This window comes from Sphingomonas sp. CFBP 8760, assembly GCF_014841615.1.
Taxonomy (GTDB): Bacteria; Pseudomonadota; Alphaproteobacteria; order Sphingomonadales; family Sphingomonadaceae; genus Sphingomonas.
The window spans coordinates 56692-172034 of record NZ_JACYUG010000001.1; the positions used below are offsets into that span (position 1 = coordinate 56692).

The 115343-nt window shown below is 67.4% G+C and carries 102 protein-coding genes and 1 pseudogene (1 of these 103 running past the window's edge); 35 read left to right on the forward strand and 68 right to left on the reverse strand.

All coding sequences use genetic code 11. The features are described from left to right. The first annotated feature begins 73 nt into the window (after positions 1 to 73). From IFT82_RS00275 to IFT82_RS00295, 5 genes and pseudogenes are all read left to right on the forward strand, one after another. The gene (locus tag IFT82_RS00275; protein WP_207105714.1) at positions 74 to 1168 is read left to right on the forward strand and encodes a hypothetical protein; all 1095 of its coding nucleotides are present in this window, start codon (positions 74 to 76) and stop codon (positions 1166 to 1168) included. 143 nt (positions 1169 to 1311) lie between these two features. Beyond that, positions 1312 to 2013, forward strand: coding sequence for a TonB-dependent receptor domain-containing protein (locus tag IFT82_RS00280; RefSeq protein WP_244646387.1), 702 nt, complete (start codon positions 1312 to 1314; stop codon positions 2011 to 2013). A gap of 295 nt (positions 2014 to 2308) precedes the next feature. After that, a pseudogene (locus tag IFT82_RS20675) lies at positions 2309 to 2944 on the forward strand (glycoside hydrolase family 3 N-terminal domain-containing protein); the annotation flags it as partial. 121 nt (positions 2945 to 3065) lie between these two features. Then, on the forward strand, positions 3066 to 3887 hold the full coding sequence (locus IFT82_RS20680) for a glycoside hydrolase family 3 C-terminal domain-containing protein (RefSeq protein ID WP_244646311.1): 822 nt from the start codon (positions 3066 to 3068) through the stop codon (positions 3885 to 3887). 312 nt (positions 3888 to 4199) lie between these two features. Next, complete coding sequence (locus IFT82_RS00295) at positions 4200 to 7286, forward strand: glycoside hydrolase family 2 TIM barrel-domain containing protein (protein WP_192123234.1); 3087 nt, start codon at positions 4200 to 4202, stop codon at positions 7284 to 7286. Positions 7287 to 7331: 45 nt separating this feature from the next. On the opposite strand, the gene IFT82_RS00300 is transcribed toward IFT82_RS00295, so the two are convergent. Next, a complete protein-coding gene (locus IFT82_RS00300) occupies positions 7332 to 10091 on the reverse strand; it encodes a DUF5695 domain-containing protein (protein WP_342355008.1) in 2760 nt (919 codons plus the stop codon). A 105-nt stretch (positions 10092 to 10196) separates the two neighbouring features. Between IFT82_RS00300 and IFT82_RS00305 the strand changes: the two genes are divergently transcribed. Genes IFT82_RS00305 through IFT82_RS00315 form a run of 3 tightly spaced genes read left to right on the forward strand, consistent with a single transcriptional unit; the run spans position 10197 to position 15364 of the window. After that, a complete protein-coding gene (locus tag IFT82_RS00305; protein ID WP_192123236.1) occupies positions 10197 to 12578 on the forward strand; it encodes a beta-L-arabinofuranosidase domain-containing protein in 2382 nt (793 codons plus the stop codon). Beyond that, positions 12575 to 13588: an Ldh family oxidoreductase gene (locus IFT82_RS00310; RefSeq protein WP_192123238.1), complete on the forward strand. Its 1014-nt coding sequence runs from the start codon at positions 12575 to 12577 to the stop codon at positions 13586 to 13588. Before IFT82_RS00305 ends, IFT82_RS00310 begins: the two co-directional genes overlap by 4 nt. Positions 13589 to 13597: 9 nt before the next feature. Further along, positions 13598 to 15364 carry a DUF885 domain-containing protein gene (locus tag IFT82_RS00315; protein WP_192123240.1) on the forward strand — a complete coding sequence of 589 codons (1767 nt, stop codon included), beginning with the start codon at positions 13598 to 13600 and terminating at the stop codon, positions 15362 to 15364. A 182-nt stretch (positions 15365 to 15546) separates the two neighbouring features. Here IFT82_RS00315 and IFT82_RS00320 read toward each other — a convergent pair whose 3' ends face one another. Next, the gene (locus IFT82_RS00320) at positions 15547 to 16728 is read right to left on the reverse strand and encodes a M24 family metallopeptidase (protein WP_192123242.1); all 1182 of its coding nucleotides are present in this window, start codon (positions 16726 to 16728) and stop codon (positions 15547 to 15549) included. Next, on the reverse strand, positions 16725 to 17951 hold the full coding sequence (locus IFT82_RS00325; protein ID WP_192123244.1) for an FAD-dependent oxidoreductase: 1227 nt from the start codon (positions 17949 to 17951) through the stop codon (positions 16725 to 16727). Before IFT82_RS00325 ends, IFT82_RS00320 begins: the two co-directional genes overlap by 4 nt. An 89-nt stretch (positions 17952 to 18040) precedes the next feature. Here IFT82_RS00325 and IFT82_RS00330 point away from each other — a divergent pair, with 89 nt between their 5' ends. The 5 genes from IFT82_RS00330 (at position 18041) to IFT82_RS00350 (ending at position 25902) form a co-directional block, all read left to right on the forward strand. Beyond that, positions 18041 to 18955 (forward strand): dihydrodipicolinate synthase family protein, encoded by a 915-nt coding sequence (locus IFT82_RS00330; protein WP_192123246.1) that lies wholly within the window; start codon positions 18041 to 18043, stop codon positions 18953 to 18955. Between the two features lie 12 nt (positions 18956 to 18967). Next, positions 18968 to 19966: a 4-hydroxyproline epimerase gene (locus IFT82_RS00335; protein WP_192123248.1), complete on the forward strand. Its 999-nt coding sequence runs from the start codon at positions 18968 to 18970 to the stop codon at positions 19964 to 19966. 363 nt (positions 19967 to 20329) lie between these two features. Beyond that, a complete protein-coding gene (locus IFT82_RS00340) occupies positions 20330 to 23803 on the forward strand; it encodes a TonB-dependent receptor (RefSeq protein ID WP_192123250.1) in 3474 nt (1157 codons plus the stop codon). Positions 23804 to 23932: 129 nt separating this feature from the next. Next, positions 23933 to 25105 (forward strand): sensor histidine kinase, encoded by a 1173-nt coding sequence (locus tag IFT82_RS00345; protein WP_192123252.1) that lies wholly within the window; start codon positions 23933 to 23935, stop codon positions 25103 to 25105. Further along, on the forward strand, positions 25102 to 25902 hold the full coding sequence (locus IFT82_RS00350) for a LytR/AlgR family response regulator transcription factor (protein WP_192123254.1): 801 nt from the start codon (positions 25102 to 25104) through the stop codon (positions 25900 to 25902). Before IFT82_RS00345 ends, IFT82_RS00350 begins: the two co-directional genes overlap by 4 nt. A gap of 229 nt (positions 25903 to 26131) precedes the next feature. On the opposite strand, the gene IFT82_RS00355 is transcribed toward IFT82_RS00350, so the two are convergent. Both IFT82_RS00355 and IFT82_RS00360 read right to left on the reverse strand, forming a co-directional pair. After that, positions 26132 to 26905, reverse strand: a complete 774-nt coding sequence (locus IFT82_RS00355; RefSeq protein ID WP_192123256.1) for a 3'(2'),5'-bisphosphate nucleotidase CysQ — start codon at positions 26903 to 26905, stop codon at positions 26132 to 26134. A 5-nt stretch (positions 26906 to 26910) separates the two neighbouring features. Next, positions 26911 to 28257: a TldD/PmbA family protein gene (locus IFT82_RS00360; protein ID WP_192123258.1), complete on the reverse strand. Its 1347-nt coding sequence runs from the start codon at positions 28255 to 28257 to the stop codon at positions 26911 to 26913. A gap of 185 nt (positions 28258 to 28442) precedes the next feature. Between IFT82_RS00360 and IFT82_RS00365 the strand changes: the two genes are divergently transcribed. The 3 genes from IFT82_RS00365 (at position 28443) to IFT82_RS00375 (ending at position 31586) form a co-directional block, all read left to right on the forward strand. Then, positions 28443 to 30569: a S9 family peptidase gene (locus IFT82_RS00365; protein ID WP_192124220.1), complete on the forward strand. Its 2127-nt coding sequence runs from the start codon at positions 28443 to 28445 to the stop codon at positions 30567 to 30569. 106 nt (positions 30570 to 30675) lie between these two features. After that, entirely contained in the window at positions 30676 to 31203 is a 528-nt protein-coding gene (locus IFT82_RS00370; RefSeq protein ID WP_192124221.1) for a CHAP domain-containing protein, read from the forward strand. 68 nt (positions 31204 to 31271) lie between these two features. Next, complete coding sequence (locus IFT82_RS00375) at positions 31272 to 31586, forward strand: hypothetical protein (RefSeq protein WP_192123260.1); 315 nt, start codon at positions 31272 to 31274, stop codon at positions 31584 to 31586. Positions 31587 to 31596: 10 nt separating this feature from the next. On the opposite strand, the gene IFT82_RS00380 is transcribed toward IFT82_RS00375, so the two are convergent. Together IFT82_RS00380 and IFT82_RS00385 are read right to left on the reverse strand one after the other, a co-directional pair. After that, entirely contained in the window at positions 31597 to 31740 is a 144-nt protein-coding gene (locus tag IFT82_RS00380; RefSeq protein WP_192123262.1) for a hypothetical protein, read from the reverse strand. Between the two features lie 90 nt (positions 31741 to 31830). After that, entirely contained in the window at positions 31831 to 32916 is a 1086-nt protein-coding gene (locus IFT82_RS00385; RefSeq protein ID WP_192124222.1) for an anhydro-N-acetylmuramic acid kinase, read from the reverse strand. 69 nt (positions 32917 to 32985) lie between these two features. On the opposite strand from IFT82_RS00385, the gene rimO reads away from it, so the two are divergent. Continuing rightward, positions 32986 to 34317: a 30S ribosomal protein S12 methylthiotransferase RimO gene (gene rimO / locus IFT82_RS00390; protein ID WP_192123264.1), complete on the forward strand. Its 1332-nt coding sequence runs from the start codon at positions 32986 to 32988 to the stop codon at positions 34315 to 34317. A gap of 248 nt (positions 34318 to 34565) precedes the next feature. Here the strand turns inward: rimO and secA are convergent, their stop codons facing one another. Together secA and IFT82_RS00400 are read right to left on the reverse strand one after the other, a co-directional pair. Next, positions 34566 to 37310, reverse strand: a complete 2745-nt coding sequence (gene secA, locus IFT82_RS00395; protein WP_192123267.1) for a preprotein translocase subunit SecA — start codon at positions 37308 to 37310, stop codon at positions 34566 to 34568. A gap of 84 nt (positions 37311 to 37394) precedes the next feature. Beyond that, positions 37395 to 37685 (reverse strand): hypothetical protein, encoded by a 291-nt coding sequence (locus tag IFT82_RS00400; RefSeq protein ID WP_207105715.1) that lies wholly within the window; start codon positions 37683 to 37685, stop codon positions 37395 to 37397. A 454-nt stretch (positions 37686 to 38139) separates the two neighbouring features. On the opposite strand from IFT82_RS00400, the gene argJ reads away from it, so the two are divergent. After that, a complete protein-coding gene (gene argJ / locus IFT82_RS00405) occupies positions 38140 to 39366 on the forward strand; it encodes a bifunctional glutamate N-acetyltransferase/amino-acid acetyltransferase ArgJ (protein WP_192123271.1) in 1227 nt (408 codons plus the stop codon). Positions 39367 to 39560: 194 nt separating this feature from the next. Here argJ and trxA read toward each other — a convergent pair whose 3' ends face one another. From trxA to IFT82_RS00450, 9 genes are all read right to left on the reverse strand, one after another. Next, positions 39561 to 39881, reverse strand: coding sequence for a thioredoxin TrxA (trxA, locus tag IFT82_RS00410; protein WP_192123273.1), 321 nt, complete (start codon positions 39879 to 39881; stop codon positions 39561 to 39563). 64 nt (positions 39882 to 39945) lie between these two features. Then, positions 39946 to 43365, reverse strand: a complete 3420-nt coding sequence (gene addA / locus IFT82_RS00415; protein ID WP_192123275.1) for a double-strand break repair helicase AddA — start codon at positions 43363 to 43365, stop codon at positions 39946 to 39948. Then, the gene (locus tag IFT82_RS00420; protein WP_192123277.1) at positions 43349 to 46300 is read right to left on the reverse strand and encodes a PD-(D/E)XK nuclease family protein; all 2952 of its coding nucleotides are present in this window, start codon (positions 46298 to 46300) and stop codon (positions 43349 to 43351) included. The genes addA and IFT82_RS00420 overlap by 17 nt, the downstream gene beginning before the upstream one ends. Continuing rightward, positions 46293 to 47048 carry a nucleotidyltransferase family protein gene (locus IFT82_RS00425; protein ID WP_192123285.1) on the reverse strand — a complete coding sequence of 252 codons (756 nt, stop codon included), beginning with the start codon at positions 47046 to 47048 and terminating at the stop codon, positions 46293 to 46295. The genes IFT82_RS00420 and IFT82_RS00425 overlap by 8 nt, the downstream gene beginning before the upstream one ends. Then, positions 47045 to 48013: an aminoglycoside phosphotransferase family protein gene (locus IFT82_RS00430; RefSeq protein ID WP_192124223.1), complete on the reverse strand. Its 969-nt coding sequence runs from the start codon at positions 48011 to 48013 to the stop codon at positions 47045 to 47047. The genes IFT82_RS00425 and IFT82_RS00430 overlap by 4 nt, the downstream gene beginning before the upstream one ends. 5 nt (positions 48014 to 48018) lie before the next feature. Beyond that, positions 48019 to 48468 (reverse strand): tRNA (adenosine(37)-N6)-threonylcarbamoyltransferase complex ATPase subunit type 1 TsaE, encoded by a 450-nt coding sequence (gene tsaE, locus IFT82_RS00435; protein ID WP_192123287.1) that lies wholly within the window; start codon positions 48466 to 48468, stop codon positions 48019 to 48021. Further along, the gene (locus tag IFT82_RS00440) at positions 48465 to 50813 is read right to left on the reverse strand and encodes a sensor histidine kinase (RefSeq protein WP_192123297.1); all 2349 of its coding nucleotides are present in this window, start codon (positions 50811 to 50813) and stop codon (positions 48465 to 48467) included. Before IFT82_RS00440 ends, tsaE begins: the two co-directional genes overlap by 4 nt. Positions 50814 to 51014: 201 nt before the next feature. Further along, a complete protein-coding gene (gene ahcY, locus IFT82_RS00445) occupies positions 51015 to 52424 on the reverse strand; it encodes an adenosylhomocysteinase (protein WP_192123299.1) in 1410 nt (469 codons plus the stop codon). A gap of 87 nt (positions 52425 to 52511) precedes the next feature. Continuing rightward, positions 52512 to 53072, reverse strand: coding sequence for a YqgE/AlgH family protein (locus tag IFT82_RS00450; RefSeq protein ID WP_446740932.1), 561 nt, complete (start codon positions 53070 to 53072; stop codon positions 52512 to 52514). Positions 53073 to 53177: 105 nt separating this feature from the next. On the opposite strand from IFT82_RS00450, the gene IFT82_RS00455 reads away from it, so the two are divergent. From IFT82_RS00455 to IFT82_RS00465, 3 genes are all read left to right on the forward strand, one after another. After that, positions 53178 to 53657: a peroxiredoxin gene (locus IFT82_RS00455; RefSeq protein WP_192123301.1), complete on the forward strand. Its 480-nt coding sequence runs from the start codon at positions 53178 to 53180 to the stop codon at positions 53655 to 53657. A 68-nt stretch (positions 53658 to 53725) separates the two neighbouring features. Beyond that, complete coding sequence (locus tag IFT82_RS00460; RefSeq protein ID WP_192123303.1) at positions 53726 to 55162, forward strand: AMP nucleosidase; 1437 nt, start codon at positions 53726 to 53728, stop codon at positions 55160 to 55162. A 61-nt stretch (positions 55163 to 55223) separates the two neighbouring features. After that, positions 55224 to 55712 carry a hypothetical protein gene (locus IFT82_RS00465; RefSeq protein WP_199860264.1) on the forward strand — a complete coding sequence of 163 codons (489 nt, stop codon included), beginning with the start codon at positions 55224 to 55226 and terminating at the stop codon, positions 55710 to 55712. Positions 55713 to 55862: 150 nt separating this feature from the next. Here the strand turns inward: IFT82_RS00465 and IFT82_RS00470 are convergent, their stop codons facing one another. The 28 genes from IFT82_RS00470 to IFT82_RS00605 form a co-directional block, all read right to left on the reverse strand. Beyond that, positions 55863 to 56144 (reverse strand): DUF1467 family protein, encoded by a 282-nt coding sequence (locus tag IFT82_RS00470; protein ID WP_192123305.1) that lies wholly within the window; start codon positions 56142 to 56144, stop codon positions 55863 to 55865. A gap of 5 nt (positions 56145 to 56149) precedes the next feature. Beyond that, a complete protein-coding gene (locus IFT82_RS00475) occupies positions 56150 to 57787 on the reverse strand; it encodes a ribonuclease J (RefSeq protein WP_192123307.1) in 1638 nt (545 codons plus the stop codon). Then, positions 57788 to 58618 carry a type III pantothenate kinase gene (locus tag IFT82_RS00480; protein WP_192123310.1) on the reverse strand — a complete coding sequence of 277 codons (831 nt, stop codon included), beginning with the start codon at positions 58616 to 58618 and terminating at the stop codon, positions 57788 to 57790. A gap of 1 nt (position 58619) precedes the next feature. Next, positions 58620 to 59333, reverse strand: a complete 714-nt coding sequence (locus IFT82_RS00485; protein ID WP_192123311.1) for a biotin--[acetyl-CoA-carboxylase] ligase — start codon at positions 59331 to 59333, stop codon at positions 58620 to 58622. Between the two features lie 25 nt (positions 59334 to 59358). Continuing rightward, positions 59359 to 60810: an NADH-quinone oxidoreductase subunit NuoN gene (nuoN, locus tag IFT82_RS00490; RefSeq protein WP_192123313.1), complete on the reverse strand. Its 1452-nt coding sequence runs from the start codon at positions 60808 to 60810 to the stop codon at positions 59359 to 59361. Then, positions 60810 to 62369: an NADH-quinone oxidoreductase subunit M gene (locus IFT82_RS00495; protein WP_192123316.1), complete on the reverse strand. Its 1560-nt coding sequence runs from the start codon at positions 62367 to 62369 to the stop codon at positions 60810 to 60812. Before IFT82_RS00495 ends, nuoN begins: the two co-directional genes overlap by 1 nt. Before the next feature lie 7 nt (positions 62370 to 62376). Then, positions 62377 to 64494 carry an NADH-quinone oxidoreductase subunit L gene (gene nuoL, locus IFT82_RS00500; protein WP_192123318.1) on the reverse strand — a complete coding sequence of 706 codons (2118 nt, stop codon included), beginning with the start codon at positions 64492 to 64494 and terminating at the stop codon, positions 62377 to 62379. A 4-nt stretch (positions 64495 to 64498) separates the two neighbouring features. Next, entirely contained in the window at positions 64499 to 64804 is a 306-nt protein-coding gene (gene nuoK, locus IFT82_RS00505) for an NADH-quinone oxidoreductase subunit NuoK (RefSeq protein WP_192123320.1), read from the reverse strand. After that, positions 64801 to 65412, reverse strand: a complete 612-nt coding sequence (locus tag IFT82_RS00510) for an NADH-quinone oxidoreductase subunit J (RefSeq protein ID WP_192123322.1) — start codon at positions 65410 to 65412, stop codon at positions 64801 to 64803. Before IFT82_RS00510 ends, nuoK begins: the two co-directional genes overlap by 4 nt. 45 nt (positions 65413 to 65457) lie before the next feature. Continuing rightward, positions 65458 to 65943 carry an NADH-quinone oxidoreductase subunit NuoI gene (nuoI, locus tag IFT82_RS00515; RefSeq protein WP_192123324.1) on the reverse strand — a complete coding sequence of 162 codons (486 nt, stop codon included), beginning with the start codon at positions 65941 to 65943 and terminating at the stop codon, positions 65458 to 65460. After that, positions 65940 to 66995 (reverse strand): NADH-quinone oxidoreductase subunit NuoH, encoded by a 1056-nt coding sequence (nuoH, locus tag IFT82_RS00520; protein WP_192123326.1) that lies wholly within the window; start codon positions 66993 to 66995, stop codon positions 65940 to 65942. Before nuoH ends, nuoI begins: the two co-directional genes overlap by 4 nt. After that, positions 66992 to 68986: an NADH-quinone oxidoreductase subunit NuoG gene (gene nuoG, locus IFT82_RS00525; RefSeq protein WP_192123328.1), complete on the reverse strand. Its 1995-nt coding sequence runs from the start codon at positions 68984 to 68986 to the stop codon at positions 66992 to 66994. The genes nuoH and nuoG overlap by 4 nt, the downstream gene beginning before the upstream one ends. Beyond that, positions 68986 to 70287, reverse strand: a complete 1302-nt coding sequence (nuoF, locus tag IFT82_RS00530) for an NADH-quinone oxidoreductase subunit NuoF (protein WP_192123330.1) — start codon at positions 70285 to 70287, stop codon at positions 68986 to 68988. The genes nuoG and nuoF overlap by 1 nt, the downstream gene beginning before the upstream one ends. Next, positions 70287 to 70955 carry a complex I 24 kDa subunit family protein gene (locus tag IFT82_RS00535; RefSeq protein ID WP_192123332.1) on the reverse strand — a complete coding sequence of 223 codons (669 nt, stop codon included), beginning with the start codon at positions 70953 to 70955 and terminating at the stop codon, positions 70287 to 70289. Before IFT82_RS00535 ends, nuoF begins: the two co-directional genes overlap by 1 nt. Next, complete coding sequence (locus IFT82_RS00540; RefSeq protein WP_192123334.1) at positions 70948 to 71124, reverse strand: hypothetical protein; 177 nt, start codon at positions 71122 to 71124, stop codon at positions 70948 to 70950. Before IFT82_RS00540 ends, IFT82_RS00535 begins: the two co-directional genes overlap by 8 nt. Beyond that, positions 71121 to 72335 carry an NADH-quinone oxidoreductase subunit D gene (locus IFT82_RS00545; protein ID WP_192124228.1) on the reverse strand — a complete coding sequence of 405 codons (1215 nt, stop codon included), beginning with the start codon at positions 72333 to 72335 and terminating at the stop codon, positions 71121 to 71123. Before IFT82_RS00545 ends, IFT82_RS00540 begins: the two co-directional genes overlap by 4 nt. Positions 72336 to 72391: 56 nt before the next feature. Beyond that, entirely contained in the window at positions 72392 to 73252 is an 861-nt protein-coding gene (locus IFT82_RS00550) for an NADH-quinone oxidoreductase subunit C (protein WP_192123336.1), read from the reverse strand. Then, complete coding sequence (locus IFT82_RS00555) at positions 73249 to 73803, reverse strand: NuoB/complex I 20 kDa subunit family protein (protein ID WP_192123338.1); 555 nt, start codon at positions 73801 to 73803, stop codon at positions 73249 to 73251. Before IFT82_RS00555 ends, IFT82_RS00550 begins: the two co-directional genes overlap by 4 nt. A gap of 5 nt (positions 73804 to 73808) precedes the next feature. Continuing rightward, positions 73809 to 74183: an NADH-quinone oxidoreductase subunit A gene (ndhC, locus tag IFT82_RS00560; RefSeq protein ID WP_192123340.1), complete on the reverse strand. Its 375-nt coding sequence runs from the start codon at positions 74181 to 74183 to the stop codon at positions 73809 to 73811. A gap of 127 nt (positions 74184 to 74310) precedes the next feature. Next, complete coding sequence (locus IFT82_RS00565; RefSeq protein WP_192123342.1) at positions 74311 to 75123, reverse strand: inositol monophosphatase family protein; 813 nt, start codon at positions 75121 to 75123, stop codon at positions 74311 to 74313. Between the two features lies 1 nt (position 75124). Beyond that, a complete protein-coding gene (locus tag IFT82_RS00570; RefSeq protein ID WP_192123345.1) occupies positions 75125 to 75541 on the reverse strand; it encodes a hypothetical protein in 417 nt (138 codons plus the stop codon). 3 nt (positions 75542 to 75544) lie between these two features. Continuing rightward, positions 75545 to 76108, reverse strand: a complete 564-nt coding sequence (gene efp / locus IFT82_RS00575; RefSeq protein ID WP_192123347.1) for an elongation factor P — start codon at positions 76106 to 76108, stop codon at positions 75545 to 75547. 33 nt (positions 76109 to 76141) lie between these two features. Then, complete coding sequence (locus IFT82_RS00580; protein WP_192123349.1) at positions 76142 to 76726, reverse strand: M23 family metallopeptidase; 585 nt, start codon at positions 76724 to 76726, stop codon at positions 76142 to 76144. 6 nt (positions 76727 to 76732) lie between these two features. After that, positions 76733 to 77734 (reverse strand): L,D-transpeptidase family protein, encoded by a 1002-nt coding sequence (locus IFT82_RS00585; protein WP_192123351.1) that lies wholly within the window; start codon positions 77732 to 77734, stop codon positions 76733 to 76735. 64 nt (positions 77735 to 77798) lie between these two features. After that, on the reverse strand, positions 77799 to 78482 hold the full coding sequence (gene thiE / locus IFT82_RS00590) for a thiamine phosphate synthase (protein ID WP_192123353.1): 684 nt from the start codon (positions 78480 to 78482) through the stop codon (positions 77799 to 77801). Between the two features lie 105 nt (positions 78483 to 78587). After that, positions 78588 to 79508 carry a class I fructose-bisphosphate aldolase gene (locus IFT82_RS00595; protein WP_192123355.1) on the reverse strand — a complete coding sequence of 307 codons (921 nt, stop codon included), beginning with the start codon at positions 79506 to 79508 and terminating at the stop codon, positions 78588 to 78590. Between the two features lie 43 nt (positions 79509 to 79551). Then, positions 79552 to 79914: a type II toxin-antitoxin system PemK/MazF family toxin gene (locus IFT82_RS00600; protein ID WP_192123357.1), complete on the reverse strand. Its 363-nt coding sequence runs from the start codon at positions 79912 to 79914 to the stop codon at positions 79552 to 79554. After that, complete coding sequence (locus IFT82_RS00605) at positions 79905 to 80138, reverse strand: ribbon-helix-helix protein, CopG family (RefSeq protein WP_192123359.1); 234 nt, start codon at positions 80136 to 80138, stop codon at positions 79905 to 79907. The genes IFT82_RS00600 and IFT82_RS00605 overlap by 10 nt, the downstream gene beginning before the upstream one ends. 157 nt (positions 80139 to 80295) lie before the next feature. Between IFT82_RS00605 and IFT82_RS00610 the strand changes: the two genes are divergently transcribed. Then, the gene (locus IFT82_RS00610; RefSeq protein WP_244646400.1) at positions 80296 to 80787 is read left to right on the forward strand and encodes a TlpA family protein disulfide reductase; all 492 of its coding nucleotides are present in this window, start codon (positions 80296 to 80298) and stop codon (positions 80785 to 80787) included. Positions 80788 to 80791: 4 nt separating this feature from the next. Here the strand turns inward: IFT82_RS00610 and IFT82_RS00615 are convergent, their stop codons facing one another. Genes IFT82_RS00615 through gap form a run of 3 tightly spaced genes read right to left on the reverse strand, consistent with a single transcriptional unit; the run spans position 80792 to position 83452 of the window. Further along, positions 80792 to 81982: a phosphoglycerate kinase gene (locus tag IFT82_RS00615; RefSeq protein ID WP_192123361.1), complete on the reverse strand. Its 1191-nt coding sequence runs from the start codon at positions 81980 to 81982 to the stop codon at positions 80792 to 80794. After that, the gene (locus IFT82_RS00620) at positions 81979 to 82440 is read right to left on the reverse strand and encodes an MOSC domain-containing protein (protein ID WP_192123363.1); all 462 of its coding nucleotides are present in this window, start codon (positions 82438 to 82440) and stop codon (positions 81979 to 81981) included. Before IFT82_RS00620 ends, IFT82_RS00615 begins: the two co-directional genes overlap by 4 nt. A gap of 1 nt (position 82441) precedes the next feature. Next, positions 82442 to 83452, reverse strand: coding sequence for a type I glyceraldehyde-3-phosphate dehydrogenase (gap, locus tag IFT82_RS00625; protein ID WP_192123371.1), 1011 nt, complete (start codon positions 83450 to 83452; stop codon positions 82442 to 82444). A 164-nt stretch (positions 83453 to 83616) separates the two neighbouring features. Here gap and IFT82_RS00630 point away from each other — a divergent pair, with 164 nt between their 5' ends. The 7 genes from IFT82_RS00630 to IFT82_RS00660 all read left to right on the forward strand — a co-directional run bounded on the left by IFT82_RS00630 (position 83617) and on the right by IFT82_RS00660 (position 87832). After that, positions 83617 to 83820 carry a hypothetical protein gene (locus IFT82_RS00630; protein WP_192123373.1) on the forward strand — a complete coding sequence of 68 codons (204 nt, stop codon included), beginning with the start codon at positions 83617 to 83619 and terminating at the stop codon, positions 83818 to 83820. Continuing rightward, complete coding sequence (locus IFT82_RS00635) at positions 83820 to 84125, forward strand: cell division protein ZapA (protein ID WP_192123375.1); 306 nt, start codon at positions 83820 to 83822, stop codon at positions 84123 to 84125. Before IFT82_RS00630 ends, IFT82_RS00635 begins: the two co-directional genes overlap by 1 nt. A gap of 192 nt (positions 84126 to 84317) precedes the next feature. Further along, entirely contained in the window at positions 84318 to 84884 is a 567-nt protein-coding gene (locus IFT82_RS00640; protein WP_192123377.1) for a 5-formyltetrahydrofolate cyclo-ligase, read from the forward strand. Then, positions 84881 to 85093, forward strand: coding sequence for a DUF2842 domain-containing protein (locus IFT82_RS00645; RefSeq protein ID WP_192123379.1), 213 nt, complete (start codon positions 84881 to 84883; stop codon positions 85091 to 85093). The genes IFT82_RS00640 and IFT82_RS00645 overlap by 4 nt, the downstream gene beginning before the upstream one ends. Before the next feature lie 183 nt (positions 85094 to 85276). After that, positions 85277 to 85858, forward strand: coding sequence for an SRPBCC family protein (locus tag IFT82_RS00650; protein WP_192123382.1), 582 nt, complete (start codon positions 85277 to 85279; stop codon positions 85856 to 85858). Then, complete coding sequence (locus IFT82_RS00655; protein WP_192123384.1) at positions 85858 to 87036, forward strand: zinc-dependent alcohol dehydrogenase; 1179 nt, start codon at positions 85858 to 85860, stop codon at positions 87034 to 87036. The genes IFT82_RS00650 and IFT82_RS00655 overlap by 1 nt, the downstream gene beginning before the upstream one ends. A 10-nt stretch (positions 87037 to 87046) precedes the next feature. Continuing rightward, positions 87047 to 87832 carry an SDR family NAD(P)-dependent oxidoreductase gene (locus tag IFT82_RS00660; protein ID WP_192123386.1) on the forward strand — a complete coding sequence of 262 codons (786 nt, stop codon included), beginning with the start codon at positions 87047 to 87049 and terminating at the stop codon, positions 87830 to 87832. A gap of 78 nt (positions 87833 to 87910) precedes the next feature. Here IFT82_RS00660 and IFT82_RS00665 read toward each other — a convergent pair whose 3' ends face one another. Further along, complete coding sequence (locus tag IFT82_RS00665; protein ID WP_192123388.1) at positions 87911 to 89023, reverse strand: extracellular catalytic domain type 1 short-chain-length polyhydroxyalkanoate depolymerase; 1113 nt, start codon at positions 89021 to 89023, stop codon at positions 87911 to 87913. A gap of 211 nt (positions 89024 to 89234) precedes the next feature. Between IFT82_RS00665 and IFT82_RS00670 the strand changes: the two genes are divergently transcribed. The 5 genes from IFT82_RS00670 to IFT82_RS00690 all read left to right on the forward strand — a co-directional run bounded on the left by IFT82_RS00670 (position 89235) and on the right by IFT82_RS00690 (position 94420). Further along, positions 89235 to 89588 (forward strand): DUF6481 family protein, encoded by a 354-nt coding sequence (locus IFT82_RS00670; protein ID WP_192124232.1) that lies wholly within the window; start codon positions 89235 to 89237, stop codon positions 89586 to 89588. Further along, a complete protein-coding gene (locus IFT82_RS00675) occupies positions 89585 to 90256 on the forward strand; it encodes a spermine/spermidine synthase domain-containing protein (protein WP_192123390.1) in 672 nt (223 codons plus the stop codon). The genes IFT82_RS00670 and IFT82_RS00675 overlap by 4 nt, the downstream gene beginning before the upstream one ends. Positions 90257 to 90378: 122 nt before the next feature. Then, positions 90379 to 92397 (forward strand): HAD family hydrolase, encoded by a 2019-nt coding sequence (locus tag IFT82_RS00680; RefSeq protein ID WP_199860267.1) that lies wholly within the window; start codon positions 90379 to 90381, stop codon positions 92395 to 92397. Further along, on the forward strand, positions 92394 to 93518 hold the full coding sequence (locus tag IFT82_RS00685; protein WP_192123392.1) for a glycosyltransferase: 1125 nt from the start codon (positions 92394 to 92396) through the stop codon (positions 93516 to 93518). Before IFT82_RS00680 ends, IFT82_RS00685 begins: the two co-directional genes overlap by 4 nt. After that, positions 93515 to 94420 (forward strand): galactosyltransferase-related protein, encoded by a 906-nt coding sequence (locus IFT82_RS00690; RefSeq protein WP_192123394.1) that lies wholly within the window; start codon positions 93515 to 93517, stop codon positions 94418 to 94420. The genes IFT82_RS00685 and IFT82_RS00690 overlap by 4 nt, the downstream gene beginning before the upstream one ends. Before the next feature lie 6 nt (positions 94421 to 94426). Here the strand turns inward: IFT82_RS00690 and IFT82_RS00695 are convergent, their stop codons facing one another. The 8 genes from IFT82_RS00695 to guaD form a co-directional block, all read right to left on the reverse strand. After that, positions 94427 to 96463, reverse strand: coding sequence for a M3 family metallopeptidase (locus IFT82_RS00695; protein ID WP_192123396.1), 2037 nt, complete (start codon positions 96461 to 96463; stop codon positions 94427 to 94429). A gap of 22 nt (positions 96464 to 96485) precedes the next feature. Further along, the gene (locus IFT82_RS00700) at positions 96486 to 97277 is read right to left on the reverse strand and encodes a methyltransferase domain-containing protein (protein ID WP_192123397.1); all 792 of its coding nucleotides are present in this window, start codon (positions 97275 to 97277) and stop codon (positions 96486 to 96488) included. A gap of 86 nt (positions 97278 to 97363) precedes the next feature. Further along, positions 97364 to 98719 (reverse strand): HlyD family type I secretion periplasmic adaptor subunit, encoded by a 1356-nt coding sequence (locus IFT82_RS00705; RefSeq protein ID WP_192123399.1) that lies wholly within the window; start codon positions 98717 to 98719, stop codon positions 97364 to 97366. Further along, positions 98716 to 100446 carry a type I secretion system permease/ATPase gene (locus IFT82_RS00710; protein WP_244646313.1) on the reverse strand — a complete coding sequence of 577 codons (1731 nt, stop codon included), beginning with the start codon at positions 100444 to 100446 and terminating at the stop codon, positions 98716 to 98718. The genes IFT82_RS00705 and IFT82_RS00710 overlap by 4 nt, the downstream gene beginning before the upstream one ends. A gap of 64 nt (positions 100447 to 100510) precedes the next feature. Next, the gene (locus tag IFT82_RS00715; protein ID WP_192123402.1) at positions 100511 to 103369 is read right to left on the reverse strand and encodes a Calx-beta domain-containing protein; all 2859 of its coding nucleotides are present in this window, start codon (positions 103367 to 103369) and stop codon (positions 100511 to 100513) included. A 152-nt stretch (positions 103370 to 103521) separates the two neighbouring features. Beyond that, positions 103522 to 104481 (reverse strand): bile acid:sodium symporter family protein, encoded by a 960-nt coding sequence (locus IFT82_RS00720; protein WP_192123403.1) that lies wholly within the window; start codon positions 104479 to 104481, stop codon positions 103522 to 103524. Next, positions 104478 to 105485, reverse strand: a complete 1008-nt coding sequence (locus tag IFT82_RS00725) for an adenosine deaminase (protein ID WP_192123405.1) — start codon at positions 105483 to 105485, stop codon at positions 104478 to 104480. Before IFT82_RS00725 ends, IFT82_RS00720 begins: the two co-directional genes overlap by 4 nt. After that, the gene (gene guaD / locus IFT82_RS00730; protein WP_192123407.1) at positions 105482 to 106771 is read right to left on the reverse strand and encodes a guanine deaminase; all 1290 of its coding nucleotides are present in this window, start codon (positions 106769 to 106771) and stop codon (positions 105482 to 105484) included. The genes IFT82_RS00725 and guaD overlap by 4 nt, the downstream gene beginning before the upstream one ends. Positions 106772 to 106921: 150 nt before the next feature. Between guaD and dcd the strand changes: the two genes are divergently transcribed. Beyond that, positions 106922 to 107476: a dCTP deaminase gene (gene dcd, locus IFT82_RS00735; protein WP_192123409.1), complete on the forward strand. Its 555-nt coding sequence runs from the start codon at positions 106922 to 106924 to the stop codon at positions 107474 to 107476. Positions 107477 to 107488: 12 nt separating this feature from the next. On the opposite strand, the gene IFT82_RS00740 is transcribed toward dcd, so the two are convergent. The 10 genes in view from IFT82_RS00740 to IFT82_RS00785 are tightly spaced (at most 16 nt apart) and all read right to left on the reverse strand, a layout consistent with a single transcriptional unit that may run on beyond the window. Next, positions 107489 to 108238 carry a DUF4230 domain-containing protein gene (locus tag IFT82_RS00740; RefSeq protein ID WP_192123411.1) on the reverse strand — a complete coding sequence of 250 codons (750 nt, stop codon included), beginning with the start codon at positions 108236 to 108238 and terminating at the stop codon, positions 107489 to 107491. Beyond that, a complete protein-coding gene (locus tag IFT82_RS00745) occupies positions 108220 to 109077 on the reverse strand; it encodes an MBL fold metallo-hydrolase (RefSeq protein WP_192123413.1) in 858 nt (285 codons plus the stop codon). Before IFT82_RS00745 ends, IFT82_RS00740 begins: the two co-directional genes overlap by 19 nt. 16 nt (positions 109078 to 109093) lie before the next feature. Continuing rightward, complete coding sequence (locus IFT82_RS00750; RefSeq protein WP_192123415.1) at positions 109094 to 109447, reverse strand: HesB/IscA family protein; 354 nt, start codon at positions 109445 to 109447, stop codon at positions 109094 to 109096. Next, positions 109447 to 109902, reverse strand: coding sequence for an SUF system Fe-S cluster assembly protein (locus tag IFT82_RS00755; protein ID WP_192123418.1), 456 nt, complete (start codon positions 109900 to 109902; stop codon positions 109447 to 109449). Before IFT82_RS00755 ends, IFT82_RS00750 begins: the two co-directional genes overlap by 1 nt. A gap of 10 nt (positions 109903 to 109912) precedes the next feature. Continuing rightward, complete coding sequence (locus IFT82_RS00760) at positions 109913 to 111118, reverse strand: aminotransferase class V-fold PLP-dependent enzyme (protein WP_192123420.1); 1206 nt, start codon at positions 111116 to 111118, stop codon at positions 109913 to 109915. Further along, entirely contained in the window at positions 111115 to 112191 is a 1077-nt protein-coding gene (locus IFT82_RS00765) for a SufD family Fe-S cluster assembly protein (protein WP_192123422.1), read from the reverse strand. Before IFT82_RS00765 ends, IFT82_RS00760 begins: the two co-directional genes overlap by 4 nt. Then, positions 112188 to 112931, reverse strand: coding sequence for a Fe-S cluster assembly ATPase SufC (gene sufC, locus IFT82_RS00770; protein WP_192123424.1), 744 nt, complete (start codon positions 112929 to 112931; stop codon positions 112188 to 112190). The genes IFT82_RS00765 and sufC overlap by 4 nt, the downstream gene beginning before the upstream one ends. Before the next feature lie 2 nt (positions 112932 to 112933). Continuing rightward, positions 112934 to 113410, reverse strand: coding sequence for an endonuclease domain-containing protein (locus tag IFT82_RS00775; RefSeq protein ID WP_192123426.1), 477 nt, complete (start codon positions 113408 to 113410; stop codon positions 112934 to 112936). After that, positions 113407 to 114891 (reverse strand): Fe-S cluster assembly protein SufB, encoded by a 1485-nt coding sequence (gene sufB / locus IFT82_RS00780; RefSeq protein ID WP_192124239.1) that lies wholly within the window; start codon positions 114889 to 114891, stop codon positions 113407 to 113409. The genes IFT82_RS00775 and sufB overlap by 4 nt, the downstream gene beginning before the upstream one ends. After that, a protein-coding gene (locus tag IFT82_RS00785) for an SUF system Fe-S cluster assembly regulator (protein ID WP_192123428.1) crosses the window boundary here: on the reverse strand, positions 114891 to 115343 show its 3' portion. The gene runs 21 nt beyond the window's last position; only the last 453 of its 474 coding nucleotides appear in the window; its start codon lies off the right edge, out of view; it ends in the stop codon at positions 114891 to 114893. Before IFT82_RS00785 ends, sufB begins: the two co-directional genes overlap by 1 nt.

Here is a 115343-nt window from a genome sequence, read left to right on the forward strand (position 1 = left end):
CCCGCCATCACGGGACGCCTGAGATCAAAGGGGGGGATGGCATATGAGAAGCTTCCTGTTGGCCACGTCGTGCATGATTTTTGCCGCACCAGTCGCTGCGCAGAATGGACGCAACACCACGGCAGGGCTCATCAGCCTCGTGTCGGCACGGCCGCGTCTGGGCGAGTTCAGCGGCAGCGCCGACATCGGCTATGGCAATTACGACGCGGTTCAGGGAACGGGCGTGCTGAACGTGCCGCTGGGCACGTCGGCGGCATTGCGCGCTGCCGTCAACTACGACCGTCGGGACAGCTATCTCACCCCGGCCAACGACACCTATGACGTCGATCCGTTCAAGGACAATCTGTCGGGCCGCCTGTCGTTGCTGGTCAAGCCGACCGACCGGCTGACCGTCGTCCTTCGCGGCGATTACAGCGTCATCAAGGGGCATCCGGGGCCGCAGGTCCAGTTGTCGACGCTCTATCAGGGTCCGTTCGCAAACCCGGCCGACGGCGAGTTGGGGCAGAACCCGGTGCCACGGTCCGGCGGCCGGGAAGCGCTCAGCACCGTCGGCTATTCCGAACGCCGGCAATCCAATCGCGACAACCGCTCATGGGGTATCCAGGGCGACGTCACCTATGAATTGTCGGAAACGCTGACCGCCAGCTATGTCGGTTCGTACCGCAAGTTCAAGCGCGACGAGGAGTTCACCGGCGTGACCGGGCTTGTCCGCGCCACGGGCCTGTACGCCACCACGCCGCAGACGTTCGATGGCGATTATGCGCAGAATTCGCAGGAACTGCGCCTTGCCTATGACAGCAACGCCCTCAAGCTGCAGGCCGGCGGCTTCTTCTTCCGCGAGATGTCCGAGGTCGATTTCTTCCTATACGGTTCGCAGGGGTTCCAGCCGGGGCAGCGCGGCTACATCTTCGGCTTCCCGCAGGATACGGTGTCGAAGTCGCTCGCCTTCTTCGGTCAGGGTACGCTGACGCTCGTCGACGGGCTGCGCGCCACCGGGGGCGTCCGCTGGACCAAGGACGACAAGAGCCGCGTCGGCGCGACGATGTTCCATGCCAACCTGTCAGACCCGCTCGCCTTCACGACCGGAACGCAGCCCGGGACCACCAATCCGCGCAGCTCACGCGATTCGCTCAACGACGCATCGGTCGCCTATCGCAAGGTGACATGACGCGGCGGTCTGGAATATGATCTGGGGCCGCAGACCCTGCTCTATGGATCGATGTCCACCGGCTACAAGGCGGGTGGCTTCAACGACGGCTGCCTCGCGGGCGCGACCAACTGCGCCGGTGCGGCGATCTCCCCCCCGATCTGCTGTTCTACGAGCCCGAGACGCTCACGGCCTATGAGATCGCCTTCAAGACCCGGGTGCCCGGCAACGCGGGGCGCCTGAACGGCAGCTATTTCCATTACGACTACACCAACCTGCCGCTGTCGCAATTGACGCTGATCGCGGGTGCGCCGACGCAGCGGACGCTCAATGCCGGGCAGGCCAAGATCGACGGTGTCGAGCTGGAGAGCGTCATCACCCCCGCGCGCAACCATCAGTTCGACGTCTCGGCGACCTGGCTCAACGCCCGTTACACCGATTATCTGGTGGACGCGGTCGGGCCGTTGTTCGCCCAGTTCGCCGGGCGCAAGCTGGACCGCTCGCCCGGATGGACGGTGTCGGCCGCCTATGACTGGCGCATCCCGCTCGCCAATTTCGGCGCGGGGTTCGACGATGGCGTCGCCCAGCTCACCGATCCGCGGCTGTACGGCGTACGCGTCGGCACACGTTTCCGAACCTCGCGGGCAGGCCCCCGCCTGCCCGTGACCGCCGTTCGCCCCTTGCCGGACGGGGCGATCGGTCGACGACGACGAACAACCGTCCCGCCGGAGAGCAGTCGTGAAAACCCGGATCGCCACATTTCTGCCCCTGACGTTCGCCATGGTGGCCATGGCGCCGCCCGCACCGGTTTCGGGGGTCGTGCAGGCGACCGGAGCGACGGAGCCGCGTCGGATCGCGCTCGATGAGCGGAATGGCCCGGTAATCGTCGTCGACGAGCTGCGTTTTCGCGATCTCGATCGCAATGGTGCGCTGACACCTTATGAAGACTGGCGTCTGCCGATCGCGCGGCGCGTCGACAATCTGGTGCATCGCATGAAGCTGGCGGAAAAGGCCGGCACGATGATGCACGGCTCGCTGCCCGCCAGTGACGGCGTGATCGGTGCGTCCGCGTTAGGCTATGATCGTGGGGGCGTGGAACGGATGATCGCCGACCTGAAGATCACCAACGCCATCACCCGCCTGTCGGTGTCGCCACGGCGCATGGCGGAAGAGAACAACGCGCTACAGGCGATCGCGGCGCGTACCCGTCTCGGCATTCCACTGACGATCAGTTCGGATCCGCGACACCATTTCCAGACCGTCGTCGGGGCCAGTTCCGGGGCCGGCGGCTATTCGCAATGGCCCGAGACGCTGGGCTTCGCCGCGCTGCGCGATCCGGCCCTGATGCGGCGTTTCGCCGATATCGCGCGCCGCGAATATCGCGCCACCGGCGTCCATCAGGCATTGTCGCCCCAGGCCGACCCGTTCACCGAACCGCGCTGGTCGCGTGGCACCGGCACCTTCGGATCGGACCCCGCCGTCGCCCGCACCTTGGTCCAGGCCCATGTCGCCGGCTTTCAGGGCGGCGAGCAGGGACTGACGCGCGACGGCGTGATGGCGGTGGTCAAGCACTGGGTCGGCTATGGCGCCAATCCGGACGGGTTCGACGGACATAACCGTTACGGCCGGATCGCGGTGCTCGACGACGCCTCGCTGCAAAAACATATCGAGCCGTTCAAGGGCGCGTTCGCCGCACGGGTCGCGGGCGTCATGCCGACCTATGACATCATCACCGGTGTCACCATCGACGGCAAGCCGGTGGAACCGGTCGCCGCCGGCGTCAACCGGCAACTGCTCGGCCTGTTGCGCACCCGCTACCGGTTCGACGGCATCATCCTGTCGGACTGGGGCATCACGCGGGACTGCGCGCGCCAATGCGTGGCGCCGACCCGGCCGCAGCGCCCGGCCCGAGATCGCGATGCCGTGGGGCGTCGAGACCCTTTCCCAGCGCGGCCGTTTCGTGAAGGGGGTTGCGGCGGGCCTCGACCAGTTCGGCGGCGTCGAGACGCCCGGCGTCATCATCGATGCGGTCCACGCGGGGACCTTGCCGGAAGGACGGATCGACCAGTCGGTCGCGCGTATCCTGGCGGTCAAGTTCCAGCTCGGCCTGTTCGAGAACGCCCTCGTCGATCCCGAAGCGGCGGCCCGCGTCGTCGGCGCTCCCGATATCCGGCGCGAAGCCGAACGGGTACAGGCTACAGCGCAGGTGCTGTTGAAGAACGACGGTGGCCTGCTGCCGTTGCGCGCCGGCACCCGTGTCTATCTGTCCGACATCGATGGCGCGGCGGCACGCGCGCACGGGCTGACCGTGTTCGACGATCCGGCACAGGCCGATGTCGCGCTGGTGCGTGCGGCCACCCCCTATGAAACGCCGCACCCGTTCCACTTCTTCGGATCGCGCCAGCACGAAGGGCGGCTGGACCTGCGGCCCGGCGACAAGGATCATGACGCCATCGTGCGGCTGGCGCGGATCAAGCCCGTCGTCATGGCGATCTTCCTCGACCGCCCCGCCGTGCTGACCCGCGTGGCCGGATCGGCGCGGGCCATCATCGGCAATTTCGGTATTGGCGACGATGCGCTGCTCGCTGCCGTGACCGGCGCCATCCCCCCCCGCGGCCGGCTACCCTTCGAACTGCCGCGCTCGATGGAGGCCGTGCGACGGCAGAACCCGGCAGACCCCGACGATAGCGGCGAGCCGTTCTACGCCTTCGGTGCCGGATCGTCCCTGCCCGACCAATAGAGCGGTCGCGGCGGATCCCTGCCGTTCTCCGGCCTCCGGGGGTATCACGAAGGTGACCCGAGATCGTGGAGAACGCGCTTCTGGCGCCGAGGAGCCGATTCGGCCCGCTGCGATCATGCAGGCGGTCGCCACATACTCGCGCAAGGTCGCCCAGGCCTTGATGCCTTGTACTTCATTGGCTTGTGACAGGAGCCCCCCCGGGCCGAACCGCGGTTATGCGGCGGCGGGTCCCGCGACGGCTTGACCTAACCCCCCGTCATGTGGGTCAAGGCGCACGGGCCGATGCGCCGCCCGCCGCGACCGGAAACCCATATGATGCGCCGCTACCCGACCATCGCCCTCCTCCTCGCGGCGGTCGCCATGCCGCTGGCGGCGCAGGTCCCGGCCCCCGCCGAATGGGAACGGCCCGAGGTAATCCGCCAAGGCGCGGAGCCGATGCACGCGACCTTCGACGGGTTCGAGACGCGGGCGGGCGCCCTGTCGCGCGACGTGCGCCGGTCGCGGTATCACCTGTCGCTCGATGGCGACTGGCGCTTCCATCTGTCGCCCACGCCGGAGGCGCGGCCGGCGGATTTCCACCGGCCCGACTACGACGTATCCAGCTGGGGCACGGTGACGGTGCCCGGCATCCTGCAGGCGCAGGGGCATGGCGGGCCGGTGTTCGTGGGCTCGGGTTATCCCTTTCCGCGCAACCAGCCCTGGATCGATCACACGCTGAACGAGGTCGGATCGTACCGGCGCGATTTTACCGTGCCCGCGCATTTCGCGGGGCGGCGCCTGCTGCTGACGGTCGGGGCGGCGGGTGCCGCCTATTACATCTGGGTCAACGGCGTCCGCGTCGGCTATTCGGAGGATTCGAAACTGCCCGCCGAGTTCGACGTGACCGCCGCCGCCCGGCCGGGCCGCAACACGGTGGCGATCGAACTCTATCGTTACGCCGATGGCAGCTATCTGGAGGATCAGGACTTCTGGCGCGTCAACGGCATCGAACGCGGCATCACCCTGTATGCCGCGCCCGCCACGCGCATCCGCGACCTGTCGGTCGGCGCCGGGCTGGACCGTGCCTATCGCGACGGTCGCCTGACGCTGGCGGTCGACGTCGCCGGCACGACCGACCCGACGGCCCGGTTGCGCGCCACCTTGCTCGACGGCAAGCGCCCGCTGCTGACGCGGGAGATGCCCGTGGCGGGCGGCAAGGCGGCCCTCGACGCCACCCTGCCCGCGATCCGGCCGTGGAGCGCGGAGACGCCCGACCTCTACACGTTGCTGGTCGAACTGGTCGATGCGAAGGGCCGGTTGATCGAGGCGACCAGCCGCCGCATCGGCTTCCGCACCGTCGAGATCGCGGGCGGGGAGGTGCGGGTGAACGGCCGTCGCATCATGATCCGCGGCGTCAATCGCCACGAACATGATCCGCACAGCTTCCGCATCGTCTCGGAGGGGACGATGCGCCGCGATATCGAACTGATGAAGCAGGCAAACGTCAACGCGGTCCGCACCTCGCATTATCCCAACGATCCGCGCTGGTACGATCTCGCCGACGAATATGGCCTGTACGTGATGGACGAGGCGGATATCGAGAGCCACGGCTATCTCAGCCTGTCGCAGCAGAACGACAACGATCCCGCCGTCCTCCTCGGCAACAAGCCCGAATGGCGTGCCGCGCATCTCGACCGGGTGGAACGGATGGTGGAGCGGGACAAGAGCCATCCGTCGATCATCTTCTGGTCGCTGGGCAACGAAACCGGCATCGGCACCAGTTTCGAGGCGGCGGCGAAATGGGTGAAGGCGCGCGACCCGTCGCGGCTCGTCAGCTTCCTCGGCTGGAGCATGAGCGGCTGGCGCCATCCGGTGAACACCTATGTCGATATCTTCGCGCCGATGTACGACGATGTGTGGAAACTGGCCGATTACGCGCAGCAACCCGGCCTCACCCAGCCGCTGATCCTGTGCGAATACGCCCACGCGATGGGCAACAGCCTGGGCAATTTCGCGGATTACTGGGACGTGATGCGGCGCTACCCGAAGCTGCAGGGCGGCTTCGTATGGGACTGGGTCGACCAGACGATCATCCTGAAGGACAAGGCGGGCCGCGACTATTTCGCGCAAGGGCCCGATTTCGCCAACAAGGGCGGTGACGACAGCCCGGTCGGCGACGGCGTGATCCGATCGGACCGCACGCCCGACCCGGAATATTTCGAGCTGGCGAAGGTCCAGTCGCCAATCGCCTTCGCGCAGATGCGGCCCGGATACGCGGTCGAGAACCGGCACGACCATATCGACCTGTCGCGCTTCACGCTGGACTGGACGATGATGGAGGATGGCCGCGCCGTCGCCAGCGGTATGATCCCCACGCCGGTGGTGGCGCCCGGCGGCCACGCCCCCCTCGCCTTCACCCCGCCACCCGCCCGCGATGCGGGCGCGGAACGTATCCTGGTACTGCGCGCCCGCGCGAAGCCGGGGGCGATCCCGATGGTCGCGGCGGGCCATGTCGTCGGCTGGGAACAGTTTCCGCTGACGGCCCCGCGCGAACCGGCCGCCGCCACCGCCACCGTCGCGCCGGTCGCGGCGGGTGACGTGCTGCGGCTGGCGGCGGGCGATGCGGTGCTGGAGATCGATCGCGCCACCGGCCTCGTCCGCCGCTATGCGCGCGGGGACCGCACGCTGCTGACCGGCGGCGCCCCCGATTTCTGGCGGGCGCCGACCGACAACGACATCGGCAGCGGCGTGCCGAAGAGCCATGCGATGTGGAAGCAGTTCTCCCGGAACCGCCGCGTCGACGGGGTCGCGGGTGAGGGCGATGCGATCGTCGTCCGCCATGACATGGGCGTCGGATCGGTGAAGACGGTCACCCGCTGGACGATGGCGGCGGACGGCACGGTGCGGGCGGAGGTCGATTTCACCCCGCTGCGCACCACGCTCCCCGATCCACTGCGCGTCGGCCTCGCCTTCCGCACGCCCGCCGCGCTCGACCGGGTCCGCTGGTTCGGGCGAGGGCCGCACGAAACCTATGCCGATCGCAAGACCGGCGGGCTGGTCGCGATCTGGCAGGGGGCGCTGGCCGACCAGTATCACGGCTATGCCCGGCCGCAGGAGTCGGGCAGCAAGCAGGATGTGCGCTGGATCGCGCTGACCGGTGCCGGCGTACCGGGGCTGCGCGTCACGGGCGCCCGGCCGCTGTCGGTCAACGCCCTGCCCTTCCCCTATGACGATCTGGAAACCGCCCGGCACAGCAGCGACATCCGCCCGCACGGCGACGGCACGCTGCTGATCGACGCGGCGCAGGCGGGGGTCGGCGGCGACACCGGCTGGAACCTCGATGGCCGGGCGCACATGCCCTATCGCATCGCGGTGAAGCCGTTGTCCTACAGCTTCACGATCGGCGCCGACCGGCCGTAAAGCCGGCGGGCCAGCGCGCCGCCCCCATCGGTGCGCCGCCCCCCATCAACGCGCCGACAGGATCACCGTCTGCGGCCCCCGGCCCAGCGGCACGGTCCACATGCCGCGCGCCGCCGTGCCGCGATCGGGCGCATAGGCCGCGCCCCCCGCCGGCGCCTCGACCAGCAGCCGCGCCGCCGGGGTCGTCGCACTCGCCGCATCAAGCGTCAGCACGATGCGGCGTCGCGCGGGCTGCCATTCGGCGCGGGCGATGGTGCCCGCCGCCAGCGTGATCCACTGCCCCGCCGGCGCCACGAACAGCCGGGTGCGCGCGCCGTCGTGCGGCGTCACCGCCACCGCGTCCCCGCGCTCCGCCACGGTGCCGCCGAAGCCCAGCCAGCCCAGCGCCGGATCGCGCACCAGATAGGTCGCGGCGGCATAGGCATGGCCGAAATAACCCATGCCATAATCCCCCGTCATCGGGTCCCAGTCCATCACGTCCGGTTCCGAATGGAAGCCGGCGGCGGCGAAGCCGTCGCGATCGACATTGGTGATCCCGCCCATGAACCCGCCATAAGCGACGCGCAGCAGGTGAAGGTCGGCGGGATCGCGGCGGAAGGCGTCGAACAGCGGCACCGCGTTCAGCGCCGATCCGTAATGGTGCAGCTGCCGCTCGATCCGCTTGATCTTGCCGCCGTACAGGAAATCCCAATAGCGGCGCGCATTGCCGTTATAGCCCCAATGCGGCACCGTGGGGTCATAGCCCAGGATCACCTCGCGCGTGATCGCGGCTTCCTTCGCATGACCGAAATACCGCATCCAGGCATAGACCTCCGGCTGGCCGGTCGAATCCCACGCCATCTCGCTGCCGAACGGATAGGCCAGCGTCCGCCAGTGATCGGCGCGCTTGCGCATCAGCCCTTCGACCTCGGTCGCCTCGGCGGTCATCCCTTCGCGCTTCAGGTCGAGCAGGATTTCGAGGAATATCTCGCCCTCCATCTGGCCGAACTCGGCATAATGCGGTGCATCGCGCATCATCGCGACCGTCGTTTTGTGGGCCCAGCCCAGATACCAGCGCCAGTCGTGGCGGGTGACCAGCCCGAAATGGTTGCGCGCCAGCCGGTACAGCACCCAGTGACCGGCGGCGACATGCGGATAGTTGTAGGAGCGGCCGAGATCGTCGGCCTGTTCCTTCTTCCACGATGCCCAGGTGCTCCAGTCGACGGATGCGTCGTAATAGCGGCCGAAGCGTGCGGGATCGTACCAGAACAGGCTCTTTTTCACCCCGCCCGCATGGCGACCTTCGGCGATCTGGAGCTTGCCGACGACCGTTTCATTCACCAGCCGTTCCAGCTTGGCGACCTCGCCCGGCTCGGGATGGTCGAGCTGCTTCATCGCCGCCGCCACCCAGGCGCCGGCGCCGCCCTCGTCGCTCATCCCCGCGATCCAGACCCGCTGGTCCTGCGTGACGATGCGGTCCGCCTGCCGGTCATAGGTCAGGATCGCGGGCGCGCGGCCGAACGGATCGGCCTTGTCGTCGAACCACTGCCGCGTCGTGGCGAACCGCCCGAGATCGGCGGACACCTGCGCCAGCGGCTTCGTGACATAGTAATGCACCGCCTGCACGCTGCCATCGGCATAGGTGATCGCCACCCGCGCCCGGCCCCAGCCGCTGCCCTTCACCGTATAGCGCGCCCAGCCGGTCGGCGCCCTGGCCGGGGTCAGCGTCATCGCGCCGGCGGGGGATACCGTCACCGACCGGATCGGCTGGCCGGCCTTCACGAACAGGTCGGCGGGGGCGTCGGTCGGCACGACGTAACCGGGGATGCCGATCGCCAGCGGCCGGCCCGCTGTCGTCAGCGTCGGTTCGATCGCGCGGATCGAGGGTGCCGCGACGAAGCGGATGCCGATCGTCCGCCGCTCGCCGGGTGCCAGCGTGAAGCCGCTCGCCGGGTTCCACGGCGCCCCCGCCTTGCCGGCGACGGGGTTCGGCACCTCGCCCGCCATCGCCCTGCTCGCGACCATCCAGTCGTAGAACCCCTCCGACGTCTGTTCGCGCGGGCTGCGATCGGTGAAGACGTCGCCCGCCGGCTGCCGCCTCGCCTCGCGCAGGATGCGGTATTCCTCCAGCGGGGTGCGGGCGTCCGGCACAACCAGCAGCGCCGGGCCCTTTCCGTTCAGCCGCGTCACCTGCAGATAGCCGGCATCCTGCCCGACATAGGGATCGACGAAGCTGGCCTGCGCATGGGCCTGTTCCAGCGACCGGCCGCTGATGATGTTGTCGAACACCATCGGCAGCCCCAGCGCGCCGATCTCCACCGCCTGCTTGCCGGGATTGGCGATGGTGATGCGCATCGCGGGCGCCCCGTCCTGCTGCACCCAGGCGCGCTCGACCGTCAAAGGAAAGCCGTCGCCCATCGACGCGGTGATGTCGGCTCGCGCGATCACCGCGCCACCGGGGGCCAGCGGCCGCACCGGCCGGCGGGTGCGCGCGGAGGAATAGTCGCGCCACGCGCCATCCCCGGTGCGCAGCCGGACATGGATGTCGCCGACATGGTTGTATCCGTCGCCCCGCCGCTCGCCCGCGCGGTTCGACGGCAGGAAATCGAACCCGCCCTCGCCGCGCGGTGCCAGCCGCGCCAGCGTCTGCGTGTCGCGGCGCAGCGCCATGTCGAACACCCCGACGGCGTAGCGATCCTCGGTCGGCGCGGCCGGCGCAGGCGGAACGGCGGGCACCGCCGGGGCCTGGGGAACGGCGACCGGCGCGGCGGCAAGCAGCGGCGGGATCGCCAGCAGGACAGTCGGCAACAGCTTGTCGATACGCACGCCTGATATTCTCCCCCGGCTCGCCTCGGCGATGGTAACACGGCATGAATGGTTGACCATCGTCCACCGCCTGATTATCGTATACTATATTATTGGGAGATGGAAATGTCGATCGGTCGCCGCACCTTCCTGATGAGCGGCGCCACCCTGCCCCTCGCCGCCCTGCCCCCCGCCGCTCGCGCCATGACCGCCGCCCTGCCGGCCAAGGCCAGGGCGCTGCCGCTCTCCGCCGTCCGGCTGCGCCCCTCCGACTTCGCCCATGCGGTCGAGGTCAACCGCGCCTATCTGCTGCGGCTCGAACCCGACCGGCTGCTCCACAATTTCCATGCCTTCGCCGGCCTGCCCCCCAAGGCAAAGGTCTATGGCGGCTGGGAAAGCGATACCATCGCCGGCCACACGCTGGGTCATTACCTGTCGGGGCTGGCGCTGACCCATGCCCAGATCGGCTGCGACGACTGCGCGCGCCGTGCCGCCTACATCATCGACGAGCTCGCCGCGTGTCAGGCCAAGAACGGCGACGGCTATGTGGCGGGCTTCACCCGCAAGCGCAAGGACGGCCAGGTCGTCGACGGCAAGGAGATCTTTCCGGAGATCATGCGCGGCGACATCCGCTCCGCCGGGTTCGACCTCAACGGTTGCTGGGTGCCGTTCTACAATTGGCACAAGCTCTATACCGGTCTGTTCGACGTCATCGACCATATCGGCCCCAACCCCGGGGCGATGGCGATCGCTACCGGGCTGGGCGCCTATATCGAGCGGGTGTTCGCGGCGCTGGACGACGAACAGGTGCAGACGGTGCTGGCCTGCGAACATGGCGGCCTGAACGAAAGCTTCGCCGAACTCCACGCCCGCACCGGCGATCCGCGCTGGCTGAAGCTGGCGGAGCGGATCTATCACAAGAAGGTGCTGACGCCGCTCAGCGAGAAGCGCGACGAACTGGCGAACATCCACGCCAACACGCAGGTGCCCAAGCTGATCGGGCTGGCCCGCCTGTACGAGATCACCGGCAATCCGGCGCATGGCACCGCCGCCCGCTTCTTCTGGGAACAGGTGACGCGTCATCACAGCTACGTGATCGGCGGCAATGCCGACCGCGAATATTTCACCGCGCCCGACACCATCGCACAGCACATCACCGAACAGACATGCGAGCATTGCAACACGTACAACATGCTGAAACTGACGCGGCAGCTCTATTCGTGGCAGCCCGACGGCGCGCTGTTCGACTATTATGAACGCGCGCACCTGAACCACGTCATGGCGCAGCAGGAACCGGTGAACGGCGGCTTCACCTACATGACCCCGCTGATGACCGGGGCGAAGCGCGAATATTCGGCGATGGACGGCGAGGAATTCTGGTGCTGCGTCGGCACCGGCATGGAAAGCCATGCCAAGCACGGCGAAAGCATCTTCTGGGAAGGCGGCGACACGCTGATCGTCAACCTCTACATCCCCGCCGACGCGCGCTGGGCCGCGCGCGATGCGAAGGTCGGCCTCGCCACCGCCTGGCCGTTCGAGGGCGAGGCGACGTTGCGCTTCGACGCGCTGGGCAAGCCCGGCACCTTTCCCGTCGCGTTGCGCGTGCCCGGCTATGCGGCCTCGGCCGATCTGTTTCTCAACGGCAAGCCGGTGACGGCGGCGCGCGCAGGCGGCTATGCCATCGTCGAGCGGCGCTGGAAGAAGGGCGACACGGTCACCATCCGCCTGCCGCTCGACCTGCGGCTGGAGGCAACACCGGGCGACGACCGGACGGTCGCGGTGCTGCGCGGCCCGCTGGTGCTGGCCGGCGATCTGGGGCGCGCCGACGGGGCATGGGACCGGCCCGATCCCGCGATGGTCGGCACCGATCTGATCGCGCGCTTTCGCCCCGTCGCGATGGACCAGGCGCAGTATGAAACCGATGGTCTGGTCCGTCCCGGCGACCTCAGCTTCGTGCCCTTCTACCGCCAGCACGACCGCCGCAGCGCGGTGTATTTCAAGCGTTTCACCGCGGCCGAATGGCAGGTGGAAGAAGCCGCCTTCCTGACGGAACAGGCCCGCCAGAAGGACCTCGCCGCCCGCTCGGTCGACGTGATGCACCTGGGCGAGATGCAACCCGAACGCGATCACCAGCTGACCTCGGACATCTCCTATCCCGTGTCCTATCGCGGTCGCTCCGGCCGCGACGCGCGCAGCGGCGGGTTCTTCGAGTTCACGATGGCGGTGAAGCCGGGGCCGCTGATGTTGCAGGCGACCTATTGGGGTGACGAGCGCAAGCGCAGCTTCGACATCCTGATCGACAACCAGCGCATCGCCACCCAGTCGCTGGACGCGGACCGGCCCGGCCAGTTCTTCGATGTCGATTATCCGCTGCCCGAGGCGCTGACCCGCGGCAAGAAACAGGTGAAGGTGCGCGTCGTGCCGCATGACCGGAACAGCGCCGGCCCGGTGTTCGGGATGCGGCTGTTCACCGCGAAGCCCGCGACGACCCCGGCACCCACCGTATGAGCGACGATCATGTCCGGATGACGCTGGCCGAGGTACGCGACTATGCGCGCGCCACGCTGACCCGGGTCGGCCTGTCGCCCGCCCATGTCGCCGCGGTGGCGGAGACGATGGTGGCGGGCGAGCGCGACGGGTGCGGCGCGCATGGGCTGTACCGCCTGCTCGTCGCCGCGCACAGCGTCGCGAGCGGGGTGGTGGTGCCGGATGCGGTGCCCGTCGCCTCGCGGCTGAAGCCGGGGCTGGTGCGGGTCGATGGGGGCGGCGGCTTCGCGCAGCTAGCGTTCGAGACCGGGCGCCCCCTGCTGGTGGAGGCGGCGCGGGCGGGCGGCATCGCCGCGCTGGCGCTGAACGACGTGGTCCATTTCGCCGCGCTCTGGCCCGAGATCGAGGCGCTGGTCGATGACGGCCTCGTTGCGCTCGCCTTCACCCCCAGCCATGCTTGGGTCGCCCCCGCCGGCGGCACGAAGTCGCTGTTCGGGACCAATCCGATCGCCTTCGGCTGGCCCCGCCCCGGCGGCACGCCGTTCGTGTTCGACTTCGCCACCTCGATGGTCGCGCGCGGCGAGATCGAACTGCACCGCCGCGCCGGCCAGCGGATACCGACCGACTGGGGCCACGCCCCCGACGGCGGCGACACCGATGATGCGGCCACGGTGCTGGCCGGCGCGATGCGCACCTTCGGCGGGCACAAGGGCTCCGCGCTGGCGACGATGGTGGAACTGGTCGCCGGGCCGCTGATCGGCGACCTGACCAGCGCCGAATCGCTGGCCGCCGACGCGGGCCGCAAGGGCTCGCCGATCGGGGGCGAGCTGATCCTCGCGATCGATCCCGCCGGTTTCCTGGGCGATGCTGCCGCCGGTCATCTGGCGCGGGCCGAGGCGGTGTTCGCCGGCATCGAGGGACAGGGCGCGCGCCTGCCCGGATCGCGCCGCCATGCCGCCCGCGCGGTCAGCCTGCGCGATGGCGTGCTGATCCCCCGGCAACTGATCGCCGATATCGACGCCGTGACCTGAGGATATTGCATGAGGCTCCTTCCCGCGCTGCTCCTGACCGCTCTCGCCCCCCTGCCCGCCGCGGCGCAGACGCCACCGGCGTCAACCGCCGCCACCGGCGCCGACGCGCGGTTCGATGCGCTGGCGGCGGCCGAATACAAGTGGCGCGGCACGTTGTCGGCGGGGGACGAGGACACACCGCAGGACGAGGCACGCGGACTGCCCGATGTCGGCCCCGCCATGCAGGCGGCCAAGACCAAGCGGTGGACCGAAACGCTGGCGGCGCTCGACGCGATACCGCCAGCCAGCCTGTCGCCGGCGGCCCGCGACAACTACGCCGTCTATCGCGGCCAGATCGCCGCACTGCTCGCCGAACAGCGGTTCCGCGATTACGAAAAGCCCCTGACCGCCGATACCAGCTTCTGGATCGACCTGGGCTATGCCAGCCGCGCGACCTACCGCACCGAAAAGGCGTATCGTGGCTATCTGACGCTGCTTGGCGATATCCCACGTTATTTCGACCAGAATATCGCCAACATGCGTGCCGGCCTGAAGCGCGGCTTCACCCCGCCGCAGATCACGCTCAAGGGTCGCGACATCGGGGTGGCCGAGGTGGTGAAGGCAGGCGGCACCGACGCCTCCCCCTTCTACGCGCCGTTCAGGGACATGCCCGCCACCATCCCCGCCGCCACGCAAGCGGCGCTGCGCGCGGAGGCGAAGCGGCTGATCGCGGCATCGGTGGTGCCGGCGCACGCGACGCTGCTCGCCTTCCTGCGCGACGACTACATCCCCGGCGCACGGCGGACGCTGGCGGCCTATGATCTGCCGGACGGTCGCGCCTATTACGCGTCCAAGATCGCCGAATATGTCACCCGCGATCAGTCCGCCGACCAGATCCACACAATCGGCCTGGCCGAGGTCGCCAGAATCCGCACCCGGATGGGCGAGGTGATGAAACAGGTGGCATGGCGGGGCGATCTGCCCGGTTTCCTGAACTTCCTGCGGACCGACCCGCAATTCTACGTGAAGACGCCGCAGGCGTTGCTCGACCGGGCGGCATGGACCGCCAAGGAATTCGACGGCAAGGCGTCCCGCTGGTTCGGCCGCCTGCCCCGCGCCCGCTTCGCGATCGAACCGGTGCCGGCCGATCTCGCGCCCTTCTACACCGGCGGGCGCGGTGGTCCCGGCATCTATCTGGTCAACACCTGGAACCTGTCGGCGCGCCCGCTCTACTCGCTGCCCGCGCTGACGCTGCACGAAAGCGCACCCGGCCATGCATGGCAGATGCCGTTCGCGATGGAGCTGGAGGGGCTGCCCGACTATCGCCGCAACACCTATATCTCTGCCTATGGCGAGGGCTGGGCACTGTATTGCGAGGCACTGGGCGAGGATATGGGGCTGTACCACACCCCCTACGAGACGTTCGGAATGCTCAGCTACCAGATGTGGCGCGCCGCCCGATTGGTGGTCGACACCGGCATCCATACGCGTGGCTGGACGCGCGAACGGGCACAGGCCTTCCTGCGGGACAACACCGCGCTGTCGACCCACGAGATCACGACCGAGGTCGACCGTTACATCGCCTGGCCGGGCCAAGCCCTCAGCTATTACATGGGCGAACTGACCTTCCTCGCCGGGCGCGCGAAGGCGGAAAAGGCGCTGGGCGCGAAATTCGATATCCGCGCCTTCCACGATGCCATGCTGTCGCTGGGATCGGTGCCGTTGCCGCTGGTCGATGCGCGGGTTGACCGCTTCATCGCCGATGGCGGCAAGGGGCCTTATCCGCTCACGCCCTGATATCAGCCCACTCCGTTCCGTCATGGCGAGCGCAGCGAAGCAATCCAGCGCCGGACCAGAACGCCCTGGATTGCTTCGCTCCGCTCGCAACGACGAACATCCGGTTCGACCTGATGTCATCCGGCTCTAGCTGCGCTCGCATCCCATGACGTCACGCTCAGGCCAGGCCCCGCTCCCGCCCTTTACCCGAACGGCCGGTCGATCGACGGCTGCGGCGTGGTGAACCATGCGGCGCCGGTATCGGTGACATGGAAATGATCCTCCAGCCGCACCCCGAACCGGTCGGGCACGACGATCATCGGCTCGTTGGAGAAGCACATGCCCGGCGCCATCGGCGTGGTGTCGCCCCGCACCAGATTGGCGGGTTCGTGGATCGACAGGCCGATGCCGTGGCCCGTGCGGTGCGGCAGACCCGGCAGGTGATAGCCGGGGCCAAGCCCCGCCCCCTCCAGCACCACCCGCGCCGCCGCGTCCACCGCCTCGCACGGCACGCCGGGTCCCGCGGCGGCGAAGGCGGCCGCCTGTGCCGCGTGTTCGACATCCCAGATATCGCGGATGTCCTGCGCCACCGATCCGAACGCATAGGTGCGGGTGATGTCGGAATGATAGCCGTGGACGCGGCAACCGGTGTCGATCAGCACCAGTTCGTCTTCCGCCAAGCGCTGGTCGCCGGGCAACCCGTGCGGAAACGCGGTCGCGCGGCCGAACTGCACCGCGCAGAAGAACGAGCCGCCACCCCCGATCGCGTGGTGCGCGGCATCGATGAAACGGATCACCTCGCTCGCGGCGATGCCGGGCCGCAGGATCGCGGCGGCGCGGGCCTGCACCTCCAGCGTCATCGCCTTCGCCTCTGTCAGGCAGGCGAGTTCGGCCGCCGACTTCACCATCCGGCACCCGTCGATCGCCGGCGCGCCGTCGACCAGCGCGATGCCGAAGCCGCGCAGCCGTTCCGCCCACGCGAACGGCATCAGCGGATCGACCGCGACCGCCCCCATCCCGCGGGCGGCATCCGCGACCAGCGCGACCGGGTTCTCGTCCTCCTCCCACAGCCGCAGATCGGCGGAAATCGTCAGATCGGCCTCCAGCGAGCCGAGCTCGAACCGCGGGCAGATCATCACCGGCTCGCCCGCGACCGGCAGCAGCAGCGCCACCATCCGCTCGGTCGCGCCCCAGGGCACGCCGGTGAAGTAACGCAGGCTGGACCCGGTATGGACCAGCAACACCCCCGCGCCCGCCGCCGCGGTCAGCGCCCGCGCGCGGTCCAGCCGGACGGCATATTCATCCGCCGCGATCGGTGGCACGCGATGCGCCGGCGGGGTGATCGCGGCAAGCTGGGTGGTGGCGTCGGAACGGCCGATGGTCATGGCGTCAGCTTTCGGAAACGGTCGATGGCGAAGGGCGAAAGGTCGATCGCGGGCGTGGCGCCGGTCAGCAGGTCGGCGACCAGCTCTCCGGTCACCGCGGCCAGCGTCAGCCCCAGATGCTGGTGGCCGAAGGCATAATACAGATTGTCGGCGCGGGTCGAGCGGCCGATCGCCGGCAGATAATCCGGCAGCGTCGGCCGCGCACCCATCCAGCGACGGAACGGCCCCGCGATCGGCAGGCCCAGTTCGGCGACGTGCCGCTCCAGCCGCGCCCATTTGCGCGGGTCCGGCGCGGCATCCGCCCGCCCCAGTTCGACGAAGCCCGCCACCTGCACGCTGTCGGCGTAGCGCGTGACGATGATCGACCGATCCTCGAACACCACCGGCGGCAGGTCGGCGGGCCACCGCTCGGCCTGCCCCCGGATATGATAGCCACGCTCGGCGATCAGCGGCACGCGATGCCCGGCGACCGCCATCGGCGCGGCCGATCCGATCCCGGCGGCGATCACGATGCGATCGGCCGCGATGCCCCGGATCGTCATCCGGTCGCCATCGCGGAACAGCGTCGCCGTATCGCGCACCGTCTCGACCCCGGCCGCCGCCAGCGCCGTGTCCAGCGCCTGTGCGAGCCGGTCGAGATCGGCGATCTGGCCACTGCCGGTGAAGCGGATCGCCGCCGCCACCTGCGGCGACAGCGACCGCAGTCGGGCGAGGTCGGCGTCGGTGGCGGCGTCGATCCGGGTGGTGCCGATATCCGCCGCCCGCCACTGGGCGATCCCCGCCGCGGCGCGGACGGCATCGGGCCAGGTGACGAAATGTCCGTCCTCGCGGAGCAGGTCGCCGGCGTCGACCGCCGCGACCAGCCGCCGCCATGCCGGCATCGCCCCCGCCAGCAACCCGCGCAGCGCGGCCGATCCCGCCGCGAACCGCGTGGGGGTGGACGCCGCCAGCAGCCGGATCGCGAACGGCAACCACGTCCCGGCCTGCGCCACCGGCAGGTCGAGCGGCCCGCCCCGCGCGAACAGCCGCCCCGGCACGCTGCAGATCATCGCGGGCGAGGCGAGCGGCGCGACCTGTTCGGTCGCCAGATGCCCGGCATTGCCCCACGATGGCGCCGACCGGTCGGCGGCGGGATCGATCATCGTCACCCGTTCGCCACGACGCGCCAGCGACAGCGCCACCGCGCGCCCGACGATGCCGCCGCCGATCACCGCCACCGTCACGGCCTGTGTTCCCGCATGTGGTTTTCCTTCTTGATCACCACATGGTGGTATCGTATACGATTCACGTAAACAAGTATCGGGACATGATAATGACGATCGATTGGCAAGGTGTTTTCCCGGCGGTGACCACGCAGATTCGGGAGGACCTGTCGATCGACCTGGCCGATACCCAGCGCGTGGTCGACGACCTGATCCGCGACGGCATCACCGGCCTGATCGCGCTCGGCACGGTGGGCGAGAACAACTCGCTGACCTTCGACGAGAAGATATCGGTGCTGACCGCGATCGTCGAGGTGGTGGACGGCCGCATCCCGGTCGTCACCGGCGTGTCCGAATACGACACCCGCCGTGCCGCCGGCTATGCGCAGGCGGCCGAAAAGGCGGGGGCGAACGGCCTCATGCTGCTGCCGCCGATGGTCTATGTGCCCAAGGCGAAGGAACTGGCCGCGCATTTCCGCGGCGTGGCGGAGCAGACCGGGTTGCCGATCATGCTCTACAACAATCCGCCCGCCTATCGCACCCAGATCGACAACCAGGTGCTGGCGATGGTCGCGGACGTGCCGAACATCGTCGCGATCAAGGAATCGGCCCCCGACACGCGGCGTTTCACCGATGTGAGGAACGCGTTCGGCGACCGCTACGTCCTGTTCGCCGGGCTGGACGACGTCGCGCTGGAGGGGCTGTACCTCGGGGCGCAGGGCTGGGTCTCCGGCCTCACCAACGCCTTCCCCCGGGAATCGGTGGAGCTGGTCAACGCGTTCAAGCGCGGCGACCATGCCAAGGCGATGGAAATCTATCGCTGGTTCATGCCGCTTCTCCACCTCGATGCCGAACATGATCTCGTCCAGTCGATCAAACTGGCGGAACAGGTCATGGGCCGTGGCTCGGAACGGGTCCTGCCGCCGCGCTATCCGCTGGAGGGCGAACGCCGTGCGCAGGTGATCGCGATGGTCGAGAAGGCGGCGGCGACCCGGCCGACGCTTTCGGTCGCCAAGGCCGCCTGATACCGTCGAGCGATGCGCCACACCTTCTTCTGCATCGACGGCCATACCGCCGGTAACCCGGTCCGTCTGGTCGTCGGCGGGGCGCCGCTGCTGCGCGGCGCGTCGATGTCGGAACGCCGCCAGGATTTCCTGGCGCGGTTCGACTGGATCCGCACCGGGCTGTGCTTCGAGCCGCGCGGCCACGCGATGATGTCGGGCGGGTTCCTCTATCCGCCGACGCGCGACGATGCCGATATCGGCATCCTGTTCATCGAAACCTCGGGCTGCCTGCCGATGTGCGGGCACGGCACGATCGGGATCGTCACCTTCGGGCTGGAACACGGGCTGATCCAGCCCGCCGTGCCGGGGCGGCTGCGCGTCGAGGTGCCCGCCGGGATCATCGACATCGCCTATGAGACGGCGGGCGACCGCGTTACCGCGGTCCGCATCACCAACGTCCCCGCCTTCGTCGCGGCCAGGGGCGTGGCGATCGATGTCGAGGGGGTCGGGCCGCTGACCGTCGACGTCGCCTATGGCGGCAATTACTACGCCATCGTCGAGCCGCAGGGCGGCTATCGCGGGCTGGACGCGATGGGCGCGGAATGGCTGGTCGAGATGGGCCGCCGCGTGCGTGCCGCGATGCGGGCGGCGATCGATCCGGTGCATCCGCTCGACCCCACCATCCGCGGCGTCAGCCATGTGTTATGGGCGGATGCCCCGCGCGGGGAAGGCGCGGACGGCCGCAACGCCGTCTTCTACGGCGAGGGCGCGATCGACCGCAGCCCGTGTGGCACCGGCACCTCCGCCCGGCTGGCGCATCTGGCGGATCGCGGCACGCTGGCGCCGGGCGATCGCTTCGTCCACGAAAGCTATATCGGCAGCCGCTTCATCGGCCGGGTGGAGGCGGCGACGCACCTCGGCGGGATACCGGCGATCATCCCTTCGATCGAGGGATCGGCGATCGCCACCGGTTTCAACACGATCTGGATCGACGCCGCCGATCCGTTTGCCAAGGGGTTCGCCGTCCGATGACGGCACCGTCCCCCGCCGCGATCCTGGCCCTGGTCCCTCCCGCATCGGGTGATCCCTCCACCCAAATTGGGTAATCGTCGCCGGGGGTTATCCCATCGCCCATCCGGACCCGGCCGGTCGCGGGGCGCGGCGCCCCGCGCGGAGACGGCGTAGCCGGGTGGGGCCCGTTCATACCACCCCGTTCGCGATCGGGCCGCCCCGATCCTGTCGTGGCATTTCGGCAACGCAGCATAAACCTTTGCACATGCGGAGGGAACCGACTCGCATCTGTCATGGAACAGACATAATCCACGCACAGGGGCGTGGCCGTAGAGCGGCGATGCCGCGGGGTTCGGGGCGTCAGCCCAAAAGGGGAAAATTCAGATGCGGAACAATCTGTTCTTGGGCGTCGCCGCGATCGCGATCGTCGCGCCAGCCGGCGCGATGGCGCAGGAGACCACGTCGTCCATTCGCGGCACCGTGACCGCGAACGGCACGGCCGTGCCCGGTGCCACCGTGACGATCGTCAGCCAGTCTCAGGGCACCACCGTCAACACCACCACGGACGCCGGCGGCAGCTTCACCGCCACGGGCCTCCGCCCCGGCGGCCCCTACACCGTCAGTGTGAGCGCACCCGGCTTCTCGTCCGCGCAGGTGACCGAGATCAGCACCGTCGTCGCGCAGACCTTCGAACTGCCGATCGAGCTGACCGCCGAAGGCGCGGCCGGCACCGGCGAGGAGATCGTCGTCACCGCCGCCCGCCTGCCCAATGCGCGCACCGTGTCGCAGGGGCCGGCCACCGTGCTGAACGCGGCCGATATCGCGAACATCGCCAGCCTCAACCGCGACATTCGCGATCTGTCGCGTCGTGATCCGTTTGCCCGGCTTGACGACACGCCGACCGGCGGTCGGGCGATCTCGTTCGCCGGCCAGAATGCGCGCTATAACCGCTTCACGGTCGATGGCGTGCCGATCACCGACAATTTCGGCCTCAACGCCGATGGCCTGCCCAGCCGCCGCTCGCCGATCCCGTTCGATGCGATCGGCCAGTTCCAGGCACAGGTCGCCCCCTATGACGTGCGTCAGGGCAATTTCCAGGGTGGTGCGATCAACATCATCCTGAAGTCGGGCACCAACGAATTCCACGGCACCGGCTTCTACGCCCGTTCGGGTGACGAATTCGTCGGCAAGAAGACGAAGCCCGGTCCCGGCATCCTGAACGGCCGCGCCACGGTGCCGAACTTCAAGATCGACAATTACGGTGCCGAGCTTTCCGGGCCGATCATCAAGGACAAGCTGTTCTTCATGGTTGCGGGTGAGCGTCTGCGCGGCGGCCGTCCGATCCCGGAAGGTCCGACCGACAACAATGCCGGCACCGCGATCCCCAACCTGACACAGGCACAGGTCGATCAGGTTTCCGCGATCGCACAGAGCGTCTACAACTACGACACCGGCGGCGTGCAGCGCAGCCTGAACGACAAGGACGACCGCGTCGTCGCGCGGATCGACGCGAACCTGTCCGATCGCCAGCGCCTGGCCCTCACCTACACCTATGCCGATGACGGCGTGACGCTGCTCAACAACACGTTCAGCACGATCACCACCGGCAGCCCCGGCCTGGGTCTGGCGTCAAACGCCTATACGCAGGGCAACCGTCTGCACACCGGGGTCGTCCAGCTGAACTCCGACTGGTCGGACACCTTCTCGACCGAAGCACGCGGTTTCTACAAGCACTATACCCGCATTCAGGAACCACTGAACGGTCGCGGCTTCGCGCAGATGCGCGTCTGCACCAACCCGACCTCGATCGGGTCGCTGACGGGCTGCGAATCCAGCGTCACCGGCCGCGCCGGCACCGACGCGGTGGTGTCGTTCGGTCCGGACAGCTCCCGCCAGACCAACGAGCTGTACACCGAAACCTGGGGCGGCCTCGTTCAGGCGCGCCTGACGATGAACGACCACGATCTGCGCGTCTTCACTGAAATCCAGGACGTGTCGATCTTCAACTCGTTCCTGCAGAACAGCGCTGGCAGCTACTACTTCGACTCGATCGCCGATTTCCAGGCGCGTCGTGCCAGCACCTTCGCCTATGGCAACGCGATCCGCGCCAACAATGGCCTCGACGCGTTCAATCCGGACGCCGCAGCCGCCAAGTTCGGCTATCAAAGCTACACCTTCGGTATCATGGACAACTGGCGGATCACGCCAACGCTGAATATCACTTACGGCGCGCGCTACGATCTCTATGCGATGCATGACAATCCGGCGCTCAGCAACGCGTACCTTTCGCGTTATTCGAATGGTGCGGTCGTCAATGGCCAGCTGAAGGTGATCGGCGGCAACACGACCAATATCTCCGGCTTCAACCTGTTCCAGCCGCGTGCCGGATTCGACTGGAAACCGGCTCGGCGTCTGTCGATCCGCGGCGGCGGCGGTATCTTCGGCGGCGGCACGCCCGACGTGTACGTATCGAACAGCTTTTCGAACACCGGCGTGTTGACCAACTCCCTGTCGCTCACCCGCACCGCGACCGGCTATAACGGCTTCCCGACCGGAACCGCGGCTGCGACGCAGCTTGAGGTCGGCAATGCCGCGCTGAACAATGTCACCGGCACCTCGATCCCGGCCAGCGTCAATACCACGCTCGGCAATGCGACCGTCGCGACCAGTTCGACCGTCAACGCGCTCGATCCGAACTTCAAGGTGCCGTCGCAGTGGCGCGCCACCCTGTCGGGCGAATACACCGCCAACCTTGGGCCGCTTGGCGACGACTGGATCTTCGGGGCCGATTTCCTGTACTCGGACGTGCGTAATCAGGTGTTCTTTACCGACATTCGCTCGCAGCCGATCGCCGGTTCGCTGACTCCCGATGGTCGCCAGCGTTACCAGGATATTCTGAACGGCGCCGCCAGCACCAACACCAACAGCGATATCCTGCTGACCAACACCAAGAAGGGGCGCGCCTATATCGCTGTCGCGCGCCTCGACAAGACGTGGGATTTCGGCCTCAACATCAACGGCAGCTTCACCTATCAGGATGTGAAGGATCAGTCGCCGGCCACGTCATCGACCGCTGGCTCCAACTACAGCAACGGCGCATTCGTCGATGCGAACAACGTCGCCTATGGCATCTCGAACGACCAGGTGAAGTACTTCTTCAAGTACGGCGTCAACTTCGACCACGCGTTCTTCGGCGACTCGAAAACGCAGATCGGCCTGTTCGGCGAAACCCGGATCGGTCGTCCGTACAGCTACACGTTCCAGGATTATCAGCCCTCGGGCGGCACGCCGCGCTCGGCGATCTTCGGCACCACCGGCCGCAGCACCGCGACCGGCACCGGTGGCCAGCGTTACCTGATGTACGTGCCGACCGTGAACGACCCGCTGGTGTCGTACAGCAGCGCCGAATATCAGACCGCGCTCAACAACTTCATCGACTCGTCGGGTCTCGCCAAGTATCGCGGCAAGATCGCGCCGCGTAACGCGTTCAATTCGCGCTGGTTCACGCGCCTCGATCTGCACGTGTCGCAGGAAGTGCCGACCGGTCTGGGCCGTTCGCGCCTTCAGGTGTTCGCCGATATCGAGAACCTCACCAACTTCATCAACAAGAAGTGGGGCCAGTTGCGCGAATACACCTTCCCGTACAATGCGGCGGTGACGCAGGTTCAGTGTCTTGCCGTAGCCACCGCCACGGGCGTTGCGGCGACCGGCGTCGTCACGAACAACGCGGGCCAGCCCTGCGTCCAGTATCGCTACGCACCGCTGGGTGGCACGACCAGCTTCACCACGCCGACCGATCAGGTCTATGTGAACCAGTCGCTCTACTCGATCCGCGTCGGCGCCCGCTTCTCGTTCTGAGCCGCCGGCCACGGCGCGAAGGCGGTGGTCGGTTCCACCGCCGGGTCGCCTGACGAAGGGTCGTCGTTCCACATCGGAACGGCGGCGTTTTGCGTGACGGCGCGGGGGCGTGTAGAAGCCGCTCTATCGATGGCTACGCTACCCGCCTCCCCCGCCGCCGGCCCCGCTGCCGCCGCCCCCGCCACGCCCTATGTCGCCCGCGGGCCGCATGGGCGCACGATCAACGTCCGGCCGTTCTTCGAGAACAAGGCCCGCGCCTTCTGGACGTTGCAGGCGGTCGGCTGGGGCGGGTACCTGCTCCTGCGCAGCGTCTCGTCGCTGTCCAACGGCTTCCGGCTGGAACTCATCATCCCGGTGATCGTCGAGGCGATCGTCGGTTATTGCATCACGATGCTGCTGTCGGCCTGCTACGGCTATTACCGGCACGTCCCCCGTATCGCCGGCGTGCCGCTGGCCGTGGCGACGCTGGTGGTGGCGACGATCCTGTACGCGACCATCAACGCCTTCTCCTTCTCGTTCCTGAAGACGGGCACCGCCGGCGTCACCGTTACGCTGGTGGCCGGCTCGCTGTTCCTGAACTTCGTCGTGCTGGCGGGCTGGTCGGCGCTCTATGTGGCGATCAACTTCTTCCTCGTGCTGGAAAACCAGATCGACGAGATGCGCGCGCTCGAATTGCAGGCATCCTCGGCGCAGCTGGCGATGCTGCGCTACCAGTTGAACCCGCATTTCCTGTTCAACACGCTCAACTCGATCTCGACGCTGGTGCTGCTGAAACAGACCGAGCGCGCCAATGCGATGCTGTCACGGCTGTCCTCGTTCCTGCGCTACACGCTCGCCAACGAACCGACCGCGCACGTCACCGTCGCGCAGGAGGTGGAGACGCTGAAGCTGTATCTGGAGATCGAGAAGATGCGCTTCGAGGATCGCCTGCGCCCGCTGTTCGAGGTCGATCCCCGTGCCGAACGCGCGCGCCTGCCCTCGCTGCTGCTGCAACCCCTGGTCGAGAACGCGATCAAATATGCGGTCACTCCGCAGGAGGAAGGCGCCGATATCTCGGTCCGCGTGCGGCTCGCCGGGGAACGGGTGCAGATCGCCGTATCCGATACCGGCCCCGGCTTGCACGAGGCGCGGATCAGTCCAAGCCTTTCAACGGGTGTCGGGCTCACCAATATACGCGAACGACTGGTCCAGGCTTACGGGCCGGACCAGAAGTTCGAGACGCGCTCGATGCCCGCTGGCGGTTTCTCGGTCGAGATCGAGATTCCCTACCAGCTGGAAGACGTGAACAGAGAGGCCGCATGACCATCCGTACCATCCTCGTCGACGACGAGCCCCTGGCGATCCAGGGGCTGGAGCTTCGGCTGCAAACGCACGAAGACGTGGAGATCATTGAAAAATGCATGAACGGGCGCGAAGCGATCCGCGCCATCAAGACCCACAAGCCCGACCTCGTCTTCCTCGACATCCAGATGCCCGGTTTCGACGGCTTCTCGGTGGTGCAGGGGCTGATGGAGGTGGAGCCGCCGCTGTTCGTGTTCGTCACCGCCTATAGCGACCATGCCCTGCGCGCGTTCGAGGCGCAGGCGGTCGATTACCTGCTGAAACCGGTGGAGGAGACCCGCCTCGCCGACACGCTCGACCGGGTGCGCCAGCGCCTGGCCGAAAAGCGCGGCGTGGAGGAGGTGGACCGGCTGAAGGAGGTGCTGGCCGAACACGCCCCCGATGCCGCCGCCGATATGGAAACCGATGGCGGCGACGTCTCCGCCAACCGGTTCGAGAAGCTCATCAACATCAAGGATCGTGGCCAGATCTTCCGCGTCGATGTCGACACGATCGAGCGGATCGACGCGGCCGGCGACTATATGTGCATCTACACCGGCGACAACACGCTGATCCTGCGCGAGACGATGAAGGACCTCGAAAAGCGGCTCGACCCGCGCCGGTTCCAGCGCATCCACCGCTCGACGATCGTCAACCTCGACCTCGTCAAGCAGGTGAAGCCGCATACCAACGGCGAATGCTTCCTGGTGCTGGGGTCCGGCGCGCAGGTGAAGGTCAGCCGTTCGTACCGCGACGTGGTGGCGCGTTTCGTCCACTGACCGGGCAGGGGGTGACGACCGCCCCCACCCCTGTCGGCAGGTCTTCTGCGGAACACCCCGTACCGCCGCCAGGAAGGTGGTATCCTTCGGGGTATGATGACGTACCCCCATTCGTCATGGCGAGCGCAGCGAAGCAATCCATAGCCCGGCGCGTGACGCCCTGGATCGTTTCGCTACGCTCGCCATGACGTGATGGCTCACGCAAATGTCGTCCCGACCCGCTTGAGGATTACCCGGCCAGCGCCGCCGCCCGTTCCGCCAGCCGCTCGATCGCCGCGTCGTGGATACCCGGTGCCGCCACCACCACGCCGAATGCCTGTGGTACGCGCTTGTTGAACGCCAGCGGCGCGCCCAGCGCGTCGCTCACCCCCGCGCCCGCCTCCGCGCCGATCAGCACCGCGGCGGCGATGTCCCATTCGTTGCCCCAGCGCAGCGTCGCGACCAGATCGGCCTCGTCGGCGGCGACCATCGCCATGCGCAGCGCGATCGAGTTCGGCTTGGCCACCACCACGAAATCGCGGTCCGTACGGGGCAGCACGTCCGCGGGCACCCGCGCACCGGCCAGGGCCGTGCGGTCCCCCGCCGCCAGCCGCACGCCGTTGCGCCATGCCCCGCGCCCCGCCGTCGCCGACCAGCGTTCGCGCCGGGCGGGGGCGTCCAGCACCGCGATCACCGGTTGCCCATCCTCGATCAGCGCCACCGAAATCGCCCAGCCCTCGCGCCCGCGGATGTAATCGCGGGTGCCGTCGATCGGATCGACCACCCAGACATGCCGCCGCGCCAGCCGGTCGGGCGCATCGGCGGTCTCCTCCGACAGCCAGCCCGCCTCGGGCAACAGCGCCGACAGCCGGGCGTGGAGCATCCGGTCGGCATCCAGATCGACCTCGCACACCGGGCTGCCCGGCTCCTTCTCCCACCGGCGGAAATCGGTGCGCCAGCGCGCGAGCGCCATCTGCCCCGCCGCGGCGGCGATCTCGACGACGGCGTCCAGCAGCGGCGCCATCCCGGTCAGCCGCTCGCGACGGTCAACCCGTCCACCCGCAGCGTCGGCACATTGGTGCCGAAGCGGAATTGCAGATCGTTGCCGGCGGTGATCGCCAGCAGCATGTCGCGCAGATTGCCCGCGATGGTGAAGCCGGCGACCGGCTCGCCGATCACGCCGCCGGTGATGCGGAAACCCGCCGCGCCGCGACTATAATCGCCGGTGACGCCGTTCACCCCCTGCCCGATCAGCTCGGTCACGTACACGCCCTCGCCCACGTCGGCGAGCAGCGTGTCGACCGGCACATGGCCCCCGTCGAGATACAGGTTCGACGCCGACACCCCCGGCCCGCCGCCGATCCCGCGCGCGGCATGGCCGGTCGGCTCCAGCCCCAGCTGGCGCGCGGCGGCGCTGTCGAGCAGCCATGTCTCCAGCACCCCGTCCTCGACGATCGCGACCGGCGACACCGCCAGCCCCTCGCCATCGAAGGGGCGCGAGCGCAGCCCGTGCGGGCGGTGGGGATCGTCGCGCAACGACAGTCCGGCGGGCAGCACCGGCGTGCCCAGCGCGTCGAGCAGGAACGACGTCCGCCGCGTGATCGCCGATCCGCCGATCGCGCCGAGCAGATGGCCGATCAGCGAGGCGCCGACCCGCGGATCGAACACCACCGGCATCGCGCCGCTGGTCAGCCGGCCGGGGCCGACCCGCGCCACCGCGCGCTCGCCCGCCTCGCGCCCGAGGCCGGCGGGATCGTCCAGTTGATCCCGGCGGCGCGCGGCGTGATGCGCGTAATCGCGCTGCATCGATCCGCCCTCGCCCGCCACGACGCTGGCCGACACGCCGTACCCCGTCGCCGCATAGGCCCCGGCAAAGCCGGTCGAGGTCGCCAGCGCCCAGACCGAACGCGAGGCGCTGGCGCCGCCGCCCTCGCTGTTGGTCACGCCCGGCACGTCTCGCGCCGCCGCCTCCGCCGCCATTGCCGCGTCGCGCAGCGCCTCGGGCGACACGTCGCCGCCATCGTCCAGGCCCAGCAGCGGCGGCGCGCCGTGCAGCAGCCGTTCCGCCGGGGCCAGCCCCGCCCAGGGGTCCTCGGGCGCTTCCCGCGCCATCGCCACCGCCCGCTCGACCAGCGTGTCGAGCGCCTCGCTCGACAGGTCGGACGTCGATACGCTCGCCGACCGCTGGCCCACGAACACGCGCAGGCCCAGTTCGGCGCTTTCCGACCGGCCGACATCCTCCAGCCGGCCGAGCCGCACCGACACGTCGAGCGAGGCATCCGCCGCGAACACGGCATCGGCGGCGTCCGCCCCGCCCGCCGTGGCGCGGGCGACGATGTCGTGCGCGCGCGCACGCGCCTGATCGATATCCAGCATGCCGACGGACTTAGGGGGGCGCCCGCCGCCGCGCAACCGCCCCCGCCCCGTCGTCGATCCGCGCGCGCGGCCAACGGCGTCGCGAACGGCCGTTGCGCGACCCGATATCCTGACGCTACGCTGCCGCCGGCAAAAGGGAATGATCGGGGATGACGATGCGGCGCAGCAGACCGGCGGTAACGGGCATGGCGGGAACCGCGCTCGCCGCGTTGCTGATTGCGGGGTTGATCGCAGGGGCGGCCTCGGCACAGCAGGCGGATGCCCCGCCGCGCGCCGCCAAACGCCCGCATCAGGTCGCGTCCCCCAACGGCACCCGCAACGACGATTATTACTGGCTGCGCGACGATACCCGCAAGGACCCGGCCATGCTCGGCTATCTCGCCGCGGAGAACGCCTGGGCCGATGCCCGCCTCGCCACGCTCACCCCGCTCAAGACCCGGCTCTATGACGAGACGGTCGCGCACATCAAACAGGACGACAGCAGCGTTCCCTATCGCAAGCACGGCTACTGGTACGGCTCGCGCTATCAGACCGGGGCGGACTATCCGATCGTCGAGCGCCGCAAGGGCAGCGCCACCGCGCCGGCCGAGATCCTGTTCGACCAGCCCGCGATGGCGAAGGGCCGCAGCTATTTCTCGATCGGCGACCGTGCGGTCAGCCCCGACGACCAGCGTGTCGCCTGGGCGGAGGATATCGTCGGCCGCCGTCAATATGTGCTGAAGGTGAAGGATATCGCCACCGGCCGGGTGATGGCCGATACCGTCGCCAATATCGAACCGAATGTCGTCTGGGCGGACGACCGCACCGTCCTGTACGTCGAGAAGGATCCCGTCACGCTGCGCGGCTACCGGGTGAAGGCGCATGTGCTGGGCACGCCCGCCACCGCCGACCGGCTGCTGTACGAGGAGAAGGACGACACCTATCAGATGGGGATCGCCCGCACCGCCGACGATCGCTTCGTCTGCATCGGGGTGCAATCCACCGTCAGCGACGAACAGCGTTGCGCCCCGGTCGCCAGCGCGGCCACGTCGCCCGCCGCCTTCACCGTCATCGCCCCCCGCGCCCGTGAATTCCGCTACCACGCCGATCACCTGGGCGGGCGATGGATCGTGCGGACCAATCGCGATGCGAAGAACTACAAGCTCGTCACCGTCGCCGATGCCGACATGGCGAGGGACACCGCCGGCTGGCGCGACCTGACGCCCGCCAGCGACACCGTGTTCATCGAGGATTTCCGCCCCTTCGCCGGCTTCGTCGCGATCGACCAGCGCGAGGGCGGCAACCGCATGATCCGCCTGCTGACCGATGCCGGCGTGTCCACTCCGGTGAAGGCGGACGAGCCCGCCTATCGCATGGCGCTCGACGTCAACGAGGAACCGGATACGCCGTGGGTCCGCTATACCTATGGCTCGCTGGTCACGCCGACCACCACCTACGAGGTCAACGCCCGCACCGGCGAACGCCGCGTGCTGAAGGTCGCGCCCGTGCCCGGCTACGATCCGGCGAAATACGTCACCGAACGCGTCTGGGCGCCCGCGCGCGACGGCACCCGCATCCCCGTCTCGCTGGTCCATGCCAGGGGCGTGAAGCGCGACGGTACCGCCCCGCTGCTGCAATATGCCTATGGCAGTTACGGCATCTCGATGGACCCGGGGATCGATCCGGGGCGGATCGGCCTGCTCGATCGCGGCGTCGTCTTCGCGATCGCGCATATCCGCGGCGGCCAGGAAATGGGGCGCGGCTGGTATGACGACGGGCATCTGCTGAACAAGAGGAACAGCTTCACCGACTTTATCGACGTGACCCGCTATCTGGTCGCACAGAAATATGCCGCGAAGGACCGGGTGGCGGCGATGGGTGGCAGCGCCGGTGGCCTGCTGATGGGCGGCATCGCCAACATGGCGCCCGCCGACTACCGCGTCATCATCGCGCAGGTCCCCTTTGTCGATGTCGTCACGACGATGCTCGATGCGTCGATCCCGCTGACGACCTTCGAATATGACGAATGGGGCAACCCCGCGCAGAAAGCCTATTACGATTACATGCTCGGCTATTCGCCCTACGACAACGTGACGGCCAAGGCGTATCCGGCGATGTATGTCGGCACCGGCCTGTGGGATAGTCAGGTGCAATATTACGAACCGGCCAAATGGGTCGCGAAGCTGCGCGAACTGAAGACCGACGCCAACCCCCTGCTGTTCCGCATCAACATGGAAGCCGGGCATGGCGGCAAGTCGGGCCGGTTCGAACGCTTCCGCCAGAATGCGGAATGGCAGGCGTTCATGCTCCAGCAGCTGGGCGTCGCCGGGTGAGCGGCCTGACGACGGAGCGACGGAGAGGTGGCGGCCACGCCCGGTTCACGCGAACCCGCCTATAATGCACGCCATGCGATCGTTCCGCCGTTCCCTGCTCCCCGCCATGCTGGCGCTGGCCGTCGTGGCGCCGGCATCCGCGCAGTCGCTGCTCGATTATGTCGGCGAATGCGTACCCTTCGCGCGCGCGGCCTCCGGCATCCGGATCTATGGCAATGCCTGGACCTGGTGGGATCAGGCCGCCGGCCGGTACGATCGCGGCCATCGCCCGCGCGTCGGCTCGGTGATGGTCTTCGCCAAGACGCCGCGATTGCCGATGGGCCATGTCGCGGTGGTCAGCCGCATCGTCGAGAAACGGGTGCTGATGCTGACCCACGCCAACTGGTCGCGCCAGAACGGCGAGCGGGGCCATGCCGAACAGGATGTCACGCTCTACGACGTATCGTCCGCCAACGACTGGTCGTCGGTGAAGGTCTGGTACCGCGACAATGACGGGCTGGGCGGCGGCATCTATCCCGTACAGGGCTTCATCTATGCGCAGGGGCGCGCCGCCCCCGAACTCACCGGCGCGCATCCCGACGATGTCGGCGCGCTGATCGACGCCTATGTCCCGGATGCCCGTCCGCTCCGCTGACGGTCCGCCCGATTGACCCGGGGTTCCCCGCGGAGATAGGATGCCCCATCGTCTCCGGGAGAAGTTCCATGCGCCTGATGCTCGTTGCCGCTGCGGCCGTTGTCACGTTGTCGCCCGCCACCGCCCCGGCCCGGATCGCCACCGACCTTCCCGTCACCACGATGCCCAATCCCGGCGCGCTGCCCGAAAAATGCCGTAAGGCCGATCGTGTGCTGGTGAAGGGAAAGCAGGCGGGCACGTTCGGGAAACTTGGCGACATGCCCCCCGCTACGGAGATCAAGACGGTCTATCGCTCGAAGGACGGTTGCCCCGACCCGCTGGTCGTGCGCCGGGATGTCGGTATGCCCGGGGCCGGGGCCGGTCGCCCCCGTTCGGGAAACTGAACCCCGCCGGTCAGGCGCGCAGCGCCTCCAGCTTGCGCTCATAGGTTTCCACCAGTTGCAGCCGGCGTTCGCGCGCTTCCACGGTCAGCGCGCGCTGTGCGGCGGCGCGTTCGATGATGAGCCGGCGGGCGTAATAACGGTGATCCGATTCCAACGACCAACCTCCCGGTGCGTGGTTGATCTGGGTTATACGAAGACAGGCGTTAGTCCATGATTAATGTGGTGGCCATCGACGGGGCGTGGATCATACGGGATGGACGACACCCCCCGTCATCGCGACCGGTACACCGGTGGTGCCGGGGAAGCTGATCGGCAGCGATTTCAGGCGCCTGACCGCCATATAGGCGAATCCTTCCGCCTCCACCCCGTCGCCGTTCCAGCCCAGTGAATCGCCGGATTCCACCGCCAGTCCGGTGGCGTCGGCGATCATCCGCATCAGCACCGGATTATGCCGGCCGCCGCCGACCACCAGCAACCGGGCCGGGCGCGCCGGCAGGTGCGGCAGCGCCAGCGCGACCGATTCGGCGGTGAACGCGGTCAGCGTCGCCGCGCCGTCCGCCGCCGACAGCCCGCGCGCCGGCTGGATGGTGAAGTCGCTGCGGTCGAGCGATTTGGGCGCGGGCGCATCGAAGAACGGATGGTCCAGCATCCCGCCCAGCACCGTCTGGTCGACGCGCCCGCCCGCCGCCAGCGCGCCGCCCACATCGTAGCGCGCGCCCGTCTGCTCCCCCACCCAATGGTCGATCAGCCCGTTCGCCGGCCCGGTGTCGAACGCCACCAGCGTGCCGTCCGCCCCGATGAAGGTGATGTTCCCCACACCGCCCAGGTTCAGCACCGCCACCGGCCGGGCTAGCCCGGCGGTCAGCGCGGCGTGATAGATCGGGATCAGGGGTGCGCCCTGCCCGCCGGCCGCCACGTCGGCGCTGCGGAAATCGGCCACCGTGGTGATCCCGGATGCCGCCGCCAGCGCCGCGCCGTCGCCGATCTGCCACGTCCAGCCGCGATCGGGGCGGTGCGCCACCGTCTGCCCGTGGAACCCGATCACGCCGACCGCCTCCGGCGTCACCTGCGCCTCGCGCAGCAGCTTGTGGACCGCCATCGCATGGGCGCGGGTAATCAGGTCCGCCGCCTCGATCAGCGGCGGGCTGGCGCGCGGCCGGTCATAGGTCAGCGCGATCGCCGTCGCCGCCGCCAGCTGCTCACGCGCCGCATCCGAATAGGGTTCGCCCCGGAACGCGACCGGGCGCACCACCCCCTCGCCATCCGTGTCGATGAGCGCGGCATCGATGCCGTCGAGCGAGGTTCCTGACATGAGACCGATGGCGAGCATCGTCATTGCGGAGCATAAAAGCGCGACGCTGGCAAATCGGCACGTTCCGCACTATGTGCTTCGGCTCCCATGGCAACGATACTCCCCACCCCGCCGCGCGTCGGCATGGTCTCGCTCGGCTGTCCGAAGAACCTCGTCGACAGCGAACGCATCCTGACGCAGCTGCGCGCCGACGGCTACCAGATGTCGCCCGACTATGCCGGCGCGGACGTGGTGCTGGTCAACACCTGCGGCTTCCTCGATTCGGCGAAGGAGGAAAGCCTGGAGGCGATCGGCGAGGCGATCGCCGAAAACGGCCGCGTCATCGTGACCGGCTGCATGGGCAAGGAGGCGGAAACGATCCGCGCCCGCTTCCCGCAGGTGCTGGCCGTCACCGGCGCACACCAGTACGAACAGGTGGTGGAGGCGGTCCACGCCGCCGCGCCCGCCCATCTGTCGCCCTATCTCGACCTGATCCCCGACGCCGGCCTGAAGCTGACGCCGCGTCATTACAGCTATCTCAAGATTTCGGAGGGCTGCAACCATCGCTGCTCCTTCTGCATCATCCCCTCGCTGCGCGGCGATCTCGTCAGCCGCCGGCCCGACGCGATCCTACGCGAGGCGGAAAAGCTGGTCGCCGCCGGCACCAAGGAACTGCTGGTCATCAGCCAGGATACCTCCGCCTACGGCGTCGACCTGCGCCATGCGTCATGGCCGCTGAAGGGCGGTGGCGAGGTTCGCGCGCACATGACCGATCTGGCCCGCGAACTCGGCCGGATCGCACCCTGGGTGCGGCTCCATTATGTCTACCCCTACCCCCATGTCGATCAGGTCATCCCGCTGATGGCCGAGGGGCTGGTCCTCCCCTATCTCGACATCCCGTTCCAGCACGCCGCGCCCGCCGTGCTGAAGCGGATGAAGCGCCCCGCCAACGACGCCAAGGTGCTGGGCCGCATCCACCGCTGGCGCGAGATCTGCCCGGACATCGCGATCCGCTCCACCTTCGTCGTCGGCTTCCCCGGCGAGACCGAGGAGGATTTCCAGTACCTGCTCGACTGGCTGGACGAGGCGCAGCTCGACCGCGTCGGCGCCTTCCGGTTCGAGCCGGTCGAGGGCGCCACCGCCAATCTGCTGCCCGATCCGGTGCCCGAAGAGGTGAAGGAGGAGCGCTATCAGCGCATCATGGCGAAGACCGCCGCGATCTCCGCCGCCAAGCTCGCCGCCAAGGTCGGCCGCACCCTGTCGGTGATCGTCGACGCGGTGGACGAGGAAGGCGGCGCCACCGGCCGCTCCGCCGCCGACGCGCCGGAGATCGACGGCGAGGTCTTCCTGCGCGATGCCGGCCATCTGACGGTCGGCGATATCGTCCCCGTCACGATCGAGGATGCCGACGATCACGACCTGTACGGTGTGCCCGCGTAACGATGCTGTAATGTCGTCATTGCGGGCGTAGCGAAGCAATCCGGAGCGTCACACGCGCGGCTTCCCGGATCGCTTCGCTACGCTCGCAATGACGGAACGGACAGGTCGATCCTGAAACCTGCACCGTTTCGAATACAACCGCCGCCCTCTTCCGTCATTGCGAGGAGCGAAGCGACGCGGCAATCCAGAGGCCGCACACACGACGCCCCGGATCGCCGCGCTACCCCCGCAACGACGAACGGATCACCTCACCCCGTCACGGCGCCGTGGCAATGCTTGTACTTGCGCCCCGACCCGCACGGGCACGGCGCGTTGCGGTTGACGCGGCCTTCCCATTCGGCCGGGTCCTGCCCCAGATCCTGCGCCTCGGGCCGCACCATCTGGAGCGGTGGCAGCTGCGTCGTCACATACCCAAGCGACCCGGCATCGCGGTCGTTGCTGTCGTCCTCGCCAGTGAACGGGTCGAAATGCGTCGTGATGAAATCGGGCAGCGGCGGCAGTTCGGGGGCCGCTTGGAACTGGAAATCGGCATGCGCCACCGTCCGCGTCACGTCCTCGCGGATATTGTCGAGCATCCGCTCGAACAGCGAGAACGCCTCCTGCTTGTATTCGTTGAGCGGCGTCTTCTGCGCATAGGCGCGCAGATGGACCACCTGACGCAGGGCATCCAGCGTCGACAGATGCTCCTTCCAGTGATGGTCCAGATGCTGGAGCAGGATCGACTTCTCGATCTGCACCCACGTCTCCGGCTCCAGATCGGCGGCCTTGGCGGCGATCGCGGCATCCGCCTCGGCCTGCACGCGCTCGGTCACCAGTTCGGGATCGATCGCCTCTTCCTGCAACCATTCATCGATCGGCGGATACAGGTTCAGCACGTCCGCCAGTTGCGCCTTCATCCCCTCCACGTTCCACTGTTCGGGATAGGAGTTGGGCGGGCAGGCATCGCCGACGATCGTGTTCACCGTCTCGGCGCGCATGTCGCTCACCATGTCGCCGACCGTCTCGGCATCCATGATGTCGGCGCGCTGTTCGTAGATCACCTTGCGCTGATCGTTCATCACGTCGTCATATTCGACGACCTGCTTGCGGATGTCGTAATTGCGCGCCTCGACCTTCTTCTGCGCGGTCTCGATCGCCTTGCTCAGCCACTTGCTGCCGATCGCCTCGCCGTCGTCCATGTTCGACCGCATCATCCGCGCGAACAGCGTGTCCGGTCCGAAGATGCGCAGCAGATCGTCGTCCAGCGACAGGTAGAAGCGCGATAGCCCCGGATCGCCCTGCCGGCCGGATCGGCCGCGCAGCTGGTTGTCGATCCGCCGGCTCTCGTGCCGCTCGGTGCCCAGCACGAACAGGCCGCCCGCCGCCAGCACCTCGGCCTTCTCGACCGCGATCTCCGCCTTCACCCGCTCGGCCACCGCCTCGTAATCGGGGGTGCCGGGATCGAGATCGGCATGTTCGTCGGACATGCGGAAATCGAGGTTGCCGCCCAGCTGGATGTCGGTGCCGCGCCCGGCCATGTTGGTCGCGATCGTCACCGCGGACTTGCGGCCCGCCTGCGCGACGATGTGCGCCTCCATCTCGTGATAGCGCGCGTTCAGCACCTTGTGCGGCACATTCTCCTGGGTCAGGAATTCGGACAGCAGTTCCGATTTCTCGATCGACACGGTGCCGACCAGCACCGGCTGGCCCAGCGCGGCATGTTCGGCGATCTTCTTGGCGATCGCGCGGAACTTGTCCTGCGTGTCCTTGTAGAATTCGTCCTGCTCGTCGATCCGCTGCACCGGCACGTTGGTCGGGATCGACACGACGTTGATCTTGTAGATGTCGTAGAATTCGGCCGCCTCGGTCGCGGCGGTGCCGGTCATCCCGCCGATCTTGGGATACATACGGAAATAATTCTGGAAGGTGATCGAGGCCATCGTCTGGTTCTCGGGCTCGATGTTCACGCCCTCCTTCGCCTCGACCGCCTGGTGCAGGCCGTCGGACCAGCGGCGCCCGTCCATCATCCGCCCGGTGAACTCGTCGATGATGACGACCTTGCCGTCCTTGACGATGTAATCCGTGTCCGCCTTGAACATCATGTTCGCGCGCAGCGCCTGGTTCAGGTGGTGGACGACCTGCGTGTTCTCGAAATCATACAGGTTGTCGCCTTCCAGCAGCCCGGCCGCCTCCAGCATCCGCTCGGCGCGCTCGGTGCCGTCCTCGGTCAGGATGATCGACTTCTGCTTCTCGTCCTTCTCGTAATCCTCCGGCGCGAACTGCTTCACCACCGCATCGACCAGCTTGTACAGGTCCGACTTGTCGTCGGTCGGGCCGGAGATGATCAGCGGAGTGCGCGCCTCGTCGATCAGGATCGAATCGACCTCGTCGATGATCGCGAAGTTGAACGGGCGCTGCACCATCCCGGTGCGCTCGTACTTCATGTTGTCGCGCAGGTAATCGAAACCGAGTTCGTTGTTCGTCGCGTAGGTGATGTCCGATTCATACGCGGCGCGGCGCTGCTCGTCGGTCAGGTTCGGCACGATGATGCCGGTGGTCAGGCCCAGGAAACCGTACACCTGCGCCATCCACGTCGCGTCGCGGCTGGCGAGATAGTCGTTGACCGTGACGACATGCACGCCCTTGCCCGGCAGGGCGTTGAGATAGCACGCCAGCGTCGCGACCAGCGTCTTGCCCTCGCCCGTCCGCATCTCGGCGATCTCGCCGCGGTGGAGCACGATGCCGCCGACCATCTGCACGTCGTAATGCCGCTGGCCCAGCACGCGCCGAGCCGCCTCGCGCACGGTCGCGAACGCCTCGGGCAGCAGGTCGTCGAGCTTGGTGCCCTCCGCCAGCTGGGCGCGGAACTTCACCGTCTGCGCGGCGAGATCGGCATCGGACAGCGCCTGCAACGTCGGCTCGAACGACGCGATCTTGTTGATGATGGGGTTGAGCGACTTGACGTACCGGTCGTTGGACGACCCGAAGAGCGATTTGGCGAGGCCACCGAACATGTGGGCGGGTTCCTGATAACGAGAAAAGCGCGGCCCGCCCCCGATAGAGGCGACCGCTGAAGACAGGGTGAAGGCGTCCGCCCGCTATTCGCGGCGGCGTGCCGCCCAGAATGGCTGCGTCGGCGACAGCGACCACGCCGTCACCACGGCCGCGATTCGCGACCCCTGCGGCATCACATCGGCCGGCCGGTGCGTCGGCACCGCACGCCGTGCCGTCGTCGCCGCCGCGACGACCGACTGTCCCGCCACCGCCTGCGCCACGTCGGGCGACCGCACGCTGCCGCCGATCCCGGTCAGGGCGGACAACAGGGCAGACAGGAGCAGCAACAGGTTCATGCGCGCCCGGACATAGGGAGCATGGGCTAAACAGTCCATCCCGCCGGGGCGTGGGAAGATGGTTCACGCGAAGACGCGAAGACGCGAGGGAAGAAGGTGGATTCGCGCAGAGGCGCAGAGGGCGCGGAGATATCGTTCGCGGCTTCTGCGCCTCTTTCCGCGCAGCGGCTTTCGTATCTCGACCGGGTATGAGCAAGTCCGCTGACGCGGGCGGGGTTTTCTCTGCGCCCTCCGCGCCTCTGCGCGAACCACCCCTCTTCGCACCTTCGCCTCTTCGCTTCTTCGCCTCTTCGCGTGAACCCACACGCCCCGGCACCGGCAATCGAAACGTGGATTGGGGCCGGCGCTGTCCTACAGACGGCCTTCATGGCAAGGATCGGTCATGTCCGCCGCGTCGTCCCCGGAAAGTCACACCTCACCCTTTGTCGGACCCCTGTAGGATGCGACTTTTGAGACTTTCCAGCGCCCGTCCTTTCCCGCAAAGCCCCCGGTCATGAGCCACGCCATCTCTCCCCTCGCCCTGCCGTTCCCCGCCATGCCGCCGGTCGCCGGCGTCGAGCTGCGCGTCGCGCGGGCGCGGTACAAGACATGGGATCGCTGCGACCTGACCTTCGTCACGCTCGCCCCCGGCACCGCGGTCGCGGGCGTCCTGACGCAAAGCAGATGCCCCTCGCCGGAGGTGGAATGGTGCCGCCGCGCGCTGGTGCTGGGTCAGGCGCGGGCATTGGTGGTGAACGCGGGCAATTCCAATGCCTTCACCGGCGATCGGGGCCGACAGGCGGTGGAGGCGATCGCCGCACGCACCGCCGCCCATGCCGGATGCCAGCCGTCGGACGTGTTCGTCGCCTCCACCGGCGTGATCGGCGTGCCGCTGCCGATCGACCGCGCCGAGGCCGGGCTGGACGCGGCCTTCGTCGCGACGCCCTGCAACTGGCAGGCGGCGGCCGAGACGATCGGCACCACCGATACCTATCCCAAGGGCGCGACGACCACCGCGATCGTCGATGGCCGCCCGGTGACGCTGGTCGGGATCATCAAGGGATCGGGGATGATCGCCCCGGACATGGCGACGATGCTGGGGTTTATCTTCACCGATGCCGACGTCGACCCCGCCTTCCTGCAAGGGATGCTGACCGCCGCCAACGCCAGCACCTTCTCGTGCATCACCGTCGATGGCGACACCTCGACCAGCGACACGGTGCTGGCGTTCGCCACCGGCGCGGCGGGCAATGCGACGCTGGTCGATGACGACAGCGCGGGGGCCGACGCCTTCCGCGCCGCCCTCACCGACCTGTGCCATCAACTCGCCCTACTGGTCGTCCGCGATGGCGAAGGGGCGAGCAAGCTGATCGAGATCGCCGTCACCGGCGCCGACAGCGACCGCAGCGCCCACCGCATCGCGATGAGCATCGCCAACTCACCGCTGGTGAAGACCGCGATCGCGGGCGAGGATGCGAACTGGGGCCGGATCGTCATGGCGGTGGGCAAGGCCGGCGAACCGGCGGAGCGCGACCGCCTCGCCATCCGCTTCGGCGCCACGCAGGTGGCCGAGGCCGGACTGGCCGTGGCGGGCTATGACGAAGCGCCGGTGGCCGCGCACCTGAAGGGCAGCGAGATCGAGATCGGCGTCGATCTGGGTCTGGGCGAGGGCAGCGCCACGGTGTGGACCTGCGACCTGACCCATGGCTACATCTCGATCAACGCCGACTATCGCAGCTGATCGTTTCCCTTCCCGGATTCTCCCGGGAAGCCTGTCCTTCTACCTTGGCTCTTCTTCCCCGGCGGAGGCCGGGGCCCAGTTGGGAAAGCCTTGCTGACCATTTACCAGCATTCGTCCAACTGGACCCCGGCCTCCGCCGGGGAAGCGTATTCTATTGGGAAGAAAAGCTGAATTCAGAGACTCTGGTCGGGCGCCTACAGCTCGCCCTGCAACCACGCCTTCAGGCGACCCTTGGGTTCCGCACCCACCTTGGTCGCGGCCGGGGCGCCGCCCTTGAACAGGATCATCGTCGGGATACCGCGCACGCCGTACTTGCCGGGCGCATCGGGATTGTCGTCGATGTTCAGCTTGGCGATCGTCACCTGCTCGCCCAGCTCCTCGGAAATCTCTTCCAGCGAGGGGCCGATCATCTTGCACGGGCCGCACCATTCCGCCCAGAAATCGACCAGCACCGGGCGGTCGGAATTCAGCACGTCCGCCTCGAAACTGGCGTCGGTGATCTGCTTGGTTGCCATTGTCGTGATACTCCTTCGCCGGACGATTTAGGGTGCCGGATCGTTCCGCTCAACACATGGGCGATCAGCTTTGCTCCGTGACGGGATAGCGTGGCTTGTGCATCGCCAGATCGGCGTCGGTCAGCGTGACCAGCACCGGCCCGGCGGTGTACAGCAACGACGCCTCCACCGGCCGCCCCGGAAAGATCACTTTCAGGGCGGCGACATAGCCTGCCATCTGGCGCAGGTGATAATCCGGCGGCGTATCGGGCACGCGCCGGCCGGTCTTGAAATCGACCACGCGGATGGTGTTGCCGACCAGCAGCCGGTCGACCTTGCCGGACACCACCAGCCCGCCCTCGATCGTCGCGGCGATCGGCGCCTCGGCCAGGCTGTCGGGGCCGAACAGCGCGGCGTGCGCCGGATCGTCGATCACCCGCAGCGCCGCCGCCACGATCTCCGCCCGCCGCGTCGCCTCACCGATACCCGCCGCCTGCGCCAGCCAGCGATCCGCCGCGCGTGCGCGGTCGGCGGCGGCCACCGCCGGCAACCGCTCGAACAGCGCATGGATCAGGCTGCCCCGCTCCGCCGCCGCCCGCATCGCGGCGGTGGGTGGCGGGTCGGAAACCATGTCTTCGCCCAGCGCCGACGGCGCGAGCGGACGCGGCGGTCGCGCCTCGACCGGCGCGGGCGTCCGCGCCCAGTCGGGCAGCAGCACCGGATCGCGGGTCGCCGTCGCCGCCTCGCCGCGGACCGGCGGCACCGGCTTGCCGTCCTCGAACCGCCGGACGCCGCCGCCCTCGACCACGGGGACTCCCAGCGTGGTCATCGCGCGGGCGGCGGCGGCATACCAGCTGGCGGCTGGCGGCTCCCCCTTCGCCTTGGGGCCCAGCGCGCCGGCGATCACCAGCCGTTCCTCGGCGCGGGTCGCCGCGACATAGAACAGCCGCCAATGCTCCTCCAGTTCGCGCGCCTCGGCGGCGCTGCGCACCTCGTCGAGCGGGCCGCCCCGTTCCCCGGCGCGTGGCGCAAACACCGGGATCGCCGCCGCGCCGTCCTCCGGCGACCAGCGCAGCACCGATCGCGGCGAGGCGGTGGGATCGACGCACGCATCCGCCAGGATCACCACCGGCGCCTGCAACCCCTTGGCCCCGTGCGCGGTCATCACCCGCACCGCGTCCAGCGGCGCGGAGGGGTCGCGCACGATCTCCACGTCGCCGCGATCGAACCAGTCGAGGAAGCGTTGCAGCGACGGCGTCGTGGTGTGTTCGAACGCCAGTGCCGCGCCCAGCAGTTCCTCGATCGGATCGCGCGCCTCCGCGCCCAGCCGGTGGAGCAGCTTGCGTCGCCCGTCGAGCGGCCCGGACAGCAACTCCTCCAGGAACTGATAGGGCGTGGTGAAATCGGCGCGTGCCAGGATGCGGCGCAGCGGCGCCAGCCGTTCGGTCGTCTGGGTATCGGCCAGATGCGACCACAGGCTGCCCTCCTTGCGGGGTGCCGCAACCATCAGCTCGTCCTGCGTCCACCCGATCAGCGGCGACACCAGCAGGCTGGCCAGCGACAGGTCGTCGTCCGGCTGCAACGCGAAGCGCACCGCCGCCAGCAGGTCCTGCACCGCCAGCGGCGCGTTCAGCCGCAACCGGTCCACCCCGGCGACCGGCACCCCCTCGGCATAGAGGCGCGCCACGATCAGCGCCGCCAGATCGCCACGACGCTTGACCAGGATCATCACATCCTCGGGCCGGATCGGCCGGCCGCGCGCACCCAGCATCGTTTTCTCGTCCAGCCAGCCGCGTACCGCCCGCGCGATATCGCCCGCCAGTTGCCGGACCGAGTCGGTTACCCAGCCTTCTTCCTCGTCCTCGCCATGGTCGCCCGGCACGACGGGTGGCCACAGCGTCACGCTGCCCGATCCCGGCACCTCGCTGGCATGGGTCTCGATCGCGCCGATCGCGCCCAGCCCCGGTTCGGGCACCTCGGCCACGGCGGCGTCGACGAAGGCCAGCACCGGCCGGGTCGAGCGGAAGCTCTGGGTCAGCGACAGCCGATGGAACGGCAGGCCGCGTTCCTCCTCCGGCCAGTCGTCATCGCCCGCCACCGATTGCGCCTGCTGCCCGAAATGGCGCTCGGCCCAGGCGAAGTTGAACGGGCTGGTACCCTGAAAGCCGAAGATCGCCTGTTTCCAGTCGCCGACCGTGAACAGCGTCCGGCTCGACGGGGCATGGACGCCGCGCCCGACGAAGAACTCGTCGGCGATCGCCCGCACGATCCGCCACTGGTCCAGATTGGTGTCCTGCGCCTCGTCGATCAGAACGTGCTCGGTCACCTGATCCAGCTTGAAGCGCACCCATTCGCCGACGCCCGGTTGTTCGAGCAGTGCGACGGTGCTGCGGATCAGGTCGTCGAAATCGACCCCGCCGACCCGGCGCTTGGCCACGTCATAGGCGCGCGCATAATCGCGCCCCACCGCCAGCCCGCCCGCCAGCAGATCGGCATAGCCGATGCGCGCGCCGAGCGAGATGATGTCGATGCATCGCGTGCCCAGCTCGGTCGCCAGTTCGACATAATCGGGTTCCGCCGCGATCAGCTTGGGCGATGCCTTGCGCGGCTCCCCCTTGCCGGTCAGCACCACCCCGGCCAGTTCCGACAGCGAGGCGGCGCGCGCCTCCGCCCCGCCGGTCAGCCAGCGCGCGACGATATCGGCATGGGCCAGGCCGGTCGCGGTGCCCCAGGCGGCATTGGCCCCGGCGATGCGGCGGATCGCCGCCAGGTCGAGCGCCGCGACGCCCTCCGCGATCGCCGCCGCCGCCTCACCCTGCGGCAGGTCGAGCGCGCGGCGCAGCCATGGCCCGATCCCGGACGGCAACGCCTCCAGCGCCCGCAGCGATTTCGCACAGGCATGGAGGAAGGATTCCGCCCCGCCCTCGCCCAGCCGCAGCGACAGCGCGCCGATCGTCTCGACCACGATCCCGCGCCCCTCGCGCTCGGCATCGGACAGCATCGTCGCCAATGCCTCGCGCGCCAGCACCGCCTCCTCGCGCGCCTCCAGCGGGCGGAAGCCGGGGGTCAGCCCCGCCTCGACCGGGAAGGCGGCGAGCAGCCCCTGACAAAACCCGTGGATCGTCTGGATGCGCAGGCCGCCACCCGGCGCGTCCAGCACCTTGGCGAACAGCGTCCGGGCGCGGCCACGCTGCACCGGATCGCCGGGCTCGCCCAGCGCATGGAGATCGGCGGCCAGCACCGTATCGGGCAGCCGCACCCACGCGGCGAGGCGGGCGTTGACGCGGTGCGCCATCTCCGCCGCGCCCGCCTTGGTAAAGGTCAGGCACAGGATCGCGGATGGCTCCACCCCCTGCAGCAACAGGCGGAACACGCGGGCGGACAGCACCTGCGTCTTGCCGGTGCCGGCGGAGGCGGACAGCCAGACATGCGCCTGCGGATCGCTGGCCGCGGCCTGATCGCCCTTGAGGCGTGGCAGGGGGCGCAGTTCAGCGGTCACGGCCATACCATTCGTCGCGCCGCATCAACTGGTCGTATTCGGCATAGGGGGCATAATCGGGCACCAGCTTGGCGGTGAACGGTTCGGTGCCGGTCAGCCATCTGCCCACCACGTCGGTGAAATTGGCCGCCGCCAGCGTGGTGAAATCCCCGGTCACGATGCGGTCGCGCTTGCCGTCGGGATCGACGGGCGAATCGATATAGCCGAACGCGTCGCGCCGCTTGGCCAGCGACCAGTATTCGAACGCGCCCGCCACCCCGCGCACATCCTCGAACCCGCCGCGCTCCGCGATCAGGCCCAGCAAACCCAGTTGCAGGCTGAACCCCTCGCGCACCGCCGTCGCGCTGGGGGGCTTGCCGGTCTTGTAGTCGATCACCGCGATCCGCCCGTCCGCCAGCCGGTCCAGCCGGTCATAGCGCCCCGACAGGGTCACGCCGGCGATCTCGATCGTCCCCTTGCCCTCCGCCGCCAGCACATGACGGCCCTCGGCGGCGAACGCGGTGACCTGATCCGCGATCCAGTCGATCGCCTCGCGCAATCGCGGCTGCCACAAGGCGCGCAGCAGCGGATGCACCTCGGCGGTTTCCAGCATCCGCATCGCCCGCGGGCGCAGCGCATCGGGGGCGCAGGCGTCCTGTCGCCACCATTGCTCCAGAATGTCGTGGACGGCGTTGCCCCGCCACGCGGCGGTGGGATCGGCATCGACCGGGTCGAGCGGCGACAGCCGCAGCACCCGGCGCGCATAGAAGGCATAGGGGTCCGCCTTCAGCCGATCGACCTCGGTCACCGAGATCGCGCGCGGCCGGCGCTGCGCGGGCGGCGACGGGGCCGGCCGGGCGGCGGGTTCGTGCGCGGCGGCTGCGTCGATCAGGCGGGCGCGTTCCTCCAGCGCATGATCGCGTTCGAACCGGTCGCCCGCCATCGCCTGCAACCGCAACCACAGCCGCGAGGCGAGCGCCGGCGACGATCCGTCGCGGCGCGAGCGGGTGACGATCACGCGCGGCGCGCCCAGCCCCTGCGCGAAATCATGCGCGGCGGTGCCGATCCGCCGTTCCAGCCCCATAACGCCCAATGTCGCGCGGATGCGCGGCGCCAGCCACGGATCGGGAGCGGGCCGGCCGGGCCAGACCCCTTCGTTCAGGCCGCCCAGGATCATCAGGTCGGCGGTCTGCAACCGCGCCTCGATCAGGCCGTAGATGGCGAGGCGTGGATGCCCGCGCCCCTGCGCCGGCCGCACCGCCACCTCGTCCAGCAACGTGCGCAGCAGTTGCGGCACCTCGACCGGATCGACCGTCGCGGGGCCGGCGGGGGCCTCCGCCTCCAGATCGGCGATGAACTCCGCCGCCGCCCGCCCGGCCGGACCGGACCAGAGCGGATCGCCGCACAGCGCCACCGCCGCCTCGCGCAGGCAGGCGATCAGCCCGCCCAGCGGCTGCGGCCCGGCGGCGAAGGTCCTGCCCACCGGTTCCAGCGCCGGGCAGGCTTCCGCCCAGAACGCCGCCGCCCGTCCCTTCAGCGCGCCGCCGATCCCGTCCAGCCCGGCCGGCGGGCGCGGCCCGCGCAAGGCCCGGTCGAGCAGGCGGACCCCGTCCAGCCACGGCAACCGCGCCTCGCCACCGCGCACCAGCGGATGCTTCAGCAGCGCGAGCAGCGACAGTGGCGCGAACCGCTGCGCCGCGGCCTCGGCCAGGGCGAGCAGCAGCGTGCCGGGTGCCGCCAGCGACAGCGGCCGGCCGGCGCTGTCGTCGATCTCGATGCCCCAGCGGCTGCAATGCACCGCCACCCGCCGCGCCAGCGCGCGATCGGGGGTGACGAGCGCGGCGGTCCGCTCCGGTTCCTCCAGCGCCTCGCGCAGCGCCAGCGCGATCGCCTGCGCCTCGTCCGCCGGGGTGGCGAGTTCGGCGGCGGTCACCCCGGTCAGCCGGCGATCGGCGGCGGCGAGATCGGTCCATTTGCCGGTGAAATCGGCCGGTGCCAGCGCGTTGGCGATCGCCCTGCCCCGCGCGGCATCGGCATCGGCCCCCTCGCCCCCGCCGCGCCAGCGCGACACCTCGCCCCGGCCGACCCCCATCCGATGCAACAACTGGCGCAGGTGGAACTGGGGATGCGTCTCGATCGCCCGGCCCTCCGCCGGCATCAGCGCGTCCCATTCCGCGTCCGGCATGTCGAGGTCGAGCCCCGCGAACACCACCTGTCCATGCGCCATGCCGGATACGCAGCGCAGCAGCCGCGCCACCGCCGGCGCGGCATCGGTGATCCCCGCCGCGCACACGAACCCGGCCGGCGGCGTCCGCGCCCATCGCTGCTCCAGCTGGCCCAGCAATCGCGCCCGCCGCGCCGCCGCGTCGATCACGCCCAGCCGCGCCAGTTCGGCGGGCCAGCGATCGAGCACCACCGAAAAGGTCGCCAGCGCGCGGCGCCAATGTTCGGTCAGCTCCGGCGCGAGATCCAGTTCGGCAAGGCGCGCGGGCGGCACCTCCTCCACCAGCAACTGGTCCAGCGTCCGGGCCAGATCGCCGGACAGCCGCACCGCCTCCGCCCCCGATACCGGATGGCCGGCCCGTGCCCGTTCCTCGCCCACCAGCCGGGCCAGGATCATGCGCCGGGCATACGGGGCGACCGCAGGGGGCGGCGGCGCCTCGTCATCGACCGGATCGAGCGATGCGCCCACCGCCTCGCCCAGATCGGGATCGCCCAGCGGCACCAGCCGCGGCAGGATCAGCCCGCCGCCGCTGGCCCGCACGAACGCATCGGTGATCGCGCGCACGGCGCGGTTGTTGGGCAGCAGCACCATGCCCCGTGCCAGTTCGTGCGGATCGCGCGCGCGCATCAGTCCGGCGACCAGCGCATCCGCGAAGGCGCGGTGGGCGGGGATGGTGTACAGGCGCGGCCGGGCGACGCCGCCGGCCCCGGCCCCTATCCCGGCCCGGGCATCAGCCATCGATCAGCAACGCCTCGGTCCGGGGGATCGCCGCCGGGGTGCCGACATCGAACCACAGTCCCTGATGGACCAGCCCATAGGCACGCCCCGCCGCGATCGCCCGATCCCAGAACAGGTTGGTCGAGAACGGCCCCGCCGGCCAGTCCGCGATCAGGCGCGGATGGATGATCTGCACGCCGGTATAGGCGAAGGGCGCGACCGTGCCCGGCCGCCGTCGGCGGGTGATGCGGCCATCGCCGCCCAGATGGAAATCGCCCGCGCCGCGATGATTGTGCGCCCGCGCCAGCGGCACCATCAGCAGCAGCGCGTCCATCGTATCGCCGTCCCACCGCGCCGCCAGTTGCTTCAGCGTGTCGACCGGGCCGTCGACCCACAGATTGTCGCTGTTGACGACGAACAGCGGCGCATCGCCCAGCAGCGGCAGCGCCTGCGCCAGCCCGCCGCCCGTCTCCATCAACTGTGCCCGCTCGTCGGACAGGACCAGTTCGATCCCGTCGCCGCGCGCCTGCAGATGCGCCTCCAGCGTATCGGCGAGGTAATGGACGTTCACCACCGCGCGCGTCACGCCCGCCGCCGCCAGCCGATCGAACACATGGTCGATCAGCGGCTTGCCCGCGACCTCGACCAGCGGCTTGGGCCGGGTGGCGGTCAGCGGGCGCATCCGCTTGCCCAGCCCCGCCGCCATCACCATCGCGGTGTGCGGCACCCGCGCGCCCGGATCGGGGCGGATCGACAATTGCCGGTTCATGCCGCGATCGCCAGCGGATCGCCGCGCCGGTCGGCGGGGATATTGGCGTCGAACCACCGCGCGACCGGCGCCAGCACCGGCTGTGCCAGATCGCGTTCCAGACACGCCCAGACGCGGGGACACAGGCCGGCATAGCGGGGCTTGTCGTCGCGTCGCCACAACCGGGTGAAGATGCCGACGATCTTCGCGTTCCGCTGCGCGCCCAGCACGTGATAGGCGTTCAGGAACGCCGCGTCCGCACCGGTCGCCGCGCGGTATCGTGCCAGCATCGCCGCCTCGATCGCGGGGGATACGTCGCGGCGGGCATCCTGCAACAACGACACGAGGTCATAGGCCGGATGGCCGGCCAGCGCGTCCTGGAAATCGAGCAGGCCCAGTTGCCGCCCCTCGCCCACCAGCATCAGGTTCTCGGCATGGTAATCGCGTAGGACGGTGACCGGCGCGGCGGCGATCGCGTGATCGAACACGGCATCCCACGCCGCGACATACCCGTCCCGGTCGGGCTCGATCCCTACCGCCGGGCAATACCAGTCGACGAACAGCGCCGCCTCCCGGTGCAGCACCGCCCGGTCATAGGGTGGGAGCGGGCCGGCCGGATGTCGCGCCAGATCGACGAGCAGATCGATCGCCTCGCCGTACAGCGCCACCTCGCCCGCCGGGTCGGCATCCACCGTCTCGCGGAAGCGCACGTCGCCCAGATCGGTGATCAGCACCAGCCCCTGCACCTCGTCCAGCGCCAGGATCGACGGTGCCAGAAAGCCATGCTCCTCCAGCCAGCGCGCCATGGCGACGAAGGGCCGTGGGTCCTCATGGGGCGGCGGCGCATCCATCAGCACCGCGTGGCGCGCACCATCCGTCACCCGGAAGTAACGGCGGAACGACGCATCGCCCGCCAGCGGGGCGATGGCGGCATCGCCCCAGCCATGGTGCGTCAGGAATGCAGCGGCGCCGGGGGGCGGCGCCATCGCCATCAGGGTCGGATCGGCCATCGCGCTTCCCAAGCCGGGGGCACCGTCGCTGTCAAGCGACGGGTGCCGTCCGGCTCGATCGCCAGCACCAGCGCCAGCGCCTCCGGCCAGGCGCGCGGGCCGGCGCGATCGGGCCATTCGACCAGCAGCACGCCATCGCTACGCTCGTCCTCCAGTCCCAGTTCCGCCACCGCGTCGCTGTCGTCCAGCCGGTACAGGTCGACGTGCAGCACAGGCAGATTGACCTCCGGCGGACGATAGGGCTGGACGATCGCATAGGAGGGTGACGGCGCCTCCCCCGCCAGCCCCAGCGCCGCGAGCAGACCCCGCGCGATACTGGTCTTGCCGGCACCCAGCGGCCCGGTGAGCGTCACCACATCACCCGGCCGCACGACCCCGGCCAGCGCGATGCCGACCGCGTGGGTCGCCGCCGCATCGGCAAGGACCGTCATCGCCGCGGCAACTCCACCGTTACAAGCGTACCCTGCCCCTGTTCGGACACGAGCTGGACGGTGCCGCCATGCGCCTCCACGAACTGCCGGGCGAGCGGCAGACCCAGCCCCAGCGCGCGTTCGCCGCCAGGCTGGAGGTTGGGTTCGGCGAACCGGTCGAAGGCACGCGCCAGACTGTCGGGATCGAGGCCCGGCCCGTCGTCGGACACGATGATCCGCGCCCGCGTCGCGGTACCGTCGGCATGGAGCAGGATGCGCCCGCCCTGCGGCAGCGCCGCCATCGCATGGCGCAGCAGATGCTCGACGACCTCGCGCAGCCGTTTCGCATCGCCCTGCACGCGCCCGACCGAGCGGCCGACCTCGATCGCGAAGTCGATATGGTGGCGCTTGATCGCGGGCTGCACCGCCTTGGCGGCCGAGCGGACGACGACGCCCAGGTCGACATCGCCGCGCTCGATCTCCGCTCCCTCGTCGCCCCGCGTCAGGTCGAGCACATCGTCGATCAGCAGCGCCAGCCGCTCGACCGAATCGAGGATCGCCTCGACATAGCTGCCCGCCTGATCCGGCAGCGCACCGGCATAACCGCCATGCAGCATCTCGGCGAAACCGCTGATCGAAGTCAGCGGCGTCTTGAGCTCGTAGCTCATGTTGGCGACGAACTGCGTCTTCACCTTGTCCGCCGCCTCCAGCGCGTTGGCGCGCTCGCGCAGCGCCTGTTCGGCACGGCGGCTGTCGGTGATGTCCAGCAGCGTGAACAACGCGTTGCCGTCGGGCAGCGGCACCGCCCCGAATTCGAAATGGCGGCCATCGGCCAGCGCGATCCGCCCGCCGCGTTGCTGGCGATCGGCGATGGCGGAGCGGACGAGATCGGGGATCAGGCTGGCACGGCCGGGGCTGGCCAGCTTGCTCGCTACCCGTTCGGCGAAGGCGTCGACCCGGGGGTGCCCGGACAGGAATTCCTCATCGACATCCCACAGCGCGCGGAACCGATTGTTCCACAGCTGCAACCGGCCATCCGCCGCGAACACGCCCAGCGCCTCGAACAGATTGTCGAACGTGGCGGTGCGGACGCGCAGCAAGGTGTCGCGTGCGCTCGCCAGCTGGACCTGCTCGGTCCGGTCCTCGAACACCAGCAGCAGCCCGCCCTCGGGCAGCGACTGGGCCACGACGCGGATGTGGAGCCCGCCCGGCAGATGCCAGTTCTCTTCGGTCGGGCCCTCCGCACCGATGAACCAGCCACGCCGCTCCGCTTTCCAGCCGGGGAAATCGCGTACCTCGGGCAGGCGGTTCGCCTCGCGCATCCTTTCCAGCACGCGGTCGAACTCCGGCCGGTCGGCCAGCCATTCGGCGCGCATCGCGAACATCCGGCGGAACGGCTGGTTGAAGAACACCAGCGCCCGGTCGGGCCCGAACTGCGCGACGCCCGCCGACAGCCGGTCGAGCATCTCGCGCTGCGCATCGGCGAAGCGTTTCGCGCCGCTGCGGGCCTGTTCCAGATCCTCGATATCGACCGCGAAACCGGCGACGCCGCCGGTCGGCAGCGGCACGTCGATCACCCGCAGCGTCCGGCGTTCGCCATCGATCGTGGCGGGCAGCACCTGTTCGCTGGGGCGGCCGTGACTGCGCGCGGCGGTGGCTCCGGCCAGCGGCCCGCCGCGGTCCGACCCCTCGATCAGTTCCAGCCCGCGCGCGATCACATCGGCGGCATCGCGACCCTCCACCGCCTCGACATAGGCGAAGTTGACCATCGCCAGCCGCATGTCGGCACCGCGATACCACATCGGCATCGGTGCCGCCTCGATCAGCCCGGTCAGCGCGTCATAGGCATCGCGCATCCGGGCGTTGACGCCGCGCAGCCGCTCGATCTCGCCGCTCGTCTCGGTCGCGTCATGCACCCAGACGACGATCACGCCCTGCCCCAGTTCGGACGGTGCGCGGGTACCGCGCAGCGTCAGCGATCGCGGCGACCCCTGCGGCCGCATCGCCCGGTCGAACGGGCGCCCGGATTTCTGGGCGATCGACACGTCATGTTCCAGCATCGCGGCGTCGTCGGCGGTCAGCCCGGCATCGCCCTGATGCATCGCCGCCAGCGAGGTCGGCTGCACCGTCAGGCCGAACCAGTCGGCCAGACTGGGCGGCATGTCGACCCGGCCGTCGCCGCGCACCACCATCGCCAGCGACGAACTGGTCCGCAACATCGCCTGAAGCGCGCGATTGTCGTGCATCACCTGCACGGCCTGCCGCCGGGCGCGCAGGCCGACGAACAGCAGCGCGGCGCCGGCCGTCAGCAGCACGAACACGACCGCACCGATCGCCACCGCCGTCAGATTCGGGATGACGATCATCGCCGGCCGCCACGGCAGGGCGCCGATGGACGGGGAAGGATCATCGGTTCGGTCTGCCAGTTGCGCTCACGATCGGTTCATTGGGTTACGCCAAAGTCCATATCATGCAAGCCCGGATCGCCCCGGCGCGAGAACGGGCGCCGGCAAAAGCCGACGCCCGTCGATCGTGTGATGCCGCTTCCCACCGGAACCGGCACGGGATCAGTAGCGATAGTGATCCGGCTTGAACGGCCCCGACACCGGCACGCCGATGTAACCGGCCTGCTTCGGCGTCAGCTGCGACAGCTTCACGCCCAGCTTCTCCAGATGCAGCGCCGCGACCTTCTCGTCGAGGTGCTTGGGGAGGACATAGACCTCGTTCTTGTACTGGTCGCTCTTGGTCCACAGCTCGATCTGCGCCAGCGTCTGGTTGGTGAAGCTGGCCGACATCACGAACGACGGGTGGCCGGTCGCGCAACCCAGGTTCACCAGCCGGCCCTTGGCCAGCACGATGATCTGCTTGCCGTCCGGGAACTCGACCAGGTCGGTGCCGGGCTTCACCTCGGTCCACTTGTAGTTCGACAGGGCGGCGATCTGGATCTCGCTGTCGAAGTGGCCGATGTTGCAGACGATCGCCATAGGCTTCATGGCCTTCATGTGATCGGCGGTGATGACGTCGGCATTGCCGGTCGCGGTGCAGAAGATGTCGGCGCGGGTCACCGCGTCCTCCATCGTCACCACCTCGAAACCCTCCATCGCCGCCTGCAACGCGCAGATCGGATCGACCTCGGTCACCATCACGCGCGCGCCGCCGTTGCGGAGCGACTGGGCCGAGCCCTTGCCGACGTCACCGAAGCCCGCGACGCAGGCGACCTTGCCCGCCAGCATCACGTCGGTGGCGCGACGGATCGCGTCGACCAGCGATTCCTTGCAACCGTACAGATTGTCGAACTTCGACTTCGTGACCGAATCGTTGACGTTGATCGCGGGGAACGGCAGCTCGCCCTTCTTGGCGATCTCGTACAGGCGGTGGACGCCGGTGGTCGTCTCTTCCGACACGCCCTTCAGGTTCTTCACCGTCTCGGTCAGATAACCCGGACGCTTGGCGATGAATGCCTTGACCGACCGCTGGAACTCGACCTCCTCGTCATTCTCCGGCTCGCCGAACGATGCGCCAGCTTCCAGCTTGGCGCCCCACAGCGCGAACATCGTGGCGTCGCCGCCATCGTCGAGGATGATGTTGGCGGTTTCGTCGCCCCAGTCGAAGATCGAGCCGACATAATCCCAATATTCGGCCAGCGTCTCGCCCTTGATCGCGAACACCGGGATACCGGCGGCGGCGATGGCGGCGGCGGCATGGTCCTGCGTCGAGAAGATGTTGCAGGTCGCCCAGCGCACGTCGGCGCCCAGCGCGGTCAGCGTCTCGATCAGCACCGCGGTCTGGATCGTCATGTGCAGCGAGCCGGTGATGCGCGCGCCCTTCAGCGGCTGCGATGCGCCGAATTCCTCGCGCAGGGCCATCAGGCCGGGCATCTCGGTTTCGGCGATGCGGATTTCCGCCCGGCCAAAATCGGCGAGGCCGATGTCACGGATGACGTAGTCGTTGGTCTCGGCGGCAAGTGCGGTGGCCACGAGTGATGCTCCTGAACGCGAATGAATGAAGCCGTCCTTACGAGGTTCGTCCCCCGCGATCAAATATAAAGATATCTTTATATCTGTTCAGGCGGTTCCCGCTCCGCTCACCAGCAGGCGCGGATCGATGCCCGCATCGGCAAAGGCGCGCTGCCATCGGTCGGCGGCAGGCACATCGTACAGCAGGTCGATCCCGCCCTTGACCGGCAGCCACCCAGGGGTCGCCAGTTCGCCATCCAGCTGCCCCGCGCCCCAGCCGGCATAGCCGAGGGCGATCACCCATTGCCGCGGCCCCGCCCCGGCGGCGATCGCGCGCAGGATATCGAGCGACCCCGACAATGCCCAGCGTCCGGCCACGTCGACCGAATCCTGCCCCATCCAGTCGAGCGAGTGAAGCAGGAAGCCACGGCGCACCTCCACCGGGCCGCCGACATGGACCGGCGCGTCGGGCGCATCGCCCGGATCGATCCCGAACTGCCGAAGCACCGAATGGAAGCCGATCCCCCCGATCACGTCGCCCAGCCCGATCCCGACCGCGCCCTCGGCATCGTGCGCGCACATCGCGATCACCGCACGATCGAAATCGCGATCGCCCATACCGGGCATCGCCAACAGGAATTGTCCGGTAAGATAAGCGGCTTGCGACACGTCCCACCGTCATAGCGCGTGCCGGCCGCCTCCGCCACGCCGGAATGATCGCTTGAAATGGCGGCGTGCCCCATCGACATGCCGCCCGAACCTCAGGAGATCATCATGACCATTGCCATCGGCCAGCCTATTCCCTCCGCCACCCTCGTCAAGGTGACTGACGACGGCCCGGACAGCATCGACAGCGCGGACTTCTTCGCGGGCCGCACCGTCGCCTTGTTCGCGGTGCCGGGCGCCTTCACGCCGACCTGCTCGGCGCGTCACCTGCCCAGTTTCGTCGACAATCTGGACCTGCTGAAGGCGAAGGGCGTCGACGAGGTCGCCTGCACCTCCGTCAACGATGCGTTCGTGATGCAGGCCTGGGCGAAGCAGGCCGAGGCGGCGGGCATCACCATGCTGGCGGACGGCAACGGCGAATTCGCCACGGCGCTCGGGCTGGCGATGGACGGTTCCAAGTTCGGGATGGGAACCCGCAGCCAGCGTTATTCGATGCTGGTGAAAGATGGCGTAGTGACCCAGCTGAACGTCGAGCAGCCCGGCGAATTTCGCGTCAGTTCCGGCGATTACCTGCTGGGCGCCCTGTAGGGATCGCCGGGCGGGCGGGGCGGAGGCGGTGTCTTGCCTCCGTCTTCGTCGGGGCGTAGCGATCGGGCATGTCCACCGCTTCCACCATCGTCGCCGAACTCGACCGCCTGTACACCGCCTCCGTCACGCGGTTGCAGGCGGCGCTGACCGCCTATCTCACCGATCGGACCGTGCCCGATGCCGCGGCACGGTCCGACGGCAGCTTCGCCTATCCCGAAATCCGGTTGCGGTTCGCCGGCGAGCATGGCCGGCCCGCGCCGTTGCGCTCGTTCGGCCGGCTGGTATCGGCCGGCGAATACCGGATCAGCGTGACCAAGCCGGCGACCTTCGCCGCCTATCTGACCGAACAGCTCGATCTGCTGATCGAGGATTATGACGTCACCGTCGAGGCGGTGGCCGGGCGGCAGGAGATACCTTTCCCCTATGTCCTCGATCCCGGCCACGCGTTGAGCCTGGACGAGGTATCCGCGTCGGAACTGTCCCGCTTCTTTCCCGCGACCGAACTGGCGCATATCGGCGACGAGATCGCCGACGGACTGTGGATGACGGCGGACGGCACCCGACCGCTCGCGCTGTTCGACGGCCTGCGCACCGATTTCAGCCTGGCGCGGCTGCGCCATTACATGGGCACCCCGGCCGAGCATGTGCAGCGGTTCGTGCTGTTCACGAATTATCACCGCTATGTCGATGAATTCGTTCGCTGGGCCGCATCGCAGCTTGGCGAGGGCAGCCGGTTCACCGCGCTGTCGGGCGCCGGCAATGTGATGATCACGCGGCCCGAGGATGTCGACACCATCGTCACCGACAGCGCGTGGCGCCGTCACCAGATGCCGGCCTATCACCTGATGGCGGACGACAATACCGGCATCACGCTGGTCAATATCGGTGTCGGCCCCTCCAATGCGAAGACGATCTGCGACCATCTGGCGGTGATGCGACCGGAAGCGTGGCTGATGATCGGCCATTGCGGCGGCCTGCGCCCGTCGCAGCGGATCGGCGATTACGTCCTCGCCCATGCCTATCTGCGCGACGACCATGTGCTGGACGACGTGCTGCCGCCCGAAATCCCCGTCCCCGCCATCGCCGAGGTGCAGGTGGCGATGGCCAAGGCGGCGGAGATTGTGTCCGGCCAATCGGGTGACGAACTGAAACGTCGCCTGCGCACCGGCACGATCGTAACGACCGACGATCGCAACTGGGAATTGCGCTATTCCCGCTCCGCGTTGCGCTTTTCGCTCAGCCGGGCGGTCGGCATCGATATGGAGTCGGCGACGATCGCGGCACAGGGCTATCGTTTCCGGGTACCCTATGGCACGTTGCTGTGCGTGTCTGACAAGCCGCTGCACGGCGAGTTGAAACTGCCCGGTCAGGCCAACCGGTTCTACGAACGCGCGATCAGCGAGCATATGCGGATCGGGATCGAGGCCTGCGAGCAGTTGCGGCTCGAAGGCGCCAAGTTGCACAGCCGCAAGCTGCGCGCCTTCAACGAACCCCCCTTCCGCTAGGATCGCAACCATCGCGTGATGGTGGCGTTACGCTCCCGGAACCATTCCGAGGGAGCCGATCATGGCCGATACCGACACGCCCGCCGACGATACCACGCCCAAGAAGCCGGCACGTCGTCGCTCGACCACCCCGGCCAAGTCGGCGGCCGCCAAGCCCCGGGCGGTGAAGGCGAAGCCGGCCATCGCCCCTGCGGTGGAACCGGTCAAGGCGAAGGCGCCGCCCAAGCCCCGCAAGACCAAGCGTACCGCCGCTGCGGCATCGCGACAGAACCCCGCACGCAAGGCCGCCACGCGCACCAAAGCGGCGGCCAGGACCGCCACCGACCGGGTCGGCGGCAAATGGGGCGTGGCAGCGATCGGCGCGGGACTGGCGGTTGCGGGTGCGGCGGCTGCGTTGCTCAGCTTGCGCGGCAGTTCCGCCAAACCGGGTAATCCCGCCGTAGCCAAGACCAAGGCGATCGCGCATCAACCCGATGGCAGCGATTCCTCCGCCTCCTTCGAAGCGGGGATCGCGGACGAAAACACGGTACCGGCAAAGACCGTGGATTGATCGATCAGGTGACGGTGATCGGAACGCCGATCGCCGTCACCTGCCATCGACCGGCAAGCCGGCACCTGTGATGATGCCGGACCTGTGTCGATCACGCCATTGGCTGGCGGAACGTTCATAACCACTGCGGTATGGCGAAACTATGCCGTGTTAACGCGTTTCCATGTCCATTCGGCCGAACAGATCGACATCACGCGGGGTGACCCAGCCGTAATGGTAATTCAACTGGAACAGCACGAACAGCAGGGTCGCCACCACCGTTACCCGTAAGGCGATCCGCCCCGCCCGAAATTCGTGCGGCGCGCTTTCTGCGGTTCCCGGAACATGGTCGCCCCCCGCTTCATGCGTCGTCCTGACCCCGAAGGGCAGGACGAGGAAGACGGAGAACGACCAGAACAGGATGTAGATCGCCAGCGCCGACGTCCAGCGCATGGGATTCAGGCCTCGATCAGCAATACGTCGACGATCGGCTTCTTGCCCGTCCAGCGCGTCGCGATCTTGCGCACGGCGAGCCGCACGTCCTCACGCTGGCGATCGATCCCGCGCCGGTTGCCGCGCATCGCCTGTGCCGCGGCATCGACCGCATCGTCGACGAACGCCTGCCGCTCGTCTTCGACCGGTACGCCCTGCACCCGGATCTGCGGCCGTCCGATCAGCCGACCATCCTTGCCCATCGCCACCGCGACCGAAATCTGGCCGTTCAATGCCAGCTTGCGCCGCTCGTTCACGGTCGACCCATCGGCAGGCAGGATCACGTCGCCGTCCAGCACCAGTCGTCCGATCGGCGCATTGCCGATCTTCTTCGCCGGCCCCGGCAGCAACCGGACGATATCGCCGTCCTTCTGCACGATCGAATTCGGCACACCCTGTGCCAGCCCGAACCGGGCCTGCTCCATCATATGCCGCATCTCGCCATGGGTCGGGACCAGCAGGTCCGGACGCAGCCATTCGTACATCTTGGCGAGTTCGGGACGGCCGGGGTGGCCGGAGACGTGGACATGCGCCTGCCGCTCGGTGACCATCTCCACGCCCTTGCCCGCGAGCAGGTTCTGGATGCGGCCGATCGCCACTTCGTTGCCGGGAATCTGCTTCGACGAGAAGATCACCATGTCGCCGGCGTCCAGCGAGATGGTGTGCGAACCCTCCGCCACGCGCGACAGCGCGGCGCGCGCCTCGCCCTGGCCGCCGGTCGCCACGATCAGCACCTTGTTCTTGGGCAGGCGCATCGCCGCTTCCGGATCGATCGTCTCGGGGAAATCGAGCAGATAGCCGGTCGCCTTGGCTACCTTCAGGATCCGGTCGAGCGACCGACCGGTGACGCACAGCCGCCGGCCGGTTTCCCGCGCGACCTGACCCAAGGTGTGCAGACGTGCCGCGTTGGAGGCGAAGCTGGTCACCAGCACCCGCCCCTTGGCCCGCGCGATCGTCTCGCCCAGCCCCTTGCGGACGCTGGCTTCCGAACCCGAGGCTTCCTTGTTGAAGACGTTCGTCGAATCGCAGACCAGCACGTCGATCCCGGCATCGCCGATCGCGGTCAGTTCTTCCGGTGAGGCCGGCTTGCCCAGCACGGGCGTGGGATCGAGCTTCCAGTCACCCGAATGGAACACCTTGCCCTCGGGCGTGTCGATCACCAGTGCCGACGCCTCGGGAATCGAATGCGACAGCGGGACGAAGGTGACGCCGAAGGGCTTCAGGTCGATCCGCTTGCCATATTCGACCAGCTTCAGCTTGACGCGATCGGCGATGCCCTCCTCGTCCAGCTTGCCCCGGATCAGCCCGGCGGTGAACGGCGTCGCATAGAGCGGCACGCCGAGGTCTTCGGCGAGATACGGCAACGCACCGATATGGTCCTCGTGGCCGTGGGTCAGCACGATACCGACCAGATCATCGATTCGGTCCTCAATGAACTGCAGATCGGGCAGGATCACGTCGATGCCGGGATAGGCCGGATCGGCGAAGGTGATGCCGCAGTCCACCATCAACCACTTGCCGCGACAGCCATAAAGGTTGACGTTCATGCCGATCTCGCCGGAGCCGCCCAGGGCGCAGAAGAGAAGTTCGTTCTTGGGAGTCATTCAGATCTTTCTTGTCGGAAGCGCCGGATGGTCGCCCGGCGGGGGCGTGGTTCTGGGGATATGGGCGCTTTGCCACATCATCGCCAGTCCCTGGATGGTCAGGTCGGGTTCTATCCGGTCAAATACGTCGGTATGACGCTCGAACAGGGTGGCGAGGCCGCCGGTCGCGATCACCGTTACCGGCCGGCCGACTTCCGCTTTCAGGCGGGCGACCAGCCCCTCGATCATCGCGATATAGCCCCAATAGATGCCGATGTGCATCTGGTCGACCGTGTTGCGCCCGATCACGCTGGCCGTTGCCGGCGCCTCGATCGCGATGCGCGGCAGTTTCGCGGCGGCCGTCACCAGGGCATCCAGCGACAGATTGATGCCGGGCGCGATGATGCCGCCCTTGTAGGCGCCGCGATAATCGCTGACGTCGAGCGTGGTAGCGGTGCCGAAGTCGATCACGATCAGATCGCCGGGATGCAGCGCATGCGCCGCGATCGTGTTGACCGCGCGGTCCGCGCCCAGCGAGGCGGGCTCGTCGACGTCGATGGCCATGCCCCATTCCACCGGCGCCCGTCCGGCGATCAGCGCCTCCGTCCGGAAATATTTGGACGCCAGCACCTGAAGATTGTGCAGCGCGCGCGGCACGACCGTGGCGACGATCACCGCTTCCACCACATCGCGGGTATAGCCTTCGAGCGCCAGCAACTGGCTGAGCCAGACGGCATATTCGTCGGCGGTGCGCCGCGGATCGGTGGCGATGCGCCAGCGGCCCCGGATATCGCTGCCTTCGACCAAGGCGAAGACGACGTTGGTATTGCCGGCATCGATCGCGAGCAGCATGTCAGGCCCCTTCGAGCAGGAAGACGTCGGCAGCATGGATGATACGCCGCTCGCCGGACGCCAACCGCAGCAGCAGCGCGCCATCGGCATCCAGACCGTCGAACAGCCCGTCGATCCGGCCGCCATCGGGCAACCGAGCGGTCAGGGCCGTGCCAGCCGGATGCGCACGCGCCAGCCAGCGTGCCCGCACCGGCACCAGTCCCTCACTCCGCCACCGGACCAGCCAGCGCGCCATGCTGTCCGCCAATACCTCGCCGAGCGTCGACGGCAGCACGTTCACGCCGTGCGCGGCCAGACTGGTCGTCGCACGATCAGGCAGATCGGGATAATGGGCAAGGTTGACGCCGATGCCGATCACGACCGCATCGTCGATCCGTTCGAGCAGGATGCCGCTGAGTTTGGCATCGTCCAGCAACAGGTCATTGGGCCATTTCAGCGTCATCACCGTGCGATCGGCCAGGAATATGCCGATCGTCTCCTCCAGGGCGACTGCCGCCAGCAACGCCAGGGTGGCGGCGGGAGGATCGCCTGGCCGTACCCGGACCAGCGTGCTGGCGTAGAAATTGCCGATCGGTGATACCCAGTGACGACCCTGCCGCCCGCGACCGTTTAGCTGGCACTCGGCCTGCAGCCAATATCCTTCGGCTACCCCCGCCTGTGCCAAGGACAACAGATCGGCATTGGTGGATCCCGTCTCCCGGACGATGTGGATCACCATATCCCTCGGGCCGATAGTGCAGTCAGAACAACGATCGCGCGGCCGCGAGGCTCCAAGCCGCCAATGCGGGGATCAACAGATAACCCAAAGGCGAGATCACCACGGCACTCACCGCGATCAGGCCGCCCATCAACGGCCCCTCGTTACCCTTGACGAACGCGGTCGCAGGTTCGTCGAAGTACATCGTCTTAACGATCCGAAGGTAGTAGTAGGCGCCGATCGTCGAAGCGGCGATACCGACCACGGCAAGGGGGAACAGCCCCGCATCCACCGCTGCGGCAAAGACCGCGAATTTGGCATAGAAGCCGAACAGCGGCGGGATACCCGCCAGCGAGAACATGAAGATCGCCATCGCCGCCGCCAGAGCGGGCCGGGTCCCCGACATTCCCGCGAGGCTGTCGATCGCCTCGACCGGCTGGCCATCCGCATCGCGCATCTCCAGCACGACGAGGAAGCTGCCCAGCGTCATCACGATGTAGATCGCCAGATAGGTCAGCACTCCGGCGACACCTTCGGGCGTCCCCGCCGCCAATCCGACCAGCGCGAAGCCGACGTTGTTGATGGACGAATAGGCCAGCAGCCGCTTGATGTTGTTCTGTCCGATCGCCGCCACTGCGCCAAGCAGGATCGACGCGAGCGCAGCGAAGATCACGATCTGCCGCCAATCGGCCAGCGCCGGCCCCATCCCCTCGACCGCGACGCGCACGCCCAGCGCCACGGCCGCCACCTTGGGCGCCGAAGCGAAAAAGGCGGTGACCGGGGTCGGTGCGCCCTCATATACGTCGGGCGTCCACATGTGGAACGGCACGGCCGCCATCTTGAACGCCAACCCGGCAAACACGAATACCAATCCGAACAGCATGCCGATGGACCGGCCCGGTGCCGCATAGGCACTGGCAATCGCATCAAACTGCGTGGTGCCGGAGAACCCGTAGACCAGACTGATGCCGTAGAGCAGGATACCGCTCGCCAATGCGCCGAGCACGAAATATTTGAGTCCCGCCTCGGCAGACCGCGTATCCCGCCGCATGAAGCTCGCCAGCACATAGGCCGACAGACTCTGCAATTCGAGCCCGACATATAGCGTCAGCATGTCGGACGCCGACACCATGATACCCATGCCTGCCGCGGAAAGCAGCAACAGCACCGGATATTCCGGGCGCAGATCATCACCTGATGTCCGCTGGAAAAATCCGGGCGCCATCAGCACGGCCACAGCCGTCGCACCGTAGATCAAAACCTTGGCGAAGGTGGAGAACGCATCCGCGCGGTACAGGCCGTCGAACGCATCGCCGCCCGACCCCGCCGGACCGGTCAGCGCGATCCCCGCCCCCAACAGGATAGCGACTGCGGCCCACGATACGGCGCGGGTAGACGCCGGCCCTGCCCAAGCGGCAACCAGCATCAGCGCGACCGCGCCGACGCCGAGCACCAGTTCGGGCAGCGTCATCGCCAGATTGGCGGCATAATCCATCAGTGCGCCTCCCCGGGCGTCGATTCGTGTTCGGGCGCATGTACCGCGCCATGGGCGGCGGCAGCCGCCGGGTTGCCTGCGGTCGGACGGGAGTCGCTGATGGGTGCCGCACGGTCGATGCGCTGAAGCAGCACCGCCACGTCCTTACGCATCGGTGCCAGAAAACTCTCCGGATACACGCCCATCCACAGCACCACCGCCGCGATCGGCGCCATCAGCCACAACTCGCGTCGGGAAAGGTCTGGCATCGCCCTGACCTCGTCCGACGGGATCTCGCCATAGGCGATACGCCGGTAAAGGTAGAGCATATATGCCGCACCCAGGATGATGCTCGTCGTGCAGAGCAACGCCGTCCAGGTTGATACCTGATAGGTTCCCATCAAGGCCAGGAACTCGGCGACGAAGCCGCTGGTGCCCGGCAAACCGATCGAGGCCATGGTAAAGAACAGGAACAGGATCGCATAGCGCGGCATGTTGATGCTGAGGCCACCATATCGCGCGATCTCCCGCGTGTGCAGGCGATCGTAGATCACGCCCACGCACAGGAACAGCGCGCCCGATACCAGTCCGTGGCTGAGCATCATGATCATCGCGCCTTCGATACCCTGCCGGTTGAACGCGAACAGACCGATCGTCACGATCGCCATATGCGCTACCGACGAATAGGCGATCAGCTTCTTCATGTCGGCCTGCACCAGCGCGACCAGCGACGTGTAGATGACCGCCACCGCCGACAAGCCGAAGATCAGCCAGGTCAGCTGACCAGACGCCTCCGGGAACATCGGCAGACTGAAGCGGAGGAAGCCATAACCACCCAACTTCAGCAGCACGCCCGCCAGGATCACGGAACCAGCGGTCGGTGCCTGGACGTGCGCGTCGGGCAGCCAGGTATGCACCGGCCACATCGGCATCTTGACCGCGAACGACGCGAAGAACGCCAGCCACAGCCAGGTCTGTACGCCCGCCGGGAAATCATAGGCCTGAAGCGCCGGGATGCTCGACGTGCCTGCCGTCCCCGCCATGTACAGCATCGCCACGAGCATCAGCAGCGAGCCGAGCAACGTATAGAGGAAGAACTTGTACGACGCGTAGATACGGTTCGCCCCGCCCCAGATACCGATGATCAGGTACATCGGGATCAGGCCGGCTTCGAAGAACAGGTAGAACAGAAACAGGTCCTGTGCCGCGAAGGTGCCGATCATCAGCACCTCGGTCAGCAGGAACGCCGCCATATATTCCGGTACGCGCTTGGTCACCGAGCGCCAGCTGGCACCGATGCAGATCGGCATCAGGAACACACTGAGCATGATGAGCATCAGCGCGAAGCCGTCGATGCCCAGATCCCAGCTGAAGAACCCAAGGCGGATGCCCTGTTCCGCGAACTGCCACTGGGCACCGCCGATATCGTAATTGAGCCACAACAGGATGCCGAGAGCGAGATCGACGAAGGTCGCGCCAAGTGCCGTCCAGCGGGCACCGTCGGCCGACAGGAACAGACAGGCGATCGCGGCGATGGCCGGGACCGCGAGCATCACGGAAAGGATAGGAAAGCCGTCCATCACCCGATCAACCCGCAATGGCCCAGGTGACCGCGGCGGTAAGCCCGATCAGCATGACGAAGGCATAGGAATAGAGATATCCAGATTGTAGCTTGGCGGCACCCCGTGCGCCGAACTGGACCAGCCAGGCCGATCCGTTCGGACCGAACCGGTCGATGGTCTGCTCGTCACCGCGATGCCACAGCAGACGGCCGATGGCGAAGGCAGGGCGTACGAAGATCAGATGATATAGCTCGTCGAAATACCATTTCCGCAGCAGGAAGCCGTACAGAACGCGGAACTGCTCGGCCATCGCCACCGGGAAGGCGGTGTTGCGGATATAGGCGTACCATGCCGTCAACAGCCCCAGCAGCATCGCGATCGTCGCCGACAATTTGATCGCCACCGGTACCTCGTGCATCGAATGCATCAGGTGCTCGCGGAAGGCCAGCGCACCACGCCAGAAATGCTCGCCCGACTCCGGCTCAATGAAATAGCCATGGAAGGCGAAGCCGGCGGCCACCGCGCCGATCGACAGGATGCCGAGAGGCACCAGCATCGGGATCGGACTTTCATGCGGATGATAGCCACCCGTACCAGCCGGCAGGTCCTGCTGCGCGGGACCATGGGTCGACGGAGCATCGCCCGAATCCTCGGCGTGCGACGGGTTGCCATGGCTTTCATCGGCATGATGGTCGTCGTGGCCATGTCCGTCATGCGTGCCGTGCCCATGGGCATCATGCAGCGCATGCTGGATATGCTCCGAGGCGGCCCAGCGCGGCGCGCCCCAGAAGGTCAGGAACATCAGTCGCCACGAGTAGAAGCTGGTCAGCAGCGCGACGAGCACACCGACGAACCACACGCCCGGCTGACCGGCCGCCCAGCTCGCCTCGATGATCGCATCCTTGGAATGGAAGCCGGCAAAGCCGATGCCGAGCGGATTGCCGAACACGGCGGGCAGGCCGACGCCGGTGATCGCCAGCGTGCCCATCATCATCGCCCAGAAGGTCAACGGGATCTCTTTCCGCAGGCCACCATAGTACCGCATGTCCTGTTCGTGATGCATCGCGTGGATCACCGATCCCGCGCCCAGGAACAGCAGCGCCTTGAAGAAGGCATGGGTGAACAGGTGAAACATCGCCGCCCCGTAGGCGCCCACGCCCGCAGCAAAGAACATATAGCCGAGCTGGCTGCACGTCGAATAGGCGATCACGCGCTTAATGTCGGTCTGCACCAGACCACAGGTCGCGGCGAACAGGCAGGTCGCAGCGCCGACAAAGCGCACGACATCGAGCGCCACGGGTGCGACCTCGAACATCGGCGACAGGCGGCAAACCATGAACACGCCGGCGGTCACCATCGTCGCGGCATGGATCAGCGCCGACACCGGAGTCGGCCCCTCCATCGCATCGGGCAGCCAGGTATGCAAGCCAAGCTGCGCCGACTTGCCCATCGCGCCGACGAACAGCAGCAGACAGAGCACCGTCATGGTATCGAACCGGTGTCCCAGGAACCCAATCGTCGATCCGGCCATCCCCGGCGCGGCATTCAGGATTTCCGGGATCGACACCGTGCCGAAGACCAGGAATGTCCCGAAAATACCCAGCATGAAGCCGAGATCGCCGACCCGATTGACCACGAACGCCTTGATCGCGGCGGCATTGGCCGATGGCTTGCGGAACCAGAAGCCGATCAGCAGGTAAGACGCCAGACCGACGCCCTCCCAGCCGAAGAACATCTGGACGAGGCTGTCGGCCGTCACCAACATCAGCATCGCGAAGGTGAACAGCGACAGATAGGCGAAGAACCGCGGCTGGTCTGGGTCCTCGCTCATATAGCCCCAGCTATAGAGGTGGACGAGCGCGGAGACGCTGGTGATGACGACCAGCATCACCGCGGTCAACGCATCGACCCGCAGCGCCCAGTCGACAGTCATGTCGCCCGACACGATCCAAGTCAGCACCGGCGTGACGCTGGCGACCGACGATCCCGACAGGAACCCGATGAAGATCGGCCACGACAACGCGCAGGATACGAACAACGCGCCGGTCGTGACGACCTTGGTGGGTACGAAACCCAGAGCCTTGTTGCCCAGCCCCGCAATGGCGGCCGCCAGCAATGGCAGAAAGACGATAGCGAGGATCAACCGTTTATCCCTTCATCCGGTTGACGTCGTCGACCGCAATGGTGCCGCGACCGCGGAAATAGATCACGAGGATCGCCAGCCCGATCGCAGATTCACCGGCAGCCACCGCCAGCACGAACATCGCGAACACCTGCCCGACGAGATCGCCGAGATAGGCCGAGAAGGCGACGAGATTGATGTTCACCGCCAGCAGGATCAACTCGATCGCCATCAGGATGACGATCAGGTTCTTGCGGTTCACGAAGATGCCCAGCACCCCCATCGTGAACAGCACGGCGGCGACGACCAGATAATGGATCAACCCGATCACAACTGCACCCCCTGCCCGATCGGCGGCTGAACGTTGCGCGTCGCATCCTGCGGACGCCGCGCATTCTGACGCGCGATGTTCTGGTACCGGCTGCCGCCACGTTCGCGGTGGGTCAGCACGATCGCCCCGATCATCGCGACCAGAAGGACGAAACCCGCTGCCTCGAATATGAAGACGTACCGCGTATAGAGCAGATTGCCGATCGCCTGGATATTGGGGACTGTCGGATCAAGCGGCGCGGCGCGGCGCGTCAGGTCGATCTTACCCGCGCTCCATGCGCCCAGGGCGATCATCACCTCGGCCGCCAGCGCGACCGCAATGGCGAGGCCGATGCCGGCGTAGCGCGCCACGCCGGCCCGAAGCTGGGTGAAATCGATGTCGAGCATCATCACGACGAACAGGAACAGCACCGCGACCGCACCGACATAGACGATGACAAGCAGCATCGCGATGAACTCCGCCCCCACCAGCACCATGAGACCGGCGGCGTTGAAGAAGGCGAGGATCAGCCACATGACCGAATGGACGGGGTTGCGCGACGAAATCGTCAGCGCGCCCGACACGATCACCACGACGGCGAAGAGATAGAAGGCGATTGCCTGGATCACGCGGTCAGGCCCCCTTGCCTGGCGTTGGAACGAAGTGGGCGCGCATTAACGGTATGGCGCGTCGGCGGCAAGGTTTGCCGCGAGCGTCCGCTCCCAGCGATCACCGTTATCGAGCAGCTTGTTCTTGTCGTAGATCAATTCCTCGCGCGTTTCCGTCGAGAATTCGTAATTCGGCCCCTCGACGATCGCATCGACCGGACACGCCTCCTGACACAAGCCACAATAGATGCACTTGGTCATGTCGATGTCATAGCGCGTGGTGCGGCGGCTGCCGTCGTCACGCGGCTCGGCCTCGATCGTGATCGCCTGAGCCGGGCATACCGCCTCGCATAGCTTGCAGGCGATGCAGCGTTCCTCGCCATTCGGATAACGGCGCAGCGCATGTTCTCCGCGGAACCGCGGGCTGACCGGATTGCGCTCGTACGGGTAGTTGATCGTCGCCTTGGGCTTGAAGAAATAGCGCAAGGTCAGCGCGTGCGCCTTCACGAACTCCACGAGGAAGAACGACTTCACATATTGCGCGACACTCATGACCCGAATCCTACGCGCATCCACATCAGGACGCCCGACACGAGGAAAACCCAGAACAGCGACACCGGCAGGAATACCTTCCACCCCAGCCGCATCAGCTGGTCGTAGCGGTAACGGGGCACCGTTGCCTTGATCCAGCTGAACACGAAGAAGAAGAACATCATCTTGGCGAACAGCCAGATGATTCCCGGCACGGCATAAAGCGGCGCCCAATCGAGCGGCGGCAACCAGCCCCCCCAGAACAGCGTCGCGTTCAGCACGCACATCAGGATGACGTTGGCATATTCGCCGAGCCAGTAGAGCGCGAAGCTCATCGAGGAATATTCGGTCTGGTAGCCCGCCACCAGTTCCGATTCCGCCTCGGTCAGGTCGAACGGCGCCCGCTGCGTCTCGGCCAGCGACGAGATCAGGAACATGATCGCCATCGGGAACAGCAGCGGGTTCAGGAAGAAGCCGTTGATCGGCGTGTTCAACACACCCTTCTGTGCCATCACGATGCCACTGAGGTTGAATGTACCCGACCACAGCACGATCGAGATCAGGATGAAGCCGATCGCGACTTCGTAGCTGACCATCTGCGCCGCTGCCCGCAACGCCGAATAGAATGGATATTTGGAATTCGACGCCCAGCCGGCGAGGATGATCCCGTACACGCCGAGCGACGAGGCCGCGAGGACATAGAGCAGCCCGACGTTGATGTCGGCCAGCACCACTCCTGCCTGGAACGGCACCACCGCCCACACGATCAGTGCGACCGTGAAGGTGATGATCGGCGCGATCAGGAACAGACCCTTGTTCGCCGCCGACGGGATAATCGTTTCCTGCAGGAAGACCTTCAGGCCGTCGGCGAACGACTGCAGCAGGCCGAACGGGCCAACGACGTTGGGGCCACGACGCAGTGCCATCGCTGCCCAGATCTTGCGATCGGCATAGATGATCATCGCCACGGCCAGCATCAGCGGCAGCGCGATGACGAGGATGCCGATGATCGTCGCGACGAACCAGGCCCAGTCATAGGACAGGCCGACGGTGGTATGGAAGAAAGCGGTCATTCCGCGGCCTCCGCGAACGTCTCGCCATGGACCAGTTCGGCCGAGCAGCGCTGCATCGTCGGCGATGCACGGCAGATCGCGTTGGTCAGATAGAAATCCTTGATCGGATAGCCGGTCAGCACGCCCACCGCGCTGCCCTCGATTGCGGGCATCTGCCAGTCGAACGACACCAGGCCCTGTTCGCGCAATGCCGGCACTTCGGTGAACATCGCCTCGCGCACACCCGCGAAGCTGTCGAACGGCAGGGTCACGCCCATCGTGTCGGACAGCGCCCGGAAAATGCTCCAGTCCTCGCGCGCGTCGCCCGGTGGGAACACCGCGCGTTCGCCACGCTGGACCCGGCCTTCCAGATTGACCCAGGTGCCCGACTTCTCGGCATAGCTCGCGCCCGGCAGCACCACATCCGCAGACGCCGCGCCCTTGTCGCCGTGATGGCCGACGAACACCTTGAATCCGATGAAGCGGCTGAAATCCGCTTCATCCGCGCCAAGGAAGAATGCCAGCTTCGCGTCGTGCAGGTCGGCAATCCCGCCCTGCCGTGCATAACCGAGCATCAGCCCGCCCATCCGCGAGGCCGCCATATGAACGACGTTGAAGCCGTTCCAGTCGGGCTTCACCAGACCCAGCGTCTCGACCAGCTTCAGCGCCCCGCCATGCGCGCCCTTCAGCGCCGCACCGCCGACGATCATCATCGGCTTCGCCGCGCCTGCAAAGGCATCCAGCACCGTCTGCGGCAGATCGCCCAGCACTGCCAGATCGGCGCCCAGCCATTCGACCTTGTAGGTCAGATCCGTCTCCGGTCCGATCGCGAAGACCTTCGCGCCCTTCTTGATCGCCTTGCGGATGCGGGTGTTCACCAGCGGCGCTTCCCAGCGCAGGTTGGTGCCGACCAGCAGGATCGCGTCCGCCTCTTCGGTGCCGGCGATCGTCGTGTTGAAGTTCACCGCCGCGAGCGACGAAGTGTCGTAATCCATCCCCGTCTGCCGGCCTTCCAGCAGGTCGGAACCCAGTGCGCGGACCAGTGCCTTGGCGGCATACATCGTCTCGCAATCGACCAGATCGCCCGCAACCGCCGCGACGCTGCCGCCATGCGGGACGGCCGCGATCGCAGCAAATGCCTCGTCCCAGCTCGCCGGCACCAGCTTGCCGTCACGCCGGATGAACGGCCGGTCGAGCCGACGCCGCACCAGGCCATCGACGGCATGGCGCGTCTTGTCCGACGCCCACTCCTCGTTCACGTCCTCGTTGATCCGCGGCACGCAGCGCAACACCTGCCGCCCACGGCTGTCGAGGCGAATGTTGGTGCCGACCGCGTCCATCACGTCGATCGTCAGCGTCCGGCGCAATTCCCACGGCCGCGCTTCATAGGCATAGGGCTTCGACGTCAACGCCCCGACCGGGCACAGATCGACCACGTTGCCGCTCAGTTCGCTGGTGACCGCCTCTTCCAGATAGGAGGTGATCTGCATGTTCTCGCCGCGATAGATCGCACCGATCTCTTCCACGCCCGCCACTTCCTCGGCGAACCGGATGCAGCGCGTGCACTGGATGCAGCGGGTCATGATCGTCTTGACGATCGGCCCCATATATTTCTCGGTCACCGCGCGCTTGTTTTCGGCATAGCGCGACGCGCCGCGACCATAGGCGACCGACTGGTCCTGGAGATCGCATTCGCCACCCTGATCGCAGATCGGGCAATCGAGCGGATGGTTGATCAGCAGGAATTCCATGATGCCCTCACGGGCGTTCTTCACCATCGGCGTGGTGGTGAAGACCTCCTGATTGTCCGCCGCCGGCAGCGCGCACGATGCCTGTGGCTTGGGTGGGCCCGGCTTCACCTCGACGAGGCACATGCGGCAATTGCCCGCGATCGACAGGCGCTCGTGATAGCAGAAGCGCGGAATTTCCTTCCCCGCCGCTTCGCACGCCTGCAGGACCGTGGCGCCGGCCGGCACCTCGACCTCGATCCCGTCTACCTTCAGCTTGGGCATTATTCCGCCGCTTCCTGCATCGGTGCGAGGTCGCCCCCGCGTTCGTTGATCCGGCGCTCCAGTTCGGGCCGGAAATGCTTGATGAGACCCTGGATCGGCCATGCCGCGGCATCGCCCAGCGCACAGATCGAATGGCCCTCGACCTGTTTGGTCACCTGTTGCAGCATGTCGATCTCGGACAGGTCGGCGTCGCCGGTGCGCAGCCGCTCCATCACCCGCCACATCCAGCCGGTGCCCTCGCGGCACGGCGTGCACTGGCCGCAGCTCTCATGCTTGTAGAAATACGAGATGCGGCTGATCGCGCGGACGATGTCGGTCGACTTGTCCATGACGATGATCGCCGCGGTGCCCAAGCCGGAGCCGACCGCCTTCAGTCCGTCGAAATCCATCGGTGCATCGATGATCTGCGCGGCGGGCACCAGCGGCACCGACGATCCGCCCGGGATGACCGCGAGCAGATTATCCCAGCCGCCCCGGATACCGCCGCAATGCGTCTCGATCAGTTCGCGGAAGCTGATCGACATCGCCTCCTCGACCACGCACGGCTTGTTAACGTGACCGCTGATCTGGAACAGCTTGGTCCCGCGATTATTCTCTGCGCCGAAGCTGGAGAACCATTCGGCCCCGCGCCGCAGGATCGTCGGCGCGACCGCGATCGATTCGACGTTGTTGACCGTCGTCGGGCAGCCATAAAGCCCCGCTCCCGCCGGGAATGGCGGCTTCAGCCGGGGCTGGCCCTTCTTGCCCTCCAGGCTTTCGAGCATCGCGGTCTCTTCGCCGCAGATATAGGCACCCGCGCCACGATGGACGAAGACGTCAAAATCATAGCCCGACCCGCACGCGTTCTTGCCGATGAGGCCGGCGGCATAGGCTTCCGCCACCGCCGCGAACAACGTCTCCGCCTCGCGAATATATTCGCCGCGGATATAGATATATGCCGCCCGCGCCCGCATCGCGAAGCCCGCGACCAGCGCACCTTCGATCAGCTTATGCGGATCGTGGCGGATGATCTCGCGATCCTTACAGCTGCCAGGTTCGGATTCATCGGCGTTGATGACGAGGAAATTGGGCCGTTCCGCCTTCGGCTCCTTGGGCATGAACGACCATTTCGTGCCGGTCGGGAAACCCGCCCCGCCACGACCGCGCAAACCCGATGCCTTGACGACATCGATGATCTTGTCGTTGCCGAGTTCCAGCAGCGCCTTGGTATTGTCCCAGTCGCCCCGCGCACGCGCCGCGTCGAGGTTCCATGGCTGGAACCCGTAGACGTTGGTGAAGATGCGATCCTTGTCGGCGAGCATTACGCCCACTCCCCCCGATAATCATGGTTGGCGTCGACCATCTGCCTGAGCGAGGTCGGCCCGCCCTCCGGGCAACTGGCCCGCCGCCCGATCGTCGATCCCGGCTCGGGTGTCTGACCGTTGGCCAGAGCTTCCAGCACCGCGATGGTCCGATCATAGTCAAGGTCTTCGTAGTTATCGTCGTTGATCTGGACCATCGGCGCATTGGCGCAGGTGCCCAGACACTCGACCTCGGTCAGCGTAAACAGGCCGTCAGGCGTCGTGCCGCCCTTCACCAGTCCGCGGTTCTTGCACGCTGCCAAGACGTCGTCCGATCCCGCCAGCATGCACGGCGTAGTACCGCATACCTGCACATGATAACGGCCGACCGGCGCGAGGTTGAACATCGTATAGAAGGTCGCGACCTCGTACACGCGCATGTACGGTACGCCAATCGCACGCGCGACGAACTCGATCACCGGCACCGGCAACCAGCCCTGCGTGTGCGTCTCCGCCCCGACCTGCCGCTGGGCAAGATCAAGAAACGGGATCGACGCGGACTGTTCGCGCCCCTTGGGATAGCGACCGAGAATCTCGTTCGCCTTGCGCTGGTTTTCCTCGTTCCATTTGAACGAGCCCCAACGTGCGCGGGTTTCGGCTTCATCGGGGATATGGACTGAGTCAGCCATTATTCTGCTTCTTGCGAGTGGAGGACGCGACGACGATCAGGCAGAGCGCTACCGTGATCGACCCCAAACCGCCCACGGCGCTATCGATTACGATCAGCTGGACCATGCCGATTGCCAACAGCACGACCGATAACGTCACCAGCATGATCCGGATGTGACTATCGTTCACCGATCGCACTCCCCAAACACGATATCCATCGCGCCCAGAATGGCGGTCGTGTCCGCCAGCATGTGGCCACGGCTCATGAAGTCCATCGCCTGCAAATGGCTGAATGCGGTCGGCCTGATCTTGCAACGATAGGGCTTGTTGGTGCCGTCGGCGACCAAGTACACGCCGAATTCGCCCTTGGGGCTTTCGGTCGCGACATAGACCTCGCCGGCGGGCACGTGGAAGCCCTCGGTGTACAGCTTGAAGTGGTGGATCAGCGCCTCCATCGAGCGCTTCATCTCGGCGCGCTTGGGCGGCACCACCTTGCGGTCGTCCGACGCGATCGGGCCTTCAGGCATGTCGCGCAGGCACTGCTTCATGATCCGTGCCGACTGACGGACTTCCTCCACGCGCACCATGAACCGGTCATAGCAATCGCCCCGCGTACCGACCGGAATGTCAAATTCCATCCGGTCGTACACGTCGTAGGGCTGCGACTTGCGCAGGTCCCACGGGATGCCCGCCGCGCGGATCATCGGGCCGGAAAAGCCCCAGGCGATCGCGTCGTCACGGCTGACGGTGGCGATGTCGACGTTGCGCTGCTTGAAAATACGGTTGTCCGCGACCAGCGAGATCGCATCCTCGAACAGGCGCGGCAACCGCGTGTCGAGCCAGTCGCCGATGTCGGTCAGCAGCTTCAGCGGCACGTCCTGATGAACGCCGCCCGGCCGCATGTAATTGTGGTGCATCCGCGCACCCGACGCGCGCTCGAAGAAATTCATGCAATCTTCGCGGATTTCAAACAGCCAGAGGTTCGGCGTCATCGCGCCGACATCCATGACATGGCTGCCGAGGTTCAGCATGTGATTGCAGATGCGCGTCAGCTCGGCGAAGAACACCCGCAGATATTGCGCGCGCACCGGCACTTCGAGGTCGAGCAGCTTCTCGACCGCCAGCACCCAGCTATGCTCCATGCACATCGGCGAGCAGTAATCGAGCCGATCAAAATAGGGCAAAGCCTGGATATAGGTCTTCGCCTCAATCAGCTTCTCGGTGCCGCGATGGAGCAGACCGACATGCGGATCGATCCGCTCGACGATCTCGCCGTCCAGTTCCATCACCAGCCGCAACACGCCGTGTGCGGCGGGATGCTGCGGGCCGAAGTTGATCGTGTAGTTCTGGATCGTCACGTCGCCGGTCGACGGATCGGACGCGCTGACGTTATGCAGCATTTGATCGACATGGGGGTCGATCGTCGTCGTCGCCGGGGCGATCACGGGTGCATCACTCACTGGTTCTGCCCTGCCTTGGTGGGAACGACATCGGGATCGCTCGGCTTCGGCGTCGCGTCCGATTGCGGCGCGCCCTTGCCGGTATCGGCGGTGCTCTCCGCCGTCGTCTTGGCATAGGGTTCGCTGGATGCCGCCGGAGCCTGCTTCGGCGCGCCGGCCGTGTCCGCCTTCTGGATCTGGTCCGCCGTCAGCGGCGTCTGCGCGCCCTTGGCCTGCGGTACCGCGGGGCCACCCGCCGGAGCGGCCGCCTTCTCGTCGCCCGGCAGCACATATCCCGCACCTTCCCATGGCGACAGGAAGTCGAACGTGCGGAAATCCTGAGCCAGCTGCACCGGCTGATACACGACGCGCTTCTCCTCCTCGGAATAGCGCAATTCGGTATAGCCCGTCATCGGGAAGTCCTTGCGCAACGGATGGCCGCGAAAGCCATAATCCGTCAGGATGCGGCGCAGGTCCTGATTGCCGGTGAACAGCACGCCGTACAGGTCATACACTTCGCGCTCCAGCCACCCAGCCACCGGCCACAAGCCGGTGACGGACGGGATCGGCTGCTCCTCATCGGTCGCGACATGCACCTGTACGCGGTGGTTCCGGGTCAGCGACAACAGGTTGTAGACCACATCGAACCGCTCGGACCGCTCGGGATAATCGACCCCGGCGATCTCCATCAGCTGCTGATATTCCAGCCCCGGCGTATCACGCAGCGCGATCATCGCATCGACCAGTCCATCGCGATGGACGTACAACTGGACCTCGCCGACCCGCTCGAGCGCGTCGATCAGGGCCGGACCAATCGCGCCGCGCGCGACCTCGATCGTGTCGCCCGCTGCGGCATAGGCGGGAGCAGGCGCCCTCACCGTTCGATGCTCCCGCTGCGACGGATCTTCCGCTGCAACTGCATAATGCCGTACAGCAACGCCTCCGCGGTCGGGGGACATCCGGGCACGTAGATGTCGACCGGCACGATCCGGTCACAGCCACGCACAACCGAATAACTGTAATGGTAATAGCCGCCGCCATTGGCGCAGCTACCCATCGAGATGACGTATTTCGGCTCCGACATCTGATCGTACACCCGGCGCAGCGCCGGGGCCATCTTGTTGCAAAGCGTACCCGCGACGATCATCACGTCCGACTGGCGCGGGGATGCACGCGGCGCGGCACCGAAGCGTTCGAGATCGTAGCGCGGCATGTTGACGTGGATCATCTCGACCGCGCAGCAGGCGAGGCCGAACGTCATCCACCACAGGCTGCCGGTACGCGCCCACTGGAACAGTTCCTCGGTCGAGGTGACGAGGAAACCCTTGTCGGTCAGTTCGCCGTTCAGGCTGTCGAAAAACCCCTGATCGGGCGGCAGCACGCTGCCGTCACCGGCCGGCCGGCCTAGTTCGACGGGACCGGAGTGCATGTCGACTACTCCCAATCCAACGCTCCCTTCTTCCACGCATAGACGAGGCCCAGGGCCAGTTCGCCGATAAAGATCATCATCGAGATCCACGCGGTCCAGCCGATGCTGAACACGCTGACCGCCCATGGATATAGGAACGCCGCCTCCAGATCGAAGACGATGAACAGGATCGCGACGAGATAAAAGCGCACGTCGTAGCGGCTGCGCGAATCCTCGAATGCAGGGAAGCCGCATTCATATTCGGCGAGCTTCTGCTCGTTCGGCTTGTGCGAGCCGGTAAGCCGCCCGACCGCCATCGGAAGAAACACGAACGCGCTCGAAAGCACGATCGCGACACCAAGGAACAGCAGGATCGGCAGATATTGCGACAGGTCGACCAATGGGCATCTCGCAAGTGCGAACGGATAGTGATCGCTTTAGGCCGGTGAAGCCCAAGCGGCAAGGTTTGCAAGCTATGAGAATAACTCGCAACTGGCGACAGGCCGACCGGACGTGGCCGTCACGCCATCAGCGTAGGGCGCCCGCCACCAGCTTGTGCAGCTTGGAGTGGAGCGCATCGTTGGCCGCAAGCATTTCCTTGCGTTCCAACGGCTTGTCGCCACCGCGATAGTCGGTGACGAAGCCGCCGGCTTCCTTGATGAGCAACTGGCCGGCCGCGACGTCCCACATCTGCAGGTCCGATTCCCAGAACCCGTCGAATCGCCCCGCCGCCACCCAGGCGAGGTCGAGCGCCGCCGCGCCCAGGCGCCGGATGCCCGCCACTTCGGGCGCGACCGCGCCGAAAATGCGGCTCCATTCGACGAAGTCGCCATGGCCCATGAAGGGGATGCCGGTCGCGATCAGCGCCTCGCTCATGTCGCGGCGCGAGGACACCCGCAGCCGCTGGTCGGTCAGCCATGCGCCGCGACCCTTCTCCGCCCAGAAGCTTTCGTCGGTCAGCGGCTGATAGACGAGCGCGGTCGTGATCTCGCGCTTGCCGTTCGGCATCGGCTCCTCGACCGCGATCGAGATGCAGAAATGCGGGATGCCGTGGAGGAAGTTCGAGGTGCCGTCGAGCGGATCGACGATGAAGCGCGGCTTGTCGGGATCGCCCGCCACCTCGCCACGCTCCTCCATCAGGAACCCCCAGTCGGGGCGTGCGCGCGACAATTCCTCGTAGATCGTCTGCTCGGCGCGCTGGTCGGCCTGGCTGACGAAATCCGCCGGCCCCTTGCGGCTGACCTGCAACTGCTGGACCTCGTTGAAGTCGCGCCGCAGCCGGGGTGCCGCCTTGCGCGCGGCCCGCTCGATGACGGTGAAAAGACCGGAATGGGAAGGCATTTCAAACCACCATGCAAAATTGAGAAAGCGCATTAAGCCGGTACGGCTCCATGAGCAGCGCCAACCTTTTACTCAATGATGGGCAGCTATAAGCTCCGCCATCGCTCCATGAAGAACTGGAGCAGAAACCTACCTCCTGCCCCATCTTGACCATTTCGTCATGAGGGGCAACGAACCACCCCCCAGACGATGGAAAGGCAATCCATACGCCTTTCCCTTCATACTTCCGGTCGATTATCCAACGCCCTTTGAGCTGTATCGGACGAAACGAGGCATCCGCATCTCGGTAAGCCACCAGATCAACGCCGCGATCATACACTGGCAAATAAGCATTAAAACCGAGCATAAGTAGTTCGCTGACCAGCGCATTCCGGTTAATGACTTCTTTAACCTGAGCACTAAAACGAACATCGCCCATTAGTTAATCCGCGCGCCGTACGTACGTCTGCTCGTACACGTCGACCACGATCCGCGTGCCCGCGCCGATGTGGGGCGGCACCATCACGCGGACGCCGTTGTCGAGGATCGCGGGCTTGTAGCTGGACGAGGCGGTCTGCCCCTTCACCACCGCATCGGCCTCGACGATCATCGCCTCGATCGTGGAGGGCAGCTCGACCGAGATCGGGCGTTCGTCGTACAGTTCCAGCACCACGTCCATGCCGTCCTGCAGGAATGCGGCGGCATCGCCCAGGATGCCGGCATCCAGCGTGATCTGCTCGTAATTGTCCTTGTCCATGAAGGTCAGCTGGTCGCCGTCCTTGAACAGGAACTGGAAATCCTTGGTATCCAGCCGCACCCGTTCCACCGTCTCGGCCGAGCGGAAGCGGACGTTGTTCTTGCGTCCATCGATCAGGTTCTTCATCTCGACCTGCATATACGCGCCGCCCTTGCCGGGCTGCGTGTGCTGGATCTTGACCGCGCGCCAGATGCCGCCTTCATACTCGATGATGTTGCCGGGACGGATGTCCACGCCGCTGATCTTCATGACTGTACCTGCTGGAAAGAGCGATGGCGCGACTTAGCGCTGCCCGGCCGTTCCGGCAAGCAAGGGATAGGGATTGATGTCCTGCCCCTGCCACCATCCCTCGCCGGCGCGCATCCGTTGCACCCCGAAATGCAGGTGGGTGTTCCCCGGCCCCGCATCGCCGGTATCGCCAACATAGGCGATCGGCTGGCCGGCCCGCACCACCGCCCCTTCACCGATCCCGTCCGCATAGCGGGACAGATGCGCATAGTAATAGATCGTGCGCCGATCGGGCGACCGGACATAGAGCGTCGTGCCGCCGAGGCGGCTGTCGAACAGTTTCTCGACCGTGCCGTCTGCCGCCGCCAGCACCGGCGTACCGCCCGGCGCCATGATGTCGGTGCCGTGGTGCGCCCGCGCGCCGCCCCCGCGGGCATCGCCCCAGCTATCGGCGATCGCGGTGGGCGCAACGCCCGCCACCGGGACCACGAGCGACGTCGGCGTACGGACGAACGGGTTTGCCCGGCGCAAACGTTCACGCACGCCCGGTTCGCCGTCGCCCGAAAAGGATAGCATCGACAGGAAGCCACCCACCACCAGCACCAGTGCGATCAGGATGCCCCAGCCGAGCTTCGTCATCCCCGGCTATTCCTGGAAGATGGCCGGCGTTCCCGGCTTCGCCATCACCGACAGCCGCGCCACATCCCAATTGGTCAGCCGCACGCAACCATGGCTTTCGCTGCGGCCGATCAGTTCGGGATTGGGGGTGCCGTGGATGCCGTAATGCTTCTTCGACAGGTCCAGCCAGACCACCCCGACCGGCCCGTTCGGCCCCGGCGGCAACTGCGCCTTGTCGTCACTCTTGTCCGCATCCCAGAACAGGGCGGGATTGTAATGGAACTTCGGATTATAATCCGCGCCCTTGATCGTCCAGTTGCCGATCGGCAGCGGATCGTGCTGCGATCCCGTCGTCACTTGGAACTGTGCGACCAGCTTGTCCGCCTTGTCATAGACGCGCAACACCTTGTCGGACTTGTCGACCACGATCTTCGACGCCTCGGGCTGCACCGCATCGACGTTCAGCATGTTGAGCGTCGCCCGCCATTCGTCGGTCCGCTCGGGGTCATAGGCGCGGCTGGTCGGCAGCACGTTCGGAAACACCACCTTGGTGCCAGGCGTCAGCATCGTCTGCGGACCATTCAGTTCCACCAGCACGCGCGGGGTGGTGTGGAACATCTCCGCCAGCTTCTCCAGCGGGCTGCGGTAATAGAGGCCGGGCAGCTTCGCCTGATCGACCTCGCTCTTCGGAATCTCCGGCAGATACGGCCCCGCGAGCACCCGGGCGTTCAGTTCCAGCGTCTTGGTCGCCTCGGTTCCCCAATAGGGCGCGAGCGCCTGCATCGTCGGCGCATCGGGTTTGCCCGTCACCGGCAACCCGCGGCTTTCCTGAAACCCCTTGATCGCCGAGGTCAGAGACATACCCGCCCGCCCGTCGATCACGCCGGGCGAGAAGCCGAGCCGGTCGAGCACGACCTGCATCTTCAGCAGATTGCGGTCGAGCGGGATTTGTTTCCCGCGGGAAACTTCCGGCTGCGCGATCGCGGGTGCGGCAATCCCCAGGGCGAGCAGGAGCAGGAAACGACGCATGGATGTTCCGATCAGACTGTTACGCTGTCAGATCAAACGAGCGGCACCCCGCTTGGCTCCGTGCCTATCGCGCGGCGAGTATGTCGGCAAAGGCGCGCATCGCCGCCGCCTCGTTCCCGCCCCATACCGCACCGGAGACGGCGAGGAAGTCGGCCCCCGCCTTCACCAGCGGCGCGGCATTGTCCGGCGTGATTCCACCGATCGCGACCGAGGGTAGTTCGAACACTGCCGACCACCAGCTGAGGATCACCGGTTCGGGGCGATGCTTGGTTTCCTTGGTCGTGGTCGGATAAAAGGCACCGAAGGCGACATAATCGGCCCCCGCCTCGCCCGCTTCCATCGCGAGATGGCGGCTGTCGTGGCAGGTGACGCCGATCTGCACGCTCGGCCCCAGTGCCTCGCGCGCCTCACGCGGGTCGCCATCGTCCTGGCCCAGATGCACGCCGTCCGCGCCCAGCCGCTTGGCCAGCGCGACCGAATCATTGACGATGAACGCGACTTCCCGGTCGGCGCAGATGCGCTGCAACGGTTCGGCCAGTCGCGCCGCTTCGTGCTGGTCGATGTCCTTGACGCGGAACTGGAACGCCGCCGCAGGCCCCGCATCCAGCGCGCGCGCCAGCCGGTCCGGGAAAGCACCACCGACATCGAGCGGCGATACGAGATAGAGCTGACAGGGCGGACGGCGAAGATCGCGCGTGAAGTTCGCGGCGAAATCGGGGTCGAGCGGGCCGAGAGGGTCTTGGATCATCCGCCCCCTCTAACCCTACCCCGTCCGCGACGAAAGCCGCGACCTAGCCAAGCGCATGACGTTTGGTGGCGGCCACGGCATACGCCGCGCCGCCACCGGGCCAAATCAGGCCTCGCCCTTGTAGATCGACACCAGCTTGTCGAGCATCGCCAGCGCGTCCTCGCGGCTGCGCTGGAAGGTATTGCGGCCGATGATCGAGCCGTTGCCGCCGCCCGCCAGAATGTCGCGCGCGTCCTGATAGACCGCATCCGCACCCTTGGCCGCGCCGCCCGAGAACACCACGATCCGGCGTCCGGCGAAGCTGGACTGGACGACGTGACGAACACGCTCGGACTGCTGCGACCAGTCGGTGCCTTCGTACGCCTTCTTCGCTTCGGGCTGCTCGATATGCGCGCTCGGCAGCTTCACCTTGATGATGTGCGCGCCCAGCAACGCCGCCATGTGCGCGGCATAGGCGCCGACATCCAGCGCCAGCTCGCCGTCCTTCGACAGGTTGCCGCCGCGCGGATAGCTCCAGATCACCGTCGCGATGCCGACCGACTTGGCCTCCTCGGACAGTTCGCGGATTTCCTCCATCTGCTCGAAGATGCCATCCGATCCCGGATAGATGGTGAAGCCGATCGCCGCGCAGCCGAGGCGCAACGCGTCGGACACGCTGGCGGTCACCGCCTGATCGATGCTGGTCGCCCAGCTGTTCGAACTGTTGACCTTCAGGATCGTCGGGATCTGTCCGGCAAAGGTATCGGCCCCCGCCTCCAGCGGCCCGAGCGGCGCGGCATAGGCAGACAGCCCGGCATCGATCGCGATCTGATAGTGGTAGTGCGGATCATAGGCTGCCGGGTTCACCGCGAACGAGCGGGCCGGCCCATGTTCGAACCCCTGATCGACCGGCAAGATGATGAGCTTGCCGGTACCGCCCAGCTTGCCCTGCATCAGGATGCGGGCGAGGTTGCCCTTCACCGCCGGGCTGGTGGCTTCGTACTTGTCGAGAATGGCCTTTACGGCAGGCGTCACGGTCGTGGACATGGAAATCTCCCTGGGAAGGACGATGGTAGGAAAAACGATGGAATCACAGCATCAGCCAGCGGCGCAGCGCCTGATCGACCTGCTCCATGCGGGTCGGTGATGACTGGCCGATGACGCGGACGATACGTTCGCGGCGGACGCTGGTGATCTGGTCGATCTGCACCTCGCACTCGACCGTCAGGCCGGTATGCTCGCGCGGTGAAAAGGCGACGCGGAACAGTGCCTCGCCGCCGACGATGTCGGTCAGCGGGCACAAGGTGATTGTGCGATGGGTGGCGTTGAACAGGTCGGACTGGACGACGACGCAGGGCCGGGCGCGGTCGGTACGGTCGGGCGCCGATGCCACCAGCACGATCGCACCGTGCCTGATGTCGCCGGCGACGGTGTCCACCGGTGTCAGTTCCATGCCGTATCATCCGTGTCGATCGCATCCCAGACGGCATGAGGCTCGCCCTCGCGCTTCGAGGCGCGCAATGACTGGCGGCGGGCTTCGCGTCGATACGCCTCGTCGTGCAGGTCGACGTAGCGTCGCACCGCTTCGCGCGCGATATCGCTCTTGCTGCGGCCCTGGGTGCGCGCCACGGCTGCAAGACGCTCTTCCAGTTCCGTATCCAGCCTGACGCCGAGCATCGTTACCCCTGATGTTTAACGTGTTTAACATAGCGTCTTGCCGCGCGGCGTTCAAGCGCCGCGATTGACGCGGCAATTACGCACCTGTCTTGTGTTGGTGGGGAATGGCCGGAGACGAGGGGGAGCGGCGATGATGATAACGAGATGGTGGAACGTCATGATGGCCGCCGCCCTCCTCTGGACGGCAACGCCCGCCACCGCCGGCAGGATCGTGGTCGGCCAGCCGGCGCCGGATACCGAACTGACGCTGCTCGACGGCAGCAAGGTGGCGCTGTCGTCTTTGCGCGGGCAGGTGGTGCTGCTGAATTTCTGGGCGACGTGGTGCGTGCCCTGCCGGGTCGAACTGCCGCTGCTCGATCAATATTACCGGCGGACCGAAAAGCACGGATTGCGGGTGTTCGCGATCACGACCGAAGGATCGGTGCCCGCGTACCGGATGAAGCCCCTGTTCGCCGCGCTGGCGATCACCCCCGCCAAACGGGTCAAGGGGGAGTATGCAAACGTAAGGGCGGTGCCGACCAACTATATCATCGATCGCGCAGGGATCGTCCGTTACGCGGCCGCCCGCGCCTTCGACCTGGACGACCTGAACCGCCTGCTGATCCCGCTGCTGAAGGAAGCCCCGCCGGCCGGTGCGACCGGCGGGTGACGGGTCAGCGCATCAGCGCCGCGACACCGGGTAGGTCCTTGCCCTCCATCCATTCCAGGAACGCGCCACCGGCGGTCGAGACGAAGGTGAAGCGATCCGCCACCCCCGCCTGATTGAGCGCGGCGACGGTATCGCCGCCACCCGCGACCGACACGAGGCTGCCGTCCTGCGTCAGCGCCGCCGCGGTCTTCGCCAGCGCGACCGTGGCGGTATCGAATGGCGGTGTCTCGAACGCACCCATCGGTCCGTTCCACACCAGCGTGCGACAGTTCTTCAGCACATCGCCTAGCGCCTCGACTGCGGAGGGACCGACGTCGAGGATCATCTCATCCGCCGCCACTTCGTGGACGTTGACGGTACGAACCGGGGGGTTGGCGCGGAATTCCTTCGCCACCACCACGTCATAGGGCAGATGGACGGTGCAGCCGGCCTTGTCCGCCGCGTCGAGGATCGCCTCGGCGGTATCGGTCAGGTCGTGTTCGCACAGCGACTTACCCACCGCCACGCCGCGCGCGGCGAGGAAGGTGTTGGCCATGCCGCCGCCGATGATGAGGTGATCGACCTTCGTCACCAGATGGCGCAGCACGTCCAGCTTGCTCGATACCTTGGCCCCGCCGACCACCGCCGCAACGGGGTGCTCGGGATTGCCCAGCGCCTTTTCCAGCGCGTCCAGTTCCACCTGCATCGCCCGGCCCGCGAACGCCGGCAGCCGGTGCGCCAGTCCTTCGGTCGAAGCATGGGCGCGGTGCGCGGTGGAGAAGGCGTCGTTGACGTAGAGGTCCCCCAGCGCGGCGAACCGGTCGATCACGGCGGGATCGTTCTTTTCCTCGCCGCCGAAGAAACGGGTGTTCTCCAGCACCGCGATGTCGCCGGACCGCAGGGTGGCGATCGCTTCCTCGGCCCCTTCCCAGTCGATGTAGCGCACCGGGCGGCCCAGCACCGCCTCATACGACTTCGTCACCAGCGCCAGCGACATTTCGGGGTTCGGCTGCCCCTTGGGCCGGCCGAAATGCGCCAGCACCAGCACGATCGCGCCGCGATCGGCCAGTTCGTTCACCGTCGCCATCGTGGCGCGCAGCCGGGTGTCGTCGGTGACGCGGCCGTCCGCCATCGGCACGTTCAGATCCTCGCGCACCAGCACGCGCTTGCCGGCGACCTCGCCAATATCGTCCAGCGTTCTGAAAGCCTTGGTCATGGTTCCTCGATCCTGATCGGGTCGCCGATGGCGATCGTGCCGCCGGCCAATACGCGTGAACAGGCGCCGCCGCGCCAATCGGGAAGCAACGCCGCGAACAGGCCGGGCGCCAGCTTATCCATCCGGTCGCACGGGTCGGTTTCGCGCGTCACCTCCAGCACCACGTCGGCACCGATGCGCAGGCGGGTGCCGGGCACCTGCGGCAGATCGAACCCGTCGACCAGCAGGTTGCTGCGCCGCGCCCACCACGGCAGATCGTGGCCGACCTGATGCACCGCCGCGTCCCAGTCGCACCGCTCGATCAGCGTCACCTGACGCCGGCCGCGCCCGCCGGGCTTGCGTACCCCGCGACAATCGCCGGCGATGCCGCCATCCAGCGACACCGCGACCCGGTCGATTGTCTCGACCGGGCCTTTGGGCCGCCCGTGGCGGGCGATGCCGGCGATCGTGCCCGTCACCTTAAAGGAAGGACGCCATCACGCCGGCGGTGTCGACCATGCGGTTGGAGAAGCCCCATTCATTGTCGTACCAGCTGACGACGCGGACCAGCTTGCCGTCGAGCACCGCCGTCTCCAGGCTGTCGATCGTCGAGGACTGCGGCGTGTGCTGGATGTCGATCGAAACCAGCGGCTCGTCGGTATAGACCAGCACGCCCTTCAGCGGGCCGCTTTCCGCCGCCGCCTTCAGGATCGCGTTCACCTCGTCGCGGGTCGTGTCACGCGACGGGGTGAAGGTCAGGTCGATCAGGCTGCCGTCGGGCACGGGCACGCGGATCGCGGAGCCGTCCAGCTTGCCCTTCAGCTCGGGCAGCACCTCGCCCACCGCGCGGGCCGCGCCGGTGGTGGTCGGGATCATCGACATCGCCGCCGCCCGCGCGCGGCGCAGGTCCGGGTGGATCTGGTCGAGGATCTTCTGGTCGTTGGTATAGGCGTGAACCGTGGTCATCAGCCCGCGCTCGATCCCGATCGCGTCGTTCAGCACCTTGGCGACGGGGGCGAGGCAGTTGGTGGTGCACGACGCGTTCGACACGATCGTATGCTCGGCGGTCAGCTTGTCGTGGTTGACGCCGTAGACGACGGTCAGGTCGACATTCTTGCCGGGGGCCGAGATCAGCACCTTCTTGGCGCCGGCATCGATATGCTTCTGGCACGACACGTTGTCGGTGAAGAAGCCGGTGCATTCCAGCACCAGATCGACGCCCAGTTCCTTGTGCGGCAGGTTGGCGGGATCGCGCTCGGCGGTCACGCGGATACGCTTGCCGTCGACGACGAGGTCCTGGCCCTCGGCCGCGACCTCGCCCGGATACTTGCCGTGAATGCTGTCGCGGCTGAACAGCCACGCATTCGACTTGGCGTCGGCCAGATCGTTGATCGCGACCAGCTCCAGCCCGCTGTCGCCGCGTTCCAGGATCGCGCGCGCCACGAGGCGCCCGATCCGACCGAAACCGTTGATCGCTACCTTGACCGTCATGGGTGGTTCTCCATCAGGGGCGGCCGCGGAAAGGGCCGGGGCCGGGATGCCGCCGCCTTTGCGGGGCCGGGCCGGCCCCTGTCAACCACTGGCGTCGACCGTTCCCGTATCAACAAGTGGGAAACGCCTTGCCGGTGGCGGACACGCATCCTAATCGCCATGCCATGACCGACACAGCAACCGAGGCGGACGGCACCTCTCCCGCGGTCGAACGCATCGACCGGGCGATCTCCCGCATCCAGACCGCGATCGCCGCCCGTACCGACAGTGCGGAGGCGCTGGCCCGCCGCCATGCCGTACTGCGGTCGCGCATGGCGGATGCCGTCGCCGCACTGGACGACGTGATTGCGCGCGGCGGCACCCGCTGATGCCCACCGTCACGCTCCAGATCGGTGGCCGCCCCTACCCCGTCGCCTGCCGCGCGGGCGAGGAGGCACGGGCGCAATTGCTCGGCCGGATGCTCGACGAACGCTGGGCCACCGCCGATCGCGCGGCGGGTGGCCAGCCCGACCGGGCGATGCTGTTCGTGGCGCTGATGCTGGCCGATGCGCTGGACGAGGTGGAGAAGCGCCCGCCCGAAGGCGCCGCCGTCAGCGAATCGGCGTTGCAGCGGATCGCCGATACGCTCGAAGGGCTTGCACAGGCCCTTGAGCAATCGCCGCCGGTATCCTAGATAGGGCGTGGCGGGTTCTGCCCGGTACGAGCCTTTATTATCCCTGAGGCTATTCATCATCCATAGGGGGCTGTCCCTGCCCGGACCCTGGTCCGACGTACATGGTCCCCACCTGACGTACCGTGCGTCAGTGGATAACCCGGCACACGGCCACGGCGGTCCCGCCACCCGCCCCCTCCCGATGGTCGACGCATGACCGACAAACATGCCCTCCGTCTGCGTCTGCGTGCCGCGCGCGCCGCTTTCACGCCGCGCACGATGACGATGCCCGACGCGTTGCGGGAGCGGCTGGTGCCCGGCCTGGTGATCGCGGCCTATGTCCCGATCGGGGGCGAGGTCGATCCGGCCCCGTTGCTGGCCATCGCCCGCGCCGCCGGCTGCACCATCGCCCTGCCCCATGTCGTCGATCGCGCGACACCGCTCCGCTTCCTCGATGCCGCCGGTACGCTCGGCAATGGCCCGTTCGGCCTGCGCCAGCCGGCCGCGGACGCGACGGAGCTTGTCCCCGACATCATCCTGACCCCGCTGGTCGGCTTCGACCGGTGCGGCAACCGGCTGGGTCAGGGTGCGGGCCATTACGACCGGGCATTCGCGGATCATCCCGCCGCCTGGCGCATCGGCCTTGCCTGGAGTGTGCAGGAAGTGCCGGGCCTGGTGCCCGATCCGTGGGACGTACCGCTTCACGCCATCCTCACCGAACTGGAATGGATCACACCCATGCCTTGCCACGCATCCTCCGCCGGGCCGATGCCGTCATGACCCCGAGCTGGCGCAAACCCGCCGGCGTGTTCGCCATCCTCGCGATCATCACGATCTGGGCGGTGCTGGTCGCCAGCCTGTCCGGGCTGGTGGGCGGCTGGCACTGGGTGGCGCAGGCCCTGTTCTATCTCGTCGCGGGGCTCGCGTGGATCACGCCGATGCGACCATTGCTGCTATGGATGGAAACAGGACGGTGGAAATCGTCTTAACCTACAGCAATAGTTGAGTTCTTTGCCGCCGGACCGTTGCTTTTCCCGGTCGAGCCGCAATCGCTTCGGGCCGTCAGCATCCCTTCGTCGCGCGTTGTTGGGCGATCATCACTCCTTCTGCCGAACCGTCCGGTGGCGGCGGTGATCGCCTGCTTCGTGCAGACGCCAAGGGAGAGTTTCGAGATGACGGATACCAACGTCGCTCATGGCGACGACGCCCCACCCGCCAGCTGGAAAAAGGGCGATGCCATCGCCGCAGCCGGGATCGGCGACGGCAAGGGCGAAACGGTGATCGGCCGTTCGGTGACGATCAACCGTCCCGCCGCCGAACTGTTCGCCTATTTCCGCGACTTCGCCAACCTTGCCACCTTCATGGAGAATGTCGACCGGATCGACGTGCTGGATGGCAAGCGGTCGCACTGGGTGGTGAAGGCCCCCGGCGGCCGGACCGTGGAATGGGATGCGCTCGTCACCGACGAGGCACAGGACCAGTTCATTGCCTGGGCATCCGAACCGGGTGCCGATGTCGCCAATAGCGGCCGGATCGAGTTTCGCGATGCCGGGGCGCGCGGCACGGTCGTCACCGCGACGATTCTCTATGACCCGCCCGGCGGCGTGATCGGCAAGATCATCGCCAAGATGTTCCAGCGCGAACCCGCGATCCAGGCGCGGCGCGACCTGCGCCGGTTCAAGCAATTGATGGAAACGGGCGAGATCGCCACCGCGGCGATGAACACCCGGCAACGTGAAGAGGAACTGGCCTGATGCGCGCCCTTGCCTGGCACGGTAAACACGACGTCCGCGTCGATACTGTCGACGATCCCGAAATCGTCAACCCGCGCGACGCGATCATCAAGGTCACGGCGACGGCGATTTGCGGATCGGACCTGCACCTGTACGATGGTTATATTCCGACGATGCAGTCGGGCGATATCCTGGGCCATGAATTCATGGGCGAGGTGGTCGAAACCGGACCGAAATCCACCCTCAGAAAGGGTCAGAAGGTCGTGGTGCCCTTCACGATCGCGTGCGGCAGCTGCTATCACTGCGGCAAGCATCAATATTCGGCCTGCGACAACGGCAACCCCGCCGACAATCAGGATATCGGCATGGAGCTATACGGCCAGCCGATGTCCGGCCTGTTCGGCTACAGCCATCTGACCGGCGGTTATGCCGGCGGCCAGGCGGAATATGTCCGCGTGCCGTTCAGCGACGTCGGCCCGATCGTGATCCCCGACGGCGTGGATGACGAGAAGGTGCTGTTCCTGTCGGATATCCTGCCGACCGGATGGCAGGCGGCCGAATATGCCCAGATCGAACCGGGCGACACCGTCGCGGTATGGGGTTGCGGGCCGGTCGGGCTGTTCGCGGTGCAGTCGGCGTTCCTGATGGGCGCGGCGCGAGTGATCGCAATCGACCATTTCCCCCGGCGGCTGGAACTGGCGAAGCGGTTCGGAGCGGAGACGATCAACTTCGAACAGAGCGCGGTCTACGAAGCGCTGATGGAGATGACCGGCGGGATCGGCCCGGATGCGGTGATCGACAGCGTCGGGCTGGAGGCGCACGGCCTGTTCGTCGACAACGTCGTCGACCAGATCAAGGCGTCGACCTTCCTCGGCACCGATCGCGCGCATTCGATCCGGCAGGCGATCGTCGCGTGCCGCAAGGGTGGCCGCGTGTCGATGCCTGCCGTCTATGGCGGCTTCGTCGACAAATTCCCGCTGGGCGCGTTCATGGAAAAGGGGCTGACGCTCAAGACCGGGCAGACCCACGTCCAGCATTACATGCCAGCGCTGCTCAACGCGATCATGGAGGGGAAGATCGACACCACCTTCCTGATCTCGCACCGCATGGATCTGGAGGATGCCCCGAAGGGGTACAAGATGTTCCATGAAGACCAGAACAACGTGACCAAGGTCGTGCTCAAGCCCGGCTTCAACTGAGGACATCGACATGGCTGACAAATTCGCGATCATCACCGGCGCCTCGACCGGCATCGGCTTCGAACTCGCCACGCTGGCGGCGAAGAACGGGTACGACATCCTGATCGTCGCCAACGAGGCGCTGATCAACGATGCCGGTGCCGATCTGAAGCAGTTCGGCACCGGTGTGCAGGCGGTCGAGGCGGACCTGTCGACCATCGAGGGGGTCGATACGCTGATCGCCGCCGCGGCCGGACGGCGGATCGACCTGCTGTGCGCCAATGCGGGCCACGGGCTGGGCCATGGCTTTCTCGACCAGTCGGTGAAGGACTGGCGCTTCGTCGTTGACACCAACATCACGGGCACCATCTACCTGTTGCAGCAGGTGCTGCCGGCGATGGTGGCACGCAACGACGGCAAGGTGCTGGTGACCGGATCGGTCGCCGGCTACATCCCGGGCGCGTTCCAGGCGGTGTACAACGGCACCAAGGCGTTCATCGACAGCTTCACCGAAGCGCTGCGCAACGAGATCAAGGACGCGGATGGCGTGACGCTGACCACGCTGATGCCGGGACCGGTCGATACGGAGTTCTTCGATCGTGGCGGGATGAACGACACGTCGGTTGGCACCGATCCCAACAAGAGCGATCCGGTGGATGTCGCGAAGGACGGCTGGGATGCGGTGATGGCCGGCAAGCCGTCGATCTTCTCGGGCTGGAAGACCAAGCTGCAAGGCGTTCTCGCCAACGTCACGCCCGGATCGGTGCTGGCCGAACAGCATCGCAAGATGGCCGAGCCGGGTACGGCCGACCAGTGAGCCAGCCGGGCTGAACGTTTCCTCGTCACGGGCGGAGGACGACTTCGCCCGTGATGAGGGAGGCGTCGCCGGGACCGGCTATCGCATCAGGCCGGCGGCGCGCAACGCATCGTCGATGACCTGCCCGACCGACAAGGGCATGGATGCCGGTTTTGGTGCCGGCTGCGGTGAGGATCGATCGGCCTCGATCGTGTGGGTCGACGCGGGCATGGCCTCCACGGTCGCCACGTCGTCGGCAAGCCCCCAGAACGCGGCGATATGGCAGGTGGACGAGATGCCGGCGTCGAGCATGAACGCCCCCACCGCGCCGTAATCATCCGCCGTACCGGTCGCCAGCGGCGTACCGTGACCCATGCCGGCGATGCTGAACTCCTCGATCACCACCCGGCCATCGGCGGCCTGCCAGCGGCGGCGGGGAATGCCGTCGACAGTATCCACCTGCGCAGGGGCCGCCGCGACGCCGTGAACCGCACGCCATTGAGCGAGGATCGCCTCGCGATTGGACGAATGGACGGTCGCATCAGCCCCGCCATGCCAGATCGACACCGTCGGCCAAGGCCCGCGATGCGGCGAGGCACGGCGGACCAGATCGCCCAGCATTTCGGCATCGACCGCGCCGTGCCCCCGCATCCGGTCGAGCGCCTGCACCACACCGCTGGCGCTGCCATAAGGCAGGCCGGCGATGATCGCACCGCTCGCGAACACCTCGGGATAGGTAGCCAGCATCACGGAGGTCATCGCCCCACCGGCGGACAGGCCGGTGACGAACACGCGGGCGGGATCGATGCCATGCCGGGTGACGACGGTGGCGATCATCTGCCGGATCGACAGCGCCTCGCCGCCGTCGCGCACCGTGTCCTCGGGCGTGAACCAGTTGAAACAGCTGTTCGGGTTGTTGGCCCGCTGCTGTTCCGGATACAGCAGGACGAACCCGTGTTCGTCGGCCAGTTGCGACCAGCCGGAACCGCGATCATAGCCGGCGGCGGTCTGCGTACAGCCGTGCAGCACGACGACCAGCGCCGGCTTTGCCGCCAGCCGATCCGGCACATGGACCCAGCCGCGCAGGCCACCGGGATTGGAGCCGAATCCATCAAGGGCGCTCAGCCGGCCGGCGCCGTCGTCGGGCTGGAAACGGCTCATCGCGTCGCGCATCGTGGACAGGCGATTGATCGTATCGGACAGACGCCGCATGCAAACACTCCGAAGCGGACCGTCCGCTGACAGGCACCGCGGCGGCGATGCTGCACTGCACAATATGGGCGATAGCAGGCGGATGGCAAGCCGCCGACCGAACGGCTTTTGACGATCGATATCGCGCAAGGCGAGACTTTTCCGCCGTTTCGGCTATGAGGGCGTGTTTCAGGCGATCCTCGCGATCGCATCACTTGCAGCGGAAAAGAGTATGGCAGCCTACAAGACCCCCGATTTCACCGAGCGTAATGCCGCGGCACGCGAAGCGCGGCAGCGGGCGCTGGAGCAGCTGCGCGCCAAGCCGGCTCCCGATCCCGAGGTCGTGGCCGCGCGCCAGGCCGCACGCGAAGCGCGCGAGGCGGCCGCCGCCGAGCGCCGCGCCGCCAAGCTGGCTGCCGAGGCGGAAGCCAAGGAAGCCGCCCGCGCCGCCAAGGAAGCGGCCGAACAGGCCGAACTGGAAGCCGCCGCCGCCAAAAAGGCATCGCGCCCGAAGCCCCCGACTGAAGCCGAGATGAAAGCCGCGCGCGATGCGCGTTACGCAGCGCGCAAGGCCCGCAAGCGGTGACACCCCGCGAACTGCTCGGCACCGCAGAGGTGCCGGGCGGTCCGCCGCTCCGCCTGTTCCGGCGCGGCGACGATTTCATGATCGTGCTCGATCGCAACGAACTGATGAGCAGCCGCATGAGTGGGTCCGAGATCGCGCTTGGCACGATGACGTGCGCGCGACTGACCGGCCATCCGGCTCCCCGGCTGCTGATCGGGGGATACGGCATGGGCTTCACGCTTCGGGCGGTGCTGGCGAGTCTGGGTGCCGATGCGCGGATCGTCGTCGCAGAACTGGTACCGGGCATCCTCGACTGGGCACGCGGACCGATGGCGGCGCTGACCGGCGATTGCCTCGACGATCCCCGGGTCGAGATCGTGATCGGTGATGTCGGCGGCGCGATCGCGGGCGGTAGCGGCCGATATGATGCCATCCTCCTCGATGTCGACAACGGTCCGGACGGGCTGACGCGGGAGGCCAATGACGGGCTGTACACCGCGCGCGGTCTGGCCGCGGCCCGCATGGCGCTACGCCCCGGTGGGGTGCTGGCGGTCTGGTCGGCGGGGGCCGACGCCGCCTTCACCCGCCGTCTGGGCCAGGCGGGGTTCGCCGTCGACGAAATTCGGGTGCGTGCCCGTGACAACGGCAAGGGGCCGACTCACGTCATCTGGTTCGCCACGCGTCGCTGATCGCCGCATTTCCCGACCTGAAATCCACCAACCGATAAATCTAGATTAGTCGTTTTCGATCATCGGCTTGGGTCTTTTCGGTCACCGTTATCGTTTCACCGGGGATACGATAACGGGGGATCATGGTGTTCGTGATGCATCTGGCGCTGGGCGGTTGCCTGAAGGCGCCGCCGGTCAGATATGGCCTGACGGCGGACACCGGCGGTCACATCGCCTATATCATGGAAGCTGCGCTCGCGCAGGCCGAGATGCCGGAGATCGAGCGTATCTCGATCGTCACCCGGCGGTTCGACGACCCCGCGTTGGGCGCGGATCATGATCGGGCCACAGAGCGGATGGGCGACCGGATCACGATCGACCGGATCGGAACCGCGAACACCGCCTATCTGGAGAAGGAGGCGCTGCTCGCCGACCGGCCCGCCTTCCTCGCGGCGCTGCACGCGCATCTGGCGGCATTGCCCCGGCGCCCCGATGCTATCCACGCGCATTTCGCCGACGCTGCCGAGATCGCCATGGCGGTGCGCGAGCGCTGGGGCATTCCCTTCGTCTATACGCCCCACGCGCTCGGGATCGACAAGCGCGCGCAACAGGTCGGCGGTGACGGCCTGAACGTGCGCATCGCGGAAGAGCGCGCCGCGATCGCTGCTGCCGATGCCATCATCGTATCGACCCGCGACGAGGCCGATCGTCAGATCGCCGCCTATGGCGTCGCCGATGCCGCATCGCGCCTTCACTGCCTGTCGCCCGGCGCGCCATCGCGCCCCGCCGGTCGCGGTACCGGCGTGATCGACACGGTGGATGCCATGCTGGCCGATCCCGGCAAGCCGATCGTGCTGGCGATCGCTCGGCCGGTCCGCAAGAAGAACCTTGCCGCACTGGTCCGCGCCTATGCTGCGACCCCCACGCTCGCAGAACGGGCGAACCTCGTCATCCTAGCCGGTCAGCAGGATGACGGACGCTGCTCGATCGAAGAGCGTGAGGTGATCGCCGAGTTGCGTCGCCTGTGCGCCGACCCGGCCCTCCAAGGGCGCGTCGCGTTGCCGGCGCGTCACGACGAGGCGGATGTAGAGGCGCTCTATCGCCGGGCGGCGGCGGGCGGCGTCTTCGTCAACCCCGCGCTGCATGAACCGTTCGGCCTGACGCTGATCGAGGCCGCGGCCGCCGGTGTGCCGGTGGTCGCGACCCGTCATGGCGGACCGAGCGAGATCGTCGCGACGGTCGGCCATGGTCTGCTCGTCGATCCGCGCGACGAGGCGGCGATCGGCGCCGCCTGTCTGGCGATCATATCGGATGCGGCGCTGCACCGGCGTCTGGCCGGGGCGGCGCGTGCGCATGCCGGCCATTACAGCTGGGCGAACTACGCCGCGGGATCGGTGGCGGTCTATGCAGGATTGCGGCGGATGCCGATCTTGTTGGCGAGCGATATCGACAACACGCTGACCGGCTGCACCGCCGGCGCGGCGGCGTTCGCGGCATGGAACCGGACACGCGAACTGGGCTATGTCGTCGCGACCGGTCGGTCCTTCGCGGCGGCACGCAAGGTGCTGGCACAATGGCGACTGCCCGAACCCGATGCCTTCATCGTCGATGTCGGCACGCGGATCATGCTGCCGACGCCGGGCGGCGGCTGGCATGAATGGGACAATTATGCCGTGGCGCTCGACCGGGACTGGGACCGGCCAGCGGTGGTGGCTGCGCTTGCCCCGCTCGCCCTGACCGCGCAGCCGCATGAGACGGAGGGGCCGCATAAACTGAGCTTCTTCGGCGACGCGACCGATGCGGCGACGATCCGCGCGGCGTTGACGGCGGCGGGGCTGGCGACGCGGGTGGTGTTCTCCCACGGCGAACTGATCGACGTGCTTGCTCCCCATGCGGGCAAGGCGGCGGCGATCGCCGCCTATGCCGCGCGGCGCGGCCTGTCGCTGGCGGATTGCATCGCGGCGGGCGACAGCGGCAACGACATCGACATGCTGGAGGCGTGCGGCCATGCGATCGTCGTCGGCAATGCCGGCGCGGAACTCGACGGGCTTACGCCGCGTGCCGGGTTGAACCGGGTGCGCGGTCGCCATGCGGCAGGCGTGATGGAGGGGCTGGCGGCGATCGGGATCGTACCGCCGGTGCGGGAGATGATGGCGGCATGAAGCAGGCGTTCGGTTATTTCGTCCATCATCAGGGCCGCGGCCATGCCGAACGCTGTGCGGCGATCGCCCATGCCCTGCCGGCGGACCGGCCGCTCGTCATCTTCTGCGCGCGTGACGACATCTTCCCGACGCTGCCGCCCCAGGCATCGATCACCGTCATCCCTTCGCTGTTCGAACCGCGCGGGGACGAGGCGACGGCGATGGATCACATCCCCACCCCCGCGACGCTGCATTGCGCGCCACTCGGCTGGCCCGGCATCCGCCGGGCAATGGCGACGATCGCCGGCTGGTTCGATACGACGAACCCCGCCCTGATGATCTGCGACGTCTCCGCCGAGATCGCGCAATTGTCCCGCATCTGCAGCGTTCCGCACGTCAAGATTCTCCAGCACGGCGACCGCGGCGATCCCGGTCACCAAGCCGCCTATGACGGGGCTGCGGGCCTGCTCGCCCCCTTCCACCTCGCGCTCGCGCAACCGGAATGGGACGCGGCCATGCGCGCGAAGACCTGTTTCGCCGGCGGTCTGGGGGTCGACACCCGCGTCGTCGAACGCGAACTGGCGCGCCAGCGGATCGGCGTCGGAGCCGGAGAGGAGATGATCCTCGTGACGGCGGGTGGCGGCGGCAGCGGCTTCGGGCAGGCGCCGCTGGGCGTCGGCGCGCGCAGCCGACCCGGTGCGCGCTGGATCACGATCGGCCCGGTCGAACGCGACTGGCACGCCACGGAGCCCGCGAACATCGAGCATCGCGGCTGGGTCGATAACGCCGCCGACCATATCGCCGCCGCCGATCTCGTGATCGCGTCGACCGGCAACACCACCTGCCAGCAGATCCTGGCGGCAGCGCGGCCATGGCTGGCGATCCCGGAATGGCGCTATTTCGACGAGCAGCACCGCAAGGCGCAGGCGCTGGGCGCGGCCGGGGTGGCCACCACCCGGCCGCATCTTCCCTCCTCGGCGGAGGCGTGGCAGCAGGCATTGGCGGAGACACTCGCCGGGCATGACGCTGCGGCGCAGTGCGCGTTGATCGAGGATCGCCCCGCGACGAAGGCCGCGGACTGGCTGGAATCGCTGGCCGACCAGCTGTGGCGCGTTACCGCCCCCGTGCCGGTCGGCGCGTGACCGGCGTATCGGTGCTGACGCTGGCCGGCGGGCGGCCCGAGCATCTGCACAACATGGTGCTGGGGCTGATCCGTCAGGCGCATCGTCCGATCGAGCTCATCGTCGCGGTGATGCAGGCTGATCCCTACACGCTGCCGCCCGCCCCCTTCCCGATCCGGCAACTGACGATCGCGGGCGATGCCCTGCCCCTGGCGGCCGCGCGCAATGCGGCGGTGCAGGCGGCGATCGGCGATGCGCTGATCTTCCTCGACATGGACTGCATCCCGGCGCCGACGCTGATCGGCGATTACGTCGCGGGTCTCGCCGGGCTCGAGGGGGTGCTGATGGGCGAAGTGTCGTACCTGCCGGACGGGGCGACCGCACCGGGATGGACGATCGAGCGGTTCGCCGCCGTCGCGGTGCGTCACCCCGATCGTCGCGGGCCACCCGAAACCGGCTGCGAGATTTGCGATGACTATCGCTGTTTCTGGTCGCTCAACTTCGCGGTTCGCCGTACCACCTTCCTTGCCGCCGGCGGGTTCGACGAACGCTATGTCGGCTATGGCGGCGAGGATACCGATTTCGCCAAGACGCTGGGCGATCGCGGCATTCCCCTAGCCTGGATGAAAGGCGGTCTCGCCTATCATCAATATCATCCCCACCACATGCCCCCGGTCCACCATCTCGACAGCGTGGTGCGCAACGCGGAATTGTTCGAAGCGAAATGGGGATACCGGACGATGGGGCACTGGCTCTACGCGTTCCGGCTGATGGGCCTGATCGACGACCGGGCCGGTGCGCCCATCACCATCCTCCGCCGCCCCGATGCGGCCGATCATGCCCTGACCGGCCAGCAGCGCCACCAGCCCTATGCCGATACCACGACGGTCATTGATCTGCTGAAGGCGCGGGCCGCCGCCTGACCGTCGCTACCGGGTGGTGGTGGTCGCCAGTCCATGGCGGACCAGCATCGCCGCCGGATCGGGATCGCGACCGCGAAACGCCCGGAAGCTTTCCGCCGCCGGCCGCGTCGCACCGCGTGCTAGCACATCGACGCGCAACGCGTCGCCGGTCGCCCGGTCGACCAGCCCGGCCTCGACGAACTTCTGGAATGCGTCCGCCGCCAGCACTTCGGCCCACAGATAGCTGTAGTAGCCCGATGCATAGCCACCCGCGAAGATATGGCTGAAGGCATGGGGGAAGCGGTGCCACGCGGGGGGACGGTTGACCGCCACCTCGTCGCGCACCGCCTCGATCACCTCCATCGGGTCGCTGCCCAGCGTCCCGAGATGCAGCAGCAGGTCGAACAGCGCGAACTCGACCTGCCGGACGATGAACATACCCGACTGGAACCGGCGCGCCGCCAGCATCTGGTCGAACAGGCCGGTCGGCAGCGTCGCGCCGGTGACGTGATGCCCCGACATCGCGGTCAGCACGCCCTGATCCCAGGCGAAATCCTCCATCAGCTGGCTGGGCAGTTCGATCGCATCCCATTCGAAGCCGCTGGTGCCGGCGATGCTCGGCCGGTCGACCTGGGTGAACAGGTGATGCAGGCAATGCCCCGTCTCGTGCAGCAGCGTGACGACGTCGTCGTGACTGAGCAGCGACGGTGAATTCTCGCCATGCGGAGCGAAATTGCAGACCAGATACGCGACCGGCAGCGTCACCACGTTGCCATCGCGCAGGCGCGGTCGGGCCTGTGCCATCCATGCGCCGCCGCGCTTGCCGGGGCGGGCGTGGAGATCGATATAGATGCCGGCAAACACTTCGCCGCGATCGTCCACGATATCGAAATAGCGCGCGTCGGGATGATAGACCGGCACGTCGTCGCGCAGCATGAGCCGGATACCGAACAGCCGAACGAGCAACGCCTGCCACCCCTCCAGCACGCGTTCCACGGGGAAATGCGCGCGCACCTCCTGTTCGTCGACCGCATAGCGCGACAGCCGCAACCGGTTGGAGACGAACGACACGTCCCACGGTTGCAGATCGGCAATCCCCAACGTCGCCGCGAAATCGCGCAATTCCTCCATGTCGCAGTCCGCGGCAGGCCAGGCGCGCGCGCCGAGATCGCGCAGGAACACCAGCACCTCGCCGGCATTGGGCGCCATCTTGGTGGCGAGCGACCATGCGACCGGATCGGGGAAGCCGAGCAGCGCCGCCGCCTCCCGCCGCAGTTCCAGAATACGCGCGATCCGCGGCGAATTGTCGAACCGGCCGGCATGAGGCCCCTGATCCGAGGCGCGGGTGCCCGAGGCGTGATAGACCCGGTAACGCAGGTCGCGATCCTCGCCAAAAGTCATCACGGCATTGATGCTGGGCTGTTGCAGCGTGACAAGCCAGCCGTCCTGCCCCTTCGCCTCCGCCGCGGCGCGGAACATCGCGCGGGCGGGATCGGGGATGCCCGCCAGCATCGCCGAGTCCGTTACCAGTTCGCTCCACGCGTCGGTGGCGTCCAGCACCGCGCTGCCGAAGGCGTTGGACAGCGCGGACAGTTCGATCGCGATCGCCGCGAATCGTTCACGCGGGCCATCGTCCAGCGCGACGCCCGACAGGGTGAAATCACGGATCGCATGTTCCACCGCCACCCGATCCGCGACCGGCAGCATGGCGAATTCGGGCGCGGTCGAGATGCCGACCAGAACGTCGTACAGGTCGCGGTTCTGACCGACCTTCATCGCATTCTCGACCAGCCGGGCCTGCCCCGCCGCATGGGCGGCCCGCAGTTCGGGCGTATCCGCGACGCCGTGCAGGTGCGACACCGCCGACCAGATCGCACCGAGCGCGGCATCGGCGCGTTCCAGCGGCAACCACGCCTCGGCAAAGCCGGTGGGGCGCGCAGCGACGATCGCGGCGACCGCCGCCTCGTGATCGGCAATCGCGCGATCGAGCGCGGGTGCGATCAGGTCGGGCGTAATGTCGGAGAAGCGCGGCAGGGTCTGCGGGTCGAAAAGTGGATCGGTCATCCCGCAGCCCCTAGCATATCCTTCAGCGCGGTTTCACAAACTTCAGCGTCATGCGATCGCTTTCGCCGATCGCGGCATATTTCGCCCGGTCGACATCCTTCAAACGATAGGCCGGCGGCAGGGTCCACACGCCTTCGGGCCAGTCGGCGGTATCCCGGGGATTGGCATTGACCTCCGACCGGCCGGCCAGCCGGAAGCCGGCGGCCGTGGCGAAGCCGATGACGCTGCTGGTCTTCATGTAACCGCTCTTCTCCTCGGCAGCGGCGTCGCGCGCCTCGGGCAGGCGATGTTCGACCACGCCCAGCGTGCCGCCGGGCTTCAGCATCCGGTACATCGCGGCGAACATCGCGCGGGCGCGGTCAGCACCGCCGAAGCGCCAATTATGGACGTTGCGGAACGTGAGGACGACATCGGCGCTGCCGTCCGGTACGGCGGGCGCCCCCGTCTCCGGCGGAAAGGCGGCGAGTTTCACCGGGCCATAGGTGGCGGCATCCTTCGCCTGCATCGCGCGCACGCCGGCCAGTCCCTTCTGCCATGGTCCGGCGGCGTAATAGGCACCGCCCCGTGCGGTCAGCGGCGCGAGAATCTCGGTATACCAGCCTCCGCTCGGCCAGATTTCGACCACGGTATCGGTCGGCTTCACCCCGAAAAAGGCAAGCGTTTCAGCCGGGTGGCGATACCGGTCGCGGGCGGTGTTGGCGGGGGTCCGCGTCGATGCAGCGACGGCGGCGGCAATCGGGGCGGGCACGCGGGGCGGCGTCGCCGCGACGAGCATCGGGACGGCGAGCAGGATCAGGCAGGCGGGGCGGTTCATGATCGGCCTTTCAAGGGGATACGGCGATGCTGCCGCGATTGCCGGGGCCGCGCAACGTCATTCGCATTCCGGCCCGGCATCGACACTCAATGCTCACGGAACGATGACCAGAACGCGCCGACCAGCGGCTCCACCGCGTAATCGAGCGCGGTACGCGGGCGCAGCGGGACCAGTATCTGTACCGGCATGCCCGCGCGCAGTTCGAACCCGCCGCCCCGGATCGTGCCCAGCTTGTCCAGTTCGGCACGCGGCACGGTGACTTCGCCGGTGAAGTAACTGGCCCCCGTCTTCTCGTCGGTCAGCGCATCGGCGGACAACCGGGTCAATCGCCCGGCGAGATCTGGCAGGTCGCGTTCGTGGAGCGACGGGAAACGAACGCGGGTGTGCTGCCCGACCGACAGGTCGTCCGCATCGTCCAGCGCGATCCGCGCCTGGATGCGCAGCGGCGTGCGTTCGGGCACGATATCCATCAGCTTCTGCCCCGGCGCGACGACGCCGCCCGGCGTGAACACCGTCAGGCCGATCACCGCCCCGGTCGCGGGTGCGCGGATATCGGTGCGGGCCAGTTGGTCGCGTGCCGCCGCCAGCCGCGGCATCACGTCCCCCAGCCGCCCGTCGACGTCGCGCAGATCGGCGGCGGTGCGTTCGCGGAAGGTGCGCTCCGCCTCCAGTACCTCGATCTCGCTTTCGCGCGCTGCCTCACGCGTCTGGGCGACGCTGGCGGCATATTGGCCGCGCTGGCCGATCAGTTGCGCGCGCACCCGTTCCAGTTCGCGCAGCCGGGTCTGCGATACGAACCCGCGTTCGGCCAGCGGCCGCAGCGCCTCCAGTTGCTGTTCGATCAGCCGCAACTGCTCGTCGGCGGAGACGACCTGGGTGCCGTACCCCCGCCCCTGCTCGCCGGATTGCGCGCCCCGCTGGCCCAGCGCCCCGCGCTGCGCCGACAGGGTGGCGGTGCGCGCGGCCAGTTCGCTCTGTTGAAGGCGGAGCGCCAGCCGTGCCTCCTCGCGATCCTCGGGCGGCAGCGCGGCGAATTCGGGCGGCACGACCAGGCGCGACTGCCCGAGCTGTTCCGCCTGCAACCGTGCCCGCTGCGCCAGCAGCCGGATCGACTGGGCGGCGAGTGCGCGTTCCTGCGCCAGCACGTCGGCGGCGGCGAGACGGATCAGCAGATCGCCCTGCCGCACCCGTTGCCCCTCATGGACATGGATCGCGCCGACGACGCCACCATCGCGGTGCTGCACCGACTGGCGCTGCCCCGACACGACCAGCGTGCCCGGCGCATAGGCGGCGGCGTCTAGCCGCACCGTCGCCGCCCAGCCAAGGAACAGGACGAAGAACAGCCCCGCGACGATCAGCCCGTGGCGGATGTCGCGCGACGGATCGCCGGTGGCGGCGGTGTCGTCCGGCCCGTCGGCGGCGGGGAGCAGGGCGGCGGTCATGCCGCGCCGGCCCCCGGTACCGCCTGCGGCATCCGGCGGACATTGGCGGGCATCAGCTTCGGCAGCACCTCGTCACGCGGGCCGAACAGTTCGACCCGGCCGTCGCGCAGCACCAGCAGCTTGTCGACGACGGGCAGGATACTCAGCTTGTGCGACACGACCAGCACGGTTCGTCCCTCCCCCTTCAACGCGACCAGCGCGGCATTGAGGGCGGCATCCCCCTCCGCATCGAGATGCGCGTTGGGCTCGTCGAGGATGAACAGCGCGGGATCGCCGTACACCGCCCGCGCCAGCGCGATCCGCTGGCCCTGCCCCGCCGACACACCCCGCCCGCCCAGCCGCAGCCGATGGTCGAACCCGTTCGGCAACCGCAGGATCAGCGCGTCCGCCCCCACCTTCTTCGCCGCCGCCACCGCCGCCGCATCGATATCGTCCGTCTGGCCCAGTTCGGTCGCGAAACGGCAGATATTCTCCTTCACCGATCCTTCGAACAGCGCCGAATCCTGCGGCAGATAGCCGATATGGCGGGCCAGCCGTTCCGGGTCCCAGTCACCGATATCCGCCTCGTCGATCCGCACCGTGCCACGATCAATCGGCAGCGCACCGGCGATGGCGCGGAGCAGCGTCGACTTGCCGGCGCCGGACGGGCCGACGATCGCCACCACCTCGCCCGGCCGGATATCGAACGACACCGCGTTCAGGATCGCGCCGTCGCGGCTGTCGTTCAGCACGGTCACCCCGTCCAGCCGCAACGCCCCGCGCGGGGCGGGCAGTTGCGTGACCATCGCGGTGGCGGGGCCGGCCAGCAGGGCGTCGAGCATATGATAACTGCCGCGCGCCTGCACCACCGCCTTCCACGTCCCGACCAGTTGTTCGATCGGGGCCAGCGCACGCGCGATCAGGAACGACGAGGCGAAGATCGCGCCGCCTGAAATCTGGTCGTTCACCGCCAGCAGCGCGCCCAGCCCCAGCGCCAGCGATTGCAGCGCCAGCCGGACGAATTTCGTCGCGGTGAAATAGGCACCCGCCCTGAACCCCGCTTCGGTCTGGAGCGCCAGCATCGAGCGGCGGTGGCGCAACTGGCGCGTGACCAGCGCCTGCCGCATACCCAGCGCGCGGATGCTCTCCGCCGATGTCAGCAGGCTGTCCTGCGCGGCATAGGCGACACCCGCCGCAGCCTGCGCGCGCGCCAGCCGATCCCCGGTCGCGAGTTCGTTGCGCCATGCGATCACCGGCAGGATCACCGCACCGGCCAGCGCCATCGCGCCGATCCAGGGGTGGACGAGGAAGCAAACCGCGACATAGACCGGGGTCCACGGCGCGTCGAACAGCGCCAGCATCCCCGGCCCGGTCAGCGTGCCGCGCATCGTATCGAAATCACGCAGCGCCGCGCGCGCCGCCGCCGAGTCGGGCCGCCCCAGCGTCGCATTCAGCAACGCCGGCGCGACGACGCCGTCCAGCACCACCCCGGCGCGTACCAGCAGCCGGGCGCGCACCCTGTCCAGCAGCGCCAGCGTCGCCAGCCCGAACAGCAGCACCAGCGTCAGGAAGAACAGCGTCTGCCGCCCCTGCGTCGGCACCACCCGGTCATAGACCTGAAGCATGTAGAGCGTCGGCACGATGTAGAGCAGGTTGACGAGCGCACTGAACCCCGCCGCCGCCATGAAATGTCGGCGACAACGGGCGAACGCCGCCCGCATCGCCCCGTGATGCGCCATTTCCGCCATCGTTTCCGTTCAGACCCGTTACCGACCGGCTGGATACGCGATCCGACCGGTCGGCGATACGGCATCAATAAGCGTGGAGTTCCATGTGGTGGTCGCGGAACACCCAGTCGCCGAAGCCGCCCATCGCATCGTCATAGGCGGCGTGCACCACGATGTCGGGGGCCGGCGCGCTGGTCGCATCGCCGGACCAGAAGGCCGCATCGGCGACCGACCCGGCGTCGGCCGATACCGGCACGCGACCGCTATCGGCAAAGGTGAACACGTCCTCGCTGACGGCGGCCGCGCCGTTGCCCAGTTTCAGCAATGCCACCTGCGGATCATGGTCGGTCGGGCGATCGCCGGTGAACTGCGAGTTGATGTGCACCGCGTCGTAGCGTGCGTCGGCCAGCAATCCACCGGTCACGAGGATGTTGTCGAGCTGCTGCGCGTTGCCCTCGAACAGATAGCTGTAGCGCTCTTCGGGGGCGAGCAGGGTGTTCAGGTTGGTGAACACGCCGCCGCGGGCCGGGTCGGTCAACTGGGTCTGCGCATTCTCGAAATAGAAGCCGTTCCAGTCGCCCAGGATCGCGAGGTTCAGGTCGGGATCGCCCGCCAGCTTGTCCTGCACCCAGGCCTTCACGCCCGCCGCCTGCGCGGTACGGGCGGCGTCGCCCGCATCCGTCGGCGGCTGCGTTGCACCCCAGAGCGGGTCGCTGCCACCGCGCGAGGTGAAGTGGACGTTGATCGCGGTCACCGTTTCGCCGTTGAAGGCGAACTGCGCGGCCAGCGGATTGCGGCTGTTGCTGTAGGCGCCGCCGGTGATCAGCGTCGCGCTGCCCGCGACATAATCGACGCGGTCGTCATTGTAGAGATAACCGTTGCGGATATTGCCGTTGGGTTCGCCACCGGTGGAATTGGCGGTCGCAGGAGCGACCTCGACATATTTGTAGTTGCCGTAACCCAGCGCGGCGATCGCGGCGATCAGCCCGTTGGCGGTCGGCGCGCCGGACAGGCTGCCACCGCTCGCCGCGCCGTTGGCGTCCTGAATCTCCTGCAACGCGATGACATCGGGCGCGCGGAGATTGTAGACGATGTTGGCGGCGAGGATATCGAACTTGTTGTCGGACGCGTCGAGATTCTCGACATTGTAGGTGGCGATCGACAGGTGGTCGGCATCGCCGGCCAGCGCCGTCGTCTCGCGCGTCAGCGTCACGTCCTTGGTCAGGGTGACGGTATCGGTCACCACCACCTCGAACTGGTTGAAGGCATAGTTGACGATGCCCGACACGCTGCTCAACTGGTCGCCGACATTGTAGCCCGGCGCGTACCCCGCGAAGATCGCGCTGTCGTCGTCGATCTGAATCTTCTCGGGATTGAAATCGCCGGTCGACACGGTGATGCCGCCACGGTCGTTGACGCCGGTGGCGCCGCTGCCGAGCGAGGCGACCACGTCCGTCTCGCCGAAATTGTTGGTGTTGGACACGACCAGCGGGTTGTCGATCGTGACGCGCATCCCCTCCAGCGATTCCCAGAAGTCGATGCCGTCGGTGGCGGGATCGTAGCTGGTCAGGCGATCGTCGTCGATCGTCTGGGTCGGCGGCAGCAGCCCGCCGACGCCGATCAGCGTCGAGGCCGACAGGATGTTGCCATAGCTGGCGATGTCGACCGTCGGCGTCACGATCTGCGTGACGGACAACCCGCCCACGCCACCGACGAATTCGGACACGCGTCCCGCCACCGATACGAGATCGCCGGCGAACACCTCCGGCGGGGTGCTGGTGAACACGAAGATGCCGTCCGAAGTACGGCCATTGCCGTCGCCCGAATCCTGCAGATAGAAACCGTTGCTGTCGACCGCGGTGACGATGCCGTTGGTGACGACTTCCTGCCCGACATAGGCGGAGCGATGCCCCTCGCCTTGGATCTGTCCGACGAGCAGGGTGACCACGTCGTCGTTCAGGATCGTCCCGGTCGCGACCGCCCGGCCCAACTGTGCGCCGCCGGTGGGCGAGGACAGCGTGATGGTGAACGCCTCGTTGTTCTCGGGCAGCCGGTCGCCCAGCACCGGCAGCGTGATCGTCGCGCTGGTCTGGCCGGCGGCGAAGCTGACCTTGCCGGTAAAGGCCGCATTGGCGGCGAAGTCGCCGGCATCGGCGCCATTGGCGCCGCCGGGCAGGCCGACCGTATAGGTCGCCTCGACCGCGCCATCGCTGCCGCCGGTGCGCGATACGGTGAAGGTCAGGTCCTGAACACCGTCATTGCCCTCGACCACATTGGCGTCGGCGATGCCGAGCGTGCCGGTCAGGCCGCCGCCGCTGCCCGTGCTGGTCACGACGATGTCGTCGATGCCGACCCATTCGTCGTTACCGCCGGCATTGGTCGTCATGATCCGGACCTGCAACTGGCCCGCGTCGTTGGCGTCGGCCGGCAGGGTGACGCTAACCTCCGTCACCTTCGTCGCGGTGCCGCCCTCGGTCACGTCGGCATTGTAATAGACGTTGGTCCAGATGCCGGCTTCGCCGAGCCGGTACTGGACGGCGAGTTGCTGGATGGCGTTGTCCACGCTGGCGTCGAGATCGCGCGCGTTGAAGCTCAGCGTCACGTTCTGACGGCCGCTGGCGTTCAGGTACAGCGCCAGATACGGCGCGTCGGCGGTGCCGGAACCCTGAATGGCGATGGTCGGGTTCGCGATGTCGAACTCGGCGACGCCGCCGCTGCTGAACGTGGTCGGATTGGTCTGGTTGGCGAACACGTTGACGCTGGTCGACGTGATCCCCGTCAACGTCCTGGGATCGACGTTGGTCGGCGAAGCCGTGGAATAATCACCCAGGAAACCGACGATGCCGGGTACCCGACTCCAGTCGCCAGTCGTGGTGATGAGCGTCTTGTCGCTCCAGTCCTGACTGAAGTCGGCAGACCCCAGGTTCCAATAATCCGCGCTCACGCCACTACCCCCTGTCCGGAACATGCATATCGTTCGATTCGCCCGGTTTCGCGTCGTTCCGCGACCCCATGGTTAACCGATCGTGCCTCGACTTCGGATTTCTAGCCAGCGTTGATGACAGGACGGTGGCATATTTTCTTTTTCGGTCAGGGTTATGTCGGATCGGCCGGCCGTTCGGCATAACGGCGCGCGATCATCGCGCAGGCGATCAGCTGAATCTGGTGGAACAGCATCACCGGCAACAGCACCACCCCCACCTGCGCCGGCGCGAACAGCACGCCCGCCATCGGGACGCCGGAGGCGAGGCTCTTCTTCGACCCGCAGAATTGCAGCACGATCGCATCCTCGCGGTTCAGCCCCAGCAACGATCCCAGCCCCCAGGTGACGAACAGCACCAACGCCAGCAGCACGCAGCAGATCAGCGCCACCAGCGCCAGATCGCCCGGCGACAGGCGATGCCACAGCCCCTCCACCACCGCCGCGCCGAACGCGGAATAGACGACGAGCAGGATCGACCCGCGATCGACCACGGTCAGCATCGTCTTCTGCCGCGTCACCCATGCACCGATCCACGGCCGCAACAGGTGCCCCGCCACGAACGGCACCAGCAATTGCAGCACGATCGCCTCGATCGAATCCAGCGAGATCGATCCCGCCCCCCCCATCAGCCACGCCACCAGCAACGGCGTGACGACGATGCCGAGCAGATTGGAGAAGGACGCGCTGCACACCGCTGCCGCGACGTTGCCCCGCGCGATCGCGGTGAACGCGATCGAGGACTGCACCGTTGACGGCAGCAGCGTCAGGAACAGGATGCCCGCCGCGACCGGCCCGGTCATGATCCGGCTCAGCCCCAGCCCGAACAGCGGGAACACGACGAAGGTCACCGCCAGCACCGCTGCGTGCAATCGCCAGTTGCTCGCCCCCGCCCGGATCGCCTCGCGCGACAGGCGGGCGCCGTGCAGGAAGAACAGCAGGACGATGCCGATATCCGCCGCCGCCCCGACGATCATGGCGATCACCCCGCGCGGCGGCAGGATGCTGGCCAGCAACACCGTGCCGAGCAGCATCAGGATGAATGGCTCGAACAGCGACAGGAAACGCCGGATCATGGATGGGCGCGGGCGAAGGTGTCGAGCGTGGCGAGATGCCCGGCCAGCGCCGCGTCGGTCAGAAACGCACCGACGAAGCTGTTGCGCGCCAGCGTCACCACCTGCGCGCGCGACAGGTTGCGTGCGGCGGCGAGGCTGCGGAAATTCTCGGCGATGTAGCCGCCGAAATAGGCCGGATCGTCGGAGTGGATCGTCGCGCGCAGGCCCGCGTCCAGCATCCGGTCGATCGGATGCGCGGCCAGCGTGTCGACGTTGCGCAGCGCCACGTTGGACAGCGGGCACACCGTCAGCGTCATAGCCTCCCGTGCCAGTCGCGCGACCAGCGCCGGGTCCTCCATCGCGCGGTTGCCGTGATCGATCCGGTCGACCTTCAGCACGTCGAGCGCCTCGTGGATGTAGGCAGGCGGTCCCTCCTCGCCGGCATGGGCGCACAGTTTCAGCCCCCGCTCGCGCGAGGCGGCGAAAACGCGCGCGAACTTGGCGGGCGGATTGCCTACCTCCGACGAATCGAGCCCGACACCGACGAACCGGTCGAGCCAAGGCTCGGCGAGCTTCAACGTGGCGAAGGCGTCGTCCTCATCCAGATGGCGGAGATAGCTCATGATGATTCCCACCGTCATGCCGTGCTTCGCCTGCGCGCCCTCGACCGCCGCGAACAGCCCGCGCGCGACTGTATCGAACGGGATGCCGCGATGAGTATGGGTCTGCGGATCGAAGAATATCTCGGCATGAACCACGCCGTCGGCGGCGGCCCGGTCGAAATAGGCGGCGGCAAGATCGTGGAAATCCTCCTCGGTGCGCAGCACCTCCGCCCCGGCATAATAGATGTCGAGAAAGCTCTGGAGATCGGTGAAGCGGTACGCCGCGCGGACCTCCTCCACCGACGCAAACGGGATGGCGACGCGATTGCGCGCGGCCAGCGCGACCATCATCTCCGGTTCCAGCGTGCCTTCGATATGCAGGTGCAGTTCGGCCTTGGGGATGGCGGCGTGGAAATCGGTCATGCGTGATCCTGTCGGCTGTGGGCGCGGCGGCCCCGGAGATAGCAATGTGCTACCGCGCGGTCGTCCCCCAGAATCTGGAGGGCGAACAGCCGCTCGGCAAGGGTGGCGCCGGCGGTGCGGCGCGCCAGCAGCGGCGTGGCGGCGGGATCGAGCACGACGAAATCCGCCTCCTGCCCCACCCGCAACGTACCGATCCGCTCGCCCAGCCCCATCAGCCGCGCCCCGCCCATGGTAGCGAGATACAGCGCGCGGAACGGATCGAGGCTGGTGCCACGCAACTGCCCCACCTTGTACGCCTCCCCCATCGTCGCCAACGCGGAAAAGCTGGTGCCCGCGCCGACATCGCTGCCCAGCCCCACCGTCACCCCGTGCGCGTCCGCCCGCGCCAGATCGAACAGTCCCGATCCCAGGAACAGGTTGGATGTGGGGCAGAAGGCGATGCCGCTGCCGGCCGCCCCCATCCGCGCCAGCGCCCGGTCGTCCAGATGGATGCCGTGCGCGAAGACCGACCGGTCGGTGACCAGCTCGAACCGGTCGTACACCGCCAGATAGTCCACCGCGTCGGGAAAGCGCTCGGCCACCGCCGCGACCTCGCCGTGGTTCTCGGCCAGATGCGTGTGCATCAGCACGTCGGGATGCGCCGCGACCAGCGCGCTGGCCGCCGCCAGTTGCGCATCACTGGAGGTCAGGACGAACCGGGGCGTCACCGCGTATCCCAGCCGCCCGCGCCCGCGCCAGCGCCGGATCAGCGCCTCGCTGTCGTTCCGCCCGCTGTCGACGGTGTCGCGCAATATGGCCGGCCCGGCATCCATCAGCACCTTGCCCGATACGATCCGCATGTCCCGTTCCAGCGCCGCCTCGAACAGCGCATCGACCGATGTGGCATGGACGGTGGCGAACACCAGCGCACTGGTCGTGCCGTTGCGGAGCAGTTCATCGAGGAAGAACGCCGCGACCGCGTCGGCATGGGCGCGATCGGCGAAGCGGCGTTCCTCGGGAAAGATGTGGCGATCGAGCCATTGCAGCAATTGCTCGCCATGCGCGGCGATCCGGTCGGTCTGCGGATAATGGACATGCGCATCGACGAAGCCCGGAACGATCAGCCCGCCGGGAAAATGTTCGACCGGCACATCGGCGAACCGATCGCCAAGGTCGGCAAAGGCGCCGAACGCGACGACCAGTCCGTCTTCCACCACCATCAGCCCGTCGGGATGGTGGACGGGTATGCCGCCATGGGCGGGATCGTCGGGCACGCTCAGCAATTCGGCGCGAAAGGCGTGGATCATGCCTGATTTTCCTCCATCGCCCCATGCTGCGGGACAGCATCCGGAACCAACCGCCCGTCGAAGGCGCGGTTCCCCTCGACGAACGCCACGCTTGTACCGGCGGACGCTTCGCCGCAAGGAGCGGCACGATCCCCTGCCGGAGCCCTTGCCATGTCCATCCTGTCCGATCGCTGGATTCGCGAACGCGCCATCGCCGACGGGATGATCGAACCCTTCGTGGAGGCGCAGCGACGCGACGGCTGCATCAGCTACGGCCTGTCCTCCTACGGCTATGACGCGCGGGTGGCGGACGAGTTCAAGATCTTCACCAATGTCGACAGTGCGATCGTCGATCCGAAGAACTTCGCGGCCAACAGCTTCGTCGATCGCAAGACCGATGTCTGCATCATCCCGCCCAACAGCTTCGCGCTCGCCCGGACGGTGGAATATTTCCGGGTGCCACGCGACGTGCTGGTCATCTGCCTGGGCAAATCGACCTATGCGCGCTGCGGCATCATCGTGAACGTCACCCCGCTGGAACCGGAATGGGAAGGGCACGTCACGCTCGAATTCTCGAACACCACCCCGTTGCCGGCGCGCATCTACGCCAATGAGGGTGCATGCCAGTTCCTGTTCCTGAAGGGCAGCGAACCGTGCGAGACGAGCTATGCCGACCGGGCCGGCAAATATATGGGTCAGCGCGGGGTCACCCTGCCGCGATTGTGATCGCCCGCCGGCTTACCGGCGGTTCCCCAGCACCTCACCGATCGAGCGGGATACATCCCATTGTTCGCCGTTTGCGACGGGATCGTCGGCGAAGCGGACGACGATTTTCGCGTCCACCCCGGCAGCGCGCAGCGGCAGGCCGAAACTCCGCTCCACCGCGCGACGAGTGGCATCGCGGGCGAGGCGCAGCGCGGTCGGTTCGCGCGCCTGCCGCAACAGTTCGGCCTGGCCGCGCGCACGGTTGACGGCGTCGAGCCGCGCTTCGGCATCGGTGAAGGTCGTCAGCACGCCGCCGGTGCCATATTCGCGGATCGCCGCCAGATCGACCTGCGGGCCATCCACCTCGACCGCGGGCAGCCGCACCGCCAGCGTCCGGGTGCCCGCGTCCCACGCCACGTCGCGCTCCGTCAGCTTGCCGAGATCAACCTCGTACCGGACGGAGCCGGGCATGATGAGCGTCTTTTCGGTCGAGAAACCGAGTTGGGACTGGCGCGAGGTGACGACCGCGACATAGCGCGCGGCAAAGGCGGACAGCCGGTTCTGTTCGCGCAGCCCCTGCAAGCTGGCGCTCGCGATCGTCGTCGGATCGGGAGTCAGCCGTTCGTCGACATAACGCTGCACACCCCACAAGCCGATCAGGACCGCAAGGACGAGGATCAGCACCACTCCGGTCGCCTTGATCAGGAACGCCCCGATGCCGGCGCGTGCCGGCTGTTGCGCGGGATGCTGGGCCATCGGTTCGGTCACGCTGCGATCCGCCATGTCTCTCCCTCCTCGATCACCAAGCCGCGCCGACCGAGATCGTACAGATGCGCCAGCACCGATCGCGCCGCCGCCGGCACCAGTCGCGGATCGAGCCCGGCATACATCCGCCCGACCATCGCGTCCGTGCGCTGCGCGTCCTCGCGCAGCAGCCTTAATATCTGCCCCTCGCGCTGCCTGCGATGACCCAGCATCCCGCGCACCAGCCGGCGCGGGTTTTCCACCGCCTCACCGTGGCCGGGGTAATAAATGCGGTCATCGCGTTCCAGCAGCCGTTCGAGGCTCGCCATATACGCGCCCATATCACCATCCGGCGGAGAGACGACGCTGGTCGCCCAGCCCATCACGTGATCGCCGGAGAACAACGCCTGCGTTTCCGCCAGCGCGAAGCACAGGTGGTTGGAGGTGTGACCCGGCGTCGCCAGCGCGGTCAGCGTCCAGCCGTCGCTGCCGACCGTATCGCCCTCCGCCAGCACGCGATCGGGCGCATAGGCGTGATCGAACGACGCATCGGCGCGCCCGGCATCGCCGGCGGCGGCGAACGGGGCGGCACCGGTGACCGGTGCCCCCGTCGCGGCGGCGAGCGGGCGGCTGGCGGGGCTGTGGTCGCGGTGGTGGTGGGTGATGACGATCGCGCGCACCGGCCGCCCGTCGATCGCGGCCATGATCGCCGCGAGGTGCGCGGGATCGTCGGGGCCGGGATCGATCACCGCCACGTCCCGGTCGCCGACGATGTGCGTCTGCGTGCCGGTGTGGGTATAGGCGGACGGGTTCGGCGCGAGGATGCGCGTCACCAGCGGTTCCAGCCGGATCGGCAGGCCGGTCGGCAGATCGGCCATCGTCAGTCGGCCGCGCTCAAACCGTAAAGCTTTCGCCGCAGCCGCACGCGCCCTTGGCATTGGGATTGGCGAAGACAAAGCCGGCGGTGAAATCGTCCTCCACCCAGTCCATCGTCGATCCGATCAGATACAGGATCGATCCGCCATCGACGAACAGCACGCCACCGGGCGTCTCGATCCGCTCGTCGAACGGCTTGCCTTCGGCGACATAGTCGACCGAATAGGCGAGGCCGGAACAACCGCGCCGCGGGGTCGACAGCTTGACGCCCACCGTTCCCGCCGGCGCGCGCGCCATCAGGTCGGCGATCCGCGCTTCGGCGGAGGAAGTCAGGTTCAGTGCGGCGGGCCGCGCGCGCAGCGTGGTGGCCATTACAGCATCCCCAGTTCTAGCTTGGCCTCGTCCGACATCTTCTGCGGATCCCATGCCGGGTCCCAGACAAGGTTGACGTCGGCGGTGGAGACGCCCGGCACGGCAGAGACGCGCAGTTCCACCTCGGCCGGCATCGATTCCGCGACCGGGCAGTTCGGCGTCGTCAGCGTCATGGTGACGGCGGCATGGCCGTTCTCCGTCACGTCGACGCCGTAGATCAGGCCGAGATCGTAGATGTTGACCGGGATTTCCGGATCGTAGATCTCCTTCAGCGCCTCGATGATGCTGTCGTACAGCGCGCCGCCGGGTTCGCCGGGCGCATCCTCACGCGGGCGTTGCGCCAGGAAACCCGACAGGTAATCGCGCTCGCGCACTGCGGGGGCCGCCCCGTCATCGACCCGCGCCTTGGGCGGGGGCGCTACGCCGTCCACTTCCTCGACCTCGAAGCCGCTCATGCCGTCATTCCTATCCAAAGATTCGCGTGACCCGTTCGATGCCGGCGACCAGCGCATCGACATCCTGCGGACCGTTATACACGCCGAAGCTGGCCCGTGCGGTCGCCGCCACGCCCATCGCCTCCATCAGCGGCTGCGCGCAATGATGGCCGGCACGGATCGCCACCCGGCCCTCGTCCAAGATGGTGCCGATGTCGTGCGGATGCACCCCCTCGATCGTGAAACTCACGATTCCGGCGCTGTCGGCGGGGCCGAGCAGGCGGACGCTGTTGATCGCGCCCAGTGCCTCGCGCGTGCGGGCCACCAGTGCCGTCTCGTGCAGGTGGATGCGATCGCGGCCGATGCCGTCGACATAATCGATCGCCGCATGCAGCCCCAGCGCGCCGACGATGTGCGGCGTTCCCGCCTCGAACCGGCCGGGCGGCGGGGCATAGGTGGTGCGCTGGAAGCTGACCCGGTCGATCATCGATCCGCCGCCCTGCCAGGGCGGCATCGCATCGAGCAGTTCAGGCCGCGCCCACAGCACGCCGATCCCGGTCGGGCCGTAAAGCTTGTGTCCCGAAAAGACATAGAAGTCGCACCCGAGCGCCGCCACGTCCACGCGCACGCGCGGGACCGACTGGCACCCGTCGATCAGGATCTTCGCGCCGACCCCGTGCGCCAGCGCGACCGCGCGTTCCACATCGAGGACCGAGCCGAGCACGTTGGAGACATGCGCCAGCGCGACCAGCTTGTGCCGCTCGGTCAGCATGTCGGCCATCGCATCCAGATCGATGCGGCCGTCCGCGGTCAGCGGCGCGACATCGATCGCGGCGTCGACGCGTTCGGCGATCATCTGCCACGGCACGATATTGCTGTGATGCTCCAGCATCGACAGCATGATGCGGTCGCCCGCCTTGAGCTGCGTCCCCGCCCAGCATTGCGCGACGAGGTTGATCGCCTCGGTCGCGCCGCGCACGAACACGCATTCCTCGGGACTGCCGGCCCCGATGAACCGGGCGACGCGGGCGCGCGCGGCCTCGTACGCCACCGTCATGTCCGCCGATCGCTGGTATACGCCGCGATGCACGGTGGCGTAGGTTTCGCCGTACGCGCGGGTGATCGCGTCGACGACCGCCTGCGGCTTCTGCGCGGTGGCGGCGGTATCGAGATACGCCCAGCCCGCCGGGATCGCGGGAAAATCGGCCAGCGTGTCGAGGGGGGCGGTGCCGTTCATAACGCCTGCCCCAGCCATGCCTCGGCATCCGCCGAAAACGCGTCGCGCACCGTCTCGTCACCGATCCGGTCGAGCGCGTCGGCGACGAACGCCGTCGTCAGCAACGCCTGCGCACGCGATTTCGGGATGCCACGGCTTTCCATGTAGAACAGCGCACGGGCATCGAGTTCGCCGACCGTCGCGCCATGCGCGCACTTCACGTCGTCGGCGAAAATCTCCAGTTCCGGCTTCAGATTGACGGTGGCGGTCCGCTTCAGCAGCAGGCCGCGCAACGACTGGACGCCGTCGGTCTTCTGTGCGTGGCGCGCCACCTCGACCCGCGCCGCCAGGCTGGCGGTGGAGCGATCGGCGGCGACCGCGCGCCACACCTGCTGGCTGCTGCCGTTCGGTTCGGCATGACGGACGGTGACCGCGCATTCCTGCTTCTGTTCGCCGGCGGTCAGCAGCGCGCCGCCATAATCGGCGAACGCCCCCTCACCCGCGACGATCGTCGCATCGATCCGCGTTCCCGCCGCGCCCGCGCCGAGGAATACGGTAACGAGGCTGGCCCCGGTGCCGAGCGCCGCATCCTCCCGCAGGGAGACGAACCCGCCATCCTGCACCAGCCGCACCGACCGCATCAGCCGCGCCGCCTTGCCCAGCGTGACGCGCAGATACCGGTTGGCCCAGCCCGCGCCGATATAGGTTTCGATCACCTGCGCGGCGGCATCGTCGGCCAGTACGATTTCGGACGGCAGGTGATTGGCCCCGCCGGCGGAGACATGAACGATCTGCACCGGATGCGCGGCGGCATCCTCGGCCAGATGCAGCGCCCAGCCGGCGCCGGTCGCCCGCGCGCCCAGCGCATGCTCGCCCGCCTCGACGCTGCGCAGTTCGACGCGGTGCAGGTCGCTGGCGGCAGTGTCGATCACCCCGTCGCGCACCACGATCCGCGCGCCCGGCAGGTCGAACCAGTTCCCGGCCACATCCGGCGATACGGCCGCACGCGGCAGCGCGGCGGCGGTGGCGATCGCATCGGGATCGGCCCAGCGCCAGGCCTCCTCACGGGTGGAGGGGAGTTCGATCACGCTCACGCGGTCACCTGCGCATAGCCCTCGCGCTCCAGTTCGTGCGCCAGTTCGGCGCCGCCGGACCGGACGATGCGGCCGTCCGCCAGCACATGGACGACATCGGGCTGCACGTAGTCGAGCAGGCGCTGGTAATGGGTGATGAGCAGCACCGCCTTGTCGGGCGCGCGCATGATACGGTTGATGCCGTCGCCGACGATGCGCAGCGCATCGATGTCGAGCCCGCTATCGGTTTCGTCGAGGATCGCGAACTTGGGGTTGACGATGCCCATCTGCACCATCTCGTTGCGCTTCTTCTCGCCGCCGGAGAAGCCGACATTGACCGGGCGCTTCAGCATCTCGGCATCCATGTCCAGCTTGCGCGCCTCCTCGCGCGCCAGCTTCAGGAACTCCGCGCCCGACAGCGGCTTTTCGTCGCGCTGCCCCCGCTGCGCGTTCAGCGCCTCGCGCAGGAACTGCACGTTGGACACGCCGGGAATCTCGACCGGATACTGGAAGCCCAGGAACACGCCGGCGGCGGCGCGCTGGTGCGGCTCCAGCTCCAGCAGGTCCTGCCCGTCGAACTCGATCGATCCGCCGGTCACCTCGTAACCGGGCCGTCCGCCCAGCACATAACCCAGCGTCGACTTGCCCGCGCCGTTCGGCCCCATGATCGCATGGATTTCGCCCGCGTTCACGGTGAGGGACAGGCCCTTCAGGATTTCCTTGCCGTCGATCTCGGCGTGGAGGTTTTCAATCTTGAGCATCGTCATCTCTCTAGCCCCTCCCCTTCAGGGGAGGGGTTGGGGTGGGGCGCCTGCCGCACGGGCAACGCATGCAATTCGGACAGCAGGTGCTGCAACACGCCTTCGACGTTCTGCATCACATCGGTGTTGGTGTAGCGGATCGTGCGATATCCAAGAGCCGCCAATTCAGCGTCGCGCTGCGCATCCATGGCCGCATCGAAATGTGTATGCCCGTCAATCTCGACTACCAGCCGGTGCTGCGGGCAGAGGAAGTCCGCGATGCGTGAGCCGATCGCCGCCTGACGTCGGAACTTGAAACCACCCAGTTGCGACCGCGACAGATGCGACCATAGCCGCTTTTCCGGTTCGGTCGGATCGCGACGCATCGCGGCGGCGTGACCTTGCACGCTGGCGATGGCGTTCGCGGAAAGGCCCCACCCCCGGCCCCTCCCCTGAAGGGGAGGGGAGTTCAGGCGCTTCGCATCGTCCTGCGGCGTCATCCCACCGAGCCTTCCAGCGAAATCCCCAACAGCTTCTGCGCCTCGACCGCGAATTCCATCGGCAGCTGCTTCAGCACCTCGCGCGCGAAGCCGTTGACGATCAGGGCGACCGCCGCCTCCTGATCCAGCCCGCGCGACATCGCGTAGAACAACTGGTCCTCGCTGATCTTCGAGGTCGTCGCCTCGTGCTCGATCTGCGCCGAAGGATTGCGGATTTCGATATAGGGGATGGTGTGCGCGCCGCACTGGTCGCCCAGCAATAGGCTGTCGCACTGGGTGAAGTTGCGCACCCCCTCCGCGGTCGGGGCGACGCGCACCAGGCCGCGATAGGTGTTGTCGCTGCGCCCGGCCGAAATCCCCTTCGACACGATCGTCGACTTCGTGTTCTTGCCGAGGTGGATCATCTTGGTGCCGGTATCGGCCTGCTGGCGGTTGTTGGTCACCGCGACCGAATAGAATTCGCCGACCGATCCATCGCCCGCCAGCACGCAGGACGGATATTTCCACGTGATCGCGCTGCCGGTTTCGACCTGCGTCCACGACACCTTGCTGTTTCGCCCCTGGCACAGCGCGCGCTTGGTGACGAAATTGTAGATGCCCCCGACGCCGTTCTCGTCGCCGGGATACCAGTTCTGAACGGTCGAATACTTGATCTCGGCATCGTCCAACACGACCAGTTCCACCACCGCGGCATGCAACTGGTTCTCGTCGCGCATCGGCGCGGTGCAGCCCTCCAGATAGCTGACATAGCTGCCCTTGTCGGCGACGATCAGGGTCCGTTCGAACTGGCCGGTATTCTCCGCGTTGATGCGGAAATAGGTCGACAATTCCATCGGGCAGCGGACGCCCTCGGGAATATAGACGAACGTACCGTCCGAGAAGACCGCCGAGTTCAGGGTCGCAAAGTAATTATCCCGCTGCGGCACCACCTTGCCCAGCCACTTGCGGACCAGATCGGGATATTCCTTGATCGCCTCGCTGATCGAGCGGAAGATGACGCCGGCGGCCTCCAGTTCCTTGCGGAAGGTGGTGGCGACCGACACGCTGTCGAACACCGCGTCCACCGCGACGCGACGCTTGGGCTGGCCGTCCTCGTCCAGATCCTCGACGCCCGCGAGCATCTTCTGCTCGGCGATCGGGATACCCAGCTTCTCATAGACGCGCAGGATTTCCGGATCGACCTCGTCCAGCGAACCCAGCTTCGGCTTCGCCTTGGGCTCCGCATAATAATAGGCGTTCTGATAATCGATCGGCGGCACGTTCAGCTTCGACCAGTCGGGCGCGTCCATCGTCTGCCACAGCCGGAACGCCTTCAGCCGCCAGTCGAGCATCCACGCCGGCTCGCCCTTCTTGGCGGAGATATAGCGGACGGTATCCTCGGACAGGCCCTTGGGCGCGAATTCCTGTTCGATGTCCGAGGAGAAACCCCATTCATACGTCTTGGATACGGCGGCATAGGCTTCGGCGTTCTTGGTCGCCATCATGCAATCTCCACATCCGGCACATGGTCCGGTAATTTGGGGGCCGATAACTCGGAGGCCGTTGATTGGGGCGCCGACAACTGGGCGAGGCTGACCCCGGCCAGCGCCCCCCGCACCGCGCCGTTGACGACGCTCCAGTGCGGCTTGACCCGGCAGTTCCCCTCGATCGCGCAATCGTCGGCCCGGTGGTCGACGCACGCGGTCAGCGCGATCGGCCCCTCCACCGCCTCGACGATGTCGGCGAGGCTGATCGCCGCCGCCGGCCGTGCAAGACGGAAGCCGCCACCGGTGCCGCGCGTGCTTTCCAGCAGGCCGGCCGCGGACAGGCGGCTGACCAGTTTCTGCGCGGTCGGCAACGGCACGCCGGTTTCCTCCGCCAGCATCGTGGCGTTGCACCGCCCCGCCGACCCGCAACGGCGGGCGGCAGCGGACAGCATCACGACCGCGTAGTC

Bases quoted from the DNA above. Each gene is read 5' to 3' on its own strand.
- IFT82_RS00630 (WP_192123373.1), top strand. From the start codon at position 83,617: ATGACCGACACAGCAACCGAGGCGGACGGCACCTCTCCCGCGGTCGAA.
- IFT82_RS00350 (WP_192123254.1), top strand. From the start codon at position 25,102: ATGACCATCCGTACCATCCTCGTCGACGACGAGCCCCTGGCGATCCAG.
- IFT82_RS00430 (WP_192124223.1), bottom strand. From the start codon at position 48,013: ATGGCGCCGCCCCCCGGCGCCGCTGCATTCCTGACGCACCATGGCTGG.
- IFT82_RS00655 (WP_192123384.1), top strand. From the start codon at position 85,858: ATGCGCGCCCTTGCCTGGCACGGTAAACACGACGTCCGCGTCGATACT.
- IFT82_RS00535 (WP_192123332.1), bottom strand. From the start codon at position 70,955: ATGGCTGACTCAGTCCATATCCCCGATGAAGCCGAAACCCGCGCACGT.
- IFT82_RS00610 (WP_244646400.1), top strand. From the start codon at position 80,296: ATGATGGCCGCCGCCCTCCTCTGGACGGCAACGCCCGCCACCGCCGGC.
- IFT82_RS00700 (WP_192123397.1), bottom strand. From the start codon at position 97,277: ATGAACCGCCCCGCCTGCCTGATCCTGCTCGCCGTCCCGATGCTCGTC.
- IFT82_RS00475 (WP_192123307.1), bottom strand. From the start codon at position 57,787: ATGACTCCCAAGAACGAACTTCTCTTCTGCGCCCTGGGCGGCTCCGGC.
- IFT82_RS00360 (WP_192123258.1), bottom strand. From the start codon at position 28,257: ATGCTGGATATCGATCAGGCGCGTGCGCGCGCGCACGACATCGTCGCC.
- IFT82_RS00670 (WP_192124232.1), top strand. From the start codon at position 89,235: ATGGCAGCCTACAAGACCCCCGATTTCACCGAGCGTAATGCCGCGGCA.
- addA (WP_192123275.1), bottom strand. From the start codon at position 43,365: ATGGCCGTGACCGCTGAACTGCGCCCCCTGCCACGCCTCAAGGGCGAT.
- nuoF (WP_192123330.1), bottom strand. From the start codon at position 70,287: ATGCTCGCCGACAAGGATCGCATCTTCACCAACGTCTACGGGTTCCAG.
- IFT82_RS00310 (WP_192123238.1), top strand. From the start codon at position 12,575: ATGAGCGACGATCATGTCCGGATGACGCTGGCCGAGGTACGCGACTAT.
- rimO (WP_192123264.1), top strand. From the start codon at position 32,986: ATGGCAACGATACTCCCCACCCCGCCGCGCGTCGGCATGGTCTCGCTC.
- IFT82_RS00725 (WP_192123405.1), bottom strand. From the start codon at position 105,485: ATGACCGATTTCCACGCCGCCATCCCCAAGGCCGAACTGCACCTGCAT.
- guaD (WP_192123407.1), bottom strand. From the start codon at position 106,771: ATGATCCACGCCTTTCGCGCCGAATTGCTGAGCGTGCCCGACGATCCC.
- IFT82_RS00420 (WP_192123277.1), bottom strand. From the start codon at position 46,300: ATGGCTGATGCCCGGGCCGGGATAGGGGCCGGGGCCGGCGGCGTCGCC.
- IFT82_RS00345 (WP_192123252.1), top strand. From the start codon at position 23,933: ATGGCTACGCTACCCGCCTCCCCCGCCGCCGGCCCCGCTGCCGCCGCC.
- IFT82_RS00375 (WP_192123260.1), top strand. From the start codon at position 31,272: ATGCGCCTGATGCTCGTTGCCGCTGCGGCCGTTGTCACGTTGTCGCCC.
- IFT82_RS00660 (WP_192123386.1), top strand. From the start codon at position 87,047: ATGGCTGACAAATTCGCGATCATCACCGGCGCCTCGACCGGCATCGGC.
- IFT82_RS00685 (WP_192123392.1), top strand. From the start codon at position 92,394: ATGAAGCAGGCGTTCGGTTATTTCGTCCATCATCAGGGCCGCGGCCAT.
- IFT82_RS00750 (WP_192123415.1), bottom strand. From the start codon at position 109,447: ATGGCCACCACGCTGCGCGCGCGGCCCGCCGCACTGAACCTGACTTCC.
- IFT82_RS00600 (WP_192123357.1), bottom strand. From the start codon at position 79,914: ATGGAACTGACACCGGTGGACACCGTCGCCGGCGACATCAGGCACGGT.
- IFT82_RS00465 (WP_199860264.1), top strand. From the start codon at position 55,224: ATGGCCGATACCGACACGCCCGCCGACGATACCACGCCCAAGAAGCCG.
- IFT82_RS00740 (WP_192123411.1), bottom strand. From the start codon at position 108,238: ATGGCGGATCGCAGCGTGACCGAACCGATGGCCCAGCATCCCGCGCAA.
- IFT82_RS00365 (WP_192124220.1), top strand. From the start codon at position 28,443: ATGGCGGGAACCGCGCTCGCCGCGTTGCTGATTGCGGGGTTGATCGCA.
- IFT82_RS00495 (WP_192123316.1), bottom strand. From the start codon at position 62,369: ATGGACGGCTTTCCTATCCTTTCCGTGATGCTCGCGGTCCCGGCCATC.
- dcd (WP_192123409.1), top strand. From the start codon at position 106,922: ATGTCCATCCTGTCCGATCGCTGGATTCGCGAACGCGCCATCGCCGAC.
- trxA (WP_192123273.1), bottom strand. From the start codon at position 39,881: ATGGCAACCAAGCAGATCACCGACGCCAGTTTCGAGGCGGACGTGCTG.
- IFT82_RS00400 (WP_207105715.1), bottom strand. From the start codon at position 37,685: ATGGACTGTTTAGCCCATGCTCCCTATGTCCGGGCGCGCATGAACCTG.
- nuoG (WP_192123328.1), bottom strand. From the start codon at position 68,986: ATGCCCAAGCTGAAGGTAGACGGGATCGAGGTCGAGGTGCCGGCCGGC.
- IFT82_RS00695 (WP_192123396.1), bottom strand. From the start codon at position 96,463: ATGACCGATCCACTTTTCGACCCGCAGACCCTGCCGCGCTTCTCCGAC.
- secA (WP_192123267.1), bottom strand. From the start codon at position 37,310: ATGTTCGGTGGCCTCGCCAAATCGCTCTTCGGGTCGTCCAACGACCGG.
- IFT82_RS00640 (WP_192123377.1), top strand. From the start codon at position 84,318: ATGACCGACAAACATGCCCTCCGTCTGCGTCTGCGTGCCGCGCGCGCC.
- IFT82_RS00335 (WP_192123248.1), top strand. From the start codon at position 18,968: ATGCGCCACACCTTCTTCTGCATCGACGGCCATACCGCCGGTAACCCG.
- IFT82_RS00320 (WP_192123242.1), bottom strand. From the start codon at position 16,728: ATGACCATCGGCCGTTCCGACGCCACCACCCAGCTTGCCGCGATCACC.
- IFT82_RS00595 (WP_192123355.1), bottom strand. From the start codon at position 79,508: ATGTCCACGACCGTGACGCCTGCCGTAAAGGCCATTCTCGACAAGTAC.
- IFT82_RS00455 (WP_192123301.1), top strand. From the start codon at position 53,178: ATGACCATTGCCATCGGCCAGCCTATTCCCTCCGCCACCCTCGTCAAG.
- IFT82_RS00330 (WP_192123246.1), top strand. From the start codon at position 18,041: ATGACGATCGATTGGCAAGGTGTTTTCCCGGCGGTGACCACGCAGATT.
- tsaE (WP_192123287.1), bottom strand. From the start codon at position 48,468: ATGACGGTCCTTGCCGATGCGGCGGCGACCCACGCGGTCGGCATCGCG.
- sufC (WP_192123424.1), bottom strand. From the start codon at position 112,931: ATGCTCAAGATTGAAAACCTCCACGCCGAGATCGACGGCAAGGAAATC.
- IFT82_RS00315 (WP_192123240.1), top strand. From the start codon at position 13,598: ATGAGGCTCCTTCCCGCGCTGCTCCTGACCGCTCTCGCCCCCCTGCCC.
- efp (WP_192123347.1), bottom strand. From the start codon at position 76,108: ATGAAGATCAGCGGCGTGGACATCCGTCCCGGCAACATCATCGAGTAT.
- IFT82_RS00650 (WP_192123382.1), top strand. From the start codon at position 85,277: ATGACGGATACCAACGTCGCTCATGGCGACGACGCCCCACCCGCCAGC.
- thiE (WP_192123353.1), bottom strand. From the start codon at position 78,482: ATGATCCAAGACCCTCTCGGCCCGCTCGACCCCGATTTCGCCGCGAAC.
- IFT82_RS00355 (WP_192123256.1), bottom strand. From the start codon at position 26,905: ATGGCGCCGCTGCTGGACGCCGTCGTCGAGATCGCCGCCGCGGCGGGG.
- sufB (WP_192124239.1), bottom strand. From the start codon at position 114,891: ATGGCGACCAAGAACGCCGAAGCCTATGCCGCCGTATCCAAGACGTAT.
- gap (WP_192123371.1), bottom strand. From the start codon at position 83,452: ATGACGGTCAAGGTAGCGATCAACGGTTTCGGTCGGATCGGGCGCCTC.
- IFT82_RS20680 (WP_244646311.1), top strand. From the start codon at position 3,066: ATGCCGTGGGGCGTCGAGACCCTTTCCCAGCGCGGCCGTTTCGTGAAG.
- IFT82_RS00305 (WP_192123236.1), top strand. From the start codon at position 10,197: ATGTCGATCGGTCGCCGCACCTTCCTGATGAGCGGCGCCACCCTGCCC.
- IFT82_RS00635 (WP_192123375.1), top strand. From the start codon at position 83,820: ATGCCCACCGTCACGCTCCAGATCGGTGGCCGCCCCTACCCCGTCGCC.
- IFT82_RS00580 (WP_192123349.1), bottom strand. From the start codon at position 76,726: ATGACGAAGCTCGGCTGGGGCATCCTGATCGCACTGGTGCTGGTGGTG.
- nuoH (WP_192123326.1), bottom strand. From the start codon at position 66,995: ATGACCGCTTTCTTCCATACCACCGTCGGCCTGTCCTATGACTGGGCC.
- IFT82_RS00480 (WP_192123310.1), bottom strand. From the start codon at position 58,618: ATGCTGCTCGCGATCGATGCCGGCAATACCAACGTCGTCTTCGCCTTG.
- IFT82_RS00705 (WP_192123399.1), bottom strand. From the start codon at position 98,719: ATGACCGCCGCCCTGCTCCCCGCCGCCGACGGGCCGGACGACACCGCC.
- IFT82_RS00745 (WP_192123413.1), bottom strand. From the start codon at position 109,077: ATGGCCGATCTGCCGACCGGCCTGCCGATCCGGCTGGAACCGCTGGTG.
- IFT82_RS00720 (WP_192123403.1), bottom strand. From the start codon at position 104,481: ATGATCCGGCGTTTCCTGTCGCTGTTCGAGCCATTCATCCTGATGCTG.
- IFT82_RS00275 (WP_207105714.1), top strand. From the start codon at position 74: ATGATTTTTGCCGCACCAGTCGCTGCGCAGAATGGACGCAACACCACG.
- IFT82_RS00775 (WP_192123426.1), bottom strand. From the start codon at position 113,410: ATGACGCCGCAGGACGATGCGAAGCGCCTGAACTCCCCTCCCCTTCAG.
- IFT82_RS00565 (WP_192123342.1), bottom strand. From the start codon at position 75,123: ATGCCTTCCCATTCCGGTCTTTTCACCGTCATCGAGCGGGCCGCGCGC.
- IFT82_RS00440 (WP_192123297.1), bottom strand. From the start codon at position 50,813: ATGATCGTCATCCCGAATCTGACGGCGGTGGCGATCGGTGCGGTCGTG.
- IFT82_RS00760 (WP_192123420.1), bottom strand. From the start codon at position 111,118: ATGAACGGCACCGCCCCCCTCGACACGCTGGCCGATTTTCCCGCGATC.
- IFT82_RS00545 (WP_192124228.1), bottom strand. From the start codon at position 72,335: ATGCTGCATAACGTCAGCGCGTCCGATCCGTCGACCGGCGACGTGACG.
- IFT82_RS00340 (WP_192123250.1), top strand. From the start codon at position 20,330: ATGCGGAACAATCTGTTCTTGGGCGTCGCCGCGATCGCGATCGTCGCG.
- IFT82_RS00425 (WP_192123285.1), bottom strand. From the start codon at position 47,048: ATGAACCGGCAATTGTCGATCCGCCCCGATCCGGGCGCGCGGGTGCCG.
- IFT82_RS00385 (WP_192124222.1), bottom strand. From the start codon at position 32,916: ATGCTCGCCATCGGTCTCATGTCAGGAACCTCGCTCGACGGCATCGAT.
- IFT82_RS00570 (WP_192123345.1), bottom strand. From the start codon at position 75,541: ATGGGCGATGTTCGTTTTAGTGCTCAGGTTAAAGAAGTCATTAACCGG.
- IFT82_RS00585 (WP_192123351.1), bottom strand. From the start codon at position 77,734: ATGCGTCGTTTCCTGCTCCTGCTCGCCCTGGGGATTGCCGCACCCGCG.
- IFT82_RS00470 (WP_192123305.1), bottom strand. From the start codon at position 56,144: ATGCGCTGGACGTCGGCGCTGGCGATCTACATCCTGTTCTGGTCGTTC.
- IFT82_RS00755 (WP_192123418.1), bottom strand. From the start codon at position 109,902: ATGAGCGGCTTCGAGGTCGAGGAAGTGGACGGCGTAGCGCCCCCGCCC.
- argJ (WP_192123271.1), top strand. From the start codon at position 38,140: ATGAGCCACGCCATCTCTCCCCTCGCCCTGCCGTTCCCCGCCATGCCG.
- IFT82_RS00710 (WP_244646313.1), bottom strand. From the start codon at position 100,446: ATGGCGGAAATGGCGCATCACGGGGCGATGCGGGCGGCGTTCGCCCGT.
- IFT82_RS00605 (WP_192123359.1), bottom strand. From the start codon at position 80,138: ATGCTCGGCGTCAGGCTGGATACGGAACTGGAAGAGCGTCTTGCAGCC.
- IFT82_RS00665 (WP_192123388.1), bottom strand. From the start codon at position 89,023: ATGCGGCGTCTGTCCGATACGATCAATCGCCTGTCCACGATGCGCGAC.
- nuoI (WP_192123324.1), bottom strand. From the start codon at position 65,943: ATGAGTGTCGCGCAATATGTGAAGTCGTTCTTCCTCGTGGAGTTCGTG.
- IFT82_RS00645 (WP_192123379.1), top strand. From the start codon at position 84,881: ATGACCCCGAGCTGGCGCAAACCCGCCGGCGTGTTCGCCATCCTCGCG.
- IFT82_RS00370 (WP_192124221.1), top strand. From the start codon at position 30,676: ATGCTGGCGCTGGCCGTCGTGGCGCCGGCATCCGCGCAGTCGCTGCTC.
- IFT82_RS00680 (WP_199860267.1), top strand. From the start codon at position 90,379: ATGGTGTTCGTGATGCATCTGGCGCTGGGCGGTTGCCTGAAGGCGCCG.
- IFT82_RS00555 (WP_192123338.1), bottom strand. From the start codon at position 73,803: ATGCACTCCGGTCCCGTCGAACTAGGCCGGCCGGCCGGTGACGGCAGC.
- IFT82_RS00615 (WP_192123361.1), bottom strand. From the start codon at position 81,982: ATGACCAAGGCTTTCAGAACGCTGGACGATATTGGCGAGGTCGCCGGC.
- IFT82_RS00295 (WP_192123234.1), top strand. From the start codon at position 4,200: ATGATGCGCCGCTACCCGACCATCGCCCTCCTCCTCGCGGCGGTCGCC.
- nuoN (WP_192123313.1), bottom strand. From the start codon at position 60,810: ATGGATTATGCCGCCAATCTGGCGATGACGCTGCCCGAACTGGTGCTC.
- IFT82_RS00460 (WP_192123303.1), top strand. From the start codon at position 53,726: ATGTCCACCGCTTCCACCATCGTCGCCGAACTCGACCGCCTGTACACC.